Origin of the sequence: Burkholderia sp. MSHR3999, from assembly GCF_000833595.1 — a bacterium.
GTDB lineage: Bacteria > Pseudomonadota > Gammaproteobacteria > Burkholderiales > Burkholderiaceae > Burkholderia > Burkholderia ubonensis.
Map to the genome: position 1 here is coordinate 1,938,065 of NZ_JRFO01000007.1, position 114,058 is coordinate 2,052,122.

Annotated in this window: 102 protein-coding genes and 4 pseudogenes (1 of these 106 only partly in view); 50 read left to right on the forward strand and 56 right to left on the reverse strand. The window is 68.7% G+C overall.

Annotated features, from left to right (window positions below):
- The first annotated feature begins 99 nt into the window (after positions 1-99).
- Complete coding sequence (locus tag KY49_RS31935) at positions 100-417, forward strand: hypothetical protein (RefSeq protein ID WP_042588281.1); 318 nt, start codon at positions 100-102, stop codon at positions 415-417.
- 83 nt (positions 418-500) lie between these two features.
- On the opposite strand, the pseudogene KY49_RS31940 reads toward KY49_RS31935, so the two are convergent.
- Positions 501-928, reverse strand: a pseudogene (locus KY49_RS31940) (type II toxin-antitoxin system VapC family toxin).
- The gene (locus tag KY49_RS31945) at positions 925-1,164 is read right to left on the reverse strand and encodes a FitA-like ribbon-helix-helix domain-containing protein (RefSeq protein WP_042588282.1); all 240 of its coding nucleotides are present in this window, start codon (positions 1,162-1,164) and stop codon (positions 925-927) included. Before KY49_RS31945 ends, KY49_RS31940 begins: the two are co-directional and overlap by 4 nt.
- A gap of 309 nt (positions 1,165-1,473) precedes the next feature.
- On the opposite strand from KY49_RS31945, the gene KY49_RS31950 reads away from it, so the two are divergent.
- The 5 genes from KY49_RS31950 (at position 1,474) to KY49_RS31970 (ending at position 5,906) form a co-directional block, all read left to right on the forward strand.
- Positions 1,474-3,711 carry a TonB-dependent receptor gene (locus tag KY49_RS31950; RefSeq protein WP_042588283.1) on the forward strand — a complete coding sequence of 746 codons (2,238 nt, stop codon included), beginning with the start codon at positions 1,474-1,476 and terminating at the stop codon, positions 3,709-3,711.
- A gap of 3 nt (positions 3,712-3,714) precedes the next feature.
- Entirely contained in the window at positions 3,715-4,470 is a 756-nt protein-coding gene (locus KY49_RS31955) for a tetratricopeptide repeat protein (protein WP_042588284.1), read from the forward strand.
- Complete coding sequence (locus tag KY49_RS31960) at positions 4,467-5,150, forward strand: Fe2+-dependent dioxygenase (protein WP_042588285.1); 684 nt, start codon at positions 4,467-4,469, stop codon at positions 5,148-5,150. Before KY49_RS31955 ends, KY49_RS31960 begins: the two co-directional genes overlap by 4 nt.
- A 124-nt stretch (positions 5,151-5,274) precedes the next feature.
- Positions 5,275-5,514 (forward strand): type II toxin-antitoxin system Phd/YefM family antitoxin, encoded by a 240-nt coding sequence (locus KY49_RS31965; RefSeq protein WP_011659184.1) that lies wholly within the window; start codon positions 5,275-5,277, stop codon positions 5,512-5,514.
- Positions 5,511-5,906: a type II toxin-antitoxin system VapC family toxin gene (locus tag KY49_RS31970; protein WP_042588895.1), complete on the forward strand. Its 396-nt coding sequence runs from the start codon at positions 5,511-5,513 to the stop codon at positions 5,904-5,906. Before KY49_RS31965 ends, KY49_RS31970 begins: the two co-directional genes overlap by 4 nt.
- A gap of 257 nt (positions 5,907-6,163) precedes the next feature.
- Here KY49_RS31970 and KY49_RS31975 read toward each other — a convergent pair whose 3' ends face one another.
- The 6 genes from KY49_RS31975 to KY49_RS39085 all read right to left on the reverse strand — a co-directional run bounded on the left by KY49_RS31975 (position 6,164) and on the right by KY49_RS39085 (position 8,760).
- On the reverse strand, positions 6,164-6,391 hold the full coding sequence (locus KY49_RS31975) for a hypothetical protein (RefSeq protein WP_042588286.1): 228 nt from the start codon (positions 6,389-6,391) through the stop codon (positions 6,164-6,166).
- 10 nt (positions 6,392-6,401) lie between these two features.
- Positions 6,402-7,190 (reverse strand): hypothetical protein, encoded by a 789-nt coding sequence (locus tag KY49_RS36585; protein ID WP_231636593.1) that lies wholly within the window; start codon positions 7,188-7,190, stop codon positions 6,402-6,404.
- 5 nt (positions 7,191-7,195) lie between these two features.
- Positions 7,196-7,777, reverse strand: a complete 582-nt coding sequence (locus KY49_RS36590; RefSeq protein WP_071737835.1) for a PAAR domain-containing protein — start codon at positions 7,775-7,777, stop codon at positions 7,196-7,198.
- Between the two features lie 72 nt (positions 7,778-7,849).
- Positions 7,850-8,128, reverse strand: a complete 279-nt coding sequence (locus tag KY49_RS37935; protein ID WP_060094017.1) for a hypothetical protein — start codon at positions 8,126-8,128, stop codon at positions 7,850-7,852.
- 39 nt (positions 8,129-8,167) lie between these two features.
- Positions 8,168-8,590 carry an ACT domain-containing protein gene (locus tag KY49_RS31990; protein ID WP_010089446.1) on the reverse strand — a complete coding sequence of 141 codons (423 nt, stop codon included), beginning with the start codon at positions 8,588-8,590 and terminating at the stop codon, positions 8,168-8,170.
- A 44-nt stretch (positions 8,591-8,634) separates the two neighbouring features.
- The gene (locus KY49_RS39085) at positions 8,635-8,760 is read right to left on the reverse strand and encodes a hypothetical protein (protein WP_256242986.1); all 126 of its coding nucleotides are present in this window, start codon (positions 8,758-8,760) and stop codon (positions 8,635-8,637) included.
- 17 nt (positions 8,761-8,777) lie between these two features.
- On the opposite strand from KY49_RS39085, the gene KY49_RS31995 reads away from it, so the two are divergent.
- The 4 genes from KY49_RS31995 to KY49_RS32005 all read left to right on the forward strand — a co-directional run bounded on the left by KY49_RS31995 (position 8,778) and on the right by KY49_RS32005 (position 12,323).
- On the forward strand, positions 8,778-9,458 hold the full coding sequence (locus KY49_RS31995; RefSeq protein WP_231636595.1) for a M15 family metallopeptidase: 681 nt from the start codon (positions 8,778-8,780) through the stop codon (positions 9,456-9,458).
- A 130-nt stretch (positions 9,459-9,588) separates the two neighbouring features.
- A complete protein-coding gene (locus tag KY49_RS32000) occupies positions 9,589-10,191 on the forward strand; it encodes a nucleotidyltransferase family protein (protein WP_042588287.1) in 603 nt (200 codons plus the stop codon).
- A 92-nt stretch (positions 10,192-10,283) separates the two neighbouring features.
- Positions 10,284-10,433 (forward strand): hypothetical protein, encoded by a 150-nt coding sequence (locus tag KY49_RS38340; protein ID WP_010089444.1) that lies wholly within the window; start codon positions 10,284-10,286, stop codon positions 10,431-10,433.
- A gap of 336 nt (positions 10,434-10,769) precedes the next feature.
- Complete coding sequence (locus KY49_RS32005) at positions 10,770-12,323, forward strand: methyl-accepting chemotaxis protein (protein WP_042588288.1); 1,554 nt, start codon at positions 10,770-10,772, stop codon at positions 12,321-12,323.
- A 65-nt stretch (positions 12,324-12,388) separates the two neighbouring features.
- On the opposite strand, the gene KY49_RS32010 is transcribed toward KY49_RS32005, so the two are convergent.
- Entirely contained in the window at positions 12,389-13,081 is a 693-nt protein-coding gene (locus KY49_RS32010) for a response regulator transcription factor (protein WP_042588289.1), read from the reverse strand.
- A gap of 175 nt (positions 13,082-13,256) precedes the next feature.
- Positions 13,257-14,153 carry a patatin-like phospholipase family protein gene (locus tag KY49_RS32015; RefSeq protein ID WP_042588290.1) on the reverse strand — a complete coding sequence of 299 codons (897 nt, stop codon included), beginning with the start codon at positions 14,151-14,153 and terminating at the stop codon, positions 13,257-13,259.
- A 266-nt stretch (positions 14,154-14,419) separates the two neighbouring features.
- Here KY49_RS32015 and KY49_RS32020 point away from each other — a divergent pair, with 266 nt between their 5' ends.
- Positions 14,420-14,908 carry a hypothetical protein gene (locus tag KY49_RS32020; RefSeq protein WP_042588291.1) on the forward strand — a complete coding sequence of 163 codons (489 nt, stop codon included), beginning with the start codon at positions 14,420-14,422 and terminating at the stop codon, positions 14,906-14,908.
- Between the two features lie 28 nt (positions 14,909-14,936).
- On the opposite strand, the gene KY49_RS32025 is transcribed toward KY49_RS32020, so the two are convergent.
- A complete protein-coding gene (locus KY49_RS32025) occupies positions 14,937-15,587 on the reverse strand; it encodes a TetR/AcrR family transcriptional regulator (RefSeq protein ID WP_042588292.1) in 651 nt (216 codons plus the stop codon).
- Positions 15,588-15,690: 103 nt separating this feature from the next.
- Between KY49_RS32025 and KY49_RS32030 the strand changes: the two genes are divergently transcribed.
- From KY49_RS32030 to acs, 5 genes are all read left to right on the forward strand, one after another.
- Positions 15,691-18,837 carry an efflux RND transporter permease subunit gene (locus tag KY49_RS32030; RefSeq protein ID WP_042588293.1) on the forward strand — a complete coding sequence of 1,049 codons (3,147 nt, stop codon included), beginning with the start codon at positions 15,691-15,693 and terminating at the stop codon, positions 18,835-18,837.
- Between the two features lie 18 nt (positions 18,838-18,855).
- Positions 18,856-20,034, forward strand: coding sequence for an efflux RND transporter periplasmic adaptor subunit (locus tag KY49_RS32035; RefSeq protein WP_042588899.1), 1,179 nt, complete (start codon positions 18,856-18,858; stop codon positions 20,032-20,034).
- A complete protein-coding gene (locus KY49_RS32040; protein WP_082062486.1) occupies positions 20,031-21,584 on the forward strand; it encodes an efflux transporter outer membrane subunit in 1,554 nt (517 codons plus the stop codon). The genes KY49_RS32035 and KY49_RS32040 overlap by 4 nt, the downstream gene beginning before the upstream one ends.
- A 218-nt stretch (positions 21,585-21,802) precedes the next feature.
- Positions 21,803-22,381 (forward strand): acetate uptake transporter, encoded by a 579-nt coding sequence (locus KY49_RS32045; RefSeq protein WP_010089794.1) that lies wholly within the window; start codon positions 21,803-21,805, stop codon positions 22,379-22,381.
- Positions 22,382-22,588: 207 nt separating this feature from the next.
- A complete protein-coding gene (gene acs / locus KY49_RS32050) occupies positions 22,589-24,649 on the forward strand; it encodes an acetate--CoA ligase (RefSeq protein WP_042588295.1) in 2,061 nt (686 codons plus the stop codon).
- A 60-nt stretch (positions 24,650-24,709) separates the two neighbouring features.
- Here the strand turns inward: acs and KY49_RS32055 are convergent, their stop codons facing one another.
- Positions 24,710-25,231, reverse strand: a complete 522-nt coding sequence (locus KY49_RS32055) for a hypothetical protein (protein ID WP_042588296.1) — start codon at positions 25,229-25,231, stop codon at positions 24,710-24,712.
- A gap of 335 nt (positions 25,232-25,566) precedes the next feature.
- Positions 25,567-26,490 (reverse strand): AraC family transcriptional regulator, encoded by a 924-nt coding sequence (locus tag KY49_RS32060; protein ID WP_042588297.1) that lies wholly within the window; start codon positions 26,488-26,490, stop codon positions 25,567-25,569.
- A gap of 187 nt (positions 26,491-26,677) precedes the next feature.
- On the opposite strand from KY49_RS32060, the gene KY49_RS32065 reads away from it, so the two are divergent.
- The 6 genes from KY49_RS32065 to KY49_RS32090 all read left to right on the forward strand — a co-directional run bounded on the left by KY49_RS32065 (position 26,678) and on the right by KY49_RS32090 (position 32,973).
- On the forward strand, positions 26,678-27,139 hold the full coding sequence (locus KY49_RS32065) for a (2Fe-2S)-binding protein (protein WP_010089798.1): 462 nt from the start codon (positions 26,678-26,680) through the stop codon (positions 27,137-27,139).
- Between the two features lie 2 nt (positions 27,140-27,141).
- Complete coding sequence (locus tag KY49_RS32070) at positions 27,142-29,349, forward strand: xanthine dehydrogenase family protein molybdopterin-binding subunit (RefSeq protein WP_042588900.1); 2,208 nt, start codon at positions 27,142-27,144, stop codon at positions 29,347-29,349.
- Between the two features lie 357 nt (positions 29,350-29,706).
- A complete protein-coding gene (locus KY49_RS32075) occupies positions 29,707-30,105 on the forward strand; it encodes a winged helix-turn-helix domain-containing protein (RefSeq protein WP_042588298.1) in 399 nt (132 codons plus the stop codon).
- 244 nt (positions 30,106-30,349) lie between these two features.
- Positions 30,350-31,498, forward strand: coding sequence for a type III secretion system cytoplasmic ring protein SctQ (sctQ, locus tag KY49_RS32080; RefSeq protein ID WP_042588299.1), 1,149 nt, complete (start codon positions 30,350-30,352; stop codon positions 31,496-31,498).
- Between the two features lie 3 nt (positions 31,499-31,501).
- Positions 31,502-32,170, forward strand: a complete 669-nt coding sequence (sctR, locus tag KY49_RS32085) for a type III secretion system export apparatus subunit SctR (protein WP_010099708.1) — start codon at positions 31,502-31,504, stop codon at positions 32,168-32,170.
- A 77-nt stretch (positions 32,171-32,247) separates the two neighbouring features.
- Positions 32,248-32,973 carry a lytic transglycosylase domain-containing protein gene (locus KY49_RS32090; RefSeq protein ID WP_442854661.1) on the forward strand — a complete coding sequence of 242 codons (726 nt, stop codon included), beginning with the start codon at positions 32,248-32,250 and terminating at the stop codon, positions 32,971-32,973.
- A gap of 42 nt (positions 32,974-33,015) precedes the next feature.
- Here KY49_RS32090 and asnB read toward each other — a convergent pair.
- The 4 genes and pseudogenes from asnB to KY49_RS32110 form a co-directional block, all read right to left on the reverse strand.
- Positions 33,016-34,985, reverse strand: a pseudogene (asnB, locus tag KY49_RS32095) (asparagine synthase (glutamine-hydrolyzing)).
- Between the two features lie 298 nt (positions 34,986-35,283).
- Positions 35,284-36,315: an EscU/YscU/HrcU family type III secretion system export apparatus switch protein gene (locus tag KY49_RS32100; RefSeq protein ID WP_042588301.1), complete on the reverse strand. Its 1,032-nt coding sequence runs from the start codon at positions 36,313-36,315 to the stop codon at positions 35,284-35,286.
- A 9-nt stretch (positions 36,316-36,324) separates the two neighbouring features.
- Positions 36,325-37,134 (reverse strand): type III secretion system export apparatus subunit SctT, encoded by an 810-nt coding sequence (sctT, locus tag KY49_RS32105; RefSeq protein WP_042588302.1) that lies wholly within the window; start codon positions 37,132-37,134, stop codon positions 36,325-36,327.
- Positions 37,135-37,145: 11 nt separating this feature from the next.
- Positions 37,146-37,673 (reverse strand): annotated as a pseudogene (locus KY49_RS32110) (hypothetical protein); the annotation flags it as partial.
- 527 nt (positions 37,674-38,200) lie between these two features.
- Between KY49_RS32110 and KY49_RS32115 the strand changes: the two are divergent.
- On the forward strand, positions 38,201-50,113 hold the full coding sequence (locus KY49_RS32115) for an LWXIA domain-containing protein (protein ID WP_042588303.1): 11,913 nt from the start codon (positions 38,201-38,203) through the stop codon (positions 50,111-50,113).
- Between the two features lie 43 nt (positions 50,114-50,156).
- Here KY49_RS32115 and sctN read toward each other — a convergent pair whose 3' ends face one another.
- From sctN to KY49_RS32170, 11 genes are all read right to left on the reverse strand, one after another.
- The gene (gene sctN / locus KY49_RS32120; RefSeq protein ID WP_042588304.1) at positions 50,157-51,536 is read right to left on the reverse strand and encodes a type III secretion system ATPase SctN; all 1,380 of its coding nucleotides are present in this window, start codon (positions 51,534-51,536) and stop codon (positions 50,157-50,159) included.
- Positions 51,533-52,162: a type III secretion system stator protein SctL gene (gene sctL / locus KY49_RS32125; RefSeq protein ID WP_042588305.1), complete on the reverse strand. Its 630-nt coding sequence runs from the start codon at positions 52,160-52,162 to the stop codon at positions 51,533-51,535. The genes sctN and sctL overlap by 4 nt, the downstream gene beginning before the upstream one ends.
- Complete coding sequence (locus KY49_RS32130) at positions 52,144-52,920, reverse strand: SctK family type III secretion system sorting platform protein (protein ID WP_231636597.1); 777 nt, start codon at positions 52,918-52,920, stop codon at positions 52,144-52,146. Before KY49_RS32130 ends, sctL begins: the two co-directional genes overlap by 19 nt.
- Positions 52,917-53,798, reverse strand: a complete 882-nt coding sequence (sctJ, locus tag KY49_RS32135; RefSeq protein WP_042588306.1) for a type III secretion system inner membrane ring lipoprotein SctJ — start codon at positions 53,796-53,798, stop codon at positions 52,917-52,919. Before sctJ ends, KY49_RS32130 begins: the two co-directional genes overlap by 4 nt.
- Positions 53,799-53,865: 67 nt before the next feature.
- Positions 53,866-54,333, reverse strand: coding sequence for a hypothetical protein (locus tag KY49_RS32140; protein WP_042588307.1), 468 nt, complete (start codon positions 54,331-54,333; stop codon positions 53,866-53,868).
- A gap of 112 nt (positions 54,334-54,445) precedes the next feature.
- Positions 54,446-54,655, reverse strand: a complete 210-nt coding sequence (locus tag KY49_RS32145; RefSeq protein ID WP_042588308.1) for a hypothetical protein — start codon at positions 54,653-54,655, stop codon at positions 54,446-54,448.
- A gap of 142 nt (positions 54,656-54,797) precedes the next feature.
- Positions 54,798-56,111 (reverse strand): type III secretion system inner membrane ring subunit SctD, encoded by a 1,314-nt coding sequence (sctD, locus tag KY49_RS32150; protein WP_042588309.1) that lies wholly within the window; start codon positions 56,109-56,111, stop codon positions 54,798-54,800.
- Positions 56,092-58,131, reverse strand: a complete 2,040-nt coding sequence (sctC, locus tag KY49_RS32155; protein ID WP_042588310.1) for a type III secretion system outer membrane ring subunit SctC — start codon at positions 58,129-58,131, stop codon at positions 56,092-56,094. The genes sctD and sctC overlap by 20 nt, the downstream gene beginning before the upstream one ends.
- Positions 58,131-58,409 (reverse strand): type III secretion system export apparatus subunit SctS, encoded by a 279-nt coding sequence (gene sctS / locus KY49_RS32160; protein ID WP_042588311.1) that lies wholly within the window; start codon positions 58,407-58,409, stop codon positions 58,131-58,133. The genes sctC and sctS overlap by 1 nt, the downstream gene beginning before the upstream one ends.
- The gene (sctV, locus tag KY49_RS32165; RefSeq protein WP_042588312.1) at positions 58,406-60,592 is read right to left on the reverse strand and encodes a type III secretion system export apparatus subunit SctV; all 2,187 of its coding nucleotides are present in this window, start codon (positions 60,590-60,592) and stop codon (positions 58,406-58,408) included. Before sctV ends, sctS begins: the two co-directional genes overlap by 4 nt.
- A gap of 269 nt (positions 60,593-60,861) precedes the next feature.
- A complete protein-coding gene (locus tag KY49_RS32170; protein ID WP_042588903.1) occupies positions 60,862-61,695 on the reverse strand; it encodes a helix-turn-helix transcriptional regulator in 834 nt (277 codons plus the stop codon).
- Between the two features lie 287 nt (positions 61,696-61,982).
- Between KY49_RS32170 and KY49_RS32175 the strand changes: the two genes are divergently transcribed.
- Positions 61,983-62,888 (forward strand): helix-turn-helix transcriptional regulator, encoded by a 906-nt coding sequence (locus KY49_RS32175; RefSeq protein WP_042588904.1) that lies wholly within the window; start codon positions 61,983-61,985, stop codon positions 62,886-62,888.
- Positions 62,889-62,901: 13 nt separating this feature from the next.
- On the opposite strand, the gene KY49_RS32180 is transcribed toward KY49_RS32175, so the two are convergent.
- Together KY49_RS32180 and KY49_RS38345 are read right to left on the reverse strand one after the other, a co-directional pair.
- Positions 62,902-64,548, reverse strand: a complete 1,647-nt coding sequence (locus KY49_RS32180) for an NRAMP family divalent metal transporter (RefSeq protein WP_042588313.1) — start codon at positions 64,546-64,548, stop codon at positions 62,902-62,904.
- A gap of 111 nt (positions 64,549-64,659) precedes the next feature.
- Positions 64,660-64,797, reverse strand: a complete 138-nt coding sequence (locus tag KY49_RS38345) for a hypothetical protein (protein WP_010093942.1) — start codon at positions 64,795-64,797, stop codon at positions 64,660-64,662.
- A gap of 1,067 nt (positions 64,798-65,864) precedes the next feature.
- Here KY49_RS38345 and KY49_RS38350 point away from each other — a divergent pair.
- Positions 65,865-66,017 (forward strand): hypothetical protein, encoded by a 153-nt coding sequence (locus tag KY49_RS38350; protein WP_197083627.1) that lies wholly within the window; start codon positions 65,865-65,867, stop codon positions 66,015-66,017.
- 66 nt (positions 66,018-66,083) lie between these two features.
- Positions 66,084-67,535, forward strand: coding sequence for a carbohydrate porin (locus KY49_RS32185; protein ID WP_042588314.1), 1,452 nt, complete (start codon positions 66,084-66,086; stop codon positions 67,533-67,535).
- Between the two features lie 59 nt (positions 67,536-67,594).
- Here KY49_RS32185 and treA read toward each other — a convergent pair whose 3' ends face one another.
- A complete protein-coding gene (gene treA, locus KY49_RS32190; protein WP_042588315.1) occupies positions 67,595-69,265 on the reverse strand; it encodes an alpha,alpha-trehalase TreA in 1,671 nt (556 codons plus the stop codon).
- 129 nt (positions 69,266-69,394) lie between these two features.
- Positions 69,395-70,033: a TetR/AcrR family transcriptional regulator gene (locus KY49_RS32195; RefSeq protein ID WP_042588316.1), complete on the reverse strand. Its 639-nt coding sequence runs from the start codon at positions 70,031-70,033 to the stop codon at positions 69,395-69,397.
- 243 nt (positions 70,034-70,276) lie between these two features.
- On the opposite strand from KY49_RS32195, the gene KY49_RS32200 reads away from it, so the two are divergent.
- A complete protein-coding gene (locus tag KY49_RS32200) occupies positions 70,277-71,665 on the forward strand; it encodes an MFS transporter (RefSeq protein WP_042588317.1) in 1,389 nt (462 codons plus the stop codon).
- Positions 71,666-72,018: 353 nt separating this feature from the next.
- On the forward strand, positions 72,019-73,230 hold the full coding sequence (locus KY49_RS32205) for a winged helix-turn-helix domain-containing protein (RefSeq protein ID WP_042588318.1): 1,212 nt from the start codon (positions 72,019-72,021) through the stop codon (positions 73,228-73,230).
- A 57-nt stretch (positions 73,231-73,287) separates the two neighbouring features.
- Here KY49_RS32205 and KY49_RS32210 read toward each other — a convergent pair whose 3' ends face one another.
- The 3 genes from KY49_RS32210 to KY49_RS32220 are packed head-to-tail and all read right to left on the reverse strand — an operon-like array spanning position 73,288 to position 76,610.
- Positions 73,288-74,409, reverse strand: coding sequence for an alpha/beta fold hydrolase (locus KY49_RS32210; RefSeq protein WP_042588319.1), 1,122 nt, complete (start codon positions 74,407-74,409; stop codon positions 73,288-73,290).
- A 27-nt stretch (positions 74,410-74,436) separates the two neighbouring features.
- Positions 74,437-75,624 carry an acetate/propionate family kinase gene (locus KY49_RS32215; protein WP_042588320.1) on the reverse strand — a complete coding sequence of 396 codons (1,188 nt, stop codon included), beginning with the start codon at positions 75,622-75,624 and terminating at the stop codon, positions 74,437-74,439.
- Positions 75,621-76,610 (reverse strand): phosphate acetyltransferase, encoded by a 990-nt coding sequence (locus KY49_RS32220; RefSeq protein WP_042588321.1) that lies wholly within the window; start codon positions 76,608-76,610, stop codon positions 75,621-75,623. The genes KY49_RS32215 and KY49_RS32220 overlap by 4 nt, the downstream gene beginning before the upstream one ends.
- A 181-nt stretch (positions 76,611-76,791) precedes the next feature.
- On the opposite strand from KY49_RS32220, the gene atpG reads away from it, so the two are divergent.
- Positions 76,792-77,658 carry an ATP synthase F1 subunit gamma gene (atpG, locus tag KY49_RS32225; RefSeq protein WP_042588322.1) on the forward strand — a complete coding sequence of 289 codons (867 nt, stop codon included), beginning with the start codon at positions 76,792-76,794 and terminating at the stop codon, positions 77,656-77,658.
- 21 nt (positions 77,659-77,679) lie between these two features.
- Entirely contained in the window at positions 77,680-78,135 is a 456-nt protein-coding gene (gene atpC, locus KY49_RS32230; RefSeq protein ID WP_042588905.1) for an ATP synthase F1 subunit epsilon, read from the forward strand.
- A gap of 27 nt (positions 78,136-78,162) precedes the next feature.
- Here atpC and KY49_RS32235 read toward each other — a convergent pair whose 3' ends face one another.
- The 8 genes and pseudogenes from KY49_RS32235 to KY49_RS32270 form a co-directional block, all read right to left on the reverse strand.
- Positions 78,163-78,381, reverse strand: a complete 219-nt coding sequence (locus tag KY49_RS32235) for a DUF1653 domain-containing protein (RefSeq protein WP_042588323.1) — start codon at positions 78,379-78,381, stop codon at positions 78,163-78,165.
- A 62-nt stretch (positions 78,382-78,443) separates the two neighbouring features.
- A complete protein-coding gene (locus KY49_RS32240) occupies positions 78,444-78,887 on the reverse strand; it encodes a GNAT family N-acetyltransferase (RefSeq protein ID WP_042588324.1) in 444 nt (147 codons plus the stop codon).
- Positions 78,860-79,693, reverse strand: a complete 834-nt coding sequence (locus tag KY49_RS32245) for a Fic family protein (protein ID WP_042588325.1) — start codon at positions 79,691-79,693, stop codon at positions 78,860-78,862. Before KY49_RS32245 ends, KY49_RS32240 begins: the two co-directional genes overlap by 28 nt.
- A 61-nt stretch (positions 79,694-79,754) precedes the next feature.
- Positions 79,755-79,967 (reverse strand): annotated as a pseudogene (locus KY49_RS32250) (TIGR03118 family protein); the annotation flags it as partial.
- 56 nt (positions 79,968-80,023) lie between these two features.
- Positions 80,024-81,064: a YncE family protein gene (locus tag KY49_RS32255; RefSeq protein ID WP_442854662.1), complete on the reverse strand. Its 1,041-nt coding sequence runs from the start codon at positions 81,062-81,064 to the stop codon at positions 80,024-80,026.
- A gap of 23 nt (positions 81,065-81,087) precedes the next feature.
- Entirely contained in the window at positions 81,088-82,356 is a 1,269-nt protein-coding gene (locus tag KY49_RS32260; protein ID WP_042588327.1) for an MFS transporter, read from the reverse strand.
- A 119-nt stretch (positions 82,357-82,475) separates the two neighbouring features.
- Positions 82,476-83,654, reverse strand: coding sequence for a chromate transporter (locus tag KY49_RS32265; RefSeq protein WP_042588328.1), 1,179 nt, complete (start codon positions 83,652-83,654; stop codon positions 82,476-82,478).
- The gene (locus tag KY49_RS32270; protein WP_042588329.1) at positions 83,651-84,628 is read right to left on the reverse strand and encodes a chromate resistance protein ChrB domain-containing protein; all 978 of its coding nucleotides are present in this window, start codon (positions 84,626-84,628) and stop codon (positions 83,651-83,653) included. The genes KY49_RS32265 and KY49_RS32270 overlap by 4 nt, the downstream gene beginning before the upstream one ends.
- Before the next feature lie 191 nt (positions 84,629-84,819).
- Between KY49_RS32270 and KY49_RS32275 the strand changes: the two genes are divergently transcribed.
- The 3 genes from KY49_RS32275 to KY49_RS32285 all read left to right on the forward strand — a co-directional run bounded on the left by KY49_RS32275 (position 84,820) and on the right by KY49_RS32285 (position 87,506).
- The gene (locus KY49_RS32275; protein ID WP_042588330.1) at positions 84,820-86,109 is read left to right on the forward strand and encodes an MFS transporter; all 1,290 of its coding nucleotides are present in this window, start codon (positions 84,820-84,822) and stop codon (positions 86,107-86,109) included.
- Between the two features lie 71 nt (positions 86,110-86,180).
- The gene (locus KY49_RS32280) at positions 86,181-86,972 is read left to right on the forward strand and encodes a substrate-binding domain-containing protein (protein ID WP_042588331.1); all 792 of its coding nucleotides are present in this window, start codon (positions 86,181-86,183) and stop codon (positions 86,970-86,972) included.
- Between the two features lie 81 nt (positions 86,973-87,053).
- A complete protein-coding gene (locus tag KY49_RS32285) occupies positions 87,054-87,506 on the forward strand; it encodes a DUF805 domain-containing protein (protein WP_042588332.1) in 453 nt (150 codons plus the stop codon).
- A gap of 46 nt (positions 87,507-87,552) precedes the next feature.
- Here KY49_RS32285 and arsB read toward each other — a convergent pair whose 3' ends face one another.
- The 6 genes from arsB to KY49_RS32315 all read right to left on the reverse strand — a co-directional run bounded on the left by arsB (position 87,553) and on the right by KY49_RS32315 (position 92,869).
- The gene (gene arsB / locus KY49_RS32290) at positions 87,553-88,623 is read right to left on the reverse strand and encodes an ACR3 family arsenite efflux transporter (RefSeq protein ID WP_042588333.1); all 1,071 of its coding nucleotides are present in this window, start codon (positions 88,621-88,623) and stop codon (positions 87,553-87,555) included.
- A 27-nt stretch (positions 88,624-88,650) separates the two neighbouring features.
- Positions 88,651-89,145 (reverse strand): arsenate reductase ArsC, encoded by a 495-nt coding sequence (locus KY49_RS32295; protein WP_010093899.1) that lies wholly within the window; start codon positions 89,143-89,145, stop codon positions 88,651-88,653.
- A complete protein-coding gene (locus tag KY49_RS32300) occupies positions 89,142-89,477 on the reverse strand; it encodes an ArsR/SmtB family transcription factor (protein ID WP_010093897.1) in 336 nt (111 codons plus the stop codon). The genes KY49_RS32295 and KY49_RS32300 overlap by 4 nt, the downstream gene beginning before the upstream one ends.
- Positions 89,478-89,537: 60 nt before the next feature.
- Positions 89,538-90,818 carry a C4-dicarboxylate transporter DctA gene (dctA, locus tag KY49_RS32305; protein ID WP_042588334.1) on the reverse strand — a complete coding sequence of 427 codons (1,281 nt, stop codon included), beginning with the start codon at positions 90,816-90,818 and terminating at the stop codon, positions 89,538-89,540.
- Positions 90,815-91,747 (reverse strand): LysR family transcriptional regulator, encoded by a 933-nt coding sequence (locus KY49_RS32310; RefSeq protein ID WP_042588335.1) that lies wholly within the window; start codon positions 91,745-91,747, stop codon positions 90,815-90,817. Before KY49_RS32310 ends, dctA begins: the two co-directional genes overlap by 4 nt.
- 174 nt (positions 91,748-91,921) lie before the next feature.
- A complete protein-coding gene (locus KY49_RS32315) occupies positions 91,922-92,869 on the reverse strand; it encodes an aldo/keto reductase (RefSeq protein WP_042588336.1) in 948 nt (315 codons plus the stop codon).
- 188 nt (positions 92,870-93,057) lie between these two features.
- Here KY49_RS32315 and KY49_RS32320 point away from each other — a divergent pair, with 188 nt between their 5' ends.
- A complete protein-coding gene (locus tag KY49_RS32320) occupies positions 93,058-93,681 on the forward strand; it encodes an HAD hydrolase-like protein (protein ID WP_042588337.1) in 624 nt (207 codons plus the stop codon).
- A 225-nt stretch (positions 93,682-93,906) separates the two neighbouring features.
- A complete protein-coding gene (locus KY49_RS32325) occupies positions 93,907-94,503 on the forward strand; it encodes a DUF4142 domain-containing protein (RefSeq protein ID WP_042588338.1) in 597 nt (198 codons plus the stop codon).
- A gap of 158 nt (positions 94,504-94,661) precedes the next feature.
- Here KY49_RS32325 and KY49_RS32330 read toward each other — a convergent pair whose 3' ends face one another.
- On the reverse strand, positions 94,662-95,597 hold the full coding sequence (locus tag KY49_RS32330; protein WP_042588339.1) for a LysR family transcriptional regulator: 936 nt from the start codon (positions 95,595-95,597) through the stop codon (positions 94,662-94,664).
- Between the two features lie 103 nt (positions 95,598-95,700).
- Between KY49_RS32330 and lysA the strand changes: the two genes are divergently transcribed.
- The gene (gene lysA, locus KY49_RS32335) at positions 95,701-96,939 is read left to right on the forward strand and encodes a diaminopimelate decarboxylase (protein ID WP_042588907.1); all 1,239 of its coding nucleotides are present in this window, start codon (positions 95,701-95,703) and stop codon (positions 96,937-96,939) included.
- Positions 96,940-97,065: 126 nt separating this feature from the next.
- Here the strand turns inward: lysA and KY49_RS32340 are convergent, their stop codons facing one another.
- On the reverse strand, positions 97,066-97,674 hold the full coding sequence (locus KY49_RS32340; RefSeq protein ID WP_042588340.1) for a short chain dehydrogenase: 609 nt from the start codon (positions 97,672-97,674) through the stop codon (positions 97,066-97,068).
- Positions 97,675-97,815: 141 nt separating this feature from the next.
- On the opposite strand from KY49_RS32340, the gene KY49_RS32345 reads away from it, so the two are divergent.
- From KY49_RS32345 to KY49_RS32360, 4 genes are all read left to right on the forward strand, one after another.
- A complete protein-coding gene (locus tag KY49_RS32345) occupies positions 97,816-98,661 on the forward strand; it encodes a LysR family transcriptional regulator (RefSeq protein WP_231636678.1) in 846 nt (281 codons plus the stop codon).
- A 248-nt stretch (positions 98,662-98,909) separates the two neighbouring features.
- On the forward strand, positions 98,910-99,230 hold the full coding sequence (locus KY49_RS32350) for a hypothetical protein (protein WP_042588341.1): 321 nt from the start codon (positions 98,910-98,912) through the stop codon (positions 99,228-99,230).
- Between the two features lies 1 nt (position 99,231).
- A complete protein-coding gene (locus tag KY49_RS32355; RefSeq protein WP_088511771.1) occupies positions 99,232-100,284 on the forward strand; it encodes a hypothetical protein in 1,053 nt (350 codons plus the stop codon).
- Positions 100,285-100,288: 4 nt separating this feature from the next.
- Positions 100,289-101,161, forward strand: coding sequence for a bestrophin-like domain (locus KY49_RS32360; protein WP_042588342.1), 873 nt, complete (start codon positions 100,289-100,291; stop codon positions 101,159-101,161).
- On the opposite strand, the gene KY49_RS32365 is transcribed toward KY49_RS32360, so the two are convergent.
- On the reverse strand, positions 101,133-101,819 hold the full coding sequence (locus KY49_RS32365; protein ID WP_042588343.1) for a helix-turn-helix transcriptional regulator: 687 nt from the start codon (positions 101,817-101,819) through the stop codon (positions 101,133-101,135). The genes KY49_RS32360 and KY49_RS32365 overlap by 29 nt on opposite strands.
- A 266-nt stretch (positions 101,820-102,085) precedes the next feature.
- On the opposite strand from KY49_RS32365, the gene KY49_RS32370 reads away from it, so the two are divergent.
- The 8 genes from KY49_RS32370 to KY49_RS32405 all read left to right on the forward strand — a co-directional run bounded on the left by KY49_RS32370 (position 102,086) and on the right by KY49_RS32405 (position 108,041).
- A complete protein-coding gene (locus tag KY49_RS32370) occupies positions 102,086-102,778 on the forward strand; it encodes a DUF2589 domain-containing protein (RefSeq protein ID WP_042588344.1) in 693 nt (230 codons plus the stop codon).
- A gap of 18 nt (positions 102,779-102,796) precedes the next feature.
- Positions 102,797-103,684, forward strand: coding sequence for a DUF2589 domain-containing protein (locus KY49_RS38915; RefSeq protein ID WP_231636603.1), 888 nt, complete (start codon positions 102,797-102,799; stop codon positions 103,682-103,684).
- On the forward strand, positions 103,668-104,114 hold the full coding sequence (locus tag KY49_RS32380; RefSeq protein WP_042588345.1) for a lysozyme: 447 nt from the start codon (positions 103,668-103,670) through the stop codon (positions 104,112-104,114). The genes KY49_RS38915 and KY49_RS32380 overlap by 17 nt, the downstream gene beginning before the upstream one ends.
- Before the next feature lie 151 nt (positions 104,115-104,265).
- Positions 104,266-105,393: an extracellular catalytic domain type 2 short-chain-length polyhydroxyalkanoate depolymerase gene (locus KY49_RS32385; RefSeq protein ID WP_042588346.1), complete on the forward strand. Its 1,128-nt coding sequence runs from the start codon at positions 104,266-104,268 to the stop codon at positions 105,391-105,393.
- Positions 105,394-105,458: 65 nt separating this feature from the next.
- Positions 105,459-106,001 carry a hypothetical protein gene (locus KY49_RS32390; protein WP_042588347.1) on the forward strand — a complete coding sequence of 181 codons (543 nt, stop codon included), beginning with the start codon at positions 105,459-105,461 and terminating at the stop codon, positions 105,999-106,001.
- Positions 105,998-106,618: a hypothetical protein gene (locus KY49_RS32395; protein ID WP_042588348.1), complete on the forward strand. Its 621-nt coding sequence runs from the start codon at positions 105,998-106,000 to the stop codon at positions 106,616-106,618. The genes KY49_RS32390 and KY49_RS32395 overlap by 4 nt, the downstream gene beginning before the upstream one ends.
- A 122-nt stretch (positions 106,619-106,740) precedes the next feature.
- Entirely contained in the window at positions 106,741-107,358 is a 618-nt protein-coding gene (locus tag KY49_RS32400; RefSeq protein WP_042588349.1) for a hypothetical protein, read from the forward strand.
- 65 nt (positions 107,359-107,423) lie between these two features.
- Positions 107,424-108,041 carry a hypothetical protein gene (locus tag KY49_RS32405; RefSeq protein ID WP_042588350.1) on the forward strand — a complete coding sequence of 206 codons (618 nt, stop codon included), beginning with the start codon at positions 107,424-107,426 and terminating at the stop codon, positions 108,039-108,041.
- A 36-nt stretch (positions 108,042-108,077) separates the two neighbouring features.
- Here the strand turns inward: KY49_RS32405 and KY49_RS32410 are convergent, their stop codons facing one another.
- Positions 108,078-108,965, reverse strand: a complete 888-nt coding sequence (locus tag KY49_RS32410) for a DMT family transporter (protein ID WP_042588351.1) — start codon at positions 108,963-108,965, stop codon at positions 108,078-108,080.
- 126 nt (positions 108,966-109,091) lie between these two features.
- On the opposite strand from KY49_RS32410, the gene KY49_RS32415 reads away from it, so the two are divergent.
- Positions 109,092-110,576 carry an aminotransferase-like domain-containing protein gene (locus KY49_RS32415; protein ID WP_082062508.1) on the forward strand — a complete coding sequence of 495 codons (1,485 nt, stop codon included), beginning with the start codon at positions 109,092-109,094 and terminating at the stop codon, positions 110,574-110,576.
- Here KY49_RS32415 and KY49_RS32420 read toward each other — a convergent pair.
- The 3 genes from KY49_RS32420 to KY49_RS32430 form a co-directional block, all read right to left on the reverse strand.
- On the reverse strand, positions 110,571-110,930 hold the full coding sequence (locus KY49_RS32420; protein WP_042588352.1) for a glyoxalase superfamily protein: 360 nt from the start codon (positions 110,928-110,930) through the stop codon (positions 110,571-110,573). The two genes, KY49_RS32415 and KY49_RS32420, sit on opposite strands and share 6 nt — an antisense overlap.
- A gap of 74 nt (positions 110,931-111,004) precedes the next feature.
- A complete protein-coding gene (locus tag KY49_RS32425; protein WP_042588353.1) occupies positions 111,005-112,438 on the reverse strand; it encodes a nicotinate phosphoribosyltransferase in 1,434 nt (477 codons plus the stop codon).
- Positions 112,439-112,511: 73 nt separating this feature from the next.
- Positions 112,512-113,552 (reverse strand): bifunctional nicotinamide-nucleotide adenylyltransferase/Nudix hydroxylase, encoded by a 1,041-nt coding sequence (locus KY49_RS32430; RefSeq protein ID WP_042588354.1) that lies wholly within the window; start codon positions 113,550-113,552, stop codon positions 112,512-112,514.
- 185 nt (positions 113,553-113,737) lie between these two features.
- Between KY49_RS32430 and KY49_RS32435 the strand changes: the two genes are divergently transcribed.
- Positions 113,738-114,058, forward strand: the 5' portion of a protein-coding gene (locus KY49_RS32435; protein WP_042588355.1) for a type II toxin-antitoxin system RatA family toxin. Its footprint extends 132 nt past the window's final position; only the first 321 of its 453 coding nucleotides appear in the window; its start codon is at positions 113,738-113,740; its stop codon lies beyond the right edge, outside the window.

A 114,058-nucleotide genomic window follows, 5' to 3' on the forward strand; every position in this document is an offset into this window, starting at 1 on the left:
CCAATCGCCGGCAGCCATTCGAATCATCAGGCAAAATGCCCCGCGCAACTTACGTATCGCTTGCGGCGCGTGCCGCTCCACCTTTCCGATTCCAGCCACATGAAACTCAAAACCGCGATGACGCTCGCGCTGCTGCTGGCCCCGTGCCTGGCCAGCGCGGGCAAGCTCGACAAAAGCTGCACGTACAAGGGCATTCACCTGCAAGGCAGGGTCAAGGTCGTGAAGTTTCACCCCGATCTGAAAGTGCGGATCAACAAGTACTTTCCCGATCTCTACGTCCAGCGCGTTGATATCCATCCATCCGAATGCGGCAGATGGAAGTTTGTCGACTCGGACTACGATTTCACGATTCAGTATGTCGATAGCTTCGAGGACATTGAAGTGAAATGGACCGACTCATTTCCGGGCGTGAGGTAGCTCCGCACTTGTGGTGCCATGCGCCGACCTCCGCCCCATCCGCACCACCGACGCACTACCTAAAAAGCAGCCAACGACCCCAACTACACCGCCCACGGATCGATCACCCGCAGGCCGGCCGCTTCAAACGGCGCGACGTCGCGCGTCGCCACGATCAATCCATTGGCTTCGGCAGTCGCGGCGATATAGCCGTCGGCCGGCGCGATCACGCTGCCGGCCGCCCGCGCGCGGGCGCGAAGCTTGGCATAGGCCTCGCTCGCAGCCGCGTCGAACGGCAGGATCCGGCCGCGAAACGCCGGCATCACGCGTTGTTCGATGCTTCGATGCTTCGATGCAGCCAGTCTCGCCGCTTGCCTTCCGGCATGGCGGCGATGCCGGATCTCATCTCGGCCAGGCTGATCGCCGCGAGAAACAACGTTTCGACATTCTGCGCATCGAGCCACTCCAGCACTGACGCATTCGGCGCAGGCCGCAGCGGCTCGGACAAGACGTTGGTATCAACAAGAATCATTCGAAGTTCATCGGCTCGGTTGGGGTTTTGTCGCGCTGAATGTCGAGATCGACACCCCCGATTTCCCGCCCGATTTCCGCCAGCAACGTTCCCAATTTGACGCGCCCTTCCGGCTGAACCGCTTTCTCGAGGATGTCACGCACCTCCGCTTCGGTGCTGCGTCCATGCTGCGCCGCGCGAACCCGAAGGGCGCGATGGACTTCGTCAGGCAAATTCCGAACGGTTATCACGGGCATGATGCATTCCCACACATTGATTTCAATGCAGTCATCCTAACACTTTGCTGTCACCCAGAGAATGCCACGACAGGAAGAATCTACCGCCGCCGCGCGCCGCTTCCCAGCTAGCCATCCGGACAGCCGCCCCCCAAACCCTCCCCGTAACATTTGTCAACATTCCTCGCACAAACGCAAACAAGAACGCTTCTCATTCAATAAAAAATTACATAGAATGCCGCCTGAAAACAAATCGTAATAATCCCCGGCGGCGTTCACGCTTGCGCAGCGGTCGCTTCCGGGGCCACACCTGTCGAGGTCGTTGCATTGATGAAGTCCCGCCCTGACGAGCTGAAGCTCGGAAAATTCACCACCCTGTGCGGCATGCTCGCGGCAGGCCCCGCGTTCGCCGACGGCGCGCCGCCGCCGGCCCCCGCGAACAACGACGGCCATCTCGCGCCGATCGAGATCAAGGGCAAGGCCGAGCACAGCTACAAGGCGGACTTCTCCGCTTCCGCGAAATTCACCGCGCCGCTCGTCGACACGCCGAAGTCCGTCACCGTGATCCCGCAGGAACTGATCCGCAACAGCGGCGCGACCACGCTGACCGAGGCGCTGCGCACCGTGCCCGGCATCACGTTCGGCGCGGGCGAAGGCGGCAACCCGCTCGGCGACCGGCCGTTCCTGCGCGGCTACGACACGCAGGGCAGCATATTCGCCGACGGCATGCGCGACACGGGCGCGACCACCCGCGAGATCTTCAACACCGAGCGCGTCGAGATCACCAAGGGCTCGGACGGCGCCTACGGCGGGCGCGGCGGCGCGGGCGGCAGCATCAACCTGATCACGAAGGCGCCGCATCTCGGCACGACGGCGGCGGCCAGCGCGGGCTTCGGCACCGACCGCTACCGCCGCTTCACCGCCGACGGCAACTGGCAGTTCGCGGATCACGCGGCGTTCCGCCTGAACCTGATGAGCCACAACAACGACGTCGCGGGCCGCGACGCGGTCAACAACGAGCGCTGGGGCGTCGCGCCGTCGATCGCGTTCGGCCTCGGCACGCCGACCCGCGTGACCGCGAGCTACTACCACCTGTCCACCGACGACCTGCCCGACAGCGGCATCCCGTACGTCTACGGCTTCAACATCCCGAAGGGCGTCACCGACGGCCCGGCGAACGTCGACCGCCACAACTTCTACGGGCTGCGCGACCGCGATTTCCGCAAGACGACGTCGGACATCAGCACGCTCAGGATCGAGCACGACATCACGTCGTCGCTGACGATCCGCAACACCACGCGCTACACCGAGTCCACGCAGGACTACATCTGGACGCAGCCGGACGACAGCTCAGGCAACGTGATCAACGGCAAGGTCTGGCGGCGCAACAACAACCGCAACAGCTCGATCAACAGCATCGCGAACCTGACCGAGCTGTTCGGCGAATTCCGCACCGGCCCGTTCAAGCACAGCTTCACGACCGGCATCGAGCTGACGCGCGAATGGGGCAAGCGCGACTCGTACACCGTCGCGACGGGCACCGGCAAGATCTGCCAGCAGGGCATCGGCGCGGCGTCGGGCTACAACTGCACGAGCCTGTGGTCGCCGAATCCGAACGACCCGTGGGCCGGGTCGATCACGCGCGACAACGACTACGCGCATGCACGCACCGTGACGAAGTCGATCTACGGCTTCGATACGATCGAGCTGACGCCGCGCTGGCAGGTGAACGCGGGGCTGCGACTCGACGACTACTCGACGCGCTTCACCGACACCCGCGCCAAGGGCGGCAAGACCTACACGCGCGACGACACGCTGCTCAACTGGCAGCTCGGCCTCGTGTTCAAGCCCGCGCAGAACGGCAGCATCTACGCGTCGTACGCGACGTCGTCGACGCCGGCCGGCATGCTGCTCGGCGAAGGCAGCGAAACGCAGTCGCTGACGCCGGGCCGCGGCGGCGTCGGCTCGAACGCCGACCAGCTTTCGCCCGAGAAGAACCGCAGCATCGAACTCGGCACGAAATGGAACGTGCTGAACGACAAGCTCGCGCTCACCGCCGCGCTGTTCCAGATCGATACGACGAACGCGCGCGTCACGCTGCCGAACAACCAGTACGCGATGGTCGGCAACAAGCGCGTGCAGGGCCTCGAGCTCGGCGTCGCCGGTCAAATCACGAAGCAGTGGCAGGTATTCGGCGGCTACACGTACATGAAGAGCGAGCTGCGCGACAACGGCAAGGACAACGCGAACAACGGCAACCGCTTCCCGAACACGCCGAAGCACAGCTTCACGATGTGGTCGAACTACGACGTGACGCCGAAGTTCACGGTCGGCGGCGGCGCGTTCTACATGTCCGAAGTGTTCGGCGATCCGGCGAACCAGCGCGCGGTGCCGTCGTACTGGCGCTTCGACGCGATGGCGCAATACCGGATCAACAAGAAGCTCGACCTGCAGTTGAACGTGAACAACCTGTTCAACCGCACGTACTTCGATCAGGCCTATCCGGCGCACTACGCGTCGATCGCGCCGGGCCGCTCGGCGTTCGTCACGCTGAACGCGCGCTACTGATCGATGGAGGCCGTGTCGCTGAAGGCGCTCGCGTCGGTGTCGCCGCGCGCGTTCGCCGAAATCCTGGCCGGGCCGCCCGAGCGCGCCGCCGCGTGGGTCGCGGCGGCGGCCGGCCACGGCATCGTCGACGCGCAGGCCGTCTACGGGCAGTACCTGCTCGACGGCCACGGCGTGCCGCGCGATCCCGCGGCCGCGCTCACGTGGTTCCGGCATGCCGCGCATGCGAATCATCCCATGGCGATGAACATGCTCGGCCGCTGCTACGAGTTCGGCTGGGGCACCGCCGCGTGCGCGCCGGTCGCCGTGTACTGGTACCGGCTCGCCGCGCAGGCGGGGCTCGACTGGGGCATGTACAACTACGCGACCGCGCTCGCGCTCGGCAACGGCGTCGACGAGAACCGCGCCGACGCGCTCGACTGGTTCCGGCGCGCGGCCGCGCTCGGTCATGCGAAGTCGATCAACCTGATCGGCGGGTTCTACGAGGACGGCTGGGTCGTGGATGCCGACGCCGATCTCGCGTTCGACCACTACCGCCGCGCCGCCGTTGCCGGCGATTTCCGCGGCCAGTTCAACTATGCGCGGCTGCTCGCGGAACGCGGCCGCCTCGACGACGCGCTCGCGTGGCTCGCGCGCGTGCCGGCCACCGCGACGCCGGCGTTCGTCGCGAAGATGCGCGCGTATCTCGCCGCGTCGCCGTTCGACGCGTTCCGGCAGGCGGCCGCACGGCTGCAGCCGGACGATCAGGAGTTCGCATCATGATGCTGCATGTTCCCGGGGTGCTGACCAAGGCGCAGGTCGCGCAATGCCGCGAGGCGCTCGACCAGGCGGAATGGACCGACGGCAACGCGACGTCGGGCACGCAGTCCGCGCTCGCGAAACGCAATCGGCAGCTGCCGGAAGGCTCGCCCGCGGCGCGCGCGGTGGGCGACGCGATCCAGGATGCGCTGGCGCGCAATGCACTGTTCTTTTCGGCGGCGCTGCCGCTCAAGGTGTTTCCGCCGCTGTTCAACCGCTACGAGGGCGGCGAGGCGTTCGGCGCGCACGTCGACAACGCGATCCGCCTGCTGCGCGGCACGGACTTCCGGGTGCGCAGCGACCTGTCGGCGACGCTGTTTCTCGAAGAGCCCGATGCGTACGACGGCGGCGAGCTGTGCGTCGAAGACACGTTCGGCGTGCATCGCGCGAAGCTGCCGGCCGGCGATCTCGTGCTGTATCCGGCGTCGAGCCTGCATCAGGTGACGCCGGTCACGCGCGGCGCGCGGGTGGCGTCGTTCTTCTGGATCCAGAGCATGGTGCGCGACGATGCCGACCGCACGCTGCTGTTTCAGCTCGATACGCAGATTCAGGCGCTTTCTGTCGAGATGGGCGCGAAGGACCCGATGGTCATTTCATTGACGGGGATTTATCACAACCTGTTGAGGAAGTGGGCGGACGCGTAAGGCGCGTCCGGAACCTCCCCAAAAACAAGCTGCTCTGCCCCGACCACGAAGTCGAGATCCCGTTGCTTGCACCGATCCGAAGCCCGGCCTAAAATGACCATCGTCATATGACCACGCTCATACTATGATGCCGCACGCTCCCGTTTCGAAATCCGAATTCAAGGCTCGCGCACTCGAATACTTCCGGCTCGTCGAAGCGTCGGGCGAAAGCTTGATCGTCACCGATCACGGCAAGCCGACGCTCGAGATCCGGCCGTACCACGCACGCGAGGCTCAGCCGTTGGACATATTGCGCGGCTCGGTCATGCGCTACGACAATCCCCTCGATCCGATTGCGGAAGATGATTGGGAGGCATCGCGGTGATCGTGCTGGATACGCATGCATTGGTGTGGTGGGTGGCGGGCGACCCTTCGCTCAGCAAGAAGGCGCGAAGCGCGATCGATCGCGCGCGGGGCGAAGGCACACTTGCCGCGTCCGCGATCTCCGCATGGGAAATCGCGATGCTGGTGCGCAACGACCGCCTCGCGCTGACCATGGACGTCGATGCATGGCTCGCAACGGTCGCGCAAATCGACGGCATGCGCTTCGTGCCCGTCGACGCCGACATCGCCGCGAAGTCCACCGCCCTGCCCGGCGCATTCCACAAGGATCCGGCGGACCGCATGATCGTCGCAACCGCACGGCGGCTCGGCGCACCGCTCGTCACTCGCGACGAAAAAATCCGCGCATACGCTCACGTCAAGACGCTCTGGTAATCCGCACACGGGCCGCAGGTCAAAGCGCGACACATCCTCCGCGGGACGCTCGCATATCGATATCGGCGATTCGTCTGACCAAGCCGACCACGACCGGCCACGCATGGCGCAACGCCGTGCCCGCCGGAGCAAGGAGAATAACACTGCCGCCGTACCCGACTCATAACAACGATCTGGTAAAAATGAGGGCTCGCACGGCGCCCTCAAATTCATATAGGCATGCACACGACGCGACGTGCCTTTGCATCTCGACCAAGTCACCTAGTCAGCCAGAAATAGTAGCTTGCCGTAGCCGCCAATACGACTGCGGCAGTATAAAAAGCTAGTTGGTTGCGAAGGAAGTCAAGCTTGCTTGGCTCTTCCTCGATTTCGTTGTCCAGATTCCAGTAGTCGAACATCCACGGGGTATGCGCGACGTTGAGCAGTAACACTGCAGCTGAGCTTACGAACAGCACGAAGAGGACAATTTCCTGAATAGTTGACATACTTGACCTATCAACGAGCATTCCAGCGCGTGAAAATTTCGAGTTCCATCTGATATAGCTCATCCAGTGCGCCACCGATCATGCCGCCCAGTGCGCTTCCAATCGCGACCGTCGCGATGGCACATATTGGTTCAGCCGGACCGCATAGAAACGATACATAGAACCCGGCTACTCCACCACCGATCATACCGCCTGCAATAGTGCTGCCTTGTCGAGCAAGCTCCTTGATTTTATCTTCCGCACGATATATTTCATTAGCAGCAAACGCGGCAGACAGCAAAATCAGGACCTTGCTATACGCTTGCATTTTCATGAGCTTGGCATTCACACCAGCATTCGGCCGGCCGGCAGATTTAATCACCTCGTAATAGACTTTGTTACGCTCCACTTCAGTCAACTGTAAAAATGGCTTTTTGAAATCCCGAACGGCATATCTGTCGAGATAGTAATCGAATCCTTTAGCCTTCAGCTTCAGCCTTTCGGCTTCAGCCACACCGGTTGCCGTCGTGTATCTCCGGTATTCGACAAACAACTGATCACGGATTCGGTTGCAAAACGATGCTCCTTCCTTGACAAATATACGACCAGCATCGACTTCCTTCCGAACTTCGTCGGAAACCTCCTTGATATGCGCCATATAACGCTTTCGGGTATTTTCGTTCTTGATGACGTCATAGGCGAATTTTGTCGCAGCGGCCTCAAAGGAGGCAATCGATTTTTCAAGAACGTCGCTCTTAATACGATGCGTTTGTTGCGTCGCGTAGCTGCCTTCCTGGGCTGCTTTATTCTGACCTTCCACTATGATTACCCCAGAATCGCGCTAATCAAACGCTCGGTGACCGAGTCGTGGCTAGATTTTTCACCTTCGAAATGGATCTCAACTTTTCGACATGGGCTGCCATTGGGTCGGTCAAATGCGACCGTATTCCTCGAATCGATAACACCCTCTTCCACCGATCCATCTGCAAAGTGAGCAGTGCAACGCAGCCCTTCGCAACTGCCTTGTTCGTCCAGCTTGAACCTTACCCAGTGCTCGGGATCAGCCTTCGTCAACGCCGCAACATCGGTCGCTGCAAATCCCATGCTTGACAGCCCCTCGCCGTCATATTGCTCAAACATCACGCTTTGCGAGGGGAGCATGGTCGGCATCGGATAGCAGCCGCACGAAACCTTGTCGCCCTCAAGAGCTACCTTCTGCCCCATCCAGCCATCGGGGAACCGCGGCCCGATTGGAACGATATGGCCAACCGAACTGCATGCCGGGCACATCACCGACGCGCCAATATGCGTCAACTGCTGCCCCATGACTGACGTAGTAGCAATGCCGTCGGTCACTACGCCTCCGGCAGTCGACTTGTCACCCACTCTCAGATAATGTCTTTTCACCGCTTTCCGCCCTCTCGATTTTTTGTTCGACGAATGCCGAGCGCATTTTCCACGAATTACCGAAGACGCGCGTCAAACTTCGCAATATTTGACAACAATCGCCGCGACATGCCGCTTCATCGCGAGACATGACATCTGCGAGCCCAGTGCCGGCAGCAGTTCCTGCAGCGAAATTCTGCCGATTGGCGACACCATGTACATACGAATGTCGAGTTCGTCTACGCCGAGGAACTGGAATTGAAGCCCCACGACGAAGCAAAAGGCGGGCGACAGCAGACGTCCGGATGGCTGCTTTAACGGCTCATGCCGACGTGCGCAATCGAGAACGCTCGACGCGGAAACTCCGGCCATGGACGCATCACCACCGATGGCACGGCTGCCGAAAGCGCCTCAGGCCCGCTGCAGGATATCGATCGCCTTTTCGGCATCGCCCAGCGAGTCGACCGCGATGTACGCGATGAACTGTGTGCCCAGCACGGCAGCCGATACGCCGCGGAGATTGATTCCCCCGTCGGCGAGCAGTTGGGTCAATTGCGCGATGATCCCCATTTGATCCAGCCCCATCACGCGGACGGAGTGAAGGCTCGGGGTGACGTTGAACCCCACCTGCGTGGCCGCGCGGATCACCGCATCTCCCAGCAGCGGCGCGACAAACACGACGCCCTTGCCCGCCGCCTCCGACGTGCGGCGCGCGACGATGAACTGCAAGTCCGCGCCGGCATCCCGCAGCGCGCTCAATACGTTCGCGAGGCCGCCCGGCTTGTCTTCAATGGTGGCAGCCCAGACATCGACACGTTCTACGCTCAGTTCCATGGCAGTCCCTCCTGCCTGATGCACGTCGATAAAAAAAATCTACTTCACCGAGGGCACTCGGGCAAGGCGAGCGGCGCATCCCGCCACTTCGAAACTCTGGCATATTGCCGAATCGACGCGTCGCGCGCGGTGCGCGTTGCCTGATCGCGACCGACGATGTTCCATTTCATCGTTTCCTCCAGCCATCGTGATCTCACTTTCCGATCCCGTCGTTCGCGCGGTCACGCTGATCGAATCGCATGAACGCTTCGTCGACCTCGCGACCCTGCATCATCGCGTCGCAGTCGACCTCACCCGCAGCATCGTGCCAGGCGACAGCGAACATTTCCTGAAGGTCCGCCGCGGCGTGGCCGACCGGCTCGTCGTCGCCGCGAGCACCCTTCCGGACAACCTGCGCCTGCTGGTGAAGGAAGGCTACCGCCCGCTCGCGCTGCAACGCACGTATTTCGACAAGCATCTCGCCGATTTGCGCCGCGCGCTGCCGCCCGACACGCCGGAGGAAACGCTGCTCGAACTGGCGAGCCGCTACGTCGCTCCGCCCGACGTCGCCGCGCATCCGACGGGCGCGGCGGTCGACCTGACGTTGATCTCGGCTGACGGAACCGAAGCGGACATGGGCTGCGTGCTCGACGCGACGGACGAGGAATCGTCGGGCGCCTGCTACACCGGCAGCCAATTCATCAGCCGCGACGCGGTGCGCAATCGGCACGTTCTGTCGGCGGCGATGACGGCGGCGGGCTTCGTCAACTATCCGTCCGAATGGTGGCACTGGTCGTTCGGCGACAAATACTGGGCCGTCATGCAACGCCAGCCGAACGCCATCTACGGTCCCGTCGACGAACACGTCGTTCAGGAATGGACCGTTTGACGCGAACCTCCTGCACGAAAACGGTGCAACGCCCCGCCGCGTCACGCGCGCCCGCGGGCGAATCCGCACTTGCCCATCGCCGCCCGCTCCCGCACAATCCCAGCACCTGCTTCTCGTCCCCGCTTCGCCGATGTCCTACGCATCGCTCGCCACCGGCGTTCTCCTGGCCGCCGGTCTCGGTCAGCGCTTCGATCCCAGCGGCCTGCGCAGCAAGCTGCTCGCCCTGCTTCCCGACGGCACGCCGGTCGCGGTCGCGGCCGCCCGCCGGCTCGCGACGGCCACCGCCGACGTGGTCGCCGTCGTGCGCCCCGGCGCCGATAAACTCGCCTATCTGCTGAACGAAGCCGGCTGCCGGGTCGTGTTCGCGCCCGACGCGGTGCGCGGCATGGGCGCGAGCCTCGCCGCCGGCGTGCGCGCGAGCGCCGATGCGAGCGGCTGGCTCGTCGCGCTCGGCGACATGCCGTGGATCGCGCCGGCCACCTACGAGCTCGTCACCCGCACACTCGACGCCGGCGATGCGTCGATCGTCGCGCCCGTGCACCACGACATGCGCGGCCATCCGGTCGGGTTCGCGGCGCGCCACTTCGACGCGCTCGCCGCACTCGACGGCGACACCGGCGCCCGCGCGCTGTTCGCGCGCGAGCGGGTCACGCTGCTCGACGTCGACGATCCGGCCATCCTGCGCGACGTCGACACGCCCGCGGACCTCGCGCGCGGACGCGGCGACCGCTGACGAATCCGGGTGCAAACGCGTGCCCGATTGCCTATAAAGGAGACGAGGCGCCGGCGCACCGCGCGGCGGCCGTCACGATTCGCGAGCGCTCCATGACCGACGATCACACGACTCCGCTGCCCGAGCCCCCGGCAGACCCGACCCGCGATCCGGAAGGCGATCCGCTCGTGCCGCCGTCGCCCGGACATCATCCGGACAATCCGCAGCAGCCGGAGGGGCCGCCGAGCAAGGACCCGGTCTAGGCCGTCCATTCCCGCACGCATCGCCGCACGCATCGCCGCACGCATCGCCGCACGCACCGGCTTGGTGCGCGGCAGCGCGCGGGTGATTCGCATCGCCGAGCCGGCCGCCGTGGCCGCACGCATCGGCTCGTCCATTCGCTTGCGTTGTTTCACCGCTTCGATTCGTGACACCGCCCCGTCACGTCACCGCACCGACGCCACATTCGACCGCAAACCTTGATCGACCTCGTCTCCTAGGGATTTCCCGCCTACGGTCGCCGGCCATCTGCGCCGACAAGAAGTTATCCCGTCACGCCGCGAGCGGCGCGCTTCTCCGATCGACCGACCGAACCGACCATGCGCAATCTCTCCCTGAACCAGAAACTCGCTTCGATGATCGTCATCCTTTGGCTCGGCCTGCTCGTGATCGCAGGGCTCGGCGCGTGGCAGACGCGCGGGTCGATGATCGAAGACCGCCGCGACCAGCTCTCGACGCTGGTGTCGCAGGCCGCGAGCGTCGCCGATCACTTCTACAAGCTGTCGCAGCAGAACGCGATGCCGGAAGCCGATGCGAAGCAGAAGGCGCTGGAAGCGATCGCCGCGATGCGCTACGGCGCCGACGGCTACATCTCGATCAACGACTCGAAGGCGGTGATCGTGATGCATCCGATCAAGCCCGAGATCAACGGCAAGGACATGTCCGGCTTCACCGACCCGAACGGCCGGCACCTGTTCGTCGACATCGTGAAGGCCGCGGACCAGAGCGGCGGCAAGGGCTTCGTCGAATACAAGTGGCCGAAGCCGGGCGCGGACAAGCCGCAGGACAAGACGAGCGTCGTGCAGCACTTCGCGCCGTGGGACTGGTATTTCGTGACCGGCATGTACATGAACGACGTGCGCACGGCGGTGCTCGCGAGCGTCGGCCGCTGGCTCGCGATGACCGCCGTGCTCGGCTCGATCGCCACGTTCGTGATGGTGCTCGTGCTGAAGAGCGTGCGCGCGAATCTCGGCGGCGCGCTCGAGGACGCGCTGGAGACCGCGCAGCGCATCGCGCAGGGCGACCTGACCGCGCGCGTCGACCTGCGGCCGAACGATCGCGGCAGCCTGCTGCACGCGCTGCACACGATGCAGGGCGGGCTGATCGACATGGTGTCGCGCGTGCGCATGGGCACCGAGAACATCAACGTCGGCGCGGGCGAGATCGCCGCCGGCAACACCGACCTGTCGCAGCGCACCGAGGAACAGGCGGCCGCGCTCGTGCAGACCGCGTCGAGCATGGACCAGATGACCGCGAACGTGAAGCAGAACGCGGACAGCGCCGCGCAGGCCGCCACGCTCGCCGACCAGGCCGCGCAGGTCGCGACGCGCGGCAGCGAAGTCGTCGACGACGTCGTGCGCACGATGGCCGAGATCACCGACCGCTCGCACAAGATCGGCGACATCATCGGCGTGATCGACGGCATCGCGTTCCAGACCAACATCCTCGCGCTGAACGCGGCCGTCGAAGCCGCGCGCGCGGGCGAGCAGGGCCGCGGCTTCGCGGTCGTCGCGGCCGAAGTGCGCTCGCTCGCGCAACGCTCGGCCACCGCGGCGAAGGAGATCAAGTCGCTGATCGTGTCGTCGAACGAAACCGTCGACCACGGCGCGGCGCTCGTCACGCAGGCGGGCGAGACGATGGGCGAGATCGTGCAGTCGGTGCGGCGCGTGAACGAGATCCTCGACGAGATCAGCCACGCGTCGCGCGAACAGAGCGCCGGGATCGAACAGGTCAATCGCGCGATCGGCGAGATGGACCAGGTGACGCAGCAGAACGCGGCGCTCGTCGAGCAGGCGGCGGCGGCCGCGCATTCGCTGCGCGATCAGGCCGAAGCACTGCGGGATGCGGTCACGCGCTTCGCGTTGCCGGCCTGACGCGGTTCGCGCCGCCCCTGCGGACGGGCGGGCGCACGCTGCGCCGCCCCGCTCCGCCCCGGAGCTCACGCCGATGCCGCAACGCTTGCGTTCGCATTTGCGTTCGCGCTCGCATCGTGGCGCAGGCCGAGCGCCGCCGCGCGCCGGATCAGCTCGATGTCGTTTTTCGCGCCGAGCTTCTTCATCGCGCTGATCTTCTGCGCGCTGACCGTCTGCTTGCCCTTGTTCAACCGCTCGGCGATCCCCTTGATCGACACGCCCGACAGGTAAAGGCGGATCACTTCGATCTCGCGCTGCGACAGCTTCGGCGCGCCCTGGCCGTCGTCGTCGGCCGAAGCGAGCGTGCGCTTGACCGCCGGCGACAGATAGCTGCCGCCGCTGTAGCTCGAATGGATCGCGGTCACGATGTGGCCGACGTCGTCGAGCTTGCTGACGACGCTCAGCGCGCCCCGCGCGAGGATCGAGCGGATGATCACCGGGCTCTCGTGCGTGACCAGCACGACAATGCCGACGCCCGGGCGCGCGACCCGCAGAAAGTCGAGCAGCTTCAGCACCTCCATCTGCCCGTCGCTGCGCATCGCATAATCGATGAGCGCGATGTCGCAGTCTACGTCGCCGATCGACGCGACCAAGTCGCCGGCGCGCTGGTAGACGCCGACCAGATCGATCGCGCTGGCGCTGCCCGCAATGTGTTCCATGCCGGCCAGCGTCAGCGGCCAGTCATAGGCGAAGACGATACGGACATTGAATTTCCCCATACGCGTTTCCCTCGGTTCAGGCGGATTCGACCAATTGCATCGGCGCCGCCCCCCGCCAGTCCGGTTCGGCTATCCCGATCAGGCTATTTATAGCCCAATCGCTATTCTATGAATCCGGCGGCTCGGAAGATATCGGACAGGAACTTAAATGCGCCGCCAAGCGGTAGTACGAGTTTTATATTTGGCTGGCGCGTAACGCCGCGGATGTGTGGTGGTGTTCGCGCAGCGCACCCGGGATCGTGTGGTCCGACAGTCCGCCACCGTCGATCCATTGGCGCGTCCGGTGCGCGGCCTGGTCGATCAGCTGCGCGCACTGCGTGTAATCGTAGGACGACACGTCGAGCGGACACAGCGGCGGCACGACGTGGATCCGCGCGCGGGCCGCGTACTGCTCCAGATCGCGCACCAGCTGCCGGGCGATCACGAGCGTCAGCGCATGCGTCGCGTGGGCGATCGCACTGCGCGGCGGCGCATGCAGCGCGCACGCGAACCCGGCCGGCAGCACGACGATCCGCTCGACGCCGAGCGCGACCGCCACCGAGATCGGCGTGTTGTTGGCGACGCCGCCGTCGACGAGCTCCGCCCCGCCGATCCGCACCGGCGGAAACACGCCGGGAATCGCCGCGCTGGCCTGCACGGCGTCCACGACCGGCCCTGCGGACAGCACGACTTCGGCGCCGGTCAGCACGTCGGTCGCGACGATGTGCAGCGGCAGCGCGGCCTGCTCGATCCGGCGGTACGGCAGGTGCGTTTCCAGCAGCAGGCGGAACGCGTCGGCTTCGACGAGATGGGGCCGGCTGCGCAGGATCATCGCGAGCAGGCCGCGCATCGACAGCGGCATGATGTCCTGCCGGCGGATCTTGCACCAGAGCGCGGCGAGCATCGCGACGCCTTGCGCGTCCGGACGGCCCGCGAAATACGCGGCGTTGATCGCGCCCGCCGATGCGCCGATCACGCAGTCGGGCCGTTCGCCGCTCGCGATCAGCTCGCGGAGCATGCCGACTTCGATCGCGCCGAGGCTGCCGCCGCCGGCGAAGACGAACGCGGTTGACGGGATGGAATCGGGCGGCACGATCGGACTCCGTGCGGGCGGGCGCGGCGCGGGGCGTCGGCTCCGTCATGCATGATGATGGACCGGGCCGGCGCAATCGGGTGTTGCTGAAAACCCTGCCGGGCGGGGCGCGCGGCCGGCCGTTCGGCCAACGTGACGGCCGGCGCGGGGCCGGCGCGATACGGCGGGCGGCACTGCGGGTAAAATTGCGGCCTGCGAATGCCACCCCGGGGCGACGCGCCGTTCACGTGCCGCATGCGCCCTCGCCCGTTTTCTCCGACCGATTCATGACCGATTCCGACCTCCACGCCGACGACACCACGATCCACGAAGACACCCTCTGGCGCGACAGCGGCTGGACGGCCCGCATCATCAAGAACGAAGACGACGACGGCTGGGCCGTCGAGATGGTCAAGGACGGGGAAGCCGAGCCGGCGCTGGTCGGGCCCTGGACGATGGGGCGCGACAAGAAGAACCCGAAGCCGATGGACGCGAACGCGTTCCGGACGCTGGTCAAGACGGCGACCGAAGTGCTGATGCGCCACGAGCAGCAGCGGCGCGCGATGCTGCACAAGGAAGTGACGGTCTGGGCCGGCGAGGACGAAGTGTCGGTGACGCTCGATATCGTGCCGGACGAGTTCGAGCCCTATGCGGAACTCAAGGCGCTCGACCGCTTCGGCGAGCTGCTCGGCGAAGCGAAGGTGTCGGCGGCGTTCAAGCTCAACAAGGCGAGCGCCGAGCGCTGGGTCGAGTCGGGGTTCGGGCGGCCCGCCTGAGCGGCCGCGCGCCTCGCTGCCGGCACGGCTACCTGGCGCACCCGGCCAGGAAAATCCGCACCGCCTGCCGCGCGAGACGGGCGCGCGCCGCCGCATTGGGGCGCCGCGCGGCCCCGAGCAGCATGCGGGTCCGGATGCCGCCGAGCACCAGATAGACGAACTGCTCGGTCGCAACGGACACGTCGTCGAGCGCCAGTTCGCCTGCGTCGACCGCCGCGCGCAGGTAATCGGCGAGCGGCTCCATTCCGCTCAGGCCGCCCTGCTGGTCGTAGTACCCGCGGATCAGCCCGGGAACGCGATGCGCGTCGAGCAGCAGCAGGCGGTACAGCTCGATCATGTCGGCCCGCGTGCCGACCTCGAGGAGGTGCAGCGCAACCGCCTCGAGCACCGTTTCGGGACGATCCGATTCGACCACGAGCCCGCGCAGCTCCTCGACCCATTTGCGCCGCAGCGCGTCGAGGATCGTCGCGAACAGGCCGGCCTTGCTGCCGAATCGGCTATAGAGGGTTTTCTTGGCGACGCCCGCCTCGCGCGCGAGGCTTTCCATGCTCGTCTCGCGATAGCCCGCGCTCAGGAACTGCCGCCGGGCGACGTCGAGCAGGCGTTGCAGGCGGTCCGCCGCTTCCTGCTGCGTCGGGCGGCCGCCGGTTTTCGTCCTGGAAACCTGGACTGTTCGCATTCCGATCGATTCCCTTGACATTCGGGATGCGCGGCGGAAACTATACCGTTGCGTTTCCTGTTCCACGCACGGCAAACCTACCCGACCCACGGGGGCGCGGTCAATGGTCGACTTCTTCATTGAGCGTCCGGTCTTCGCGTCATCGATCGCCATCGTCATGGTGCTCGCGGGTCTGATTGCGTGGTTCAACCTCCCGGTCGAGCGCTTTCCGCAGATCACGCCGCCCCAGGTGCTCGTCAAGTCGACCTACACGGGCGCCAGCGCGCAGGTCGTCGCGGACACCGTGACCACGCCGCTGGAAGCGCAGATCAACGGCGTCGAAGGCATGAGCTACCTCTCGTCGGTCAGCGCGAACGACGGCAGCTCGACGATCACGGTCACGTTCGACGTCGGCTACGACGTCAACATCGGCGCGGTCGACGTGCAGAACCGCGTGTCGCAGGCGACCGCGCAACTGCCCGGCATCGTCACGCAGACCGGCATCACGATCCAGAAGCAGAACCCGAACTTCGTGCTGGCCGTGAACCTCTATTCGCCCGATCATTCGATCGACCCGGTCACGCTCAGCAACTTCGCGTATCTGCAGGTCGTCGATGCGCTCAAGCGCCTGCCCGGCGTCAGCGACGTCACGATCTTCGGCGAGCGCCGCTATTCGATGCGCATCTGGCTCGACCCGGACAAGCTCGCCGCGCTCGGCATGACCGCCACCGACGTGCAGAACGCGATCCTCGACCAGAACGTGCAGGTCGCGGCCGGCAAGTTCGGCGAAGCGCCGGCCCCGCCCGGCACGCCGTTCCAGTATCAGGTCAACACGCAGGGCCAGCTCGCCGACGCGCGGCAATTCGGCGGCATCGTGCTGCGCGCCGGCACCGCGAACGCCGCCGCCGTGCACCTGCGCGACGTCGCGCGCACCGACCTCGGCGCGCAGCAATACACGTCGAGCGCGTCCGTCAACGAAAACCCGGCGGTGCTGATCGCCGTGTTCCAGCTGCCGAGCGCGAATGCGCTGGATCTCGACCGGCGCGTGAAGGCGACGATGCGCGCGCTCGCGCGGCGCTTCCCGAAGGGCATGGCGTGGGGCATCACGTACGACACCACGATGTTCGTCTCCGCGTCGATGACCGAAGTGGCGAAGACGCTCGGCTTCGCGCTGCTGCTCGTGCTCGGCGTCGTGTACCTGTTCCTGCAGAGCTGGCGCACGACGGTGATTCCGATGATCGCGATTCCGGTGGCGCTCGTCGGCACCCTCGCGATCATGCTGGTGCTGCGCTTCTCGCTGAACACGGTCAGCCTGCTCGGCATGGTGCTCGCGATCGGCCTCGTCGTGGACGACGCGATCGTCGTGGTCGAGAACGTCGAGCGCCAGCTCCAGAGCGGGCTGGCGCCGATGGCGGCCGCCAAGCAGGCGATGCACGAAGTGACGGGGCCGATCGTCGCGACCTCGGCGGTGCTCGGCGCGGTGTTCGTGCCGATCGCGTTCCTGCCGGGCATCACGGGCCGCCTCTACAACCAGTTCGCGCTGACGATCGCGATCTCCGTGATGCTGTCGGCCTTCAATTCGCTGACGCTCAGCCCGGCCCTGTGCGCGGTGCTGCTGCGCCACGGGCAAGCGCGGCGGTTCGTGCTGTTCCGCGCGTTCAACCGCGGCTTCGACTGGGCGCGGCAGCGCTACGCCGGTTCGGTACGCCGGCTGATCGCCGCGCGCTGGCTCGCGCTGGCGCTGTTCGCGGGCGGCCTCGCCGTCACCTGGCTGCTGAATGCGACGATTCCGCACGCGTTCCTGCCGGTCGAGGACCCGGGCTATTTCTACGTGATCACGCAGTTGCCGAACGGCGCGTCGCTGCAACGCACCGAAGCCGTGATCGAGAAAACCCGCGCGCTGCTGCGCGCGACGCCGGGCGTCGCCAACGTGCTGTCGATCAGCGGCCTCAATTTCGTGACGCGCGCGACCGCGCCGAACAGCGCCGCCCAGTTCGTGATCCTGAAGCCGTGGGACGAGCGCGGCGAGCAACAGAGCGTCGCCCGCCTGATCGCGCAGGTGCAGCCCAGGCTCGCGCGGATTCCCGAAGCGCTGTCGCTCGCGCTGAATCCGCCGGCGATTTCCGGGCTCGGCACCTTCGGCGGTTTCGACTTCGAGATCGAGGACCTGACGGGCCGCGGCAGCGTCGCGCTCGACGAGGCGACGCACGCGTTTCTCGCGGAGGCGCGCCGGCAGCCCGAGCTCGACGCGCGCACGCTGCTGACCAGCTTCAACACGTCGACGCCGCAGTTCGATTTCCGGCTCGACCGCGACAAGGCGAAGCTGCTGGGCCTGAATGTCGACGACGTGTTCCGCACGATGCAGATCTATCTCGGCTCGCTGTTCGTCAACAACGTCACGCTGTTCGGCCGCAATTTCCAGGTCGTCGTGCAGGCGGACAGCCGCGCGCGCGGCAGCAAGGACGACCTGTCGCGCCTGTATGTGCGCAATGCCGCGGGCGGCATGGTGCCGCTCGCGACCCTCGGGCAGCTCCGGCCGATGGTCGGCCCCGAGACGGTGCCGCGCTACGACGTGTACGGCGCGGCCGAGATCACCGGCAGCGCGGCGCCCGGCTACAGCTCGGCCCAGGCGATCGCCGCGATGCAGCGCGCCGCCCGCGTGCTGCCCGCGGATTTCGGCTACGACTGGACCGGCATCACCTATCAGGAGCTGCAGGCCGGCTCGGTCGCCGGCATCGTGTTCGCGCTCGCGATCGTGTTCGTGTTCCTGTTCCTCGCGGCGCAGTACGAAAGCTGGTCGCTGCCGTTCACGATCATCCTCACGGTGCCGCTCGCGTTGTTCGGCGCGCTGGGGCTGCTGTGGCTGCGCCGCATGCAGGTCGACATCTACGCGCAGATCGGCTTCGTGCTGCTGATCGGGCTCGCGGCGAAGAACGCGATCCTGATCGTCGAGTTCGCGAAGCGGCGCCGCGAGGCCGGCCTCGACATCGTCGACGCGGTGACCGAGGCGGCGCGCCTGCGGCTGCGGCCGATCCTGATGACGGCGTTCGCGTTCATCTTCGGCGCGCTCCCGCTGATGGTCGCCACGGGCGCCGGCGCCGCGAGCCGGCAGTCGATCGGCACCACGGTGGTCGGCGGCATGCTCGCGGCGACGCTGCTGTCGCTCGGCTTCGTGCCGATCTTCTACGCGGTGATCGAGCGGCTGCGCGAAACGATGCGCGAGAAGCTCGCGCGCGCGCACGGGCCGCACGGCCCGCCGCCCGCGGCATGACCGACGCGCGAGGCGATGATGAAAGCCCACCGATTCGCGCTGGTTGTCGCCGCCGCGATTGCCGTCGCGCTGGGCGTGGCGCTGCTCGTCCCGCGCGGCGCGCAGCGCGCCGCCGTCGATCCGCCGCCGGCCCCGCCCGCCGTCGCGATCGAGGTGCCCGTGACGCGGGTCGTCACGCGGACGGTGCCCGTCTATCTCGACTATGTCGGCACGACCGATGCGATTCGCGCCGTCACGCTCCAGGCGCAAGTCACCGGCTACCTGCTGAAGCAGGCCGCGCCGGACGGCGCCGACGTGGCCGCCAACGCGCTGCTGTACCGGATCGACCCGCGCACCTATCAGGCGACGCTCGATGCGGCCACCGCGCAGGCGGCCAAGGACGCGGCCGCGCTCGCCTACGCGATGGCGAGCCATCACCGCAATGCGGTCCTGAACCGGACCGGCGACGTATCGACCGACACGCTGCAGCAATCGGCGAGCACCGAGCGCCAGGACCGCGCGGCCGTCGCGGCGGACCGCGCGCAGATCGAGGCGGCGCGGCTCAATCTGCTGTTCACCGAAATCCGTGCGCCGTTCGCCGGCCGTCTCGGCCTGAGCCTCGTCCACGAGGGCGCGCTGATCAGCACGGCGGGCACGCAGTTGAACACCCTCGTGCAGCTCGACCCGATCTACGCGACCTTCAATCCGCCGGACACCGACCTGCCCACGATCCAGGCGCGCCAGTCGCAGGGCCCGATCCCGGCGGAGGTCGCCGTCGGCCAGGCGAGCGCGCCGCAATACCACGGCAGGCTGACCCTGCTCGACAACGGCATCGTGCGCGGCACCGGCACGATCACCGCGCGCGCGACGATCGACAACCCCGGCCATACGCTGCTGCCGGGGCAGTTCATCCACGTGCGCCTGCACGTCGCCGACCAGCCCGCCACGCTGCTGGCGCCGCAGGTCGCCGTGAGCTCGAACCAGCTCGGCCAGTACGTGTACGTCGTCGGCCCAGGCAACCGGGTCGAGCAGCGCTACGTCACGCTCGGCGCCGACTACCCGCCGCTCGTCGCGGTACGCCAGGGCGTGACCGACGGCGAAACGGTCGTCGTCGGCAATCTGCTGAAGCTCGGCCCGGGCACGCTGGTGCGGCCGATGCCGGCAGGCACGCCGCCCGCCGTCGCGCCTGCCGCGCCCACCGGGAGCCGCGCGCCATGACCGCCCGTCGCGCCCGCCCGCGTGTAGCCGGCTTCGAACCCGGCTTCGAACCTGGCGTTGCCGTCTCCGGTCGCGGCCTCGCCTGCGTCGTGCTCGCGGCGGCATGGCTCGCCGGCTGCGCGGTCGGGCCCGACTTCGTGCGGCCGGCGCAGCCGCAGGCCGTCGGCTATGCGCGCGAGCCGCTGCCGGCGCAGACCGTCGCGTCCGATATCCACGGCGGCGAAGCGCAACGCTTCGTGCAGGGGCTCGATCTTCCCGGCGACTGGTGGACGCTGTTCCGCTCGCCCGCGCTCAACGCGATCATCGAGCGCGCGCTGGCGGCCAACCCGAGCCTGCAAGCCGCGCAGGCGGCGCTGCGCGAGGCGAACGAAACGCGCCTCGCGGGCGAAGGCGCCCTCTTTCCGACAATCAGCGCTGGCGCGTCGGTCACGCGCGAAAAAAAGGCGCCCGCATCGCTCGGCAGCGGCAGCGGCAGCACGATCCCGCCCTTCACGCTCAAGAGCGCATCCGTGAACGTCACCTATCTGCTCGACGTGTGGGGCGGCACGCGCAGGCAGGTCGAAGCACTGACCGCGCGGGCCGAATTCCAGCGGTTCGAACTCGAGGCCAGCTACCTGACGCTGATCTCGAACGTCGTGCTGGCCGCGCTGCAGGACGCGTCGCTGCGCGCGCAGGTCGCCGCGACGCAGGAGATCGTCGACATCGAGACGCAGCAGCTCGCCGGGCTGAAGCGCGAATTCGCGATCGGCGCCGCGGCCAATACCGCGGTGCTGGCGCAGGCCGCCGCGCTGGCCCAGGCGCGCGCCGCGCTGCCGCCGCTGCAGAAACAGCTCGCGCAGACGCGCAACCAGCTCGCCGCCTATCTCGGCCGCTTCCCGAACGACGCGCCGACGGAAACGTTCGAGCTCGAAGCGCTGCAGTTGCCCGTCACGCTGCCCGTCAGCCTGCCGTCGCAACTCGTCGCGCAGCGCCCCGACATTCGCGCGTCGGAAGCGCTGCTGCATGCCGCGAGCGCCGAAATCGGCGTCGCCACCGCCAACCTGCTGCCGCAACTGACGCTCAGCGCCGCCTACGGCAGCGAGACCGCGCAGACGCTGTTCGGACCGGGAACGGCCGTCTGGAACATCGGCGCCGGATTGCTGCAGCCGCTCTTCGAAGGCGGCACGCTGCTGCATCGCCGGCGCGCGGCGATCGCCGCTTACGATGCGGCGGCGGCGCAATATCGCGTCACGGTCGTCACCGCGTTCCAGAACGTCGCGGATGCGCTGCGGGCGCTGCAATCGGACGCGAACGCCGTCAACGCGCAGGCGGCCGCCGAACGCGCCGCCGCGGACAGCCTCGCCGCGTCGCAACGCCAGTTCCGCATCGGCGAGATCAGCCATCTTGCGCTGCTCGATGCGCAACGGACCTACCAGCAGGCCCGCATCGGCGAAATCCAGGCGCGGGTCGCGCGCTACTCGGACGTCGTCGCGCTGTTTCAGGCGCTCGGCGGCGGCTGGTGGAACCGCGCCGACGTGCGGGACGATGGCGGCAACGCCGTCGCCCGATAGCGCATCCGATGCCAACCGGCTCCGCTTTGCGCCACGCGGCCTACACTTAAGTTGAACCGCGCAGGCTGGCACGAGGCTGCGCCACGAAAGGGGTCGAACTTATTTTCCGAGCCAGCAGCCATCGATAGCGAGCACCGCACGGTCGCGTTCGGCGGCGACCGAGGGATTCGTATCGTCTCCGGATCTGCTTCGAGCGCAAATCAACACGGAGGCGGTTTATGAACAGTAAGCTTTCCAACCCGGCACCGCTCGGGCTGGCCGGGTTCGCACTCACGACCTGGATGCTCAGCATGGTGAACGCCGGCTGGTACAGCGCGGACGCGCTGGGCCTCGTGCTGGCGGTCGCGTTCGCGTTCGGCGGCACCGCGCAAATGATCGCGGGCGTGATGGAGTTTCCGCGCGGCAACACGCTGGGCACCGTGGCGTTCCTCAGTTATGGCGCCTTCTGGTGGTCCTTCGCACTGTTCGTCGCATTCCTGGGCACGAAGGTGCCGGAATCGTTCGTCGGCTGGTACCTGATGGCGTGGGGCGTCTTCACGTTCTACATGTGGATCGGCTCGCTGCACACGAGCACGTCCGTGCAACTGGTGTTCCTGTCTTTGTGGATCACGTTCCTGATGCTGGCGATCGGCGCGTGGACCGGGTCGAGCCTGGCCACGCAGATCGGCGGCTACACGGGCCTCGTGACCGCGCTGCTGGCGTTCTACGCGTCGGCGGCCATGATCATCAACGAAGCTTACGGCCACACCGTGCTTCCGACGCACGACTGGTCGCAAAGCCATCCGCGAGCGGCGTGACCCACCGGCGGGCCGGCGGGCGCGCATCGGACGCGCCGGCCGGCGCCGCCGGCCATCGCATCGGTCCCCGAACCGGAATTCGTCCTATCGCATACGCACACCATCGCACCTGGTGCCTCGACCCGTGAAAGACGGACCTATGACGCGCCGCCGTCGGCAGCACGTTCGCTTCGTGCTCCGGGCACCTGGGAGCAAGGAGGATCTGTCATGTCACGAGACAAGCCGTCGCACCGCGCTGCCGCCGAATCGCACGCGGCCGACGTTTCCGAGGCGCAAATCGCCGTCCACTGGCCCGAGGAGGACTACTTCCTGCCGCCCGCCTCGTTCATCGGCCAGGCCAACCTGACCGACCCGGGCGTGTTCGAGCGCTTCTCCCTCGACAGGTTTCCCGAGTGCTTCAAGGAGTTCGCGGACCTGCTCGACTGGTACAAGTATTGGGAGACGACCTTCGACGCGAGCCATCCGCCGTTCTGGCGCTGGTTCGTCGGCGGCAGGCTCAACGCGTGCTACAACTGCGTGGATCGCCACCTGCCGAAGTACCGCAACAAGACCGCGATCCATTTCGTGCCCGAACTCGAATCCGAGGCGGTCCAGCACGTCACGTACCAGGAGCTGTATGTCCGCGTCAACGAATTCGCCGCGCTGTTGCGCGACGTCTTCGGCCTGAAGGCCGGCGATCGCGTGACCCTGCACATGCCGATGGTGGCCGAACTGCCGATCACGATGCTCGCCTGCGCGCGGCTCGGCGTGATTCACTCGCAGGTGTTCAGCGGCTTCAGCGGCGCGGCGTGCGCCGACCGCATCCTCGATTCGGAAAGCCGCCTGCTGATCACGATGGATGCCTATTACCGCGCCGGCAAGCTGCTCGACCACAAGGAAAAGGCGGACATCGCGTTCGCCGAAGCGGCCGGCAAAGGCCACCAGGCCGAGAAGGTGCTGGTCTGGCAGCGCTATCCGGGCAAGTACTCGAGCCCGACGCCGCTCGTCGAAGGCCGCGACGTGATCGTCAACGACGCGCTCAAGCCGTTCCGCGGCAGATTGATCGACCCGGTCGAGATGCCGGCGGAAGCGCCGCTGTTCCTCATGTACTCGAGCGGCACCACCGGACGCCCGAAGGGCTGCCAGCACTCCACCGGCGGCTTCCTGTCGTATGTGGCGTGGACCTCCAAATACATCCAGGACATCCATCCCGAGGACGTGTACTGGTGCATGGCCGACATCGGCTGGATCACCGGCCATTCGTACATCGTCTATGGCCCGCTCGCGCTCGCGACCTCGACGGTCATCTACGAAGGCGTGCCGGTCTACCCCGACCCCGGCCGGCCGTGGCGCATTGCCGAGGAGCTCGGCGTCAACATCTTCCACACGTCGCCGACGGCGATCCGCGCGCTGCGGCGCGCCGGGCCGGACGAGCCCGCGAAGTACCACTATCGCTTCAAGCACATGACGACCGTCGGCGAGCCGATCGAGCCCGAAGTATGGAAGTGGTATCACCGCACGGTCGGCAAGGGCGAGGCCGTGATCGTCGATACGTGGTGGCAGACGGAAACGGGCGGCTTCCTGTGCAGCACCGTGCCGGCGCTGCACAAGATGAAGCCGGGCAGCGCCGGCCCGGGGATTCCGGGCATTCATCCGGTGATCTACGACGACGACGGCAACGAGCTGCCGCAGGGGTCCGGCAAGGCCGGCAACATCTGCATCCGCAACCCGTGGCCGGGCGCGTTCCAGACCATCTGGAAAGCCCCGGAGCGCTTCGTGCAGACGTATTACAGCCGCTACTGCCGGGACCCGAAGAGCAAGGACTGGCGCGACTGGCCGTACATGGCGGGCGACGGCGCCGTCGATGCCGCGGACGGCTATTTCCGGATCCTCGGCCGCATCGACGACGTGATCAACGTCGCGGGCCACCGGCTCGGCACCAAGGAGATCGAGTCGGCGGCGCTGCTGGTGCCCGACGTCGTCGAGGCGGCGGTCGTGCCGGTCGCCGACGAGATCAAGGGCAAGGTGCCCGAACTCTATGTGTCGCTGAAGCCCGGCGTGGAAGCGTCGGAGCAGCTCGCCAGGCAGGTGTCGGAATCGGTGGTCGGGCGGATCGGCTCGATCGCGAAGCCGCACCGGGTGCTGATCGTTCCGGACATGCCGAAAACCCGTTCGGGCAAGATCATGCGGCGCGTGCTTGCGGCGCTGTCGAACCATCAGGACCCCGGCGACGTATCGACGCTCGCCAACCCGGAGATCGTCGACAGCCTGAGGACGCTCGTGAAGTAAACGTAATCGAGAGAACTTCGATCGATCGGCATCTCGTCGTGCGAGCACGGCGGGATGCCGTCATGCCATCTCCGGCCTCGGCTCGACGGCGTGCTGCGCGCGCCGCAGGTGATGCGCGGCCAGCTTGCGCCGCACCGCCTGCTCGAATTGCTGCGTCGCTGTCGCGGGCTCGCGTCGCGCGAAGCCGAGGACGTTGCGCACGATCTGGATCGGCGTCAACACGACGCCCCACGGCAGCCCCCACCATCCGCAGACGGCGGACGTGAGAATCGCCATCGCCTGCTTCTTGCGGCCGCAGCGCCGGCAGCAGACATGACGGCGCGTCGCCCATTGCGTGACGAACACCAGCGACACCACGCGATGGTCGGCATGGACGTCGATGGGGCCGTCCTCGCGCTTGCAGATCGGGCATGGGCCGTGCCGGCAGTCGTCGACGTATTGATGCACCGTGACCGCGGGCAGGCGCTCGGCGACGACGAGCACCGAGTGCGCCTGCGCGCATTGCGCGCCGCAATAGCGGTGACGGTCGATCGTCTGGCCGCCGATGAAGAATGTCTTGCCGCAGTTGCTGCACTCTGCCACGTTACCCCCGGATGCGTTTTTTATGTCGTGCGCGATTAACGTTGATCGACACGTGATTTATCGGCATGCGGCGGGGAGTCTTGAACGACATTTTGATGACAGGTTCTGTCGGGCTGTGCAAATCCCTGTCTGGGTTGTCAGCCTTTCGATAAACGACTTGCGGCACCCGTATGACGTTCGTCGAAACATTCCGTTCTTTTTTCGCTTGAACCTGAGGTTACGTCATGATTTGTTGTTCATTCACGTATAGCGGAATTCGAATTTCAATTCGCTTCCAACAGAAATTGCGCGAACGCCCCGGGCGCGCGCAATACAGCGACAGCGGCGAATGAACGTCACCCCAGCAATTCCTTCCGCCTCAACTGCACGACATCCCGCAACGGCGGCGCGCCGAACAGCCGGCTGTATTCGCGGCTGAACTGCGAAGCGCTCTCATACCCGACGGTCGCGGCCACCGACCCGACGTCCCCGCCCTGCCGCAGCAGCAGCCTGCGCGCCTCGTGCAGCCGAAGCTGCTTCTGATACTGCAGCGGGCTCAGCGTCGTCACGTTCTTGAAATGATGATGCAGCGACGACACGCTCATGTTGACCGCCTGCGCCAGCGTCTCGACCCGCATCGGCTCCGCGAAATGATCGCGGATCCACTCGATCGCCCGCGCGATCCGGTGCGTCTGGCTCCCCGCCACCGCCATGTGCCGCAGCCGCGCGCCCTGCTCGCTCGTCATCAGCCGGTAGATCAGCTCCTTCTCGATCAGCGGCGCCATCACCGGGATGTCGGCCGGCGCATCGAGCAGCCGCACCAGCCGCAACGCCGCGTCGAGCAGCGGCGGCGTCAGCTCGGCCAGCGCGATCCCCTCGCCTTCCGGGCCGGGCTGAGCGTCGGGCAGCCGCATCTCGGCCGCCAGCTCGACGATCCGCTGCGGATCGAGCGCGAGCGACAGGCACAGATACGGCGCGTCCGGCGACGCCTTCGTCACCCGCGAGAGGATCGGCAAGTCGATCGACGTAATCAGGCAATGCTGCGTGTCGTATTCGTAGGCCTGATCGGCAACCACCACCCGCTTCGCGCCCTGCGCGGCGAGCACGAACGCGGCGCGCGACACGCCGCAGCCGAGATCGACCGGATGCGTATGCTTGTGAAACGCCAGCGCGGGAATCGCCGTCGCATGCGAGCCGTCGACCGGCGCAAAGCGGCTGATCAGCGCCGCCAGTTCGCGCCGCCCGGATTCGCGCGACGCGGCAATATCGGTCAGGTCCATCAGGATTCCCTCGATTCGTTCATTTCCCCGTGTCGCGGGAGCTTAGCGAAGCCGGCGGGCTCACGCCGGGAATTTGCAGGATCGTTCAAGAAATTTGCAGAATTAGGTAGACGAAAAAGCCGCGCGGTCGCGCACACTGCCGCCTATCCGGGCTTCGCACCGGGTTTTCCCCACGGAGACACACCCCATGTCCACATCGTTTGTCCTCAACGGCAAGAACGTCACGCTCGATGTCGATCCGACGACGCCCGTCCTCTGGGCGATCCGCGAACACGCCGGCCTCACCGGCACCAAGTTCGGCTGCGGAATGGCGCAATGCGGCGCGTGCACGGTCCATCTCGAAGGCCAGGCCGTGCGCTCGTGCGTGCTGCCGGTCGCCGGCATCGCAGGCAAGCACGTCACGACGATCGAAGGACTTCAGAGCAAGCCCGCCCGGGCCGTGCAGGCCGCCTGGGTGAAGCTGCAGGTGCCGCAATGCGGCTATTGTCAGTCCGGCCAGATCATGTCCGCAACCGCGCTCCTCGAGCAGAACCCGAAGCCGACCGACGCCGACATCGACGCCGCGATGAACGGCAACATCTGCCGCTGCGCGACCTATGCCCGCATCCGCGCCGCGATCCACGACGCCGCCGCAACCCTGGGGGCATGATCATGACGACCGGAATCGATTCCCCGAACGCAGTCCGCCCCGCACGCCGCACGTTCCTGAAGGCCGCCGGCGCCGCGGCCGTCAGCCTGACCGTCGGCTTCGAATGGTTCGGCCTGGGCCGCCGCGCGCTCGCCGCCACCGCGCCCGCCGCCGGGTTCGCGCCGAACGCGTTCCTGCGCATCACGCCCGACGGCCTCGTCACCGTCGTCGCCAAGCACGTCGAGATGGGCCAGGGCGCGTACACCGGCATCGCGACGATCGTCGCCGAGGAACTGGACGCCGACTGGTCGAGCGTGCGCGTCGAGAGCGCGCCCGCCGACGCGAAACGCTACGCGAACCTGGCGTTCGGCACGATGCAGGGCACGGGCGGCAGCTCGGCGATGGCGAACTCGTGGCAGCAGCTGCGCGAAGCTGGCGGGAAGGCCCGCGCGATGCTCGTGTCGGCCGCCGCGGCCCGCTGGAACGTGCCGGCCGGCGAGCTGACGACGAAGGACGGCTTCGTCATCCACGCGAAGACCGGCCGGCAGGCCGGCTACGGCACCCTCGTCGCGCAAGCCGCGAAGCTGCCGGTGCCGGACAAGGTCACGCTGAAGCAGCCGGCGGAGTTCCGCCTGATCGGCCACAAGATCCCGCGCGTCGACGCCGCGCCGAAGTCGGACGGCACCGCGCAGTTCACGCTCGACGTCACGTTCCCGGGGATGCTGGTCGCGCTGCTGCAGCGGCCGCCGCGCTTCGGCGCCACCGTCAAGTCGTTCGATGCGTCGGGCGCGAAGGCGGTGCCGGGCGTCGTGTCGGTCGTGCAGGTGCCGCGCGGCGTCGCGGTCGTCGCGACGGGCTTCTGGGCCGCGAAACAGGGCCGCGACGCGCTGAAGGTCGAATGGGACGATACGCACGCCGAGAAGCGCGGCTCGGATGCGATCCTGCGCGAATACCGGCAGCTCGCGAACCAGCCCGGCGCGCCGGCCCGCACCGACGGCGACGCCGGCGCCGCGATCGCCGGCGCGGCGCGCAAGCTCAGCGCGACGTACGAATTCCCGTACCTCGCGCACGCGCCGATGGAGCCGCTCGACGCGGTGGTCAAGCTGACGCCCGACGGCTGCGAGATCTGGGCCGGCGACCAGTTCCAGACCATCGACCAGGCCAATGCCGCGCAAGTCGCGGGCCTGAAGCCCGAGCAGGTGAAGATCCACACGATGTACGCGGGCGGCAGCTTCGGCCGGCGCGCGAACGCGTGGTCGGACTACGTGGTCGAGGCCGTGTCGATCGCGAAGGCGCTCGGCGCGAACGGCAAGCCGGTCAAGCTGCAGTGGACGCGCGAGGACGACATCACGGGCGGCCTCTATCGCCCGATGTACGTCCACAAGCTCGACGCGGGGCTGACCGCGGACGGCAAGCTGGTCGGCTGGCGGCACCGGATCGTCGGCCAGTCGATCCTCGCCGGCACGCCGTTCGAGGCGGTGATGGTCAAGAACGGGATCGACGCGACGTCGGTCGAGGGCGCGGCGAACCTGCCGTACGCGGTGCCGAACGTGTCGGTCGAGCTGACCACCACGAAGGCCGGCGTGCCGGTGCTGTGGTGGCGCGTCGTCGGCAGCTCGCACACCGCGTATGCGGTCGAGGCGTTCATCGACGAAGCCGCGCACGCGGCGGGCAAGGACCCGTACGCGTTCCGCCGCGACCTGCTCGCGAAGGAGCCGCGCATGCGCGCGGTGCTCGAGCTCGCGGCCGAGAAGGCCGGCTGGGACCCGGCGAAGCCGCTGCCGAAGGGGCGCGGGCGCGGGATCGCGGTGGCCGAGGCGTTCAAGAGCTATGTCGCGCAGGTCGCCGAGGTATCGGTCGGCGCGGACGGCAAGGTGAAGGTGGAGCGCATCGTCTGCGCGGTCGACTGTGGGATCGCGATCAACCCCGACATCGTCGCCGCGCAGATGGAAGGCGGCATCGGCTTCGGGCTCGGCGCGGTGATGCACAGCGCGATCACGCTGAAGGACGGCCAAGTCGAGCAGCGCAACTTCGACGGCTACCAGGTGCTGCGCATCGCCGAGATGCCGAAGGTTGAGGTCTACGTCGTGCCGTCGGCCGAGGCGCCGACCGGCGTCGGCGAGCCCGGCGTCGCGCCGGTCGGGCCGGCCGTCGCGAACGCGATCTTCGCGGCGACGGGCAAGCGGCATTACACGCTGCCGTTCGATTCGGGGGATGGCGCGAAGGCGTGACGGCATGGCGCGCCGGTTCCCCCCATGCGTCTCGCGCGGAGCGAACCGGCGCGCTGCTCCGGCATGCGCGCCGACCGGCTGCGGCCCAGCCCGCGTCACCGCCCGTCATCGCCCGCCCCCGACGTTACATCTGACGTAACGCCCGTAACATCCCCCGCCGATGCTACGTAACAATCCTTCAGCAGCGCATCGCGCCCCGCCCGTCCACGCCGCGTTAAAAATTCTTTGAGATTCAACACCCGCGTGCCTTCCCGCCGCCCGGCGCGGCGGCGCGCCGCCGTCGCTCACCGGCATGGCCCGATCTTTGCAGTAATCCATTGGCAGAAACACTCCTTCAACGGACATGCGAGGGCCGCCATGGATTGCAAGTACCTGTACATCGACAACATCAAGATCAACTTCGTGCGCCGCACGATCGAGATCGACGACAAGCCGGTCGACGTCACGCCGCGCGAATTCGACGTCGTCGAATTCCTGCTCGACAACATGAACAAGATCGTGCCGCGCCAGGCGATCCAGGAAGCGGTCTGGGGCCGCGAGCTCGCCGTGTCGTCGCGCACGCTCGACACGCACATCTCGCGCATCCGCGCGAAGCTGCGCCTCGACCATGACAAGAACCTGCGGATCATCCCGATCTACGCGGTCGGCTATCGGCTCGTGCTGTTCGGCGCGGCGATGACGCACGTCGAGCGTCACGACCCGGCGCCCGCCGTGCGCGCCGTGTCGCAGCACGACAGGGTCGCCGACTACGTCTGAGCGCTCCCCGGCCACCGCGCCGCGCGCCTGCGGAATCCGGGCGCGCGGCGCGGTGGCCGCCGCATCGCGTCCTGCTTCGTAAATCCGCGCCGCTCCCGTCGCCGCCCGCCACGCGCGACTACGGATTCCGTCGCGATGCATCGCCCCGCCCGTCTCTACAATCGTCGCAGCTGCCGCACGCACCCCGCGCCGCCGGCCTTCCAACAACCCGTCGTCCCGACGCCGAAACCGCCCCGATCCCGCCGTGCACGCGCTGTCCCTGACGAATGCCGACGCCGACGACGCCGCCGATCGGGCCTCGCCTCTCGCCCCCGCGCCTTCCACCGCAGCCGCGGTCCCGCTCGACGCGTCGCCGCATCTGCCGCGCCTGTCCGCCGCCGCTGCGCGCGGGCTGTCGTACGCATACGGCGCGACGGCCGCCGTGCCGCTCACGCTCGGCGACCACGCGTACGAGGCGCGGTGGCGCGTCGATGCGCAACCCGCTGCCGACGCGCACGCGTACCGCTTCGTCGTTGGCCCGGCGACCGGCACGCTGTGGATCGATCCCGCCGCCGAAGCCGAATGGCTCGGCGACGCGGCCGATCCCGCCGTCCCGGCCGTGATCCGCGCGGCGCTGCTCGCCGATCTGGGCGCACCGCTGAGCGCCGCCTTGCAGGCCGCGACGCGGCAGCGCGTCGAGTTGCTGCCTCCGCCTCAGTCGCCGCCCGCGTGGCGCGCGGCCCCGGCCGCGCTGCGTTTCGAGCTGCGCCGCGCCGACGGCGCGTGGCGCTGCCATGGCGCGGTGCTGTTCGACGCGCCGGACGCGCTTGCGGTGTTCTTCGCCGAGCGCCCCGCCGCACGGCCCGACGCGCGCGCCGTCTACGCCGGCCTGCCGGTGCCGCTCGTGTTCGAGATCGGCCGCACCGAACTGACGACGGCCGAGCTGGCCGACGTCGTCGCCGGCGACATCATCGCGATCGAGCACTGGCGCGCGCACGAACAGAACCTGCTGTGCGTCGCGCGGCTGCCGGCCGCGCCCGCGTGTGAAATCACCGGACGGCCGTCCGGCAACCGGCTGACCGTCGAACGAATCAGGGAGATGCCCTTGGAACCAACCCGCACCGACACCCCGCCCACCCTGTCGCCCGATGCGCCGCCACATGAGGCGCCGCGCACGCTCGACGCGCTCGCGGTGGACTTGCGCTTCGAGCTGCCGTCGACGTCGATGCCGCTCGGCGAACTCGCCGTGCTGCAGCCGGGTGCGGTGATCGAGCTGCAGCAGGGCATCAACCAGAGCGTGATCCATCTCGTCGCGAACGGGATGCTGATCGGCACCGGCCACCTGATCGCGGTCGGCCAGAAGCTCGGCGTGCGCGTCGTCACGCTCACGCAGCCCGCGCCGCGCGAGCGCTGACCGATGGGCAGCCTGCCGAATCCCGTCGCGCTGATCGCGGTGATCGCCGCGCTCGGCATCGCGCCGTTCGCCGCGCTGATGGTGACGAGCTACACGAAGCTCGTCGTCGTGCTCGGCCTGCTGCGCTCCGCGCTCGGCATCCAGCAGGTGCCGCCGAACCTCGTGCTGAACGGCATCGCGCTGATCCTGTCGCTGTTCATCATGGCGCCGGTCGGCATGTCGATCCGCGACGCGCTGCAGCAGCGGCATTTCGATGCGTCGGGGCAGCTGTCGACCGCGGACGTCGGCGCGCTCGCCGACGCCGCGCTGCCGCCGATCAAGGATTTCCTGGTGTCGCACACGCGGCAGCGCGACCGCGAATTCTTCGTGCGCACCGCGACGTCGGTGTGGCCGAAGAACCGCGCGGAAGGCGTGAAGGACGACGACCTGCTCGTGCTGGTGCCGAGCTTCACGCTCGCCGAGCTGACGAAGGCATTCCAGATCGGCTTCGTGATCTACATCGTGTTCATCGTCGTCGACCTGCTGGTCGCGAACATCCTGCTCGCGCTCGGCATGCAGATGATCTCGCCGACGACGATCTCGGTGCCGTTCAAGCTGCTGCTGTTCGTCGCGCTCGACGGCTGGGCGATGCTCGTGCACGGGCTCGTGCTGTCGTACCGGGTGGCCGGATGAGCGCGCGCGGGCCGCGACGGAATGGGGCGTCGAAGGCGTGCTCGCTCGTGATTGCCGCGTGCGTGCTTGCACCGTGCATGCCGGAGCGCGCCCAGGCCGCACCGCGCGTCGTGCCGCCAGCGGGCTTCGCGCAACTGGCCCGCGCGTGCGCGCCGAATGTCGACCCGCAGACGCTCGCCGCATTGATACGCACCGAATCGGGCTTCAACCCGTTTGCGATCGGCGTCGTCGGCGCGCGCCTGACGCGCCAGCCCGCGTCGCTCGCCGAGGCGCAGGCCACCACGCGCGCGCTCGCCGCGCGCGGCATCAGCTACAGCGTCGGGCTCGCGCAGGTCAACGAGCGCAACTTCGCGAAATACGGGCTCGACGAATCGACGATGTTCGAGCCGTGCCGCAACCTGCAGGCGGGCGGCGCGATCCTGACCGAATGCTTCGCACGCTCGAGCAGCACGGGACGGCCCGCGCAGGCCGCGTTGCAGGCGGCGCTGTCGTGCTACTACAGCGGCAACTTCACGACCGGCTTCTCGAGCGGCTACGTGAGCCGGGTCATCGCAAGCGCGCGCAGCAACGCGCGCGAAGGCGGCGTCGAGCCGATTCCGCTGGCGCGCGACGAACCGCCGCCCGCGCGCCGGCGACGCATCGCGGCGGCCGCGACCGCGCCGCCCGAGCCCACGCGGCGGCCGGCCTCGCCGCCTGCGTCCGTCGACGCGCCGTCGTGCCGCGCACGTCCCGTCGTCATGATGTGCCGGGGACTGGAAGCGGCAGAGGCGAAGCGGCTGTGCGTGCGGTGCCTCGATCAGTGAGGCGGCCGCGCGGCGCCGCCAGCCGGATCGACGCGCGGATCGTCAGGCCGCGCGCTGCGCCTCGAGCCACGCCTGGAACATCAGCACCGTCCATAGCTGATGCTGCCAGTTCATCCGGCCGGTCTGGTGCTGCCGCCACAGGCGCTCGACCGCCGCCGCATCGAAGAAGCCCTCCTCGCGCAACCGCGCGGGATGCAGCAGCGTCTGCGCCCAGTCGCGCAGCGAGCCGCGCAGCCAGTGATCGATCGGCGCGCAGAAGCCCTGCTTCGGCCGGTCGATCAGCGACGCCGGCACGTATGCATCGAGCAGGCGGCGCAGCAGCACCTTCGACCGGCCGTCCGGCAGCCGCAGCGCCGCGGGCAGCCGCCACGCGAATTCGACGACGTGGTGATCGAGGAACGGCATCCGCGTCTCGAGGCTGACGGCCATCGCCGCGCGATCGACCTTGGTCAGGATGTCGGTCGGCAGGTACGTGAGCGTGTCGATCGCCATCGCCTGCTCGGCGAAGGTCAGGTCGGCTGGCCACGCGCTCGCGGTGTCGAGCGGCGTCGGCGGCTCCTGCCCCGCGAGCGCGATGCGCTCCGGATGATGCACCGCCGACATCAGCAGCCGGTACAGCCCGATGCGGCTGTCGGCGGTCATCACATGGCCGAGCTTGTGCAGCCGGTCGCCGATGCGCGGCGGGGTCTCGCGCGCTTCGGCGCCGCTCCACGCGCTCTGCGCGACCGCCGCGAGCTGGTCGGCGTGATCGGGCCGCAGCGCGTGCAGCGCGGCGGCGATCCGCGCGCGCACGGCCGCCGGCACGCGATGCAGCTTGCGCCACAGGCGCGGCGTCAGGAAATAGCGCGTATAGCCGCCGAACAGCTCGTCGCCGCCGTCGCCGGACAGGCTCACCTTCACGTGGCGGCGCGTCAGCTCCGCGACGAGGAAGGTCGGGATCTGCGACGCGTCGGAAAACGGCTCGTCGTAGATCGACGGCAGCTTCGGCACGACCGCGAGCGCGTGATCCGCGGTCACGTACAGCTCGGTATGGCGCGTGCCGAGATGGCGCGCCACCGCCTTCGCATAGCCGGCCTCGTCGTAGCCGGCCTCGTGGAAGCCGATCGTGAACGTGTCGACCGGCGCCGCCGATTGCGCCTGCATCAGCGCGACGATCGCCGACGAATCGACGCCGCCCGACAGGAACGCGCCGAGCGGCACGTCGGCCTCCATCTGCTGCGCAACGGCCTTGCGGAGAATCCCGTCGAGCAGGCCGACCGCCTCCTGCGCGGTGCCTTCGAACGGCTCCGCGCGACCAGCCTCGATCGCGTGTTCGAGCGTCCAGTACGCGCGCGCGCGCGCGGCGTGTCGCGCGCATGCTCGAACTGGATGAACGTCCCCGGCGGCAGCTTGCGGATGCCGCGATAGATCGTGTACGGCGCGGGCACGCTCGACTGCCGCAGGTACAGGCACAGCGCATCGCGATCGATCGCGCCGTCGAAACCCGGAAAGCTGCGCAGCGCCTTCAGCTCGGACGCGAACACCAGCGCGTCGCCGATCCGTCCGTAATAGAGCGGCTTCTCGCCGATCCGGTCGCGCGCGAGCGTCAGCACGCGCGACTCCCGGTTCCAGAGCGCGACCGCGAACATGCCGGTCGCGCGGCGCAGCGCCGCCTCGACGCCCCACGCGGCGATCGCCGCGAGCAGCACTTCGGTGTCCGAGTGTCCGCGCCATGCCGGCGCGCGGCCGGTGCGCTCCAGCTCCGCGCGCAGCGCCCGGTGGTTGTAGATTTCGCCGTTGAAGACGAGGACGAAGCGTCCGCACACGGACGCCATCGGCTGGCGGCCGTGCACCGACAGATCGACGATCGCGAGCCGCCGGTGGCCGAGCGCGATCCCGGCTTGCGCATCGAGCCAGGTTCCCTGCGCGTCGGGCCCGCGGTGCGCGAGGCTCGCCGTCATCCGCGCGAGCGTCGCGCGGGCTGTCTCCTCATCGAAAGCGGCGCTGTTCAAAAAGCCGTCGATTCCGCACATGTTCTTGCCCGTGTATTGATCGAACCCGTCTCGCTCGGCGCCACGTCGCGGCACGCCGTCGGGCGAGACGGTCGGGCCATGTTACGGAGAAATTATTCATCAATAAATCTGGGTGGCCGTTGTCAGCCATCTAAAAAAATCGGCGTCAAGCGCCGCATGCGGAAATGGAGAAAGGGCCACATCGGATGGCGCGCCGGGCAGATCCCGCAACGAAACCGGAAAACGGTACGGATGGCGAAACCGAAACGGCAATGAACATAAAAACGGCCGCCGATTCGAAATCCGAAATTTCGGCCGCTCAATTCGCGCCCGTCGCCCACTTCAGCAGCGCCGCCACTTCGCGGAAATGCCGCGGCTGGATCGTGCCGTTTTCCGGCGTCGAGTCGTACAGCGCCTGCGCAAGCCCGACGTTCGCGAGCGTCGGGCGCAGCGCGTCGCGCGCGAGCCGGACGATCCGCTCGGCCGCCTCGCCCTCGCCGCGCGCGAGCACCCACGGCAGCGAGCCCATCCCGCCGTAGTACAGTGCGACCGCGACGCGCGACGAATAAACGACCACCGATGCGAAATCGATCCGGTCCTGCAGCGACGCATACTGCAGTTCGCGCGCGAGCTGCCGCCGCTTCGCCTGGATGTGCGGATCGCCCTCGTCGTCCTTGTGCTCGCGCCGCACCTCGTCGATCGACATCTTCATCTTCTTGTTGAACTCGTGATGCTGGTGAACGATGTCGATGATCGCCATCACGACATAGACGAGCGCCGCCCAGCCGAACAGCAGCATCAGCAGCTTCACGATCAGCGCGAGGATCGACATCGGCCGCAAGAAGCCGGATTGCACGGCCGGATCGAGCGACTCGACGATCAGCCAGCCGAGCGTCGCGACGAGCAGCACCGTCTTCAGCAGCATCTTCACGAGATTGACGACGTTGCGCAGCGACGCCATGTTCTTCAGCCCTTCGGCCGGGTTGAGCCGCGACAGCTGCGGCACGAGGCGGCTCCACGCCATCACGCCGCCGACCTGCACGAAACCCGCGAGCAGCCCGAGCGCGAGGCCCGCCCCGACGATCTCCGCCGACAGCGTCATCCAGTCGCGCGCGGCGCCGCCGACGAGCGCCGCGAGCCGCGCGCCGGGATCGGCCGCGCCGACCGCATCGAACACGAGCCGGAACAGCCCCTGCAGGCGCTCGAACAGCGCGCCGAGCCCGACCGCGAGCGCGACGCATGCGCCGACGAAGAACGCCGACGAGATCGTCTCGGCGCTCTTCGGCACGTCGCCTTTCTCGCGCGCCTCGCGCAGGCGCTTCGCGCTCGGCTTCTGGTTCTTCTCGGCCATGCGCGGCCTTCACGCCGCGCCGTGCGGCGCGAACAGCGCGCGCAGCAGCGCCATCAATCCGCTGTCGGGGCTCAGCAGCGCATGCAGCGACGCGTACACGACCGGCAGGAACAGCATCATCATCAGCATCGCGAGCACACTCTTCACCGGCTGCGCGAACACGAAGATGTTGAGCTGCGGCACCGCGCGCCCGACGAGGCCGATGCCGAGCTCGACGAGCACCAGCACGATCACGACCGGCGCCGAGAGCTTCACCATCCAGTCGAAGATCGTGTCGGTCTGACGCACCACGAAGGTCTGCAGCATCGACGAGAAATCGGGGCCGAGCGAGCCGATCGGCCACCATGCGTACGACTGCGCGAACAGTTGCACGAGCACCTGCAGCCCGCCCGCGGTGACGAACAGCGCGATCGCGACGAAATTGAGGAAGCCGGACGTCGGGCCGCCCTCGTGCCCGCCCATCGGATCGAAGAACGCGGCGCTGCCGCTGCCGGTCTGGAAGTCGATCAGGTAGCCGACGCCCTGGATCGCGAACAGCACCGCGCTGAACGCGCCCGCGAGCAGCACCCCGACCACCGCCTCTTTCGCGACCAGCAGGCACCACATCAGGAACGGCAGCGCGGCGACCTGCGCGGGATCGATCGCGGGCGCGACGAACGCGGCGATCACCACGGCGATCCCGTTGCGCACGAGCCCCGTGACGATCTGCTCGTTGAACACGGGCACGACGAACATGATCGGCAGCAGGCGCGGCATCACGTACAGCAGCGGCCGGAGCGCGGCGGCGACGTCGTTGAAACCGGTCGCCTGGTCTAGCATCGGCGCTCCGGTGCGAAAGGCGGCGTATCGTCGAGGCCGCCCGCCGACAGCCCGCCCATCGCGAACCGCGTCACCGCATGCGCATCGGCCACGTCGTCGGCCTCGCGCTCGATCCGCGCGGCGCGCGCGTGCAGCGCCTTCTCGCCGGCCTTGTCGAGCTTGTCCTCGGCCGCCTTCGCCTTGCGCGCCGCGCGCTGCAGGCCGGCCAGTTCCGCTTCGTGGCCGCGATGCACGTCGGCCGCCTCGCGCACCGAATGATTCGCAGTGCCGATGTGCCAGTCGAACGTGCGCGTGTCGGCCGCCGCGTTCTGCAGCGCGCGGGCCTCGCGCGCGTCGCCGGCGAGCCGCGTCTGGACCGCCGCCTTCGCGGCGACGTGCTGCGCGAGCCGCGCATGCGCCGCATCGAGCGCGCGGCGGCTCTGCGCGGCGATCCCCTGTTGGCGCGCGGCAGCGATCTTCGCGAGCTGGCTGCGCATTTCCCGCACGCGCTTCAGCCGCGCGAGCGTCGCGAGCACCGCGCGGTCGTCGGCTTCAGACATGGTGGTTCGCCGGCATCGCGAGCCGCGCGGCGGAGCACGGCGACGCACCGGGGCGGCGGCCGGATCGCGCCCGGCCAACGGGAGATTTCCGCCGTCGGTGACGGGAAAGCGCCTTCGGTTTCGCCATCGTGCCTTCGTCCTGTTGTCGTGTCGTCTCGTCGTCGTCGCGCGCGAGCGCGGGCGACAGCGGCCCCGCATCCCGGGTGCGTGGAACGTGACGAGTGTAGCGAGTCGAGCCGGCACGAAAACGCGTCCGCCTCGTAGCGCGAAAGCGGGATCGGCAACGCCGCGCAAACCGGACTACGAAATCCGGCGGCGGCCGTCCGCGCGCCCGCAAAACCCCGGGCGCGGGAGCCGCGGCCCCATCTCGTAGCCCGCCGCCCGGCGGCGCGGCGGCGGCGCCGCGCCGCTACGAACCTGCCGCGGCCGGGCGCCGGCGCGCGTCCCTATACTGCAGTGCCACGGCGCCATGCGCCCCGAATCGCACGCATCCACGCGCCATGACGGACTGACGGGAGGAGAGACTCATGCTGGACATCGACGGCGTCTCGATGGGCGTCAACTGGATGGCGTTTCTCGAGCGCACGCTCGAGGCGGAACGCGCCCAAGCCGCCAACCAGGCTGCCCAGCAGGCGAGCGACCCGTCGAAACAGCCGGCCCAGCCGCAGACTCCGCCGCCGATCGCGGTGCAGGTGAGCCCCGACACCGACCCGTCGAAGCCGACCAACGCCGACATCTCGTCCGCGACCGCGCTGATCCAGCGGCTCGCCGCGCAATACCGTCCGACTGCCCCCGACATCACGGTCGACGACGATCTCACGAAAGCCGCGCAGGCGGCGATCCAGGGCGCGCAGACGGACTACGACCAGGCGCTGAAGGACGAACAGGCCAAGCAGACGGCGCTCGCCGCCGCGCAGGGCGACCCGTCCGCGTCGAAGGACACGATCGACAGCGCGCAGGCCGCCTACACCCAGGCGAAGGCGGCGACCGCCAGCGCGCAGAAGACGCTCGACGTCACGACCGACGCGGGCTATATGATCGCGTACGGCCAGCAGGCGCAGCACGACAACGCGGCGCTCGACCCGAAGCAGCCGGGCTCGGCGCAGGCCGGCGCCGACGCCGCGCTCGCCGCGCTGAAAGCCGCCGTGCCGGGAATCGGCGACGATCCGACCCAGGCGTCGCAAGCCAACTGGTCGCCGCAGCAGCTTCAGGCCTACGATGCGTGGCAAAGCGCCGACGCAAAGCTGTGGGTCGCGAAGGCGCAGGTCAACGCCGACGTCGCGAACGGCGATCTCGCGCAGACGCAACTGCAGTCGTATCTGTCGGACGACACCTACGCGGATGCGGTCAAGGCCGCCGTCGTCCGCATCAACCACCAGTTCGCGCAGCGCGAGTGCGACTGCGTGATCCAGTTGCCCGACAAGGGCAAGCCGGACGAAATCGGGAAAGCGCTGAAAAGCGCCGCCGACGAGGCGAACTACGCGAACGCGGGCCTGAGCGCGGCCACCGACGCGGCGAAAGTCGCCGACGTCCAGATCACCTACGACGCCGTGTCCGGCAAGTTCGGCCCGACGGTGATGTCCACCACCGTCGCGGCGCAGAAGGATCTGCTGAACCGCGCGCAGGCCAGCGCGCGCCTGAGCGGCGGCTATCTGCAGATGCTGCATGCGAACCGGCAGGTCGTCGAACTGCAGGGCAAGTACGACGACGCGAAGCAGGCGGCCACCGCGTGGCGGCACGACAACCCCGGCGGCCTGATCAAGGACCCGCAGCCCGAGCGCGACCTGAGCGCCGCGTCCGCCGCGCTCGCGAAAGGCACGAACGCCGCGGCCACGGCTCACGACAGCTTCGTCGCCGCCTACGGCAGCGCCCTCGCCCTGCACTACGACGACGTCGCGGCCGGCGTGCAGGACCAGTACGACCACCGCACGATCTGCGCCGTCGACGATCCGACGCCGCTCGCGCTCAAGACGCTGAAGACGGTCGCGTCGTCGCTGCATCAGGCGAGCGAGCGGCTCGGCACGGCCGCCAGCGACGCCGCGATGAAGCAGGCGCTCGCCGACGCGCAGGCGAAGCAGTCGGAGCTGAAAGGCAAGGTCGACGATCTGCAGAAGCAGTACGACAAATGGAACGACGAGCACGGCGCCGGCGCCGCGACGAGCCCGTTCGCGAACACGCGGCCCGCGGGCGCGCCGGCCAACATTGCGCTGACCGCGCCGGTGCCGTTCGTCGTGAACCCGTATGCGCAGGCACTCTCCGACGCGCGCGCGACGCTCAACGACGCGAACACGACGGTCCGGCAGACGCAATTGGCGAGCGACTCGCTCCACCAGCAGGTGCTGTTCAACCAGTTCGACGCGCAGCTCGACGAGAAGCTGCGCAATCCGCAGACCGAGGCGGACCAGCAGGCGTCCGCCAAGGCCCTGTCGGATTTTTTTCACGCGCATCGCAACGAGCTGTCGCAGACGATGCTGGACCAGGCCGGCGAGGCGACGCAGCACGGCGCGACGATCGACTTCGGCAAGCTGGACGACACGCAGCAGCGCAACCTCGTCGGCGTCGCGATCGGGCTGTCGCCGGACCACGCGAGCGGCGATCCGCATGCCGAGCAGTTCACCGACCGCAAGAAGCTGGAAACGATCAACAAGGTCCGCGACGAACTGCTCGACGTCGGCGGCGGCGCGGCGACGCGCGTCAACGTGATGCCGGTCGTCTATGCGTCGAAGGACGCCGGGCTGGTGACGAGCGCGATCTTCAAGGTGACGGGCAAGGACGGCGACACGCATTACGTGGACGACCAGGGCTCGAAGTATTCGAGCATCGGCAATTTCCTCGACGACAACGACCTGAATTCGAACGGCACGCTCGACATCGCCACCGGCTACGACGCGAACGGCGTCGCGCAGGTCGACCGGCACGATACCGCGCACAACGACAGCTGGTGGAAGGACGCGCTGCACGTCGCGGGTGCCAGCAACTGGAACCTGCTGGCGATGGGCGCCGGAATCGGGATGGAAATCGTCGGCGGCATTCTCGACGCCACGGCGGTCGGCGCGCCGCTCGGCGTCGCGCTCAACGTGATCGGCGCCGACGTGATGAGCGCGGCCGCGGGCGCCGCCATCCTGAACGCCGGCTACGACGTCAGCCAGCGCATCGAGCACGACCGCACGCTGAGCCCGTTCGACGCGGGCGCCCGCGCGGATTACGTCAACCTGCTGCCGGTCGGCGTCAGCGCCCTCGGCAAGGGGCTCACGTTCCTGAGCCGCACGGGCACGGGCGTGCGCGCCATCACGGCGGCCGGCCGCGACGCATCGGCCGTCACGGCGGGCCTGAAGGCCGGCACGCAGTCCGCGGTCAAGATCTCCGGCTTCGGCGGCGCGGCCGAAGCGGCCGGCCAGCTCGGCTACGACGCCGCCACCGGCCACACCGAGCGCCTGACGGCGGACGCGGAATCGCTCCTGCTCAACGCCGGCCTCGTGGTGGGCCCGCGCCAGCTCAAGACGCTGTCGAACACGATCGTGCGCCGCACCGGCAGCTTCGGCGCGCGCGATCTCGGCAATCGCTCGGTGTCGATCGGCGACCAGCGCGTGACGATCGGCCAGGACAAGTACGCCCCGTCCACCACCATGCGGGTCGGCCGCCAGCAGGCGACGCTCGACGGCAAGGTGATCACCGTCGCGAAGGACGGCACGCTGATGGCCGAGGGCAAGATGCTCACCTACGACGGCATGCCGATCCGCGTGCTGAATCGCGGCAACGACGTCAACACCGGCGCGCGCAACCAGACGCAATCGACCGCCTTCCTCGACCGGGACGGGACGATCACGCTCGGCCAACGCGTCGCGGGCAGGTTCCGCACGCGCTTCATTGCGTACAAGACGGACGCGCGCATCACCGCCGACGACAACGGCGCGCTCAGCCTGTCCGGCGACTTCGCGCTGAAATACGCGCACGAGCTCGCGCCGCCGCCGTCCGACTCGCCCGTCGTGGCGGCTGCGCAGGACGCCCCGGAACAACCCCGGCCCGACGAGACCGGCCGCGCGAACCCGGCCGCGCCGCACGCGCTCGACGAGCCCGTCGCCGCCACCTCGCGCGCGGCGTCGGAACTGCGTCGCGAATCCGACGACATCGTGCACGAGCGCGCCGCCGAAACCACCGAAGGCACGCGGCTCACGTCGGCGGAAAACCGCCAGAGCGAAACACGGCAAAGCGACGCGCGCTCGAATGCGGCCAGCCCGATCCGGTACCGGCGCGTCGCCGATGCGCAAGGCGCCGGCGGCCCGCTCGAGCCGATGACGTTCCGCGAGCGCGTCGCATGGACGATCCTCAATGCGTTCGGCGCCGTGCCGTTCCAGGACGGCTTCGTCCCGCGCGACGCAGCCGTGACGAAGCAGTGGCTGCGGCCGCTCGTCGAGGAGCACAGCTACGGCGGACGCAAGCTGTACGTCGTGCGCAACGGGCAAGCCGGCCGCCCGTTCGCCACGGCGGACGGCGCGCCGCCCGGCGGGCACGGCCTGGCCTTGCAGGCGCGCTTCGCGCTCGGCTCGCCCGCCACGATGGCGGAGCCGATCGTGCTGATCGGCGCAAGCGCCGACGCCGCGCTCGCGTCCGAGCTGGCGAACGTGTGGAACCGGCCGGTGTTCCTCGCGCCGCGCGGCGCGCTCGATCCCAACGGCACGCTGCGCGCGACGGACGGCTACGTGCGCTTCGCGCCCGCGCCGCATCCGGAAGTGGATCTCGGCCCGCTGCACGTGGACGGGAACACGGTGTTCCAGGCCACGACCGGCAAAGCCGTCCCGCTCGACGAACATCTCGGCGCGATGCTCGGGTTCGGTCAGGAAAAAGTCGTGTTTTCGCTCGGCCGCGGCGCGGTCGTCGGCCTGTACGACCGCCCTTCCGATTCGCCGGAATCCGTGCGCGAGCGGGCGCGGGACGAACGGCTCGCGCTGGGCTTCCTGCGCGCGGAATACGATTTGCCGACGGTGTCGATGGACGGCCCGTTCTCGCACGCGAACCGGGTGGCGGTGCTGTACACGCCGCGCGGCGTGCTGCATACGCAGGACGTGCAGCAAGGCCGCCTGCCGCCGGTGGTGAAGGCCGAGACGCTGCATCTGCTGCGACAGTTGAAGGCGCAGATCGCCTACGACAGGATCTGGTTCGACGTGCAGGGCATCTACACGGCCGACGGCCGCCTGCTCATTTCGGACCCCGGCCGCATCGCGCTCGACCACGACGCGTACCAGGCCGCGGAGCACACGGTCGACCAGCAGCTCACCGCGCTGACGAAAGGCATCAGCTCCGGCGAGGTCGAGCTCGCGCACCCGGAAATGACGGAGGTCGGGCCGTCCGGCGACAAACCCGGGCTCATCGCGCGCATCCAGATGCGCATGCGCGGCGCGCCGCTGCCGAACGAGGTCAGCGCGCTCGCGCAGCAATCGGGCACGCTCGCCCAGCAATTGCGGATGCTCGAAGACAACGGCTGGCGCGTGCGCGTCGGCAAGCGCGGCGGCGGCAGCCGGACCGACGCGCGGAAAAAGCGCGTGACGCTCGACGGCAGCCTCACGCACGCCGGCGCGATGACCTACGTGCTTGCGCACGAGACGGAGCACGCGGTCGAGGCGATCAGCGGCACGCTCGGGCTCGACTACAGCGGCAAGCGCCGCTTCACGCGCAAGGCGCTCGAAGCCGAGGCGCGCGCGCAGCTCAACGCGTTCGAGGCGCGCTACGAAATCCAGATGGCGACCGGCGTCGACATCGCCGCCGGCGTGCGGCTGCCCGACCCGATCCAGGAAGTGGCCGACAACTGGCAACGGTCGCACGACTACGCGGGCACGGTCGACACGCTGGCCGACGCGTTCGCGCGCTCGCCCGTTTCCGGCGCGAACGGCAAGACCTACGCGTCGTTCTACGGCGAAGCGTACGATCGCAACCCGGCGCGCGCCGGCCGCACGATGCCGGCGCCGCAGGAAACGTCCGCGTCCGGCGAACCGCCGACGACGATGCGCGACGTCCAGGCCCGGCGGGTCGCGTGGACGATGCGGCATGCCGAGCGCGGCGTGTCGCCGCTCGACGGCGACGTCACGCCCGCCGGCGGCCTGTCGTTCGCGAAAAGCCGCAACCTGTTCATCGACCAGGCCCGGCAGCTCGCGGTGCTCCCTGCCGGGACGCAGCGCGACGGCACGCTGCTCGATGCCGACGGCGCGCCGGTCGATCCGCATGGCTTCGCGCTGATCCAGGCCCCCCCGACCCACGGCGACACCCGGCTGATACTGTCGGCCCGCCATGCCAACGAAGGCGCGGCCGCGCAGCTCGCCAACCTGTGGCAGCGCCCCATCTACGTGCCGCATCCGGACGCGATCGACGCACAGGGCATGCCGGTCGACCTCACCGGCATGACCCGCTACGTGCCCGCCGCCTATCACCGGCCGTCGGTCGGCGTGCTGTCGGTCGATCACGCGCGCGGCGGCCTCTATCTCGCGGGCGATCCGTCGCGCCCGGTCGATCCGGCGGACTATCTCGGCCCGGTGCTCGGCTCGGGCGCCAACAAGACGACCTTCGACGCCGGCGCCGAACAGGTGATCGGCGTGTTTCGCAACCGCTCGCCGAAAGCCCGCGAATACGCCGACGAGGAAATCGAGCTTGAGCGCGACGGGCTGCAGCTACTCAAGGATGTGTACCACCTGCCGACCAGCACCATCGACGGGCCGTTCTCGGTCGCCAATCGCTTCGCCGCGCTGATGACGCCGTCGGCCCAGATGAGCAGCGTCGATGTCGAATCGGCCGGACGCCTCCCGGACGTCGTGTCGCAGAAGAAAGGGATGGATACGCTCGCGCTGATCCGCCGCGTGACCGAACAGCATCGCCTGCTCTACGACTTCCAGGTGCTGTTCGCTCGCAACGGCAACGTGCTGCTGCACGATCCCGGCCCGATCGCGCCGGAATCCCACGGATACGAAATGTCGGTCGAGCGGATCGACGAGCTCGTGGCGCGGCTCAAGGAGGGCATGTCGACCGGCCGGATCCGTCTCGCCCACCCGGAGGCCGGCGAGGCCGGCGCCGCGCCGTATGCCCAGCGCAACGGCGTCGTCAGCCAGATCGTCACGCGGTTCCGCGGCGTCGTGTTGCGGATGCGGATGCACGCGCTCGCGCGGCAATCGCCGACGCTGAAGGCGCAGATGCGGCTCCTGAGAAGCCGCGGCTGGCAAGTGAAGTTCGATACGAGCGGCAAAGGCCAGTACGCCGACCCCGACGCACGCACGCTCTTCCTCGACGGCAACCGGCGCTACGCGGGCACGCTGGTCTACGCGCTCGCGCACGAAGTGCAGCACGGCGTCGATATCGAGACCGGCGCGCTCAACCTCGATCCCGGCCATCCCGAGGCCTATGTGGAAAACCTGCTGCTCGCCGAGGCGCGCGCGCAAGTCAACGCATCCCGGGTGCGCGACGAAATTCTCGGCGCAACCGGCCGTGACATCGCCGAGCACGTGCGGCTGCCCGACGGGCTCGCCGAGGCCGCCGACCAAGCGTACGCGAGCGGCGATCCGGACGCGCTGCGCGCGCTCGCCGAACGCTTCGGCGACACGCGCACGTCGCTGCCCGGCAACCTGACCTACCGCGAGCAGTACGGCAGGCACGCGCAGGCCGCGAACCCCGGCGGCCGCGTGCCGAAGCTCGCCTCCGCGGCGGGAACGGGCGGAACGGGCGGAACGGGCGGTGCCGCCGGGGCTGCCGGGGCCACCGGAACGCCCGGCGCAGCCGGAGCCGGCGGCGCACGCGCAGGCGACAAGATGACCCGCGCGCGCACGTGGCTCGACGCGCGCGGATTGCGCACGCTCAAGCGCATCGAAGGCCGGCACGCGCCGAAGCTGCGCAACCTGATCCGCGGCACCGGCCGCAAGGTGCACGTGCTGATCGCGCGGGCTGGCGAGCTAGGGACGGACGCGCCGCCCGAATTCGTCGCGACGGCGCGCGTCAGCGCGACGGGCAGGATCGATGTCACATGGCGCGGCACGCTGTCGGGCCGCGAAAGCACGCAGCTCGACAATGCGCTGTCGCTCCGGATCGATGCGCGAAAGCGCGCCGACGCCGCGAAAGCGCGCAGCGCTTTCGATTTCTACGTCTCGAAAGTGTCGCCCGACGAACTGCAACGGATGGGCGGCCCGTCGAAGATCGAACCGGCGCGAGGCGGCGATGCGATCGAGATCGCCCACGCCGATCCGGTCGACGACGCGCTCGCCGATGCGATCGACGCGCTCGATTCGGCGGTCCGCCATTCGAATGCGAAGCAGGCGGCCGAACACGCCCGGCCGGACGACACGATCTACGCGGTCGACGAGAAGACCGGCGAGATCCTCGGGCACGCGACGTACGACCCCGCCGCCCGCACCTGGCAGTACGAGGAAAAGGCGCCGCTGGATCGCACGAAAGTGGCCGCGCGCCCGCTGATCGACGCGTTCCAGCGGCATCGGAACGTGCCCGTGAGGCCCGGCGGCCGGCAGCGGCGCATTCCGCTGTCCCGCGCACGACAGCGCGGCGTCGAGTTCGTCACGACCGGCGTCGGTCCCGACCTGATGGCGCGCATCGGCCGCTTCGACGCGGCCAGGCCGCCGAAACCGCGCAAGGAAGGCAAGCTCGATCCGCTGCCGCGGCGCATGGCGCGCTACCAAAGCCATCGGTGGATCGCGCGGTTCGCCAACTTGGGCAACCACGCCGCGACGTTCGTGCGCACCCGCACGGCCGTGCTGCTGAAGCGCCAGACCAGCCGCGCGATCGCCCAGGCCCGTTCGCTCGCAGGCGAATCCGGCCTGCGCGCCGCGCTCGTCGCCGCGCACATGCTGCCCGCCGACGCGGGGCACGCGCTCGATTTCAGCGGACACAACACCGTGCACCTGCTCACCATCGCCGAGCAGGGCGGCCTCGATCCCGGCACGCATCGCATCTACGTGTACGACACCGGCAAACCGCTCGCGCACGCGCTCGACAAGCCCGACGGCGTCCTCCTGCCCAACAGCGAGGGCGAACTGCGCTGGTACGGCAACTGGCGCAAGCCGAGCGGCGCGGGCGTGCCGCTCGACGCGTCGCCGATCGGCGGCGGCCCGTACGGCGCGAACGTGCACATGCTGCTCACCGAACTGTCGCCCGACGAACTGCAGGCGCATGCGCCGGGCACGCGACTGAAGGCGCTCGACGATCGCATCGAATGGATGAAGCGCCTGCGGGACACGAAGCAGCGCAAGCGGGTCGACAGCCTGCTGAAATGGGTGGAGAAGCAGAAGCGAGTCACGACGGACCTGCGCACGGAACTCACGAAGCAGATCGAACGCCGGACCACGCTCGCGCGCAAGCAGAAACAGCCTGCGCCCGAACATCCGGTGCTCGACATCAAGCCCTACCAGCCCGCGCTCGTCAGCTCGACGCTCGTCGAATGGCGGCGGCGCTACGGCGACGGCGGCATGCCGGACCCGCTCGCGCACGTCGCGCGGCTCAAGGAACTCGTCAAGCGCGAGCGCGACCCACGCGGCGGCCGGCTCGAGCTGGATGACGCGCCCGCCGACGGCGCGCCGCCTGCGGTGATGGTGGACGGGCCGGGATGGCGCGCACTGGGAAACTGGCTGCCCGTCGGACGCAACCAGGCGATCGCCGGCCCCAGCCGCGCCCGCGTATCGCCGGACGGCAAACGCCTGTCGCCGCGCAAGCGCCTGCAGCACGCGCTCAGCGCGGCCGCGACGATCGACCGGCGACTGATCGGCAGGTTCCTCGCGTCGAGCCGCGCCGTGCAGTATCGGACCGTGCCGATGACGCGCGCGTACCGGCTGACCGACGACCCGAACCTGTTTCTCCGCGACATCCACCGCCACGGCGCGGTGCGGCCGGTCGTCACCATCGTCCTCGACGCGCATTCGCTCGCCGTCGCGCAGGGCGCCAGGCTCGATCCGGACTTCGTCGCCGCCGTCAAGGCGCTGGGCGATCCGGCGCGTGCGACGCTCGACCGGGACACCGCGACGATCACGGGCGAGAACGGCAAGGTCGCGCATCTCGACGACCTGACCCAGAAGGCGCTGAACGCGTGGCTGGACGCGGCGCGCGACGCCGGCTTCCTGCTGCGCTTCGAAACCGCGCCCGCGCGCGCGCTCGTGTCGCGCAACGACCAGCGCAACCAGCCCGGCACGAACGACCACTATGAAGACTACGTCCGGCTCGCGTCGATGCTCCAGAAATGGGCGCTGGCGAACCCCGGCAAGCACGCGCCGAACGTGATGGTCACCTTCCACGGCTGGGACAGCGTGCTCGAGCCGGTGCCGGGCGCGGGCCACGTCAAGCTCGTGGAAGCGCTGCTCGACGCCCCGATGCTGCAGTGGGTGCACGTCGGGCTGTCGTACGCGACGCACGGCTCCGACTTCATCGCGAACCAGGAACTGACGACCGCCATCGCGAAAATGCTGGTCGAGCGCGCGAGCAGCGGCAAAGGCGCGGCCACGTTCGAGCGCCTGCATGGCGCCGACGCGCTGACCCGCGTATTCGAGCGCCTCGACGCCGACACGCTCGCCGGCCAGCACCAGCTGCTGTTCGCCGAAATCGAACGGATCGGCCGCGAGAACGAGATGACGCCCGAGGCCATCGATGCGCTCATCACGCGCCTGTACGAAGGCAATACGACGAAGCTGCTGAATCAGGCTCGCCATGCGGTCGCCGGCTACGCGAGCGAGCACTGGAAAAAAGCGCCGTCGCGCAACGCGGCGGCCGTCGAATTCACGGAGGACTGGCTGCGGGACGTCGGCGGCAAGATCGACGATCCGGCGCGGCGGACGTTGCCCGACGCAAGCCACCAGAAACCGACCGACTGGCACGAGGTGGTACAGCAGCCCGAGCTGCTGGTCGACGATTCGAAACCGCTCAGCGACAGCCGCCTCGTCAGCCAGCAGTCGGGCGAGCGCGGCCCGAGCGCGGCAGCCAGGCAGCAGCAACGGACGCAGGCGCCGCAGCAGGCGAAAGCGGAGGCGGAGGCGCAGGCCAGCGAAGCCGAGGCGGTGCTGCATGCGCTGCGGATGCAGCCCGGGGGCGGCTTTCGCGACTGGTTCACCTGGCCGAACGTTTCGTCGGCGGTGCTCGGCTTGGCCGCGGGCATTGGCGCCCCCTTCGTCGGCATGGGCTCCGACACGTTCAGCCAGGCCTCGAACGGCATGTTCGCCGGCGTGCGCGCCGGGCGTCTCGTGCAGGCGCTTCACCAGGATTCGGTGCGTGCGCTGCAGGCCGGGGATCCGCGGCTGTTCCGCGCCACGATCGACCGCTTCGTGCGGCACCTGCGCGCCCAGCTCGACGCGCACAACATGGACAAGGACACGCGCGGCCCCGCCCTGCTGCTGCTCGCGAACGAAGCGCGCCTGAAGGTCGACAACCTGCTTCGGCTGCACCGCGAGCAGTTGATGTCCGCCGACGACGCCGTCGACTACACGAAGCTGATCGCGAACGACATGCTCGCGCAGATGCAGGGCGTGCTGGGCGGCACGTCGCTCCAGCAGATGCACGAGGGCAATCCGCGCCGCTTCTTCGGCAAGCTCGGCCGCACGGTGGCGCTCGCCGCGTACGCGGGCCTGATCGAAGGGGCGGTCTACAAGCATTTCGTCGACAAGGCGACGCTCGCCACGGACCTCGGCGGCATCGGCGCACTCCTCGGCCTCGGCTATACGGCCGCCGTCCACTTCAGCGCGGCGCGCGACCTGTCGCTCGAGCGCCGCAGCCGGACCGTGCGCGCGGTCGACATGTTGTCCGACTTCGCGTCGATCGCGGCCGGCTATGCGAGCCTGTTCGTCGGACCGACGGCGAAGTTCCACACCGACCTGCCGCTGGCGTTCGCGGGATCGGCGTCGACGGCCCTGCTTGCGCTCGCGCGCGTCGAGGCGCATTTCCCGAACCTGGTGAAGCCGGTCACCGGCCGGATCCCGTCCATCGCGATGCTCGCCCCGGTCGCGATCTATGTCGGCACCATGATCTACACATTCCTCGAAGACAAGGACAAGCACGCGAATCAATCCGGCTCGACGGGCGCTGGAACGCAGCCGTCGACTCCGTCCGCGAGTCCGTCGCCGTCCGCCTCCGCGACGCCGTCCGCGAGTCCGTCGCCAACCGCGTCGCCGTCTGCCTCCGCGAACCCGTCGGCGTCCGCCTCCGCGACGCCGCCCGCGAACCCGTCGTCTTCCTCGACGCCCTCGCCCGCGCAACCCAAGCGCTACTTCGTCGTCGACGGCGACACGCTGTGGAGCATCGCGGGCCAGAATCGCGGCACGCTGCTCGACGCCGCGCAGATCCCGCGCGACGTGCAGCGCGGGATGCGCCCGGACGACCAGGATGCGGCCGCGCTCAAGGAGATCCTGCAACTCAACCCGAACGTGGCGGCCGCGCCGAACCAGCTGTCGATCGGCACGCCGCTCGTCGTCGGCTGAGCGAGGCCGGCGGCGCGCGCCGCCGGCCTCGCGTCAGGTCGCGTCAGGCATGGTCGTTCGCCAGCTTCGTCAGGCGCGCAAGCAACGCGTCGAAGCGCACGTCCTCGTGCGACGCCTGCGCGCAGAACGCGGCGATCGCGTCGCGCGCGCGCAGCGCGAGATCGCCGAGCCGGTCGCTGCCTTCGCGGTACTCGCCGATCTGCACCAGCAGCTCGATCTCCTGGTACTTCGCGATCAGCTCGCGCACGCGCGCGGCCGCCTGCTGGTGCGCGCGGTTCGCGACGAGCGGCATCACGCGCGACAGGCTCGCGAGCACGTCGATCGCCGGGTAGCGGTTCGCGAGCGCGATCTTGCGCGACAGCACGATGTGGCCGTCGAGGATCGAGCGCACTTCCTCCGCGATCGGATCGGATTCCTCGTCGCCTTCGACGAGCACCGTGTACAGCGCGGTGATCGACCCGCGCGTGCCCTGCCCCGCGCGTTCGAGCAGGCGCGGCAGCACCGCGAACGTCGACGGCGGAAAGCTGCGGCGCGTCGGCGGCTCGCCGCTCGCGAGCCCGACCTCGCGCTGCGCGCGCGCGAAGCGCGTCAGCGAATCGACGAGCAGCAGCACGCGCTTGCCCTCGTCACGAAAATGCTCGGCGATCGCGGTCGCGACGAGCGCGGATTTCACGCGCTCCATCGCGGGACGATCCGACGTCGACACGACGACGATCGAGCGCGCGCGCACCTCCGGCGACAGCGCATGCTCGATGAACTCGCGCACCTCGCGGCCACGCTCGCCGACGAGCGCGATCACGTTCACGTCGGCGCGCGCGCCGCGCGCGATCATCCCGAGCAGCGTGCTCTTGCCGACGCCGGACGGCGCGAAGATGCCGACCCGCTGCCCGACGCCGAGCGTCATCAGGCCGTCGATCACGCGCACGCCGGTCGGAAACGGCGTGTCGATCATCTGCCGCGCAAGCGGGTTCGGCGGGTCCTGCTGGGTCGACACCCACGCCGCGCCCGTCACGGGGCCGCGCGCGTCGAGCGGCCGGCCGAGCCCGTCGAGCACGCGGCCGTACAGGCCTTCGCCCACCGCAAACACGTGCTCCCGGCCGGACGGCACGACGGTCGTCTCCGGCGACAGCCCGGCGACGTCGCCGAGCGGCGTGAGCAGCGTCGTCTGCCGCGAGAAGCCGACCACTTCGGCGAGCAGCGTCGGCTGGCCGGGCGTGCGCAGTTCGCAGATCTCGCCGAGCCGCGCGCGGATGCCGGTCGCGTTGAGGATCTGCCCGACCGCGTGATTGACGCGGCCCTGCACCGACACCGGCGAGAAGAACGCGAGCCCCGCGTCGAGCTCGCCGACGAGCCGGCCGCGATCGAACGGCGCGGCGTCGCCGTCGCCGGCGGGCGCGCCGGCTTCGTCGAGCGGCGCGCTCATCGCGCGGCGCCCTTCAGCGCGTCGCGGCGGATCGCCTGGCGCAGCGCGTCGATCTGCAGGTCGAGGCTCGCGTCGATCCGGCCGGACGGCGTCTCGACCGTGCATGCGTGGCGTTCGAGCTGCGCGTCCTCGACGATGCGGATCTTCTGGCGGTTCGACTGTCCGGCGAACGCGCCCGCGAGCGCTTCGCGCATCTCGTCCTCGCGGCCCGGCGCGATGCGCACGGTCAGGAACGCCTCGTCGCGCACGAGCGGCGCGATGCGCGCGAGCGCGGCCGCGTACAGCGTCTGCGTGCTCATCTCGCCGACGATCGCGCGCACCGCCTTGACGACGATTTCGGCCATCGCATCCTTCATCGATTCCATCGTGCGCGCGGCGGCGAGCGACTGCGCGTAGGCCTGCGCGGCCTGCTCCCGCTGCGCGCGCCGCATCCCTTCCTCGTAGCCGGCCGCCTGCCGCCTGTCGAATTCGCGCTGCGCGTCGGCGACGATGCGCGCGGCCTCCTCGTGCGCGGTGGCGATCACCGCCGATGCGTCGAGCAGCGCCGCGTACTCGCGCTCCTTGAGCACCTTGCGCTCCGACAGCAGCTGCAGGTTGTCGCTCGTGATCAGAAAAGCCAGTCCCATGACGCAAGCCTCTCGGGAATCAGAAACAGGAACAGCAGTTCGCCGAACTGGTCGCGCTGCGCGCGGTTCAGCCAGTACGGCGCCTCGGCGTCGATCGCGCGGTTGAACTTCAGCGTGACGCGCCGCGCGACCGCGTCGCCCGCCGCGCCGATGAAATCCGCCAGCAGCCGGCCGCCGCGCGCGCGGATCACCGCGGGCAGCGCCGCCGGCTCGCCGCGCCACGGTTCGAGCGTATCCGCGAGCGCGCCGAACTCGGGCGCGCGTTCGAGCGCGAGGTCGAGCGCGTCGCCGCCGAGCTTCGCGGCGACTTCGGCACGCATCCGGCGCGCCGCGAGCGCGTCGCGCAGCCACGCGCGATGCAGCAGCAGCCCCGCATACGAAGCAAGCTGCTCGAGCGCCGCGCCGGGCAGCAGCGCGAGCCGCGCGCACGGGTTCGCGGCGTCGAAGTCGTGGCGGCCGGCCACGTCGTGCGCGTCGAGCAAGTGGCGCGCGACCAGCTTTTGCCCGGCCGGGCCGAACGCGTCCGGCGACCGGTAGCGCGCGGGCCAGTCGGCCGGCACGCGCGTCACGTGCAGATAGCGGTCGGGACGCAGGTTGAAGTCGCATACGAGCCGGTGGAACGCGGCGCGGCGCGCCGCGGGCGGCGGCGCGAGCGGCTGCAGCCACGGCAGCGGCGCGGCGCCGGGCGCAGGGTCGCCTGCCGCCGGATCGCCGGCCGCAGGATCGCCTGCCGCCACAAACGCGCGCGGATCGCTCATGCGCCGTCGCGCGCGCCGTCCGGCGTGCGCAGCGAACCGCCGCCCGCGCCGCCGTTCGCGTTCGCCTGCGCGCCGCGCGCCACGCCGAGCAGGCCCGCGAGCCGCGCGCCGAACATCCCGCGCCGCGCGGCCGACAGCGCGATCACCGCGCCGGTCAGCAGGATCAGCGCGAACACGAGCCAGCCGAGCGGCGAGCGCAGCCGCACGATGTCGGCCAGCGCGCTGCCGATGCCGTCGACGTGCGCCGCGCGTTCGGCGGCCGGCTGCAGGAACAGCGACACGTTGTCGTACTGCAGCCCCTCGATGCTGTGCGCGACGAGATCCTTGACCATCGGCGCCATCGCGCGCAGGTCGACGCCGGGCCGGTAGCGGATGTAGACCGCGGCCGACGACGGCCGGATCTTGTCCGCGAGCGGGTCGTTCTCGGGAATCACGACCTGCACGCGCGCGACCACCACGCCCTCGATGTCCTGCAGCGTGCGCGACAGGTCCTGCGACACGCCGTACAGGTAGCGCACGCGCTCCTCGGCCGGCGTCGACACCAGCCCCTGCTTCTGGAACAGCTCGCCGAGGCTCGCATGGCGCGGCTTCGGCAGCCCGTTCGCGCGCAGCACCGAGAGCGCCGCGTGCAGGTCGCCGTCGGCGACGCTGACCTGCCACGCGTCGCGCTCCGACGTGTCGCGCGCGTCGTTGTCCTTCGACGCGCCGATGCCCGCGTCGCCGAGCACCGCGATCATCTGGTTCGCGTCGGCCTCCGACAGGCCCGAGTACAGCTCCTTCTGGCAGCCGGCGAGCAGCACGAGCAGGCCCGCGAGCAGCGCACGCGCCGCCCGGCTGCGCCACGCGGCAGCGCGCGGCGTCGAATCGATCGTCGTCATCGTTTGTCCGCGTTTGCGTCCATGTTTCCGGCGCGCGCCGCGCTCCCGCCACGCGCGCCGCGGTGCGTCACTCCTGCGTCTTCAGCACCGTGTGCGTGAAGCCGTTCGCCGCCTGTGCGACCGACAGGCTCAACTGGTATTCGGATATCGTGGTGGTCGCCGTCCATTGGAAGTCCATCGCCTTCACCATCGTCATCAGCGGATCGCTGCGGTTGTCCGCCATCGACGTCAGCATCTCGGTGCGATGCTTGTCGATGTTCGCGTAGCGCGCGTCGAGGTCGTTGCCGTACGCGCGCAGCCGCTCGACGAGCGACGAATGGTTCGCCTGCGCGGGCGTCATCCGCACTGCCGGCGACGCGTCGGACGGCACGCGCGCCGGCGCCGCCGGCGCTGCGCCGCCCGGCGACGCGCCCGGCTGCATCAGCGCATCGAACTGCCGCACCTGCTCCGGATCGGACGCCGCGCCCGCCTGCTGCTGCGCGCCGCTCGCGAGCGCGGCCGCGCCCGGCGCGACACTTACGCCTGTCACTGACATGGTCTGTTCTCCTTGCTGCATGTCTGGCCGCATGGACCGCTCGCGCCGCGCGCGCCGGAACGGGCCGGCCGGCACGCGCGCACGCTGCGCCGGGCTGCGCCGGCGCCCGGCGTCATGCGCGGCCGGCGGAACTCAGGTGTTGCGCAACCTGGGCGTTCGCCGTCCCTTCCTGCGCGGTCACTGCGTTGCTGGTTTCGAACGTCGCGGTCGACTGCTGAACCTGGAAGTTGATCTTCGTCAGCTCCAGCTGCGTCTTGGTCAGGTCGTCCGCCTGTTTCTGGACATCGCCCGTATTGGTCACACCACCTGTCGAGGCACCCATGCTTCGCTCCTTTACGTGAAGTTCACCCACATTCCGGCGGCAGCCCCATGCCCCGCCGGCGACGTGAGCCGCCGCCCCACGGCGACGTCTCGCGTTTGCCGCGCGGCGCGCACCCGCACGCCGCGCCTGATTTCCTGCGGCCCTAGCGCGCCGCCCCGCTCGCCGATGCCGGCGCATTCGCGTCCGGCAGCAGCGCCGGCCCCGGCACCGGCTGCGCGACGCCGGCCGCGGCGCCGCTCGCGACCGGCGGCACGGGCGGCGCCGGCGACCCCGCGGGCACCTGCACGCCGCCGAGCGGCATCGTGATGCGCTGGCCGTTACGCTCGAACACCACTTCGTCCGCGCCGATCGACACGACGGTCGGCCCTTCCTTCAGCTTCGCGCCCTCGAAATAGCGGCTGCCATCCACGGTTTCGATGTAGCGCTGGTCGCCGTCGCCGGCGAACACGGTCGTGATCTCGGGAATCCCGGCCGAGCCGCCGAGCGTGGCCGTCGTGCGCGGCGCGGCGGCCTCCGCGTCGCGCACATGATCGACAACCTCGAGCGCCGGACGCGCATCCTTCATGTAGTTGCGGATCCGCGGCTCGATCTGCGCGCGCGCGGCCGCGCCCGTCAGCTCGATCCGGCCGCGGCCGAGATAGGTCACCGTCAGCGCCGTGTCGCTGAAATAGGTCTGCGCGGTCGCGACGAGGTCGCTCACCACGTAGAGATTGCCGAGCGCCGCGTTGTCGACGCCCGCGACGATCTGCGCGACGCGCTCGCGCGCGGCCGCGTCGCTCACGTAGCCGGACACGAGCGCGCCGTCGTCGCGCGGCGACACGGCCAGCTCCGGATACGCATGCAGCAGCCGCTGCAGCCGGTGCGTGCGCGCGAGCACCGACTCGTGCTGCCACGGCAGCCGGCCGGACCAGGCGACGAGCCCGTAGCCGAGCGCGCCGAGCAGCACGCCGACCCACAGCGCGACGACCGCGATCACGAGCCGCCGGCTGCCGAGCCGGCGCAGCCCGCCCGTGAGCCAGCCGAGCCACGCCGCTTCGCGCGCGGCCTCCGGCGCGCCGGTCTCGTCGGGCACCGCGACGCTCGCCTGCGCATGCCGCGCGATGCCGAGCCTGATCGTGCCGATCGTCACCACGTCCTGCGGCGTCAGCGAGCGGCGGCTCGCGCCGAGCGGCGCGTCGTTGAACAGCACCGGCGCGAGCGCGTCCCCACCGTGGTTCTGCACGGTCACCGCAAGCGCGCCGACCTGCAGGCACACCTGTTTCGCGCCGATCTCGCGATCGGGCAGGATCACTTCGCAGTCGGCCGACGTGCCGATCCAGTTCGCGCCGCGCGCGAGCGACATCGTGCGGCCGTACATCGGCCCGCTGAGAAAGCACAGGTTCCACGGCGACGCGAGCGCGGCCGCGCCGCCGGGCAACGCGCCGTCGCCGTGCGGATCAATGGCGGTCGTCGACATGGGCGGACGCTCCTGCGGTCATCGCCGGCTGCGCCGCCGCGTCCTTCGGCGGCGGCAACGCGGGCGGGCCGAACTTCGTGCCGGGCAGCGGCTTCGGCGTCAGCGGCACCGCGACGTCGTTGTCCGGCGGGCGATACATCGACAGCCCGTCGGGATTCGGCGGCACGGCGAGCCCCGGATTCACCGGCGAGCCGTCCGGCGCATACATCGAAGCGGTCGTGACCACGCGCGGCGTCAGCAGATAGAAGCGCTCCATGTGGTTGCCGGTCTTGTCGGTGTACTTGAACAGGTTGCCGATCAGCGGGATGTCCGACAGCCACGGCACGCCGCTCTTGTTCAGCCGCACCTCGTCGTCGTTGAAGCCCGCGATCAGCAGGCTCTTGCCCTCGTCGATCATCGTCTTCGTGACGATGTTGCGCTGCTGGATCACCGGCACGTTCGACACGGCCTGGCCCGGCACGATGTTGCCGTCCTGGATGTCGATCGACATCATCACGCTCTGCGGGCCGCCGGCCGCCGCGGCCCGCGCGGCTTCGTCGACGATCATCGGCGTCACCTTGATGCTCGTGCCGGTCGTCACGCTGTACAGCGACGAATCCTGGTAGCCCTGCACCTGCACGTAGAACTGCGTGAGGTTCTCGAGGATCGCCTCGGTGTTGTCGAGCGCGAGCACCTTCGGCTTCGAGTGGAGCTGCGCCTGCCCCTTCTGCGCGAGCGCGTTCACGCGCGTCAGCAGGTAGTTGCGCAGCGAGCCGCCGATCGACGCGGTCAGCGCGATGCCGGTCGGCATGAACGCGCCGATCTGGCCTGCCTCGCTGGTGTCGATGCCGAACGTCAGCGGCGGATTGCCCGCACCGCCGAACTGCGTGTTGCCGGTCAGCGGGTTCGCGCCGTTGCCGATCTGCACGTCGCCGTGCTTCGTGTGCAGACGCCAGTCGATGCCGAGGCTGTCGAGCGAATCCTCGTTGATGTCGATGATCGTCACGTTGATCTCGACGATGCGCGGCCGCTCGTCGAGCTGGCCGATCAGCGACTGGTAGCGGTACATGTTCTCCGGCAGGTCGCGCACGATCACCGCGTTTATCGCCGGATCGGCCTCGATCTGCGGCAGCGTGTCGCCGCCGCCCGCGCTCGCGAACGGCGAGAACGCGCCGGCCCCGTCGCTCGCGTAAGCGCCGCCGTAGCCGCCCGAGCGCGGGCCGCCGGAAATGTCCGGGAAATCGAGGCGCGGCACCGCGATCGTCAGGCCCGAGCCGAGCTTCACCTGGCGCGCCGCCTGGCCGAGCGGCGCGCTCGCCGGCACGAGATTCGTCCCACCGCCGCCCTTGCCGAACAGCCGGCGCAGGATCGTCGCGACGCCCGGCACCACCACTTCCCTGCCCGAGCGGTTGATCGTGACGTCGGACGCCCAGCCGTACTTCAGCCGGAACGCGCGAACGTCCGCGTGCTGGCCGTTCGCCGCCGGGTCGCCGACCGTGCCGATCGCCTGCCGCACGAGCTCGACGTAGCGGCGCGGCCCCGCTACGTACACGCTGTTCGCGCGGTCGTTGATCACGAGCGTGAAGCGCTTGTCGGCCACCTGCATCGCCTGCAGCGCGCGGCCGATCTCGCCGGCCGCGTTCGGCGGGATCGGGATCATCTGCGTCTGCGACTGGTCGGCGGGATCGACGTACAGGAACGAGCCGTCGTAGTACCACGTGAGCCCGTAGGTCGAGCAGATCGTGTCGAGCGTCTGCTGCGGCGTGCCGGAGAAGCGGCCGCTGATCACGCCGTCCACCTTCGGATCGACGACCGCCGTCACGCCCTGCGACGCCGCCAGTTCGCGGATGAAATCGGCGATCTTCTTGCCGTTCGCGACGATCGTGAACGGCTTGTTGCGCCAGCGCAGATCCGCGGCGCGCGCGGGCTGCGCGAGCGTCATGCAAAGCGACGCCGACAGCAGCGCCGTCGCGCACAGCGCGAGTGCGGCCCGCTGCAGGCCGCGGGATTGGAACCAGACCGAAGCGACGCGTCGGCGCATCAAAAGACTCCTGTGGAAGAAACGAACATGCGTTCCAGCGCCTGCTGCGCGAAGCGCAGCACCTCGCCGCCGAGCCAGCCCGACAGCAGCACGAGCGCGACCATCACGGCGATCAGCCGCACCGCCATGCCGAGGTTGGCGTCCTGCACCTGCGTGACCGCCTGCAGGATCGCGACGACGAGGCCCGTGACCGTCGCGATCGCGACGATCGGCAGCGACAGCAGCAGCACCAGCATCAGCGCCTGCCGGGTGAGATCGAGAATCGCCGAGCCCGTCATCGCGCGGCTCCCGGCGCGCGCACCTCGGCGCCCGCGCCGACCGTGCCGTCGTCGGGCGGGTTCTTCACCCAGCCGATCGTGTGCAGCTGCACGTCCTCCTCGACCTCCTGGTACGACAGCACCGCGAGTTCGGGCAGCACCGGCTGCAGGATCGTCTTCACGTAGCGGCGCGCGCCGAGCGCGACCATCACCGCGAGCCGCGCCGCGCCGTGCGGGCCGTTCGCGCCCGCGGCCTGCACGATCGCGCGCACCTGTTCGCAGATGTCCTGCTTCACCGCGCTCGACAGCGCGAGGAAATTGCCCTGCTTGGTGCGCATCACCGCGCTCTCGATGCGCTCCTGCAGGTTCTGCTCGAACAGCACGACGCGCAGCTGGCGCGCCGCGCCCGCGTGGCGGTCGGTGATCATCCGGCGCAGGTCGACGCGCACCAGCTCGACCAGCGCGACCACGTCGTCGGGCTCGTTCGGCGCCCACGTGATCAGGCTCTCGAAAATCACGCGCAGGTTGCGGATCGGCACCTGCTCGGCGAGCAGCCGGCGCAGCACGTCGGTGACGCGCTGCAGCGGCACGAGCCGCGTCAGCTCGCCGACGAGTTCCGGGTGGTCGCGCCGCACGAGATGCACGAGCGCCTGCGTTTCCTGGATGCCGAGCAGCTCGTCCGCGTGCCGGCGCACGATCTGCTCGACGTGCGCGGCGAGCGCGGCTTCGCTCGTCAGCCATTTGGCGTCCGGCGCCGCGCCGTCGGGCTTGATCCACAGCGCGGTCGGAAACGGCCCGAACGCCTCGGCCGGCTGGCGCTCCGCGCGCTCCGGCAGCGGCGACGCGCCGTCCCACAGCAGCCAGCCGGGCTTCAGCGCGCCGCTCGCGGCGAGCACGTCCTGCAGATAGATCCGGTACGTGCCGGCGGCCGCGCCTTCGTCGTCGTTCAGCGTGAGGCGCGGAAACACCGTGCCGACGTCCGCGTCGACGCGCGCCTTCGCGCTCGCCAGCGCCGCCTGCAGCTGCGCGAGGTTCAGGCTCGTGCGCAGGTCGTCGGACAGCGACACCGCGATCAGCGACGTGACGCCGGCCGCGTGCGCCGCCTTCGCCGGCTGCCCGTCGTCGGCCGCGCCGACGCGCCCCGCGACGTGTATCAGGTTGAAGCTCGGCGCGGCGGTCTTGCGCTTGAGCTGCGTGAACGCGAACGCGCCGAGCCCGGCCGCGATGAGCGCGAACGACCATTTCGGGAAGCCGGGCACCACCAGAAAGCCGGCCAGCACGAGCGCCGCGATCAGGAGCGCGCGCGGATGCGCGCCGAGCTGTTCGCCCAGCTGCTCGCCGAGCTGGCGCTGCCGCGCATCGCGCGTCGCGACGCGCGTCGTCACGATGCCCGCCGCGATCGACACGAGCAGCGACGGGATCTGCGACGCCATCCCGTCGCCGACCGTCAGGATCGCGTAGCGTTGCAGCGCGTCGCCGATGCCCATCCCGTGCATCAGCGTGCCCACCGCGATCCCCGCGACGATGTTGATGAACGCGATCACGAGCCCCGCGATCGCGTCGCCCTTGACGAACTTCATCGCGCCGTCCATCGCGCCATGCATCTGCGATTCCTGCTCGAGCTTCTCGCGGCGCTCGCGCGCCTCGTCGGCGCTGATGATGCCCGCGCGCAGGTCCGCGTCGATGCTCATCTGCTTGCCCGGCATCGCGTCGAGCGAGAAGCGCGCGCCGACTTCGGCGACCCGCTCCGAGCCCTTCGCGATCACGATGAACTGCACGACGGCGATCACGAGGAACACGACGCCGCCCACGACGACGTTGTTGCCGACGACGAGCCGGCCGAACGCGTCGATCACGTGGCCGGCGTTCGCGTGCAGCAGGATCAGCTTGCACGACGCGATGTTCAGCGCGAGCCGGAACAGCGTCGTAAACAGCAGCAGCGCCGGAAACGACGAGAAGCTGACCGCCGAAGGCACGTAGGTCGACACCGTCAGCAGCACGACGCTCACCGCGAGATTCAGCGAGATCATCCCGTCGAGCGCGATCTGCGGCAGCGGCAGGATGAACAGCGCGACGACCGCGACGATGAACGCGGCGAGGAACAGGTCCGCGCGCGGCGACGCGCCGAGGCGACGACCGGACACGCCGCGGCCGGCGGAAAACATCCGCTGCCAGTCGCGGGGAAGCGCCTTCGGTTCTGCCATCGTGTCGTCGCCCTCTCGGTATCGCGCGCGAACGGGGCAACCGCGGCCCCCCGCGCCGCGCGGTGCATTGAATGCGACGAGTGTAGCGACGCGGTACCGCGGAAAAACGGACCCGCCTCGTAGCGTCGAAGGCGGTTTTTCAGGGACGGACGAATCGGACTACGAAACCCTCGCGGACGGCTCGAATGCGCGCGGCCGAAACCGCTCCCATCGCCGCCGGCATCCTGCTCGACGCCGATCCGCCGGCCTGCGCATCGCCGCGATCGATGCTACGCGCGCAGCCGGCGCGCGGCGAGATACGCGAGCTGCGCGCGGTTCTGTACGTTGAACAGCCGCTCGAGCGAACGGATGTGATGGCCGACCTTGTGCAGCGACGTGCGCAGCGCGCTTGCGATCTCCTGGTCCGACAGCCCGTGCACGAGCCGCTCGAGCACCGCCTGCTGCTCCTGGCCGAGCGCGAAGCCGCGTGCGCGCGCGACGCGCGCCTCGAGGAACGGCAGCGCGACGCGGTGCACCGCGAGGCTCACCGACAGCGCGCCGCCGATCACGCGATCGTCGATCCAGTCGGTGCCGTGCGTTTCGGACGTCACGTTGACCGCGACCCGCAGGTCGAGCCGCGGCGCCGACAGGCTGAAGATCACGCCGCTGTTCATCGCATGCGCGCGCAGGTGGCCCGCGAGCGCGGCCACCTTGCGGTCGCCGCCGCGCTGCGCGGCCGCCTCGATGTCATCGAGCCGCCATGCGACCGGAAAGCCGCTCTGGCGCACTTGCGCGAAACGCGGATCGGTTTCGTAGAGCATGCCTTCTATATACGGCTGCATGAAGGTCGCCGGCGCGAGATCGCGCAGTAAATGCGCGCACAGCATGCGCCGCCCGATCATTTCGTATGCGCCATAACCGAGCGTGCTGAAACCGATCTGTCGCAAGCGCGCATGGCATTGCGCGAAATCGAATGCGCCCGGGTCGGATTTACCGGACGCCGATTGAACGACGGTAAAAACCTCCCGGCTCGCCGCCTGCCATTCGGCCGAACCGGCGAAGGCGGCCGCCAGGTCGGCCTGCGAGAACCACTCGACGAGTGGCGTTCCGTCAGCATAGGTCATGAAGAGCCCGCCCATTTTCTCAATGTTGTGAATCCAGCAGCCCCGTCACGACTTGGTCTTTTCTTTATGGTTTCTTTACGATCCGTCTTCGCGCCTCTGCATGAAATATTCGACGCGATTAGTATTACGGGATATTACGCGCACGCCGGCATTTTTGTACAATGCCCCCGCGCTGAATCGGGATGTCGATCGGCGCCCACAAACAACAATGCTTCGATCGCAATGCCGCGACCGGCCATTCACGATGCGGCCGCGCGGCGGTGCGCGTCGGTTCCGAGGGATGGCTCATGTCCGATATTGCCTTGCATCAAGAAGCTGTCGCCCCACAATTTCCATTGCCGTCAGCCGACCTGGCGTGCCGCGACGGCGCGCAGCGCCCCCGCCCGGTGCAGGTCGTCTGGTGCGACGACGTGAAGCGCGGCGAGCTCGGGCAGCCGCACGCGCCGCGGCTCGGCGTCGCGGACACGCTCGCGCACGCGCAGAGCACCGCCGAGCGCAATCGCATCGTGACGAGCCTGCTGCACCTGACCGGCTTCTCGACGTTCGCGTACTTCGCGCTGGAATTCGCGCACGAGCGCGTCGAAAGCCTCTACCTTCACGAAGCGTTCACGCCCGCGACCTATCGCGGCGACTACGTGCGGCACAGCCATCACGACGTCGATCCGCGCACGCTCGGCGCGCGCGTCTGCAACATGCCGATCGTGTGGGACCTGCAGCAACTGCGTCGCCAGCATCGGCAACGCGTCGACGGCGCGAGCGTGCCGTCCGGCGCGCTCGACGGTTTCCTGCAGACGATGCAGGACGACGGGATGTGCAGCGGGATCATGTATTCGATGGCCGTGCCCGGCACGCGGCTGCATGCGTTCATGAGCTTCACCGCGCCGCGCCGCACGCGCGAATGGATCACGCCGGCGACGCTCGAGCAGGCGCTGTCGATCGGGCTGTCGGTGCACAAGTTCGCGTCGCCGCAGCTGATCGCGACGTCACGCGAACGCACGGTCAACGGCCTCACGCCGTTCGAGCAGGAACTGCTGATCGGCATCGCCGAAGGCGCGTCGGACAAGGAAATCGGCCGGCGCCTCGACACCAGCGCGCACAACGTCGACTATCACCTGCGCAAGCTGCGCAAGCGCTTCGGCGTCGCGAACCGGATCCAGCTCACCTACCTGACGTCGAAGCTCGAACTGATCTGAGCCGGATGCGGCGTTACCTGAGCAGCATCATCTGCACGACCTTGACGATCACGAGACCGACCGCGATCACGAGGTAGCCGCGCAGCACGCCCATCCAGATCCGCGTCGACAGCGTCATCACCTGCGGCTCGAGCGTGTCGAGCGGCGGCATGCGCCACGTGTCGCGCAGCGAGCGGTCGACGCCCGGCTCGATCACGCGCTTGTTGCGGCGGATCAGCACCGTCGCGAGGTAGCCGGCGATCGCGAACACGGTGCCGCCCACCAGCACGTCGACGATCGCGTTGCCGCTGATGTCCGGATACATCACCGACGCGGTCAGGATGATCGACAGCAGCACCAGCACCCAGATCACCGCGCTGGTGAAGACGTTGAGCTTCGTCGAGTTGACCCATGGCCCGAGCACCTGCCTGTCGTTGCAGAGCAGCAGCAGGAACACGGTCGCGCTCGGCAGCAGCACGCCCGCGAGCGTCTGCACCGCCTCCGTCAGCAGGCCGAGCGGACTGCCCGGGATCAGCACCAGCGTCGCCGCGGCCGCGACGATGCCGAAGTAGACGAGATAGAAGCCCTTCGCGTCCGACACGTTGCGGTGCAGCGAGTGGCGGATCTTGAACACGTCGCCGATCGCGTACGCGGTCGACAGCGACACCGCCGCCGCGCCGATGATGCACGCATCGAGCAGCGCGACCGCGAACAGCGTCGCGCTCGTGCGGCCGGCATACTTCTCGAGGCCGGCGATGACGCCGCCCGCGTCGGTGAAGTTGCCGAACTCCGGATGCCCGCCGAACAGCGCGGCGCTGAAGCCGATCATCGCGACCGCGCCGATCAGCACGAACACGATGCCGATCCACAGGTCGGCCTTCTCGTACTTCATGAAGCGCGGCGTGATGCGCTTGTCGATCACGTAGCTCTGCTGGAAGAACAACTGCCACGGCGCGACCGTCGTGCCGACGACGCCGATCACGAGCAGCATCACGTCGGACAGCTTCGCGTGCGCGGGCCAGGCCGGCACGAAGAAGTCGCGCGACATCTGCGCGACCGGCGGGTGGATCGTCACGAGCACCGGCACGAGCAGCAGGCTCATCACGCACAGCACCACCGCGAAGCGCTCGAAGCGCCTGAAATCGCCGGTGCTGACCGCCGCCATCGTCAGCGCGGCGGCCACGCACACGCCGGCGACCTTCGGCAGCCCGAAGAAGTCGAGCACGAACGTGATGCCGATGAATTCGGTGACGATCGTCAGCGCGTTGAGCAGGAACAGGTCGATCACGCTGAACGCCCCCCAGAACTTGCCGAAGCGCTCGAAGATCAGCCGCGCATGGCCGACGCCCGTCACCGCGCCGAGCCGCAGCACCATTTCCTGGTTCACGTACAGCACGGGCACGAGCAGCAGCAGCGTCCACAGCAGCGTCGTGCCGTAGTTCTGCCCGGCCTGGGTATAGGTGCCGAATGCGCCCGCGTCGTTGTCGCCGACCATCACGATCAGGCCCGGCCCGATGATCGCGAGCAGCGTGCGCAGGCGCGCCCGCCACGTGCCCCGCGGCGCGGTGTCGTGATGCGCGATCGTCCCGAACGCGCCGCGGATGTCGCCCAGATGGGCGTCGTCGAGCACCGCGCCGCGTTCGACGGCGATCGGTGGAGAAACGTTGGATGGCGTGGACATGATGTGTTCCGTACGGCTAATGGTTATCTGTCAAGCGTGCAACCTTGGCATGAGCCGCAACTGCGTGGCGGCAGCCGCGCATGCGCATGCCGAGGCGCGCTCGGCGGTTTTTTATCGGACCAGCGATTTCAGCTGGTTCAGCAGGCGGACGAATGCCAGCGAACGGTTATCGAGCGACAGCAGCGCGTCGTAGTTCGAACGCGATTCCGTCACATGCGGGAATTGCGACAGCAGAAGGCCGAAGTTCATGGTCTGGCTCCGTGCGGCGGCAGCGTGCGTGCCGGCCGCGTCGTGGACGCGGGGCCAGTCCGGCGCCTGAGCGACGTCAGGCTATTCGGCCGGATTGTCCCTGCGACCCGGATTGAAATGGGTCTGGCGGCATAAAGGACAACTGTCACTGTCGTTCACGGCGGCTCCTGTTCAGCGTTCCGGAAGAACACGGTTGACCGCCGTCCTGCATGCGGGACACCGCGTGCGCATGCCTGCGAAAGGCGTGCGCGAACGCGGCCGCATGCCGGGCGGCGGCGAAACCAGATAGCGCATGCGCGACGGCATTACGCGTTACTGGCGCGAATCAGGGTGCACGTAGGGAGTTGCTGCGAAATACTGATGCGCGCACCGTTTGCCTCAGTGACAAACGGCGGCGTCGGGAAGGCGCGGACGTCGGTCGCTCAGGCGGAAAACTCGTTCGAAGATCGACTACTGCAAGCGTCCAAGGCGTTCGCCCCAAGAGTGAAGATGCCGGATTCTATGGACCGCCCGAAACCGAAGTCAACCCCTGGAATCCCCGTTATCGGGAAAATATTTCCGTGGCTCGGGCACTGAAAGATTCGCCCTCGAAATCGCGCGCCCGAACCTTTCAGCGCAGGCGCGAATGCTTCCCGGCCGACGCGCAGGCGCAACGGCGCCGGGCAACCGCGCGGGTGGCTCGCACGCGTTGAAACGACCCTTGCCCGCCGCCGCGACGTGCGCGCAACGCATGCAAGCTTTTGTGCGATTTTTACTTGCGCCGCAGCAAACGACGCGACTACAATCCGCCGCAATTCGACAAAGGAGTCCATCCGTGGACACATGCCCCAGTTGCAGTTCGATGCCGGTTCAAGCCGGCCAAGCCATCGCGAGCTAGCAGCTCGGGCATGTCCGTCGCCGCTAGCTCGCATTCGTCGGGTTAGCGCGCTTCCTTCCGGACCGGCCATCGCCGGTTCGTCCGTCGCACGCTCCATCAAGTTTCAAGCGCCGATCGCAGGCCGCACCGCGCGCGCCCGGAATCCATCACGTCGTCCGGCTTCGCCGCCGGACCGGACGGAGGCAACGTCATGGTCCTTCAATCGTTCGCGGTCAGACTCAAGCGATACGTGCACGTCGCTTGCAATCGCTCGCTCGTCTCGGCGCCGGTCGCGCTGCTATGCTCGGCCGCATCGCGCGTCGATTTCGCGCAGGTCTGGCGCGTCGGCGCCTGGCTGCCGTAAGCGCATCGCCTCGCTCGCGTCACCGGTTCATTCCATTAGCCAAACTAATCAATCAATGAGACTCGCATGAAAAACCATTACGAGCCCACTCCGCGCAAGACCCGTCTCCATGCGTGCGCGACGCTGCTGCTGTCGCTTGCGGCCGCGCCCGCGTTCGCGCAATCCGCATCGCCCGCAGCCGAGCCGGCCGCCGGCGACGCCGCCGCCGCGCCGGCGCCCACCGGCTTCTGGGAGCGCTCGAACCTGTTCGGCAACCTGGGCGGCCTGCGCGACGTGCTCGGCGATCACGGCGTCACGCTGAGCCTGCAGGAAACCAGTGAATACCTGTACAACACGTCGGGCGGCACGGCACGCGGCGGCGCATACCAGGGCCTCACGCAGTTCGGCCTGAACGTCGACACGGCCAAGGCGATCGGCCTGCCGGGCGGCACGTTCAACGTGTCCGGGCTGCAAATCCACGGCACCAACCTCACGCAGCGCAACCTGCAGACGCTGCAGACCGCGACCGGCATCGAAGCGAACTCGACCACCCGCCTGTGGGAGCTGTGGTACCAGCAGGCGTTCCTCGACGGCAAGGCCGACGTGAAGATCGGCCAGCAGAGCCTCGACCAGGAATTCATGGTGAGCCAGTACGCGACGTCGTTCATGAACGCGACGTTCGGCTGGCCGGTGCTGCCGGCGGTAGACCTGCCCGCGGGCGGCCCCGCCTATCCGCTGTCGTCGCTCGGCGTGCGGCTGCGCGTGAAGCCGTCCGACGCATGGACCGTGCTGGGCGGCGTGTTCGACGGCAACCCGGCCGGCCGTTTCGGCGGCGATGCGCAGCAGCTCAACGCGCACGGCACCAACTTCAACCTGCGCAGCGGCGCACTGCTGATCGGCGAGGTGCAGTACGCGCTCAACGCACCGCCGGCCGACCCGAAGGCGCCGCAGCCGGCCGGCCTGCCGGGCACCTACAAGCTCGGCGTCTGGTATCAGTCGCAGCATTTCGACGACCTGCGCACCGGCACGGACGGCCTGTCGCTCGCGAATCCGGCGAGCAACGGCATCCCGGCGAGCCATCACGGCAACTACGGGTTCTATGCGGTCGCGGACCAGATGGTGTGGCGCCAGGCGCCGGACAGCCCGCGCTCGTTGGGTGTGTTCGCGCGCGTGATGGGCGCGCCGGGCGACCGCAACGTCGTCGATCTCGCGGTCAACGCGGGCGTCACGCTGAAGGCGCCGTTCGCGGGCCGCGACAACGACGTCGCCGGTCTCGCGGTCGGCTACGCGAAGGTCGGCTCGCACGCGCGCGCGCTCGACGGCGACACCGGCGTGTACACGACGCCCGGCTATCCGGTGCGCCGCGCGGAGACGGTCGTCGAAGCGACCTACCAGTACCAGGTCACGCCGTGGTGGCAATTGCAGGCGGACCTGCAGCACTTCTTCCGTCCGTCGGGCGGCATCCCGAACCCGAACGCGGCGGGCGCGCGCATCGGCGACGAGACGGTCGTCGGCGTGCGCACGACGATCACGTTCTGATGCCGGGAGGCCCGGCGGCATGCACGCCACCGGGCCTCTGTCCGCTCACGGCGAGCGCGTCACTCGCCGTACAACCCGAGCAGCTTCAGCGTGACGCCGTTGGTCCAGCCGAAGCCGTCCTGCAGCGGATACTCTCCGCCGCCCCCACCGCCCGCGCCGGCGCCCTCGACCACATACTTCTCGACGAGCTTGCCCTCGGTCGCATACACGTGCTTCACGCTCGCCAGGAAGCGCGTGCCGATTTCCTTCGCGAGTGCGGGCTCGCCGTAGCGGCGCAGCCCGTCGACCGCGATCCACTGCAGCGGCGCCCAGCCGTTCGGCGCATCCCACTGCTGGCCGGTCGTCGCGGTCGTCGTCGCGAGACCGCCGGGCTGCAGCAGCGTCTTGCGCACCTCGCGGGCCGTCGCCTTCGCGCGCTCCGGCCACGCGACGCCCGCGAACAGCGGATACAGCGCAGCCGCGCTGATCGCGTCGCGCGGCTGGCGCAACTGCCAGTCGTAGTCGCCGTAATAACCGCGACGGTTCCACAGGTAATGATTGATCGCCTTCGCGCGCTGCTCCGCGCGCGCGGAAAAATCGGCGACGCAAGCGACGTCGCGCGCGATCGTGCAGCCCTTCACGATCGTCGTCTCGAGATGGAACATCAGGCTGTTCAGGTCGACGGGCACGATCGACGTCGTGCGGATCGTCGCGAGCGTCTTGCCGTCGCCGAGCCACCGCGAGCTGTAGTCCCAGCCGCTTTCGGCGCCCGCGCGCAGGTCGCGCCACACCTGGTTCGCCGGGCGGCCGGACGCCGCCTGCGCGGTCTTCACGTCCTCCAGATACGACTCGTCGCGCGGCGTGTCGCTCGCATCCCAGTAGCGGTTCAGGATCGCGCCGTCGGGCATCGCGACCACGTGGCGCGTCGCGCCGCCGCGCGGCGTCGTGCGCTCGCCCTGCATCCAGTACGCATGCTCGCTGCGCAGCGCGGGCAGGTACTTCTGGTAGACCTTGTCGCCTTCCGCCTGCGCGGCGAGCGTCACCATGTACGCGAAGAACGGCGGCTGCGAACGGCTCGCGTAATACGTGCGGTTGCCGTTCGGCACGTGGCCCATCGTATCGATCAGGTGAGTGAAATTGTCGAGCATCGCGTCGACGAGATCCTCGCGTCCGGACACCTGCAGGCCGAGCATCGTGAAATAGGTGTCCCAGTAATAGCCTTCCCGGAACCGCCCGCCCGGCACCACGTACGGCTTCGGCAGCGGAATCAGCGAGCTGTACGGCGGGACCGTCGCGCTCGTGCGCGTGAGCTTCGGCCACAGCCAGTCGATGTGCTCGCGCAGCGTCTGGTTCGGCGGCGGCGTGACGCCCGTGTCGACGGGCGGCGTGAAATGCCGGTCGGCGAACGCCTTCAGCGAAAAGCCCGGCTGCGATTGCTGTTGCTGATACAAGCGGACGATCGTCGCGGGATCGGTGTCCGGCGTCGCGTCGACGAAGGTCTTCTGGTCGGGATAGAGCTGCGCGGTCTGCACCGCGACGAACAGGTCGCCGTATAGCTGGCTCGGCGGCGGCAGCACCGCATTCGCCGCCGGCAATACGGACTGAACGGCGGCTTGGTTCGCGCTGTCCGCCTGCGCGGCGCAGCCCGCGACGGCGAGATACGTAACGGCCAGCGCGGCGGCCCAGCGGATGCGCCGCGCCGGCGGCGCGAGCGGCGATGATGCGATCGATGCGGCACGACGTGACGTCATGACGTGTCCCCTCCTTGCGATGGTGAGTGGATCGGCACGAGGTCTCGATTCGCGCGGTGCGCCCGATTCGATGGCCGTCGATCGATGCGCGTCGTTATGTGCGCCCGACTTTCGCACGAAACGCGCGCGTCACGCAAGCGACGCGTCACGCGGTTCGTGCCATTCGCGCAGATAGCCGCGCACCGCGCGCCACACGCGCGCGTCGAGCGCGGCCGCATCGGTCTCGCCGCGCTGGCCCGCCGCGTCGACGAGGCCCTTGATCATCGCCAGCAGATCATCCGCGACGACGTCCGGCGCCGCGAGCCGCGGCGCGTCGCCCCGGCCGAACGCGAGCAGCACCGCCGCATGGATGCGGTCCGCGACCCGCTGCGCCTGCGCGCCGAGCGGCAGGCGCGCCTCCTCGAAGTCGATCAGCCGCGCGAGCGCCGGGCGGCGCAATTGATGCGCGACCGCCGCGCGCACCAGCGCATGCAGGATCGCATCGCACGACGGCAACGACGCCGCGCGCGCAACGTCGTCGAGCAGCGCCGCGCTTTCGCGTTCGGCGAGCGCGGCGGTCAACGCGTCGCGATTCGGGAAGTACTGATAGAGCGAGCCGATGCTGACGCCCGCATGCGCGGCGATCGCGTTGGTCGTGTAGCCGTCGAAGCCGTCGCGCTCGAGAATGCGCGCGGCCGCCTCGACGATCGCGTCGACCGTGGCCGCCGAGCGCTGCTGGCGCGGCGATTTGCGAGGAGCGAGCGGCGTTCGGGCAGGCGTGCGGGACATGGCGCGGAGGCGGGTTGAGAATGCGAGTCGATGCTCGCATTCTAGAAACGCGATTTCCACACCGTCAAACGGGATATTCGGGGGACGTTCGATGACCGCGCAACCATCGGCGCGCGCGCAAAGTCGTCTCTTCCGCGCGCCGCGCCGACGGAACAACTGTTGCAACATTCGGAACAACCGTTGCCTTGCGTGACGCGCCGGGAGCAAACGGTGCATAATGGCGTCTTTACGCGCGCCCCGCCCATGTCGCCCGTCTTTCTTGCACCGCTCATCGTTGCCTGTGCGTTGTTCATGGAAAGCGTCGACGGGAACATCATCGTCACGGCCCTGCCCGCGATGGCGCGCGACTTCGGGCACAGCCCCGTCACGCTGAACATCGCGATCACCGCGTACGTCGTCGGGCTCGGCGTGTTCATCCCGATCTGCGGCTGGCTCGCCGACCGCTTCAGCGCACGCGCCGTGTTCCGCACCGCGATCGGCATCTTCGTCGTCGGCTCGCTGCTGTGCGCCGCATCCAATTCCCTCGGCCTGCTGACGTTCGCGCGCTTCGTGCAGGGCGTCGGCGGCGCGATGATGGTGCCCGTCGGGCGCATCATCATCTTTCGCGCGGTGCCGCGCGCGGATCTCGTGCGCGCGATGAACTATCTCGCGATCCCCGCGCTGTTCGGCCCGACCGTCGGGCCGCTCGTCGGCGGCTTCATCACGACGTACCTGCACTGGCGGATGATCTTCTTCATCAACGTGCCGATCGGCCTGTACGGCATCTATCTCGCCAGCAAGCACATCGCGAACACGCACGAGCCCGACCCGGGCCCGCTCGACTGGTTCGGCTTCCTGCTGTCGGCGAGCGGCGCCGCGCTGCTGCTGATGGGGCTCACGCTGATCGACGGCGCGCTGACCTCGCGCGGCAACGCGCTGGCGATGTGCGGCGCGGGCGCCGCGCTGCTCGCGCTCTACGTGCCGTACGCGCGCCGCAAGGAGCGGCCGGTGCTCGACCTGACGTTCCTGCGCATCCCGACCTATCACGCGAGCGTCGTCGGCGGCTCGCTGTTCCGCATCGGCCTCGGCGCGGTGCCGTTCCTGCTGCCGCTCGCGCTGCAGGAAGGCCTCGGCATGTCCGCGTTCCACTCGGGGCTGATCACCTGCGCTTCGGCGCTCGGCGGCGCGATGAGCCGCTCGACGGCCACCCGCACGCTGCGCCGCTTCGGCTTTCGCACGGTGCTGATCTACAACGCGGCGTTCGCGGGGCTCGCGATCGCCGCCTACGGCGTGTTCCATCCCGGCATGCCGACCTGGGCGATCTGGCTGATCGTGCTGGTCGGCGGGATCTTCCCCGCGCTGCAGTTCACGAGCCTCAACTCGATGATCTACGCGGATATCTCGCCGCGCGACGCGGGCCGCGCGACGAGCCTCGGCAGCGTCGTCCAGCAGATGTCGCTCGGCCTGGGCGTCACCGTCGCGGGGCTCGTGCTGCATCTGTCGCATTGGGCGCAGGGGCACAAGACGATGGTCTGGTCCGACTTCTGGCCGGCGTTCGTCGTGGTCGGGCTGTGCTCGTTCGCGTCGATCCCGATCACGCGCAGGCTGCCCCTGAACGCCGGCGACGAAGTCGCGCGCGGCAGGCGCCAGTAGGAACAACGATCGGGAATCGGCAGAAGAGGCGGAAGAGGCGCGGCAGAAAAAAATCAGCGGACATCCACACGGGGCCGGTGCACAGCCGCATGGATGTCCGCTCAGGGCTACGGAGCGCTTAATGGGGGCAAGCACTCCGGATTCGCTTCCTGCGTGCCATGGACATATGTGCGTCGGAAGCAGAATCGGCGCGCACACTGCAGCGCGCTCTGGAATGCACTATAAGGAATCTTCGGCCGCGCATCTGTCAACGATTGTCAGATGCGTTGCAGATGTGTTGCAGGCGCGCGTCGAGCGCGCCCGCCGCTTTCGCGCTAAAGTGGTGCCCGACCGCCACCCTCCCCGCCCATCCGATGCTTACGCTCTCGCCCGCCGCCGCCCGCGCGCTGCATCTCGCCGCGCAGGGCCTGCTGACGCCGCCGCGCCGCAAGGCGACCAAGGCCGACGTGCTCGACACGATCCGCCGCATGGCGCAGTTGCAGATCGATACGATTCACGTCGTCGCGCGCAGCCCGTACCTCGTGCTGTACAGCCGGCTCGGCGCGTATGCGCCGCAATGGCTCGACGAGCACCTCGCCGACGCGCGGCTGTTCGAATACTGGTCGCACGAGGCGTGTTTCCTGCCGATCGAGCAGTTCGGCCTGATGCGCTACAAGATGCTCGATCCGTCGGGGATGGGATGGAAATATGCGGCCGACTGGCATGCGCGCCACCGCGCCGACATCGACCGGCTGCTCGCGCGGATTCACGCGGACGGCCCGGTGCGCTCGGCGGACTTCGTGCGCGAGGACGGCGTGAAGGGCAACGGCTGGTGGGACCGCAAGCCGGAGAAGCGTCACCTGGAAGTGCTGTTCACGACCGGCGAGCTGATGGTGGCCGAGCGCCGCAACTTCCAGCGCGTGTACGACGTGCGCGAGCGGGTCCTGCCCGGCTGGGACGACGCGCGCGACCTGCCGCCGCGCGAAGCCGTGCTGCCGGCGCTGCTCGACCACACGTGCCGCGCGCTCGGCATCGTGCGCGCCGACTGGGTCGCCGACTACTACCGGCTGCCGCGCCGTTCGTACCGCGCGGAACTCGACGCGCTCGCCGACGCGGGCGAACTGATCCCGGTCGCCGTCGACGGCTGGAAAGAGCCGGCGTACGCGCACCATTCGCTGAACGCGCTATTGCCGGCCGCCGCGGCCGACACGCTGCGCTCGACCGTCACGACGCTGCTGTCGCCGTTCGACCCGGTGGTGTGGGACCGGCGGCGCGCGTCCGCGCTGTTCGATTTCGACTACACGATCGAGTGCTATACGCCCGCGCACAAGCGGCGCTACGGCTATTTCTGCCTGCCGGTGCTGCATCGCGGCCGCCTGATCGGCCGGATCGACGCGAAGGCGCATCGCGCGCAGCAGGTGTTCGAGCTGAAGACCGTGCACGTCGAGCCGGGCGTGCGAATCGGCTCGGGGCTGGCGAGCGACGTGGCGAAGGCGGTGACGAAACTCGCGGCGTGGCACGGCACGCCGGACGTCCGGGTCGGCAGCGCGCCGCCGGAACTGGCGCGCGCGCTGGCGGGCGGCTGACGCGCGGCCGCGTCGTTGCAACGTCCGTTTCTCCGCTGTAACGACGATTTATCCGTACTACGCCTGCTGCGCGATCCACGCGGCGATGTCCGGCCACGCGTCCTTCAGCGTCCGCGAACCCATGAAGAGGCCGATGTGCCCGCCGGGCACGAGCCGGCTCGTCACCTGCGCCGCGGGCGTGCCGAGATACTTGAGCGCATCGAACACCTGCTCCGGCGTCGTGATGTCGTCGGCTTCGCCGGCGAGCAGGTAGACGGGACAGGTCACGTCCTTCAGGTTCAGCGTGCGGCCGAGCGCGACGAACGTGCCCTTCGCGAGCCGGTTCTCCTTGAAGAGCTGCACGATCGCCTGCAGGTACCAGCGCCCGGGCAGGTCGATCGGGCTTTCGTACCAGCTCGCGAACGCCTCCTGCTTGCGCAGGTAGTCCGGATCGTCGATGTGCTCGTACAGGTCGACGTGCTCGGCCAGGTAGTGCTGGTCCGGATGCATGTTCTTCCAGCCGCGCAGCATGAAGCGCCCGCGCATCAGCCCGCCGCCCATTTCCACGAGCTCCTCGTAGAACGACGTCGGATACGTGTGCACCATCTGCCGGATCGGGCCGTTGCCCGCGTCGGTGTCGATCGGCGACCCCGCGAGCACGAGCCTCGCGACCTTGTGCGGAAAGCGCGCCGCGTACATCGCCGCCATCCAGCCGCCCTGGCACAGCCCGACGAAGTTGACGCGGCCGCCGAGCTCGTCGACGCAGACGTTCAGCTCCGCCAGGTACTGGTCGATCTCGAGATCCTTCATGTCCTCGGTCGCCGAGCGCCAGTCGGTCAGGTACAGGCGGCTCACGCCGTGCTCGCGCAGCGTTTGCATCAGGCTCTGGCCCGGCTGGTAGTCGGCGATCATCGCGCTGTGCCCGGCATACGGCGCATCGACGATCGTCGGCAACCCGCGCGCCGCGCCGTCCGAATAGTCGCGAAAGATCATCGTGCGCAGTTCGAGCAGCGGCCGGTTCGCGGACGCCAGCGCCGGATGCATCTCGAAATGCAGCTTTTCCTCTTCGGCGAGGAAGCGCAGGTTGCGCGCGGTCAGTTCCGTGCCGGCCTCGAACATCGCGGTGGCGGCGGCCATCGGCCAGAAGATCGGCAGCGCGGGAATCGGGAACGGCACGCCGGCGGGCGGGGTACGAGTCATGGGTTCTCCGGAAGCGGAACGGGCGGTTCAAATGGACAAGCGGTCCAGCAGGCCGCGCGCGTGCCGCGCGATCATCAGGTTCTCGTCGGTCGGGATCACGCGCACTGTCACGCGCGATGCGCCGCCGGAAATCACCGGCCGGTTGGCGGCGTTCGCGGCGGCGTCGAGCTCGATGCCGAGCCAGCCCGCCGCGCGGCAGATGCGCTCGCGCACCGCGGGCGCGTTCTCGCCGATGCCGGCGGTGAAGACCAGCGTATCGAGGCCGCCCAGCACGCCGGCCAGCGCCGCGAGCTCGCGCGCCGCGCGATACGCGAACAGGTCGACCGCATGCGCGGCCGCCGCCGAGTCGCTCGCGAGCAGCGTGCGCATGTCGCTCGACAGGCCCGACACGCCGAGCAGGCCGGACTCCTCGTAGATCAGGTGTTCGACCTCGTCGATCGTGCGTCCTTCGTGGCGCAGCAGATACAGGATCGCGCCCGGGTCCAGCGCGCCCGTGCGCGTGCCCATCGGCAGCCCGTCGACCGCGGTGAACCCCATCGTCGTCGCGACGCTGCGGCCTTCCGCAAGCGCGCACAGGCTCGCGCCGTTGCCGAGATGCGCGACGATCGTGCGGCGCTGCGCCCACGACGCGTCGAGCGCGGCGAGCGCCGTCGCGATGTATTCGTACGACAGCCCGTGAAACCCGTAGCGCATGATGCCCTGCTCCGTCAGCGCGCGCGGCAGCGCGAATTCGCGTTCGAGCGCCGGCAGCGTGTGATGGAACGCCGTGTCGAAGCACGCGACCTGCGGCAGGTCCGGCGCGAGCGCGCTCACTGCGCGGATCGCATCGACGTGATGCGGCTGGTGCAGCGGCGCGAGCGGCGACAGCGACGCGATCTTCGCGAGCACGTCGTCATCGATCCGCACCGGCGCGGAAAAATACCGGCCGCCGTGCACGACCCGGTGCCCGACGCCGTCGAACCCCGCGTCGTCGCCGACATGGCGCGCGAACCACGCATGCAGCGCGTCGATCGCGCCGTGGTGGCCCGTGCCCGCGACCGGGTGGTCCGCCAGCGTCGCGCCGCGCGCGTCCTTCACGACCAGGTGCGGCGCGTCGTGCAGGCTGTCGACCTGGCCGTGGACGCCCGCGCCGAGCGAGCGGTCTTCCAGCGTGTCGTACACGGAGAACTTGAGGCTCGACGAGCCGGCATTCAGCACGAGTACCGGATGTTTCATCGCGATGCCCCATCGATGTCGGCGAGGCCGGCGACGCCGACGCGGCCGGCCGACGCGCGCGTCGCGTGCGCATAGAGCGCCGCGACCGCGCAGCTCGCCATCCGCGTGCGCTCGTTGTCGGCGCGGCTCGTCAGGATGATCGGCACGCGCGCGCCGAGCACGATGCCGGCCGCATCGGCATTCGCGAGGAACGTCAGCTCCTTCGCGAGCATGTTGCCGGCTTCGAGATCGGGCGCGAGCAGGATGTCCGCATCGCCCGCGACGCTCGAGCCGAGATGCTTGAGCCGCGCGGCTTCCAGGTTGATCGCGTTGTCGAGCGCGAGCGGGCCGTCGAGCGCCGCGCCCGTGATCTGGCCGCGCTCGGCCATCTTGCAGAGCGCCGCGGCGTCGATCGTCGACGGCAGCTTCGACGTGACCGTCTCGACCGCCGACAGGATCGCGACCTTCGGCCGGTCGACGCCGAGCACGCGCGCGAGATCGATCGCGTTCTGCGCGATCTCGGCCTTCTGCTCGAGCGACGGACGGATGTTGACCGCCGCGTCGGTGATGAACAGCGGCTTCGGATAGGTCGGCACGTCCATGATGAACACGTGGCTGAGACGGCGCTCGGTGCGCAGGCCCGCGCCGTCGCGCACGACCTCGGCGAGCAGCTCGTCGGTGTGCAGGCTGCCCTTCATCAGCGCGTCGGCTTCGCCCATGCGCACCAGCTCGACCGCGCGCGCCGCCGCCGCGTGGCTGTGCGGCGCATCGACGAGCCGGTAGCCGGACAGGCCGATGCCGAGCGACGCGGCGAGCGCCGTGATGCGCGCCTCGGGGCCGACGAGCACGGGCTCGATGATGCCGGCGCGCGCGGCATCGACGGCCGCGCGCAGAGAGACGTCGTCGCACGGATGCGCGACCGCGACCTTGACCGGGGGAAGCGCACGGCAACGCGCGATCAGCGCGTCGTATTTCTGGTGCGGGCGGGAATCGACGGAATCGGACATCGGGCAAGGCTCCCTTGTCATGTGGGCGGGGAACGTGCTGCATGCTGCAATGCATTCTTGTGCGAATTCGGCGACGGTTTTTTGACATCGGTCAGAGATGTCGGGAGAAGTCCCGATAGCATCGATTCGTCCGCGACGGCATGCGCACCGCAACCGCCGCGCCCTTTCCGCCGGGACGCTCATGCATATCCGTGAAATCCGCTCGAAGATCGCCAGCACCTCGTCCACGCGCAAGATCACGCGTGCGATGGAGATGATGGCGCGCACCAAGATGGCGAGCGCGCAGAAGCGTGCGCGCGATTTCCGCCCCTACGCCGCCAAGGTGAAAGCGATGGCCGAGCGCCTGATCCGCGACCGGCCCGACTACATGTCGGCGCTGATGGCGCGGCGCGACCCGGTGCGCCGCATCGGCCTGATCGTCGTCAGCACCGATCGCGGGCTGTGCGGCCCGCTCAACGCGCGGCTCCTCGTCCACTGCGTCGACGCGCTCGAGCAATGGGACGAGGCCGGCATCGAGTTCGAACTGAGCGTGATCGGCGCGCGCGGCGTCGCGCCGCTGTCGCGCTATGGCGCGCACATCACCGCCCGCACCGGCAGTCTCGCCGGCGAGCCGCGTTTCGACGCGCTGCTCGGCGCGCTGCTCGTGCCGCTGACCGCGTTCATCAACGGCGAGCTCGACGAAGTGCGCGTCGCGTACAACCGGCTGACGAGCGCGCTGACCTACGAACCGCGGATCGACACGGTGCTGCCGGTCGTCGGCCTCGACGACGCGCCGCACGCTGGCGGCATGTCGTCCGACTACCTGTACGAGCCGGGGCCGCGCCCCGTCGCGGACACCGTCCTGCTGCGCTACGTCGAGGCGGTGCTTTATCAGGCCGTCGTCGAGAACTACGCGTGCGAGCAATGCGCGCGGATGTTCAGCATGCAGACCGCGACCGACAACGCGGACCGCGTGCTGCGCGACCTGCGCAACCTGTACCAGAAGACCCGGCAGGCGCAGATCACCACCGAGCTGTGCGAGATCGTCGCCGGCGCGGCGGCCGTCTGAAGGAGGCGCATCGTGGAACCCATCCCCGTGCTGCAGCTCGACATCCTGAGCATCGACGACGTGCTGTTTTCCGGCGTCGCGCGCTCCGTGACCGTTCCCGGCGAGAGCGGCGAACTCGGCATCCATCCGCGCCATGCGCCGCTCTTCACGCGGCTGCGGCCCGGCGTCGTGACGGTCACCGACGCGAAGACCGGCGAGCACCGCCGCATTCTCGTCGCGGGCGGCGTGCTGGAAGTGAGCCGGGACGGCGTGACGCTGATCGCCGATCACGCGCTGCGCACGCCCGAACTGGACGCGCTGCGGGCCCGCGAGGCGCGCAATGCGGCGAACGACTGGCGCCGGCGCTACGCGCAGGAGAGCCGGCGCGCGTTCGATTTCGCGGCCGCGCGCGCTGAATTGATGGACGAGATTCGGCGGTTCTTCCTGCTGGCGCTGCGGCAAGGCGCGGCGGGGGAACGGACGGGCGGCGCCGGCTGAGGGCCGCATGCCGCCCGCGTGCGACGGTCAGTCGCGCAGCTTGCGAAAGCGCGGCGTGCCGTCCTCGAGGGTTTCGTTGAACATCGCTTCCGGGCGCGCCCACAGCCCGCGCGCATGCGGCCACAGGTGCTCGTAGACGACGAGCGATTCTTCCGTTTCGGAATGGCCGGCGACGCCGATCATGCGGTACAGGCCGCCCTTGTAATGGCGGTGGGTCGCGAGTTGTTCGGCTTCCTGTTCGGTCATGGTGCGCTTCCTTCAGCGTGGCAAAAAGCGCGTATTGTATGCGCGCCGCCGGGACTAAACACCTAGCGCGCCGCGTAGATGTCGGGCCGCCGCAATTCCATCATCCGCTCGGGATGCGACGGCGGCTCGAAGCCGACCGGCCGGTACAGCGCGTGCGCGTCGGACGTCACGAGCATGATGCGGCGCAGCCCCTGCACCATGTCCTGCGCGAACACGTGGTCGATCAGCGCGCGGCCGTAGCCCTTGCCGCGTTCGGCCGGCAGCACGAACACGTCGCACAGGTACGCGAAGGTCGCGTGATCGGTGACGAGCCGCGCGAACCCCACCTGCCGCGCGCCGACGTAGGCGCCGAAGCACAGCGAGCCGTCGATCGAGCGGTCGAACACGTCGCGCGGAATCCCTTTTGACCAGTACGCGTCGCGATGCAGGAAGTCGTAGATCGCGTCGATGTCGAGTTCGTGCTTGTCGGTCGAAAATCTCAGCGTGGCGGGGGTGGCAGCGGGCACGTCGGTTCTCCGTTCGGATGGTTGGGAAAATGATCCGCGTCGGGCTTCGCGGCATACGGCAGCCCGAGCACGTCGAGATACAGATGAAGCGCACGCCGCACCGCTTCCGCGACCACGCAAGCGATGTTGTCGAACTCGCCGCCGGCGCACGCGCGGTCCAGCGCGTCATGGTAGGCGGGCCGGTCTTCGTTGCGAATGATCGCGGGCGGATAGCCGTCCTTCATCAGTTCGAAAGCGAGCAGCAGCCGCGCGGTCCGGCCGTTTCCGTCGACGAACGGATGGATCTTCAGGAGCCGCGCATGCAGTTCGGCCGCACGCATGACCGGATGCATCGCGCCGGCCTCGCGATACCAGCCGATCAGCGCCGCCATGTCGGCGGGCAGGTCCAGGAAGCCGGGCGGCACCGTGCTCGCGCCCGCGATCGCGACGTTCTCCTGGCGGTAGCGCCGCACGTCGCCGTTGCCGATCCGGTTCAGCACCAGCCGGTGAAGATTGCGGATCTGCCGCTCGGACAGCGCCTCGCGCTTCGACACGATGTCTTCGACATAGCCGATTGCGTCGCGATGATGCGTCGCGTCGAGATGTTCACGCAGGGTCGTCCCGTCGATCGTGATGCATTCGAGCACGGCCCGGGTCTCGCGCCGCGTCGGGGCGCCGCCCTCGATCACGCTTGCCTGACCTGCCCATTCCCGCACGAGCGTGTCGCGCAACGATGCAACCGCCTGCTGCGACAGTGGACGCGCGGCATCGAGCGTCGCCTTGTCGGCGTCGATCGATTTCAGGAGCGTGGCGAGCTGGCTGGACATCAGGCGTTCCGGAACCGCGTTTGACGTCAGCCAGTATATCTCCCGGCAGGCGCGCCCGCGCTCATGGACCGACGTCGATGCGTCCGTCGAGGCCGTCTGCTTCGCCGTTGGGCCCCGCGGCGAAGAACAGTGCATTGGCGGGCCGACTGTCGAGGCCAATGCCGAATGCCATGCCCCACAGCCCCGGCTCGACGATCGCGCCGCCGTCGCCTTGCTCGAGGGTCCCGAGCACGATCCCGGAAGTCGCATCGAACGCGTGGATCATGCCGTCGCCGCATTTCCTGCTCCGACAAATCGTCGCCTCGCAAATCGGCCGCCGTCACCACCGCCTTATCGAGGTTCGAAAATGCGCAGCACCGGCCGCCCGTCGACCCGCTTCAGCGGGAAATACGAGCGGTGCGTGGTCGGGTCGACCGCGACGACATGCGCATTGGGTCCGACGCGGCCTTTGCCGATCCTGGCCACGTTGGCGCCTTGCACGCGGAACATCGAAACCGTGCCCGCCTCACCCGCGACGTAAAGCGTGCCCGGCCCCGGATCCAGCGCCAGCACGTCCGGATCGGCTCCGACATCGAATGACCGGACAACCTGCTTCGTATGCAAATCGAACACGATCAGCTTGTCGTTACCTTCGCACGCGATGAACGCGAGACCGTCGCGCGCATCGATCAACAGGCCGTGATTGCCTTTGGCGCCCGGCAAATCGAAGCGGCCGACGACGCGATCGGTCCCCGGGTCGATTTCGACAAGCTGACCGCGCGTCTGGACGTTCACGAAGATGTGACGCGAAACCGGGTCGTACTGCGTATTGCCAACCTCGCCGTCGAGCGGAATCGTGGCGACGCGCCGGTTGCTCCGGACATCGATGACGGTTTCCGTTTTCCCGTATTCATCGGAGACGTACAGCTTGCGCATGTCGGGGGCGTAGGCCATCCCGTCCGGGTAGTGTCCTCCGGGCATGCGCGCGACGATCTTCAGCGTCGCGGCGTCGATCGCGACGATCTCGTCGGCGCCGGTCGCGGATGCGTACACGCGCGACAGCTCCGGAACGGCGAGCACGCCGTGCACCGAAGACACGTCGGCAATCCGCGCGGTCACGCGTGACGCACGCGTGTCGAAAACGATCACTTCGCCGTCACCGAGGTGAGCGATGAAGAGCAGATGGCGGCTCGCATCCAGGCTCGCGTAGTCGAGCCGCGTCGGGCGGCCGGGCAGCGGAACGTCCGCGACGTGCTGCAACGGCAGGCTGCCCGACGGCGCGTCGTCGCCCGCCGCGAACACGCAACGGTCGAGCGGGCTCGACGCCCCGAACACCACGGACAACGCGAACGGCAGAAGAAATCTGCCGCACCGGTTTCGGAGGTGTTTCACGATTTCCTCCTGCAACCACGCCGCTATCGCCGCTCCCCTTCGTGGAGCCCGATATGGCGAAAAGCGGCGAGCAACGACAGGTCATACGCGATCTTCAGCGCACCGCATGCGACCAGCGGCGCGCCGAGCCATCCGAGGCCGAACAAGCCGCCGGCGAGCGTCGGCGCGACTGCCGCCGCGAGGCTGCGCGGGACCGACGTGAAGCTGGCGGCCGCCGCGCGCTCCGCCGGCGTGACGACGGCCATCACGTAAGCGGTGCGCGTCGGCACGTCCATTTGAGACAGGGCGCTGCGCATCAGCAGCAGCGCCAACGTCGCCGGCAGCGACGGCGCCAGGGCAGCGCCGATCAGGCAAACGCTGGACGGGATGTGCGTGAAGACCATCGTGTTGAGCAGGCCGATCTTGCGCGAGAGGGGCGCCGCCACAAGTTGGGAGCCTGCCGCGAGCAGGCCGGTGCAGAAAAAGAACCGGCCCGCCGCGCCGACGGAAAACCCGAAACGCTGCATCAGCCAGAGCGACAGCAGCGAGTTGACGACGAGGCCGCCCGCGAACGCGTCGACGCTGAACAGCAGCGCGAGCCGCGTGACGATGCGCCGTGACGGCCCGAGCGGAGGCGCGGCCGCCGCCGCGTGCGATCCTGTACGCGGCAATCTCGTGTACAGCACGCAGACCGCCAAACCGGCCGCCGCATAAACGAGAAACATCGCGCGCATCGCGGCCAGCAGCGACATCCCCGCATGTGAGGCGATCCAGAGCGGCAGGCCCGCGGCGAGCGATCCCGATGCGGCCGACACGGCGCCGACCAGGCTGTAGCGCGCAAACAGCGAGGTCCGCGCATGACCGGTTGCCGCTTCGGCGAGACGCGCCTGCTCGAGCGGCAAGAACAGGCTGACGTCGCCCGAACTCGGATTGAGCGTGCCGACGAAGGCGACGACGAGTAGCGGCCACATGCTCGACAGGCTGGCGAAACCGACACCGGTTGCGGCCATCAGGATCGCCGCGAGGATCAACATGCGACGGTGCGGGAAACGGCTGGCCACCATGCCGACCGCGATCGTCGCGACAGCCGAGCCCATCAACGTCGCGGTGCTGATCAGTCCCACATCGAATTGCGCGAAACCGAGGGAGAGCAGGTACGCGGGGAGCAGCACCGCGATGAAGCCGTCGCAAAACCCGCGCAGGCCGCGGCTCACGAGGATGATCCACGCGGCATGCTCGACGCCGGCCGGCAGGAACCGGCGCGCGAGACGGATCGCGAACGAGACGGCCACGCGGCCGCTAGGCACGTGCATCGCGTTGACACCATGCGTAGAGCGCGTCGACCACCATGATCCCGGCAAGTTTGAGCAAGGCCGGGGCACGCGGAACGGCTTTCATCCGATACGTCATGCTCGCCTCCCCGCCATGCGCGTCATCGATGGAGCAGCGGGTAAGCCACCAGCCCGAAGAGTGCCGCCGCGATCACGATCACCGGTTCCTGCAGCTTCTTGAAGCGCCACAGCAGCACGACCGTGGCAACGGCAACGATGGCGGTGGGAACATCGACGATCGAGCGCTTCGAGATGACGAGGACGGAGCCCGTGATCGCGCCGACCGCTGCCGCCGTGATGCCGTTGACGAATGCCTTGACGTCGGGCCTGTGGCCGTACTTCTTCACGTAAGGCGCGGGAATGATGGTGAACAGATAGCAAGGCAGGAACGTGCCCAGTGCAGCGACGCACGCGCCGGGCAGGCCCGCCACGAGATAGCCGATGAATCCGACCGTGATCACGACCGGCCCCGGCGTGATCATCGCGACCGCGACGGCGTCGACGAACTGCTTGTCGTTGAGCCAGTGATGCTCGGTCACGACGCCGCCGTACAGGAACGGCACGATCGCGAGCCCCGATCCGAACACGAATGCGCCCGCCTTGGCGAAGAACGCGCCGATCTGCACGAGTTGCGGCAGATCGATGCCGCTCAGCAGGCCGGTTGCCGCCGGCAGGTTCGCGCCGGCGAGCGCGTTCAGCCCGCCCTTGTGCAGCCATTTCGGCGGCGCGCGCCAGAACCAGCCGATCAGCCCGGCGACGATGAAGAGCCACGCGATTTCCGATTCGGTGATGAAGGTCACGGCAGCCAGCGTCAGGAAAATCGCCCAAAGCAGCTTGTCGTTGGCGACGGTCTTGGTGGTGAGCTTGTATGCGCTCATCGCGATGATGCCCACCACCGCGGCCCCGACGCCGTAAAAGACCGCCTGCATCCATGACAGCCCACCGAAGTGCGCATAGGCGAACCCGAGCCCGAGGACCATCAGGAACGACGGCAGCACGAATGCGAGCCCGACGAGCGTCGCGCCGAGGATCCGGTAATGAACGAAGCCGAGATAGATCGCGAGCTGGGCGGCCATCGGCCCCGGTGCGAGCTGGGCCAGCGTGAGCCCTTCCTTGTAGTCGGCTTCAGTGATCCAGCCGTACTTCTCGACGAGATCGCGGCGCATGTAGCCGGCGAGCGCGACCGGGCCGCCGAAGCCGAACGCGCCGAGCCGCAGCATGTATCCGACCAGTTGGCCCAGCGTGTAGGTCGGCGCATTCGTGGCAATCGTCGTGGTCATGAACGTCCCCCGGTTTCGCTCTTTCCATTCGATGCGAAATGCGCGTACAGCGCGTCGAGCACCGCGCCCATCTGCTCCAGCAATTGATCGTCGTTTTCGGCGCGTTGGCGCGTGCCGGCCATCACCGCCTCGAAGCCGACCGCTTCGGGCACGGCCGGGCCGCCGACGTCGAGCGCGTGCACGACCTCGCCGAGCCGCATCAGCGCCGGGTCCTTGTCGAGCCCGAAGCTCGCGAGCAATACCTCGAACGTCACGCGCTCGCCGACGTGCGTGAACGCGGCGCCGTCGAAATCGAAGCCGAGCGCGTCAGGCGGGCAATCCGCCGGCGACGCGAGCCAGATGAAGCGGGCTCGCGCGTCGATGAAGCGGCGGATCAGCCAGGCGCTGGCGACGCGATCGACCCACATGCGCTGCCGCGTCGCCCAGGTGCGCCCTTGGTACGCGTCGATCGCGAGCACGCGGATCGCGCGCTCCGCGGCGTGCGGCTCGCCCGGCGACAGCACGGTATCGACGAGCGCGATGAAATCCTGCAACGCGACTTCGGCCCGGGTAGCCGAGTCGCCCGGGAAGTAGTCGATCGCCCGGATCGTGTCGAAATCCTTGCGCAGGCGGCGCAGCAGCCGCGCCAGTTCCGTGGCGGACTGCCCGGCAAGCGTCTTGCGGGCTTCCGCGAGCGTCAGGTTGAAGGCGGCGTACTCCTCGTCGCGATCGAACAGCGCGCGGAATTCCCCTTCCTGCGACGCGTCGAGGCTCGGCGCACGCAACAGGTGGGCGGTGCCGCCGCTTTCGGCGATCGCACCCGCGAGCTCGCGCAGCATGCGTTCCCGCTCGTCCGTGTACGGCAACAGGTAAATGCCGTCGCGCAACACCGCGCAGCCCTTTGCCTTGAGCGCGCGCCAGAAGCGCATGCGCGCCGTCGCGTTCTCCGTCGGCAGGGTCAGAACAAGGAGCAACCAGGTCGAGCCAGCATCCATGTAGCGAATACTACTCTTGCGTTACGACATCTACAAATTTACTTTGAGCGCCTTGCCCGCCCGATTGATAGCCCACGCGCATCAATCCTTCGAAAAAATGCACTTCACGCAGCCGACGATCCGGACCACCATGAGCGCGTCGTCCCGGCCCCGCCCGGACGTCGCCCAATGAAATATCCGGAGACAACCCGATGTCACATTCCGTGGCCACCCCTTCCCCGTCCAGGGCCGCGGCCGTATTCCGCGTCACCGCCGGCAACTTCCTCGAGCAGTTCGACTTCTTCCTGTTCGGTTTCTATGCGACGCAGATCGCGTCGGTGTTCTTCCCGTCGACGAGCGAATTCGCGTCGCTGATGATGACCTTCGCGGTGTTCGGCGCGGGCTTCCTGATGCGCCCGCTCGGCGCGATCGTGCTCGGCGCGTACATCGACGAGGTCGGCCGCCGCAAGGGGCTGATCGTCACGCTGTCGATCATGGCGAGCGGCACGATCCTGATCGCGTTCGTGCCCGGCTACGCGTCGATCGGCCTGCTCGCGCCGGCCGCCGTGCTCGCCGGCCGCCTGCTGCAGGGCTTCTCGGCCGGCGCGGAGCTGGGCGGCGTGTCCGTCTATCTCGCGGAGATGGCGACGCCCGGCCGCAAGGGCTTCTACACGAGCTGGCAGTCGGCCAGCCAGCAGGTGTCGATCGTCGTCGCGGCTGCGCTCGGCTTCGCGCTGAACCAGTGGCTGAGCGCCGCGCAGATCGCCGCGTGGGGCTGGCGCGTGCCGTTCCTCGTCGGCTGCCTGATCGTGCCGGCGATCTTCATGCTGCGCCGCAATCTGCAGGAAACCGAAGAATATGCGCAGCGCCGCCATCGCCCGTCGATGCGCGAGGTGTTCGCGACGCTCGCGCGCAACTGGGCCGTCGTGCTCGGCGGCATGCTGCTCGTCGCGATGACGACGACGAGCTTCTACCTGATCACCGTCTACGCGCCGACCTTCGGCAAGACCGTGCTGCACCTGAGCACCGCGGACAGCCTGCTCGTGACGCTGTGCGTCGCCGTGTCGAACTTCATCTGGCTGCCGATCGGCGGCGCGCTGTCCGACCGTTTCGGCCGCCGCCCGGTGCTGCTCGCGATGACCGCGCTGAACGTGCTGACCGCGTATCCCGCGCTGTCGCTGCTCGCGCACGCGCCGAGCTTCGTCAACATGCTGCTGGTGCTGCTGTGGCTGTCGTTCATGTACGGCCTCTACAACGGCGCGATGGTCGCCGCGCTGACCGAGGTGATGCCCGCCGACGTGCGCGTCGCCGGCTTCTCGCTCGCGTACAGCCTCGCGACCGCGGTGTTCGGCGGCTTCACGCCTGCGATCTCGACCGCGCTGATCCACTCGACCGGCGACAAGGCCGCGCCCGGCTTCTGGATGAGCTTCGCCGCCGCGTGCGCGTTCGGCGCGACGGTGTTGCTGTACAGCCGCCGGCGCGACGCGCTGCGCGCCGCGTGACCGGCCCCGGCTGCCCACTCACGCGCGGCGCCGGCGCGCCGCGCTTTCTCCCGACTTCCGGAATCCGCAAGATGAACCATCGACCATTCACCCGCCGCGCGGCAATCTGGCTCGCCGCCGCCGCGCTCGCCGCCACCGCGCTCCAGGCCCGCGCCGCCGAACTGCGCGTGATGATTTCCGGCGGCTTCACCGCCGCCTACCAGCAGCTCGGCCCCGGCTTCACCGCCGCGACCGGCGACACGCTCGACACGATCCGCGGCCCGTCGATGGGCCAGTCGAAGGAGGCGATTCCGAACCGCCTCGCTCGCGGCGAGCAGGCCGACGCGGTGATCATGGTCGGCTACGCGCTCGACAAGCTGATCCAGGAAGGCAAGGTGATGCCCGCGTCGCGCGTCGAGCTCGCCGATTCGCGGATCGGCATGGTCGTGCGCGCGGGCGCGCCGAAACCGGACATCGGCACCGTCGACGGGCTGAAGGACGCGCTGCTGCGCGCGAAGTCGGTCGCTTACTCGGACAGCGCGAGCGGCGTCTACATCGAAAAGGAAATGTTCAGGAAGCTCGGCATCGATGCGCAGGTTCGCCCGAAGGCGTCGATGGTGCCGAAGATCCCGGTCGCGTCGGTCGTCGCGAACGGCGACTACGAGATCGGCTTCCAGCAGGTCAGCGAACTGCTGCCGGCGCCGGGCGTCACGTACGTCGGCAAGGTGCCCGAAGCGGTGCAGTCGGTCACGCGCTTCGCGGGCGGCATTCCGGTCGGCGCCGCGCATCCGGAGAACGCGAGGAAGCTGCTCGACTATCTCGCGTCGCCACAGGCACAGCCGGTCGTGCGCGCGACCGGGCTCGATTCGGTGACGACGCGCTGAAGTGCCGGACACGGTGCGCCCCCGGCGACGCGCGATTCTGGTATCGTCCGCGGATCTCCGCTCACCGACAGCACGCACCAGATGTCCAAGAACCTTCGCCTCGGCGCAGGCAGCTACCTGCTTTTGATGTCGCTCGGCGTGATCGCATGGTCGCTGCTGACCGGGTTCGCCTGCATCGGCTTCGCCGCGAAGGGGAAGCTCGGGCTCGCCGAGCTGAACAGGATCGTGTCGCTGCTCGGCACGGCGCTCGGCATCGCGTTCTACGCGGCGTCGACCCGACGCCTGCGCGACCTGAACTTCCCCGGCTGGACCGTCAAGGTGCTCGCGTTTCCGCTCATCGGCGTGATCGTGCTGCCGGTGCTGTGCTTCCTGTCCGGCCACCGCTGGGACAATCAGTTCGGGCCGGCGCCCGCGCCGTCCGGGTTCGTCAAGATCGCGGCCGCGCTGATCCTGTTCGCGATCGCTGTCGTGACCGCGCGCTGGGCGCTCGGCGTGTATGTTCAGACACGCTATCTGCTCGCCGCCGGCCTCTGAGCGTGCGGCCGGCATCGCATGACCACGGCGCCCAAGCCCTCGGTGCTCAAGCCCGCTCGTACCAGCCCTTGGACTGGTTGACGATGCGCACCACCAGCAGCATGACCGGCACTTCGATCAGCACGCCCACGACGGTGGCCAGCGCTGCGCCGGAATGGAAGCCGAACAGGCTGATCGCGGCCGCGACCGCGAGCTCGAAGAAATTGGATGCGCCGATCAGCGCCGACGGGCACGCGATAGCGTGCTTCTCGCCCACGGCGCGATTGAGCCAGTACGCGAGCGCCGCGTTGAAGAACACCTGGATCAGGATCGGCACCGCGAGCAGCGCGATCACCAGCGGTTGCTTCAGGATCGCTTCGCCCTGGAACGCGAACAACAGCACCAGCGTGGCCAGCAGCGCGGTGATCGACCACGGGCCGATCCTCGCCATCGCGGCGTCGAACGCCGCCTGCCCTTTCGCGAGCAGCAGCTTGCGCCAGATCTGCGCGAGGATCACCGGAATGACGATGTAGAGCACCACCGACGTGAGCAGCGTGGCCCACGGCACCGTGATCGCGGAAATGCCCAGCAACAGGCCGACCAGCGGCGCGAAGGCGATCACCATGATGCTGTCGTTCAGCGCCACCTGCGACAGCGTGAACAACGGATCGCCGCCGGTCAGCCGGCTCCAGACGAACACCATCGCCGTGCAGGGCGCCGCGGCCAGCAGGATCAGGCCGGCGATGTAGCTGTCGAGCTGATCGGCAGGCAGCATCGGCGCGAAGAGATGCCGGATGAACAGCCAGCCGAGAAACGCCATCGAGAACGGCTTGACGAGCCAGTTGACCACGAGCGTGACGCCGATGCCCCTGATGTGCTGGCGGACTTCATGCAGCGCGCCGAAGTCGACCTTGACGAGCATCGGGATGATCATCACCCAGATCAGCAGCCCCACCGGCAAGTTGACCTGCGCGTATTCCATGCGCGCGATGCGCTGGAACAGGTCGGGCAGCGCCTGGCCGAGCGCGATGCCGGCGACGATGCAGAGCGCGACCCACACGGTCAGATAGCGTTCGAAGAAGTTGATGGCAGGCTTGGCGACTGCCCTTTCCGGCGGGGCGACGTTGGACGTGTTCATGGGACGGCTCGATGCTCAGTTATCCGATCAGTTTTGCGAGATGTCGGCCAGGGCCGTCCGGAGTTCCGCATCGCCCATGCGATCGAGCGGCAGCATCAGCATCTGCAGCATGCGATAGCCGATCGCCTGGCGGGTGAGCTCGAACGCGAGCCGCTTGCCGTCGTCGCCGCCCGGCGCGTTCGACGGATCGGCGTAGCCCCAATGCACTTTGACGGGACTGCCGGGCCAGTACGGGCAGGTCTCCGCGGCCGCGCTGTCGCACACCGTGATGACGATGCGCATTTCAGGCGCGCCGTCGCCGACGAATTCATCCCAGCTCTTGCTGCGGCAGCCGCCGACGTCGACGCCCGCGCGCGTCAGCGCGTCGAGCGCGAACGGATTGAGCCGCCCGCTCGGCGCACTGCCGGCGCTGTACGCGCGCACGTCCTTGCCGAGCTTCGCGGCCCAGTGATTGAGCATCCCTTCCGCGAGCACGCTGCGCGCCGAGTTGTGGGTGCAGAGGATCAGTACGTTGGTGGTCATGGGCGACGCTCGCCGGTCGTGGAACACGCGGCCGCCGGCGAGCAGGGATTGCCGCCGCAGCAGTTTTCCGTGAGGTACGCCAGCAGCCCGTTCATCGTCGCGAAGTTCGCGCAATAGATCACGAAGCGGCCCTCCTGGCGGCTGGTGACGAGCTGCGCATGCGCCAGCTCCTTCAAGTGGAACGACAGCGACGACGGGGGTGCGTCCAGCAGCGTGGCAATCTGGCCGGCCGGCAGCCCTTGCGGCCCCGCCTGCACCAGTGCGCGAAAGATGGCGAGCCGGGATTCGTGCGCGAGCGCCGCGAGCGCGGCAATGGTCTGGTTCGTTTCCATTTTTCGATATTAGTCGAAATATCGAATCGTGAGAAGCCGTCCCGCGCGCTGCCCGAGCCGCTAAACGCGCTGAACCGGCTCCCGCGTCCCCGCTTCCAGCACGTCGCGCAGCCGCTCGCGATCGCAGCCCCGCTGCCAGATCGACACGACGACGACCGCGCACGCGTTGCTGATCACGCTCGTCAACGCGCGCGCCTCCGACATGAAGCGGTCGATGCCGACCAGCAGCGCGACGCCCGCGACCGGCAGGTCGGGCACTACCGTCAGCGTCGCGATCAGCGCGACGAGCCCGCTGCCCGACACGCCCGCCGCGCCCTTCGACGTGATCAGCATCACCGCGAGCAGCGTCGCGACCTGCGCGGCGGACAGCGGCACGTCGCACGCCTGCGCGATGAACAGCGCGGCGAGCGTCAGGTAGATCGCGGTGCCGTCGAGATTGAACGAATACCCGGCAGGCAGCACGAGCCCGACCACGCCCTTGTCGCAGCCGAGCGCTTCGAGCTTGACGAGCAGGCGCGGCAGCACCGGCTCCGTCGACGACGTCGCGAGCACGATCAGCAGCTCCTCGCGCAGATAGCGCAGCAGCCGCCACAGCGAGAAACCGTGCAGGCGCGCGAGCGGCGCGAGCACGAGCATCACGAACAGCGCGCACGCGAGATACATCGCGACGATCAGCTTGCCGAGCGAGCCGAGCGAATCGATGCCGAAGCGCCCGACCGCGAACGCGATCGCGCCGAACGCGCCGAGCGGCGCGAGCCGCATCACGAGCGCGAGCACGCGGAACAGCACGCGCGCGATGCCCTCGACAAATGCATGCACGATGCCGTCGCGCCCTTCGGTCGCGGCCAGCGCGAAGCCGAACAGCAGGCCGACCAGCAGCACCGGCAGCACCTCGCCGGCGGCGAACGCGCCGACGAGCGTATCGGGGATGATCTGCAGCAGGAACGACGCGACGCCCGCCGCCGGCGCGCGTGCCGTAAACGATGCGAGCACCGACGCATCGAGATGGCGTGCCGCGACATGCAGGCCGTCGCCCGGCCGCGCGGCATAGGCGATCGCGAGCCCGACGGCGAGCGCGGCCGCGGTGAGCGCGTAGAACAGCGCGAGCGCCTTGACGATCGTGCGGCCGATGCGCGCGCCGTCGCCGAGCGCATTGATGCCGGTCACGATCGTGCAGAACACGATCGGCGCGACCATCATCCGCACGAGCGCGACGAACGCATCGCCGAGCGGCTTGAGCGCGACGCCCGCCTGTGGAAACAGGTGCCCGACCGCGACGCCGAGCGCCATCCCGACCAGCACCTGCACGTACAGCAGCCTGAGCGGCCGCAGCAGCGTCATGCGCGCTTCCCCGCCGCGCGCTTGGGGCCCGCGGCCGGCTTGCGGTCCTCGATCACGTGCTGGAGGAATTCCTGCGCGGCCGGCGTCAGCGTGCGGCCGCGCCGCCGCACGATGCCGACGCGCCGCGTGACGACCGGCTCGACGAGCGGCACGCTCGTCAGGATCGGATGCGTCGGCAGCGGCATCGCCATCGACGGCACCGCCGCGACGCCGAGGCCCGCCTCGACGAGCCCGAGCATCGTCGTCACGTGCCGCGTCTCGCAGACGCTCGGCGCGCGCGGCGCGACGCCCGCCAGCGCCTGGTCGAGCAGCAGCCGGTTGCCGGAGGTCTTGTCGACGGACACGTAGTCGTATTCGTACAGCTCGCGCCACGTCACGCGCTTCTTCGCGGCGAGCGGATGGTCGCGCCGGCACGCGGCGACGAAGCGCTCCTCGAGCAGCGTCGTGAATTCGACGTCCGCCTCCTGGCTGCCCATGAAGCCGACGCCGAAATCGGCCTCGCCGCTCACCACCGCGTCGAGCACCTCGTTCGCGCTCGCGTCGATCAGCTTGATGCGGATCTTCGGATAGCGGGTGCGGAAACGCGCGATCGTGTTCGGCAGGAAGTAATACGCGACCGACGGCACGCACGCGATCGTCACGTGCCCGAGCCGGCTCGACGATACGTCGCGGATGCCGAGCAGCGCGGCGTCGAGATCGTCGAGCACCTGCTCGGCGCTCGGCGCGAACACGCGCCCGACCGTCGTCAGCGTGACGCTGCGCGTCGTGCGCTCGAACAGCCGCACGCCCAGCGCCTCCTCGAGCTTCTCGATGCGCCGGCTCAATGCCGGCTGCGAAATGTTGATGGCGTCCGCCGCCTTGCGGAAGCTGCCGAGCTGAACCACCGCCCGGAAAGCCTGCAAGTCGGCGAGATCGAAGTTGATGCCCACGCGCTGCCCGTATGCTGGTCTGAATGCCGCTTGGTGCGGCCAGGTGCGGCTATTCTGGGGCCTGTGCGCGGGCGCTGCAAATGCGCGCGCAGGATCGCGCGGGTTCATCCGCTATCCGGCGCGACGCAAGCTGACGAAACGATTACAGATGCAACGATACGCCGCGCGCGCCGGTCAGTGCGCGCTGGCTTCGTCGAGCCGCTTCACGTCGTCCGCGTCGAGCGCGAGCCGGATCGCCGCGCCGAGATCGTGAAGCTGCTCGAGCGACGTCGCGCTCGCGATCGGCGCGGTGATGCTCGGCCGCGCAATCTGCCACGCGAGCGCGACGGCCGTCGGCGTGGCGCGGTGCTTGTCCGCCACCGCGTCGAGCGCGGCGAGAATGCGCAGCCCGCGCGCATCGAGATAGCGCGCGACGCGTTCGCCGCGCGTGCTCTTCGTCAGGTCGTCGACCGACCGGTACTTGCCGGACAGGAAGCCGCTCGCGAGCGCGTAGTAATTGACGACGCCGAGCTTCAGCTCCGTTGCCGCCGGCTCGATGTCGCGTTCGTATTCGGCGCGATCGTACAGGTTGTATTCGGGCTGCACGACCTGATACGCGGGCAGGCCGTCGCGGCGGCTGATCTCGGCGGCCTCGCGCAGGCGCGCGCCGTTGTAGTTCGATGCGCCGATGATCCGCACCTTGCCCGCATCGACCAGCGTCCGGTACGCGCCGAGCGTTTCCTCGAGCGGCGCGGAATCCGGGAGGTCCGCGTGCGAGAAATAAAGATCGATGTAATCGGTCTGCAAGCGGCGCAGCGACTCGTCGGCCGCCTTCAGAATGTTGTCGCGCGACAGGCCCGCGCGCCCTTCGAGCAGGCCGACCTTGGTCGAGATCACGACGTCGTCGCGACGGCCGCGGCGCTTCAGCCACTTGCCGATGATCGTCTCCGATTCGCCGCCGCGGTTGCCGGGCGCCCACGCCGAATAGACGTCGGCCGTGTCGATGAAGTTGATCCCGTGATCGGCCAGCGCGTCGAGCAGCGAGAACGACGTGGCTTCGTCGGCCGTCCAGCCGAACACGTTGCCGCCGAACACGAGCGGCGAGACCTGGATCGAAGACGTGCCGAGCGAACGCAATGCCATGATGAGCCCCCTTGAATGCCTGTCGAGAAATCTCGCGGCGCGCTCCGCCGCGATCGGAGCGGTCATGCTAGTGGACGCGCGACACGGGCTCCAAGCGAATTCGCGCAATAAGGTATGCATGTTTCGCGCAAAGCGCATGACGGAATGACGAACCGACTACAATCGCGGCCACTGTTGCACTATCTGCCATGACCTACCGACTGATCGCGTTCGACTTCGACGGCACGCTCGCCGACTCGTTCGACTGCTTCCTCGCGGCGCTGTCGCAAGCATCGCGCCTGCACGGCTTTCGCGATGTCGACGACACGCTCGTCGCCACGCTGCGCGGCCTGTCCGCGCGCGACATCATCCGCGCGCTCGAGGTGCCGACGTGGAAAGTGCCGCGCGTGACGCTCGACATGCGCCGGCTGATGCAGCAGCGCATCGCGGACGTGACGCTGTTTCCGGGCGTCGTCGAGACCTTCGACGCGCTCGCGGCGCGTGGCGTGCGGATCGCGATTGCGACGTCGAACAGCGAGGCGGTCGTGCGCGACCGGCTCGGCGCACATGCGTGCCGTCACGTCGGGCACTTTGCGTGCGGCATTCCGCTGTTCGGCAAATCGCGCCGGCTGCGCGCGCTCGCGCGCGACGCGGGGCTGCGCACCACCGACGTGCTGTATGTCGGCGACGAGATCCGCGACGCGGACGCCGCGCGCCGCGCGAACGTCGCGTTCCAGGGCGTCGCGTGGGGCTACACCGCGCCCGCCACGTTGCAGCAGCATTGCGCGACGCCGCTGCTGGCCCGCTTCGACGCGCTGCTCGACATCGTGTAACCGACGCACGCGTCCAATCGTCTTACCAACCGTTACACAAGCGACAGCGCGGTTTCACCTGCGGGAAAACCCCTCTCCTAGAATCATTCGGGCCGGGACTCGCTTCGACCGGCGCCGCGGCAGAGCGGCGGTCCAACCCGGTCCGGGCACGCGCCCGGTCTCTCGCACAGCGACGGATCAAGCTATCCGTCCCTCAACTCGAGCCCCGATTTGAAAGGAGGTCCCATGAACCGTTTTCCGAACGCTTCGCGCCTTGCGCTGTCTGCCGCCGGTCTGCTTCTCGTCGCCGTGACGGCGACCGCGCAAACCGCCCAACCGGCTCAACCCGGCCAGCCGGCCGAACCGGCGCAAACCGCGCCGTCGGCCGGCGCGCCGCGGCTCCACGAAGCCGACCAGTCGTTCATCAACGACGGCACGAAAACCGTCTCGACGCAACGCGGCGCGGCGCGAATCGCCGACTCCCGCTCGTCGGACAGCCAGGTCAAGGCATTCGCGCAGCGCGTGAGCGCCGACGACGAAAAGATCATCCAGGCCATGCGCGCCGCGAGCCCGCGCGGCGTCGACGTGCCGCACAACGATCCGGACACGGCCGTGCTCGACAGCATCAAGACCCTGCGCGGCGCGGAATTCGACAAGGCCTATATCGAGCAGGTCGCGCTCGCCGGCCAGCAGAAGGCGATCTCGGCGTTCCAGGCTGAAATCGCGGCAGGCCGCGACACGAAGCTGAAGGAAGTCGCGCGCCAGGCGCTGCCGATCCTGCAGGCGCACTACGCGGACGCGCAGAAGCTCGCGCAGCGTCATCACCTCGCATCGGCGCAGTAACGCGCCGGGCATGCGCGCGCGCGCGCGCAGCTGCCTGCTTCCCTGTCTCGCCGCCGCCGGCCCCCTCTCCCGGCGGCGGCCTCGCCGCGCGCGATTTCTCGTTGAGCTCGTCCGTCGTGAACGGGAGAACGACGAGGGGAAACGGCGCAAAGCGTCCATCATGCGGCCGCGCGCCGGCCGAGATGCGCGGCGAGCCGGCCGCGGATCGCATCCGCCTCGTCGCGCAGCGCGCCGGTGAACGCATCGACGAGCAGGCTCTTCGGCCGGTGCTCGGGCACGATCACGCTGACCCGGTAAGGGAACGAGCGCGCGAGCGGCCGGATCTGCAGGTCGCGCCCCGCGAAATCGAGCGCGGTCAGCGGATTGACGATCGCCGCGCCGAGCCCCTGGCGCACGAACGCGCACACCGACACGGCCGACGGCGTCTCGACGACCGAGCGCGGCGCGACGCCGAGCTGCGCGAACGCTTCGTCGATCATGATCCGGTACGGGTCGTTCAGCGACAGGCTGACGAACGGGCGATCCGCGAGATCCGCGAGTTCGATCGTCCCCTTCGCGAGCAGCGGATGGCCGTCCGGCAGCACGCACACCTCGTCGGCCTCGAACAGCGGCGCGAGCACGGTGCCGGCCGGCGCGACGTCGTGCTCGGTGAGGCCGAGGTCGTAGCGCTGAGCGGTGAGCCACTCCTCGAGCACCGGCGACTCCTGCGTCGCGACCGACACGCTGACGCCTGCATGCGCCGCATGAAAGCGCCGGCACGCGCCCGGCAGGATCGCGTGCGAGAAAGCCGGCAGCGCGATCACCGACAGCTGGCCGTCGCGAAACTCGCGCAGCCGTGCGGCCGTCGCCGCGACACGCTCCAGCCCCACATACGCGAGCCGCACGTCGTCGAACAGCGTGAGCGCGGCCATCGTCGGCCGCAGCCGCCCGTGCGCGCGCTCGAACAGCGCGAAGCCGACGATCTGCTCCATCCGCGCGAGCTCGCGGCTGATCGTCGGCTGCGACGTGTAGAGCATCTCGGCCGCGCGGGTCGCGCTGCCGGTGACCATCAGCGCGCGGAACACCTCGATGTGGCGATGCGTGAGCGTAGCCATATATATCCAGAATGAATCGAATATAGACAAAACGGCATTTTACTGGATGACCGTTCGGGCGCATCATGCCCTCTATCCGTTCATTCGCCCCGATTCACTCGTCATGTCCCTCGATTCCCGCCAGCTCGCGACACTTGCGCAACAATACGGCACCCCGCTGTGGGTCTACGACGCCGACGTCATCCGCGACCGCATCGCGCAGCTGCGCCGGTTCGACGTGATCCGCTACGCGCAGAAAGCCTGCTCGAACGTCCATATCCTGAGGCTGATGCGCGACGAAGGCGTGCTCGTCGACGCGGTGTCGCTCGGCGAGATCGAACGCAGCCTCGCGGCGGGGTTCCGGCCGGACGGCGACCCCGAAGGCGTCGTGTTCACGGCCGACCTGATCGACCGCCCGACGCTCGCGGCGGTGCTCAGGCACGGCGTGACCGTCAACGCGGGCTCGCTCGACATGCTCGCGCGCATCGGCGAGCATGCGAGCGGCCACCGCGTGTGGCTGCGCATCAACCCGGGCTTCGGCCACGGCCACAGCAACAAGACCAACACCGGCGGCCCGCAGAGCAAGCACGGCATCTGGATCGGCGACGTGCCGCGCGCGATCGAGATCGTGCGCCAGTACGGGCTGAAGCTCGTCGGCATCCACATGCACATCGGCTCGGGCGTCGACTACGGCCACCTGTCGCAGGTGTGCGACGCGATGGTCGACCTCGTCACGTCGCTCGGCCACGACATCGACGCGATCTCGGCGGGCGGCGGCCTGTCGATCCCGTACCGCGACGGCGAGCCGCGCGTCGACGTCGATCACTACTTCAGCCAGTGGGACGCCGCGCGCAAGCGGATCGAGCAGCATCTCGGCCACCCGGTGCGCATCGAGATCGAGCCGGGCCGCTTCCTCGTCGCCGAATCCGGCACGCTCGTCGCCGAGGTGCAGTCGGTCAACCGCCGGCCGAAGCACGACTTCGTGCTGATCGACGCGGGCTTCAACGACCTGATGCGCCCGGCGATGTACGGCAGCTATCACGGCATCACCGTGCACGCGCCCGACGGCGGGGAACCCGACGGCCGGCCACTCGCGCACGTCGCGATCGCCGGGCCGCTGTGCGAATCCGGCGACGTGTTCACGCAGGACGCGGGTGGCGTGGTCACGCACCGTCATCTGCCGCAGCCGCAGATCGGCGACCTGCTGTTCCTGCACGACGCGGGCGCATACGGCTCGTCGATGTCGTCGAACTACAACAGCCGGCCGCTCGCGCCGGAAGTGCTCGTCGATCGCGGCGCGCCGCGCCTGATCCGGCGCCGGCAGACGATTGCCGAACTGCTCGCGCTGGAGTTGGACGCGTAAGCGGGTCGTTCCGGATCGTTCCACCTCGTTGCAGGATCGGCCGCCGCATGCATGCGGCGGCCGGTTTCTCTCCCCCTCCCGTGAGCCGATGCCATCTCATCTGGCTAGAACGGCTTGGTCAATGGCTCAAGCATCGACGAACAGGACCTTGCCGCTAATGAAGCCATCGACCGACCGTTCGAACGCCTTTCCTACGAGCGCACTTGGGACCGGTTGGAAGCCCGGCATCATTTCGCCATAAACGTCCCATGCCTCCTCGAGCACGGTGGGATTGACGGCGTTGATCCTGATGCCTCGGGGAAGCTCATGGGCCACACACTGGACAAAGGTGTCGATGGCGCCGCTGGTCGTGGCATCTGCGATCGCGAAAGGAATCGGCTTGACGTTCAGAATCCCCGAAATCAGGGTGATGGACCCTTTGTCGCTGATGTGATCAAGTGCGACCTTCGCTACGTTGATCTGGCCGACAAGTTTGCTGAGGATCGTCGTCTGCCATTGATCCGAGGTCATTTCTGCGAACGGGGCATATTCACAGTACCCGACCGTGTTGACGACCGCATCAAAAGACCCCACGTTCTCGTAGAGGCGAACCAGGGATTCCTGGTTGGTGATGTCGACTTGAAAGTCGCAGCCTTCACCACTGCGGCTCGCGGTGATGACCTGATGTTTCGAGAGACCGGTTAGAGCAGCCTGTCCCATTTTCCCATTCGCACCGATCAGAATGACACGCCTCATGGAAATGATCCTTTTCAAGAAAGTCGATGCCATAATCGTAGCGGAGGCCGACGCCGAAAGGCTCCCAATATCATTGTATGAGATACAACCGTCATGATAGACAAGCTCGATGTAAAGCACATGCGCGTTTTCTTGAATCTAATGCGAGAAAGAAACGTGTCCAGGGTCGCTCTCCGAATGAACATTTCCCAGCAGGCGGCAAGCGCTTATTTGAAGCGCCTGCGAGAGTTATTCCCTCACGAGCTTTTCCTTCGAAAAAGCGACGGCCTGGTTCCGACGGATTTCGCTTACGACCTGGCGTCCAAATTAGAGGTGGCCGTTCTGGATCTCGATGGACTGATGGCGTCCACCCCGTTTGACCCATCGGCTTCAAATCGGGTCGTCAGAATTCTGGCGGATGAATACGCTCAGCTCACGATCATCCCCCGCTTGTGCCGAAATATCGCAGCAGCTGCACCCGACATGTCCTTGGATATACAGGATTTCAATGCCGCAACGCATCCCGAGACGTTGGCTTCAGGCGCAGCAGATTTAGCGATCGGATTTCGGGATTTGATAGATCACGGATTGACTCAAGAGACAGTCAAGAAGGATTATCTTTCTTGCGTCGTTTCAAAGCATTCCGCAATTCCCCAAAGAATATCTTCGCTGCGCGACCTGGCCGATGTGCCGCGCGTCGGATTTATTCGCAGCATCGACAATCCCAATCGATCCGGGGACCACGCATTTGGACAACTGCCGTTCCATGGAAAATTGGCAGCCGTATTGCCGTGCTATACCTCCTTGCATTCTTTCATGGAATTCAACGACGTATTCGCCTATGTTCCGTCCGCGATTGCCGCCGCCGACGACCTGCGAGTTCTGCCGTTCACGATTGAACCGAATGAACTGGAGATCGCAGTGGCCTGGCATCGCCGCGCAGCGGGAAGCTCGTTGCGAAAGTGGCTCGTCGAGCTTGTCGTCAAATCGGTTATGGATAAGCGGTAAGTATTTTTTGGGGGCGGTCTCAAATCTGCCTCATTGATCGCACTTCTCTTCATTTCATTTCGGGATATTCCGCTGCGCACGTGCAGCGCGCGCGCATCCACGTCAACCGCGCATCCGGCACGGCGCCATAGGCCGTTCGTCACGCCGCGGTCCATGACGACTGCCGCATTGTCCGCGCGACGCGCGCCACGCACAGTGCGACCACGGGTCCGCGCACGACGCGCGACGCCGCTCAAAGGAATCCCGCCATGAAACAGCTCGTCCGCGTCATCTCCGTACGCCACGACTGCGCGGCCAAGCGCACGCATCCCGACGCGCCGCGTTGCGTGATCGGCTTCGTGCCGTCCACCGACGTCGCGCTCCCCGTGCCGCGGTCGCTGCAATACATCGCGCACGACGACGGCCACGCCGCCAGGCAGGTCGCGGTGTTCGAGGTCGACCGCACGCGGCTGCGCCGGACGCGCATCGCGCCGGCCGCCTGCATGCGCGATCCGGGCGCGGATACCAGCGAACGGGTCGCGATCCACGCATTCACGGCCGACGCGCCGGCCCCGGGCGGAGCGCAATGAAATGGACACGTTCCGCTTCGCGCGCTGGCTCGACGGCCGGCGCCGCCCGCCCGTGCCGCCGCCCGCGCCGCGCGCGGCGGACGGGCTCGCCGCGCAGCTTTGCGACGAATGCGAGGCGATGGCGCGCTTCGCGCTGCATCACGGGCTGCCCGTCGAGCCGGACACCGTCGCGCAGCTCGCGACACTGATCGCCAACGGCCGCTCGCCGGCCGACCCGCCGCTCGCCCCCGCGCAGCAGCGCGTGCTCGCGACGCTCCACCGCAAGCTCGCCGCGCTCGTCGCGCCCGCCACGCCGCAAGCCGTCACGCTGCTCGACCTGCATCGCCGCAACGCGCATCCGCTCGCATGGCTCGGCCCGGTGCCGCTGATCCGGCTGCTGACCTTCTCCGCGCTCGGCTTCCTGTTCGCGGTGATCGCGACGAGCCTGTCGCCGCACGTGTCGAGCGAGAACATCGACCGCGGCTTCCTGCAGTCCGACGGCACGCTGCTGCTGTGGAACACGCTGTTCCTGCTGTGCTGCGCGGGGCTCGGCGCGTCGTTCGCGACGCTGTTCCAGGCGCACCGCTACGTCGCCGCGTCGACCTACGACCCGAAGTACGACGCGTCGTACGGCGCGCGGCTGATCCTCGGCGTGATCGCCGGGCTGATCCTCGTCGAGATGCTGCCGTCCCAGCTTTTTGCGCAGGGCAGCATGCAGAGCTTCGGCCGGCCCGCGCTCGCGATGCTCGGCGGCTTCTCCGCGACGGCCGTGCACCGCGTGCTGCAACGGCTCGTCGACACGCTCGAGACCCTCGTGCAGGGCGACCGCTCGGCCGACGTCGATGCGACGCTCGCCGCCACCCGCGCCCGCGCCGCCAGCGAGCGCGCGCACTGGCAAGGCGAGCTCGCGGCGAGCCTGCTCGACCTGCAGCAGTCGCTCGACACGTCCGCGTCCGCCGACGCGATCCGCGCGCGCCTTGCCGCATTCACGCGCGCGATGCTCGCCGCCGATCCGTCGCTCGCGCAGCGCGGCGCGCCGCTTTCCCCCACGCCGCCCAACGACCATCAGGAGTAGCGCCATGCTGTTTCTCTACAACATTCCCGCCGCCGCGATGGGCGCGCTGATCGTGGCCGCGACGCTCGCGGCCGCGCTGCTCGGCTATGCCGCGTTCCGGCGCGTGCTGCCCGCACGAATCGACGCCGAACAGCGCGGCATGATCGTCGCGATGCTGTCGGCGGTCACGACGATCAACTCGCTGCTCGTCGCGTTCTCGGCCGTGTCGGTGTGGAGTTCTTATCAGGCCGCGACCGATACCGTCGCGGCCGAAGCCGCCTGCGCGACCGAGCTGTCGCGCGACCTCGCCGCGTTCCGCGTCGCCAGCACCGGCGCCGATGCCGCGCGCCGCGCGCTCGCCGACTACCTCGCGCGGGTCGTCGACGACGAGTGGCCGCAGATGCAGCAGCACGGCCGTGCCGACCCGCGCGCCGAAGCCGCGTTCGACCGGATGTTCGCGGCGATCAATCGCGTCACGCCGGCCGACGAGCGCGAACGCGTGCTGCTCGCGCAGGCGATGGCGCGCGCGAACGAGATGGTCAAGTACCGGCAGGCCCGCCTGCAGAATCTCGAGTCCGCGATGCCGGGCACGCTCTGGGCCGTGATGCTGGTGTCGAGCAGCCTGTCGCTGCTGTTGCTGTATGCGCTGCCCGGCACGCGCTTCAATGTCGGCCTCGTGTCGATCTGGGCGGTCACGCTCGGGCTCGCGTTCTTTTTCGTGCTGGCGGTGGACCGGCCGTTCGCCGGCGAGGTGAGCGTGAGCGCCGCGCCGATCCGGCACGCGCTCGACGGGCTGCGCGCCACGCTGGCCGCCCCGGGGCACGCGGCGCTGGACGCCGCGCCGGCCGGTCCGGGGCCGGCGGAGCACGTCAGCCTGGCGGGGTGCAGGCGGGCGTGAACATGTAGCCGGGGGACGGATCGGCCGGCACGTGACGCGACAGCCACAAGGCCGCCTCCGTCCGGTTGCTCACGCCGATCTGCCGGAACAGCGCATACAGGTGGTTCTTGATCGTGCCCTCCGCGACGTTCAGCACGCGGCAGATCTGCTTGTTCGACTTGCCTTCGGCCAGCAGCCGCAGCACCTCGCGCTGCCTCGGCGTCAGCCGCTCGAACGCGCGGTCGTCGCCGGCCGGCGCGCCGGCCGCGCGCGCGTGCCCCGCCCCGCCTTCGCCCGCCGGCACGTAGATCGCGCCGGCCGCGACCCGCGCGAGCGCGTCCGCGAACTCGTCCGCGCTCGCGCGCCGGTCGATGATGCCGGCGGCGCCGGCCAGCAGCGCGTCGGCGATCGTCCGGCGGCACACGCCGCCGACGACGCACAGCCACGGCGTCGCGCCGAACGTCTCGTGCAGCACGTTCGGCCAGATCGTGGGCGGTGCATGGTCGTCGCATTCGATCGTGACTGCGCCGACCGTGTCGGGCAGCAGCGCGTCGCGCAAGCGACGAACGTCCTCGGGGCGCTGGGCGGACCACACATGCCAGCTCATGTCGCGTTTACACATTACGTCTGCCACGCCCGCCACGAACAACGGCGGACTGTCGATCATCAGGACGTTCATTTGCGCGGTTTCCTCGAAAGCGGGATTTAGGTTTTTTTACTTCCCTTCCGCCGGATTTTTACCGCTGTTTGTTTCGCCGCGCACTAGGCTCGTCGATCCGGGAAGAATGTCCTAATTCGGCCCGGTTCCGGCATTTCAATTCATTACAACGGCCTTCCCCGGGCATCAGGCGTGACGACCGTCATCTTCTCCGGACGCTTCCCATTGCCTAACTTGATTAACGACAGCGAATGTCCGTTGTCTTCAACAGGCAGAGGAGTTTATTCATGGACGCTAATTTCATTGGTTCGGTGATTAACGCTTTACCGATGGACCAAATGATCGCCGGGCCATTAAAGGCGATGATCAGCGCGCAAACGCAAGCCGCAAAGAGTTATGCGGATTTCCTGATGCAGGTCTGCATCCAGGGCGGCAAGGCGGTGGCCGTGCAGTTCGACTACGACGAAACGCTGGTCGACGAAAGCGGCGTGTCGAAGGGTGTCGTGCAGAAGACCATGCGCATCCCGCTGCTCGCCGCGATCGTCCACCCGATCATCGCGATCGAGGAAGGCACGATCGACTTCGAGATGGAGATCACGCAGTCGGAGAAGGCATCGTCGTCGACCGAGGCCGGCGGCGAGTTCAAGGCGAAGATCGGCTGGGGCCCCGTCAGCGTCAACCTGTCCGGCCGTGTGTCGCACAAGTCCGAGCAGACGCGCAGCACCGACACGCGCGCGAAATACTCGATCCACACGCAGGTCAAGCGCCAGCAGCCGCCCGAAGCGCTGATGCGCGTGATCGACTTCCTGACCGACGCGGCGACCAAGCCGGTCGTCGCCGCGGACAAGGCGAAGGACGTGAAGCCGCTGCCCGCGACGCCGACCGACGGCAAGCTGATCGGCGAGACGTCGGGCACGGGCGCGTCGGGCGACGGCGCAGCGGCGGCGGGCGCGCCCGCGCAGGCCGGCGAGCACGCGTAAGCGCGCCCGGGTCCGGCCATGTTCAGGCTCTTCAAACGGCGGCGCGACGCGGCCGCGCGCGATGACCGGCCGGCCGCCGACGCGGCGGCGGGCGGGCCGTCCGACGCCGGCGGGCCGCCGGCGTCACCGGCGAGCGCCGCCCAGGGCGGGCAGCCGGGCGCGACGGCCGCGCCGTTCGCCGCGCCGGATGCCGCGCCTGCCGTCGGCGCGTCGTCGTCCGGCGCGGCATCCGGCACGTTGCCCGACGCTGCGCCGGGGACGCCCCCCGGTCCCGCATCCGGCGCGTCGGGCGGCGGGGCGGACGCGTGGCCGTCCGACGCGCCGCCGCCCGCGCCGCCTGCCGGCTCGCCGCCCGGCGAGCCGGCGGACGCCGACCGCCCGCCGCCGCGCGGCCTCGCGCTCGACGAGATCGCGCGCGGCATGCAGCACGCCGCGGCGGCCGCGAATCAGCTGCTCGCGCATCAGTACACGGCTGTGCTCGACCAGTTCTTCGACCGGCGCGACGACGGCCTGCTCGCGCCGCGCGAAGTCCAGGTCGCGCTCGACGCCGAGCACACGATGCCGGTGCCGCTCGTCGCGCTCGCGACGCCGCGCGGCCTCGCGCTCGAGCGGATGGTCGTGCACCTGACGGTGCGCGGCGATTTCACCGAGGCGCATCCGGCTGGCGCCTTCGCCGGCGACGACCAGCGCGGGCGCTTCTACGTGACGCTCGCGCCGCGCTCGGCGAACAAGGATGCGCAAGGCAACGCGGGGCGCCGCGACACCGAGCACATCGACATCGAAATGCAGTTCGCGGCGCTCGCGCCGCCCGAAGCGATCATGCGCGTGATCGACGAATACACGCACCGCCTGGTGCCGCGCGCACGGCACGGCAACGAGGAGCACCACGATGGCGAACCAGCCTGAACGCACCGGCACACAAGGCATCGAGCTGATCAAGCATTTCGAGGGCCTGCGGCTCGCGCGGTATCTCGACGCGGTCGGCAAGCCGACCATCGGCTACGGCCACCTGATCCTGCCGCACGAGCGCTTCACCCGCCCGCTCACGCCCGCCGAAGCCGACGCGCTGCTGCGGCAGGACCTGCGCAGCGCCGAGCTGAGCCTGCGCAAGCTGCTGCGCGTGCCGGTCACGCAGCAGCAGTTCGATGCGCTGATGTCGTTCGTCTTCAACCTCGGCTCGGGCCGCCTGCGCTCGTCGACGCTGCTGCGCTACCTGAACGCCGGCGCGCCGGCCCGCGCGGCCGACCAGTTCCTGGTCTGGAACAAGGCGGGCGGGCGGCCGCTCGCGGGCCTCACGCGGCGCCGCCAGGCCGAACGCGCGCTGTTCCTGTCGTGAACGGAACATGCGGCGCGCAACGATCGTCACGGGTCGCCGACCGTGCCGTTCGCGCCATTCACCGCGCCGCGCGCCGCACCTAAGCTGAAGCCGTCCGCCTTACGAAGCCGCATCCCCGCACCTCAACGATTCGTCACCACAGGAGCCCAGCATGAACGTCACTCCCCGGCCCGGCCGCCCGGCGCCGCCCCGCTTCGCCCTTCCGCGCCTGCCCCGCGCCGTGCGCGCCGCCGTTGCCGCGGCCGCGCTCGTCGTCGGGGCGGTCGCGGCAGTCGCGCCGCAAGCCGCCTGCGCGGCCGGCGCGGCGCCGCTGCCCGCTTACGCCGCCGACCTGACGCGCACGTCGGTGTCCGGCCTGTCGTCCGGCGGCTTCATGGCGGCGCAGTTCGACGTCGCGTATTCGAGCCGGCTGATCGGTGCGGGCATCGTCGCCGGCGGGCCGTTCTACTGCGCGGGCGCGAACGAGCTGATCGAGCCGGCGATCGCCGCGATGACGCTGTGCATGCAGCCGGTCGGCCCGGCGCCGTCCGCGACCGACGCGTGGCGCAACGCGCGGACGTTCGCGCAGCGCGGCGAGATCGACGATCCGGCGAACCTGCGCCGCCAGCGCATCTACGTGTTCAGCGGCGCGAAGGACACGGTCGTGCTGACGCGCGTCGTCGACCAGACCGTGCGCTTCTACGAGCTCGCGCAGGTGAGCGCCGCGAACCTCCAGTACCGGCGCCATCCGGACGCCGGCCACGCGTTCGTCACGAGCCGCCCCGGCGACGCCGCATGCAGCGCGAACGCGAGCCCGTACATCGACAACTGCGGCTTCGAGCAGGCGCACGACATCGTCCGCTGGATCTATGCGACGCCCGACAAGCCGCTCAACCCACCGGCCGCACAGGCCGGCGGCAAGCTGCTCGCGTTCGACCAGCGTGCGTTCGACCCGCAGCGGCGCGCGTCGCTCGACGACACCGGCTACGCGTATGTCCCGGCAGCGTGCGAGCGCGAGACGTGCGCGGTGCACGTCGTGTTCCACGGCTGCGTGCAGAACGTCGCGACGGTCGGCGAGCGGATGATCCGCGGCACCGGCTACAACGAGATCGCCGACACGAACCGGCTGATCGTGCTCTATCCGCAGGTCGCGAAGTCGGCGGCGAACCCGCTCGGCTGCTGGGACTTCTGGGGCTATACGAACGCCGAGCCGACCCGGCCCGGCTTCTATCGCCGCGACGCGCCGCAGATGGCCGCCGTGATGCAGATGGTGCAGCGCCTCGGCGCCGCGCGCCCGTGAGCCGCATGCCGTCACGGACCGCCGCTTCCACGAACCTCGCACGATTCACACGACAAGGACACGTCATGTTTTCTTCGCTGATCGCCCAATGGGAAAGCGCGAACCTCGGCGCGCTCGAGCTGTTCGGCAAGGTCGTCGCGCAGACGACCGGCGCCGGCAGCACGCCCCGCGGCCCCGCGTGGCGCGCGTTCGCGCACACCGCGCTGCTGACCGGACATCACTATCTCGACGCCTGCCAGGCCGCCGCCAACACGCTGTGGCGCGACCAGGTCGAGCGCGTCGGGCTGAAGCAATCCGCCGCCGCGGTCAAGGTGCTGGCCGCGCTGAACGCCGACCTCGCGACGCGTTTCATGCAGAGCCATCTGCAGCACGCGGGCGCGCTCGCCGATGCCGCCGCGCAATGCGTCGACGATCTCGGCCGCACGCGCGGCCCCGCCGACGCCGCGATGGCGCTCGGGCGCTTCGCCGGCGACCTGCACGCGCAGACCCGCGCACACGCGCTGCACGTGTCGTCGCTGACCGCGGGCATCGCGCCGGCGCTCGCGCAATGGGCCGACCGCAACCTGCGCGACGACCCCGACGCGGGCGCGACGGAGCAAACGTCATGAACATCCGGCTCCGGTTCATCAACCGCTCGAACGATTGCGGCAACAGCGAGGTGGTGCTGTTCCAGCGCGACGTGATGCCCGGTTTCGACGAACTCGCGATCGCGTGGAAGGTGATCCGCTATTGCGGGCGCGACTGCTTCCATCCGTTCGAGTACGCGACCGACATCGAGGTCGCGCTCGGCGACGAGCACGGCAACTTCTCGCCGCGCGTCGCCGCGCCGGCGGGCGCGCGCTTCGCGATCGACCCGCTGCCGAGCGGCCGCGGACGTCTCGCGCCGGGCACGGCGGACGCCGCGGGCGGCGACGTCGAAGTCGTGAACCGCCTGACGCGCGGCGCGGTGAACGTCAACGCGTTCTGCGCGGGCCGGCTGATCGCCGCGAAGCACGCGGTCGCGCCGGGCCAGAAGGCCGTGTTCCGCTTCACGCCCGCGCTGTGGATCGCCGTCGCGTCGCAGGTGCAGGAGAGCCACGCGCTGAACGCCGCGGTGCTGTCGAGCGCCAACACGCTGCTGCCGCTCGCGGGTGTCGCCGCCGCGGACATCGTGATGACGGGCGGCGGCACCGGCGCCGATGCACAGCCGTTCAGCTTCGCGCTCGAGCAGGTCGAGCGGCGGTAGTGTCCGGCGCGTTTTTTCTGCGATCCGTTTTTTGCCTGGTTTGACGGCCTGGCTTCCTGGCCAGGCCGGTGGGAAGGTGCGCGGCAAACCGATTGCCGTCTTTCAACTCAAGGAGCAACGACGTGGATATTCAACTGAACCTGATCAACCGCTCGAACGACGCGAACAACTCGAGCATCGTGATTTTCCAGAAGAACGTCGCGACCGATTTCGACGAGCTCGCGATCGCGTGGAAGGTGATCCGCAACTGCGGACAGGGCGACAACCATCCGTTCAAGTTCCCGATGACGATGAGCGTGAGCGCGAGCGACGCCTACGGCAACCACATGCCGCAGCAGAGCGCGGCCAACGGCCAGGTGTTCCAGGTCGTGCGCTCCAGCTCGGGCGACGTGCTGCAGCTCGGCGGCGACCCGGGCGCGAGCAGCGAGGTGCAGGTCCGCAACGACCTGCCGGCGGGCGCGGTGAACGCGACGATCTACAAGGACGGCAGCGCGCTCGCGCGCAAGACGTCGATCGCGCCGGGCCAGAAGGCGGTGTTCCAGTTCAAGCCGACGCTGTGGATCGGCGTCGCGTCGCAGATCGAGCAAGGCGCGCTGATGAACTCGGCGGTGATCTCCGACATCAACACGGAACTGTCGCTGCTCGGCATCGCGAGCGCCGACATCGTGATGACCGGCGGCGGCCCGGGCCCGCGCTCGCAGCCGTTCACGTTCCGCCTCGAAAACGTCGTGATGGCGTAACACCCGACGCGCGCCGGCGGGCTCCGCCGGCCGCTTTCACTCAGGCATCCGAATCAAGGTGACTCATGGACATCAAGCTCAATTTCGTCAATCTGTCGAACGACGTCAACAACAGCCAGGTGGTGATCTTCCAGAAGAACGTGTCGACCGACTTCGACGAGCTCGCGATCGCGTGGAAGGTGATCACGAACTGCGGGCGCGGCGACAATCATCCGTTCGTCTTTCCGCTGCTGACGACCGTTTCCGCGAGCGACGCGGACGGCAACTACATGCCGCAGAAGCGCGCGGACAACGGTCAGTTGTTCAGCGTGTCGCGCTCGACGTCGGGCAACGTGCTGGCGCTCGCCGGCCCGGCGCCGACGTCGCGCGAGATCCAGCTGCGCAATGACCTGCGCCAGGGCGCGATCACCGCGTCGGTCTTCAAGGACAGCCGCCTGCTCGCGCGCAAGACCGGCATCGTGCCGGGGCAGAAGGCGGTGTTCGAGTTCAAGCCGACGCTGTGGATCGGCACCGCGTCGCAGATCGAGCAGGGCGCGGTGATGAACTCGGCGGTGATCTCCGACATCAACACCGAGCTGTCGCTGCTCGGCATCAAGAGCGCCGACATCGTGATGACGGGCGGCGGCGGCGGCACGACCGCGACGCCGTATCAGTTCAAGCTCGCGAACGTCGTGATGGGCTGAGCCTGGCCGGCGCCGGCGGGACGGCGCCGGCCCGCGTCACCCCGCCCGCCGCACCGGCATCCCCCGCGAGAAATATTTCGCGCCCGCCACGCACCCGACGACGATCGCGGTCACTGCGATCATCGACGCCGGCACCGGCTCGTGCAACAGCCCGGCGGCCAGCACCAGCCCGAAGAACGGCTGCAGCAGCTGCAGTTGGCCGACACCCACGATGCCGCCGAGCGCGAGCCCGCGATACCAGAACACGAAGCCGATCAGCATGCTGAACAGCGACACGTACGCGAGGCCCCACAACGCGGCGGCGTCGACGCCGTCGAACGACGGCGGCCGCATGATCCACGCGAGCGGCAGCATCACCGGCAGCGACAGCACGAGCGCCCACGAGATCACCTGCCAGCCGCCGAGATGCCGCGACAGGCGCGCCCCTTCCGCGTAGCCGAGCCCGCACGCGACGATCGACGCGAGCATCAGCGCGTCGCCGACCGGCGACGCCTCGCCGCCGTTGCGCAGCGCGAATGCGGCAACCGCGCCGCTGCCGATGAGCGAGAAGACCCAGAACGGCAGCCGCGGCCGCTCGCCGCCGCGCCACACGCCGAACAGCGCGGTCGCGAGCGGCAGCAGCCCGACGAACACGATCGCGTGGGCCGACGTCACGTACCGCAGCGCCAGCGCCGTCAGCAGCGGAAAGCCAACCACGACCCCGAGCGCGACGATCAGCAGCGACACCGCCTCGTCCCGCGTCGGCCGCCGCTCTTTCGTCGCGGCAAGCAGGATCAGCGCAAGCACGCCGGCGATCGTCGCGCGCGCGAACGTCAGGAACATCGGATCGAGCCCCTGCACCGCGACCCGCGTCGCGGGCAGCGAGCCGCTGAAGATGATGACGCCCAGCAGGCCACTGAGCCATCCGTCGGTGGACTTTTGCACGGGGAATTCCTGATCAAAGATGAATAGCCGATGATCCGCCCGCCGCCCAAAGCGCGTAAGCTACAGCGCAATACAATTCGACCAAACTGTACTGGACAAACGTCCGTACAGTTCATGCCTTTCACCATGAACCGCATCGATCAGGACCTGGCCCCGAGCGCGCCGTCGCGCACGCGCGTGGAAACCGTGATGGACACGCTGCGCGCGCGGATCGCGAGCCGCGCGCTGATGCCCGGTGCGCGGGTGCCGTCGATCCGGACGATGGCCGACGCGCTGCGGGTGTCGAAGTCGACCGTCGTCGACGCGTACGAGCGGCTCGCCGGCGAAGGCGTGCTGGTCGCGCGGCGCGGGTCGGGCTTCTACGTGTCGGGCCACGCGCCGCCGCTTGCGCTCGCGGATCTCGGGCCGCGCCTCGATCGCGAACTCGATCCGCTGTGGCTGTCGCGCCAGTCGCTCGAAGCGGCCTCGACGACCGTGAAGCCCGGCTGCGGCTGGCTGCCGTCGTCGTGGCTGCCGGACGAGAGCCTGCGCCGCGCGCTGCGCGCCGTATCGCGCGACGAGCCCGACGCGCTCACCGACTACGCGACGCCGCTCGGCCTGCCCGCGCTACGCCAGCAGCTCGCGTGGCGGCTCGCGCAGCATGGCGTCCATGCGGAACCCGCGCAGATCATGCTGACCGACGGCGGCACGCACGCGCTCGATCTCGTGTGCCGCCTGCTGCTGGAGCCGGGCGACACGGTCGTGCTCGACGATCCGTGCTACTTCAACTTCCAGGCGCTGCTGCGCGCGCACCGCGCGCGGATCGTCAGCGTTCCTTACACGCCGAACGGCCCCGATCTCGCGCGTTTCGAGCTGACGCTCGCCGAGCACCGGCCGCGCCTTTACATCACGAACGCGGCGCTGCACAACCCGACCGGCGCGACGCTCGCGCCGAGCGTCGCGCACCGGCTGCTGACGCTCGCGGCCGAGCACGACCTGCTGATCGTCGAGGACGACATCTTCGCGGACATCGAGAGCACGCCCGCGCCGCGGCTCGCGGCATTCGACGGGCTGTCGCGCGTCGTGTCGATCGGCAGCTTCTCGAAGACGCTGTCGGCCGCGATACGCTGCGGCTACGTCGCCGCACGCCCCGAATGGATCGACGCGCTCGTCGACCTGAAGCTCGCGACATCGTTCGGCAATGCGCAGATCGGCGCGAACGTCGTGCACCGGCTGCTCGTCGACGGCACGTACCGGCGCCATCTGGACGGCCTGCGCGCAAATCTCGCGGACGCGATGGGCGAAACGATCCGGCGCCTCGCGCGCGCCGGGCTCGGGATCTGGACGGAGCCGCGCGGCGGCCTGTTCGTGTGGGCGCAGTTGCCGGACGGGCTCGACGCCGCGCGCGTCGCGCGTCACGCGCTCGACCACGACGTCGTGCTCGCGCCCGGCAACGTGTTCAGCGCGTCGCGCAGCGCGACGTCGTTCCTGCGCTTCAACGTGTCGCGCTGCAAGGGGCCGGCGGTGTTCGATGCGTTGGCGCGCGCGATGGAGGCGGCGCGGCGCGATGAAGGCGCGGCGGCGCCGAAAGTTGACGCGCGCGCCAGTGCGCGCGCGACCGGTGACCTATGACAGCTCGCAGAAACGGAGCCGGTTCCCGAACGGATCGGTGATCTGCATCTGCCGGCCCCAGTCGAGCGTCTCGACGCCGGGCCGCGCGTACGTGTAGTTCTTCTCGAGCAGTTCCCGATGCAGCGCGTCGATGTCGCTGACCGGCACGAAGGTCGCCGAGCCGGGCGTGCTGTCGCCGTGGTGCTCGCTCAGGTGCAGCACCACCGAATCGCGCTTGATCTGCGCGTAAAGCGGCAGCCCCGGTTCGAAGCGATGCTCCCAGTCGAGCGTGAATCCGAGGTAGTCCAGATAGAAGCAGTACGCCTTCTCGATCGAGAAGATGCGCAGGATGGGAATCGCGTGAAGCAACGGCATCGTTCGGGGCCTCGTGATGGAGTGAGCGGGACGGCGGCGGGGGGACATGATAACGCGCCGCCCCGCCCCTCACCTCACACCTCCCCCGCATGCGCCCTCGCCCGCACGTCGGCCAGCGACACATCGACCAGCAACCGCCCCGTATCGAACACCGTCACGAGCGCATCGTCCCATTCGCTTTCGACCGCACGATCATCCCATGCGACGGGCAGCGTCACCGTCCGGTACTCGCCGGTCCGGCGATTGCGCAGCAACGTGAGCCGCCCCTTCTTCGACCGCTTGCCCTGATCGGTGACCGGGTCCTTGCAGACCTCGCGCCACACGCCGCCGCGCCGGATCGCCGAGCACTTCATCGCGAAGCGCTGCGTGTCGCGGTTCACCTGCTGCAGCAGCGCGCCGCCCATCCCGAACACGACGTTGCCGGCCGCATAGCCCGCATCGTCGAGCGCGGCCAGGATCGCCTCGATCGAATTCGCGTCGACGCCGTCACCCTGGATCACGCGCACGTGGTTCAGCACGCGCCGGCCCTTGCCGTTGAGCGTCGAGCCGAACGACGCGTCGAGCGCACGCACGGTCTGCAGCACGATCGTCACCGGATCGCCGGAATCGGGCCGCACGACGAGCGTCGCGCCCGAGTCGATCACGGCCTGCTTCAGTTCGCCACCCCACAGGTCGAGCGCGGCGAACAAATCGTAGGAATCCGATACGACCGACACGATCGCGCCCGGCAGGCCGAAGCGGCGCAGCATGTTCCGGTACGCATCGGCCTCGCCTTCGCGGCCCCACGACGTGATCGTGCTGTGCTCGGCCGCCGGCACCGAATACGCGGCCATCGGCTCGCGGTAGAAACGGTTCGCGGCGAGCACGCCGAGCACCGTATCCGAGCCCATGAAGCTGACGAGGTGCGCGGCGCCGCCGATCGCCGCCGATTCCGCGCTCGACACGCCGCGCGCGCCGAAGTCGTGCAGCTTGAACGGCAGTTGCGCAAGGTCGTCGTCGGTCTTCTCGAGGAAGCGGCGGATCGTCTGCCGCAGGTGCCAGCTCTGCGTCGCGACCGTCACCGGGTACCACACGCGCAGCAGCATCGTCTCCAGGTACGACGCGAGCCAGAACACCTGCGGGTCGTCGCATTCGACGGTCATCAGCACGTTGTGCGTCGGCACGACCGAGCCCTCCGGCACCGCGCGGATCTTCACCGGCAGGTAGCCGTCGTAGCGCTCGACGATGTAGCGCCAGCCGGCTTCGTTGAACGGCTCGCCGTGCACCGCGAAGAAATCGCGCGCGTCGTCGATCATCGCGTGCGTGACCGGCCTGCACAGATATTCCTTCAGCAGCATCTGCAGGCCGAAGAACAGCGTGCGCTCGTAGCGGCCGCCGCGCGATTCGACGTACGAGAACATCGCGGTCGCGTCGGCCGGGTATTGCAGGAAGTGGGATGCCTTGTACGAATCCGTGTTGAGGATCGGGTTGGCGAGAACCGCGGCAAAGCCGCCGAGATCGTTTTGCATGGCTAGAGCTCCTCTAGGCCGTTGAGATGCCGCCGCGTCTGTCGCGGCGGACCGGAATGCGGGGATCAGCGGATCACAGCTTCCCCAGGAAGTGATAGGCGATGTCGAAGTGATCCTCGAACATCACGCTGCGCATCTGCGCGAATTCGTTGAGCGGCACCCAGCGCGCCTTGTCGGCATCGTCGCTGCCCTTCACGCGCGGCAGCTCGCCGGTCGGGAAGCTGAACAGGCACGCGTGCGTGATCGTGCGGCCGCGCAGCGAGCGGGTCGGATGATCGAACACCTGGCGGTCCTTCAGCGAGCCGCGCAGCACGGGCTCGGGCAGCTTCAGCCCGGTTTCCTCGCGCAGTTCGCGGATGCACGCGGTATCGAGCCGTTCGTCCTGGTTCACGAAGCCGCCCGGCAGCGCCCACAGGCCGCGGCCGGGCTCGCTGCGGCGGCGCACGAGCAGGATGTGGCCGGAATGCACGACGACCGCGTCGACGGTCACGAACGTGACCGGGTACGGCGCCGCCGCCCACGCCTTGCGATACGCGGCAATGAACTCGGCTTCCGCCTTGAGCTGCGCGAATTCCGGCTGCGTGCGGAACCGCTCGAGCCAGCCGAACACGGGCTCGGGCACGGCCCATTGCACGAAGCTGTTGGGGCGTTCCGCGAAATACTGGTCGCGGATTTCGGTGGCGGAGATGTCTTCCGTCGCATCGGCCTCGACCAGCTCCCATTGCGGGAACATCCGCAGGTAATACGACGTGGCGTCCTTCTCGTGGCCGATCAGCCCAACCTTCTGGTGCGCGACGTCGCCGAGCGCGGACGCGACGGCATCCTGCACCCAGCGCACCCAGTCGCCGTCGTTGTACGTCGAGTCCTGCACGGGGGCGATCGTCACGCGGTCGCGCTCGGACGCGTCGAGCAGCGAGGCCAGCATCTGGCGGCGCTCGTCGAACGAGAACGGATCCTTGATGGTGCGGGGCTTGTCGGTCGACCCGATCAGCACGCAGACGCGCTCGGCCCGGCTCAGCGCCGATTTCAGCACGTTCAGGTGGCCACGATGCGGAGGCTGGAAACGACCAATGAAGACAAGCGCGTCGAAGCGCCTGGTGTGTTGCGTACTCATGAGGCTCCCTCAAGAGATTGAAACGCTTCGGGTCTGTCCCGAAGGCATGGAACGGATCGTAGGCCTTTTTTTGAGATGCGTCAATCGAACCCATGCTCGACTTGACGATGCCTGACGGAAATCGCGAGGCTGGCGCGCTACACTCGTTCGACTCCATCCCAACCTGCGCGGACGCGCCCCCTATCATGAGGATCTCCGTCAGCCGCACCGTCGGCGTCGATCGCAGACGCCTCTTCACGTGGTCGCAGGATTACGGCCGGCGGCTCGTGTGGGACAGCTTCCTCACCGACGCCTACCTGCTCGACGGCATGACGGCCGACGTCGGCATCGACGCGTTCTGCCGCAGCACCACGGGCGCGACGATGGTGTCGCGCTACATCTCGTATCAGCCGCCGCAGGTCGCGGCGGTCGAGATGGTCGACGGCCCGAAGGTGCTCGCGCGTTTCAGCGGCAGCTGGAACTTCACCGAGCGCACGCCCGGCTCGACCGACGTGAAGTTCACGTAC

Bases quoted from the DNA above. Each gene is read 5' to 3' on its own strand.
- KY49_RS37935 (WP_060094017.1), bottom strand. From the start codon at position 8,128: ATGGCCGGAGTTTCCGCGTCGAGCGTTCTCGATTGCGCACGTCGGCAT.
- KY49_RS32115 (WP_042588303.1), top strand. From the start codon at position 38,201: ATGCTGGACATCGACGGCGTCTCGATGGGCGTCAACTGGATGGCGTTT.
- KY49_RS31935 (WP_042588281.1), top strand. From the start codon at position 100: ATGAAACTCAAAACCGCGATGACGCTCGCGCTGCTGCTGGCCCCGTGC.
- KY49_RS32180 (WP_042588313.1), bottom strand. From the start codon at position 64,548: ATGTCCACGCCATCCAACGTTTCTCCACCGATCGCCGTCGAACGCGGC.
- acs (WP_042588295.1), top strand. From the start codon at position 22,589: ATGTCACGAGACAAGCCGTCGCACCGCGCTGCCGCCGAATCGCACGCG.
- KY49_RS32205 (WP_042588318.1), top strand. From the start codon at position 72,019: ATGCTTACGCTCTCGCCCGCCGCCGCCCGCGCGCTGCATCTCGCCGCG.
- KY49_RS32405 (WP_042588350.1), top strand. From the start codon at position 107,424: ATGGACATCAAGCTCAATTTCGTCAATCTGTCGAACGACGTCAACAAC.
- KY49_RS32325 (WP_042588338.1), top strand. From the start codon at position 93,907: ATGAACCGTTTTCCGAACGCTTCGCGCCTTGCGCTGTCTGCCGCCGGT.
- KY49_RS32345 (WP_231636678.1), top strand. From the start codon at position 97,816: ATGCGAGAAAGAAACGTGTCCAGGGTCGCTCTCCGAATGAACATTTCC.
- KY49_RS38340 (WP_010089444.1), top strand. From the start codon at position 10,284: ATGACCGACGATCACACGACTCCGCTGCCCGAGCCCCCGGCAGACCCG.
- KY49_RS32065 (WP_010089798.1), top strand. From the start codon at position 26,678: ATGTCCACATCGTTTGTCCTCAACGGCAAGAACGTCACGCTCGATGTC.
- KY49_RS31975 (WP_042588286.1), bottom strand. From the start codon at position 6,391: ATGTCAACTATTCAGGAAATTGTCCTCTTCGTGCTGTTCGTAAGCTCA.
- KY49_RS38345 (WP_010093942.1), bottom strand. From the start codon at position 64,797: ATGAACTTCGGCCTTCTGCTGTCGCAATTCCCGCATGTGACGGAATCG.
- KY49_RS32195 (WP_042588316.1), bottom strand. From the start codon at position 70,033: ATGTCCCGCACGCCTGCCCGAACGCCGCTCGCTCCTCGCAAATCGCCG.
- KY49_RS31950 (WP_042588283.1), top strand. From the start codon at position 1,474: ATGAAGTCCCGCCCTGACGAGCTGAAGCTCGGAAAATTCACCACCCTG.
- KY49_RS32385 (WP_042588346.1), top strand. From the start codon at position 104,266: ATGAACGTCACTCCCCGGCCCGGCCGCCCGGCGCCGCCCCGCTTCGCC.
- KY49_RS32390 (WP_042588347.1), top strand. From the start codon at position 105,459: ATGTTTTCTTCGCTGATCGCCCAATGGGAAAGCGCGAACCTCGGCGCG.
- KY49_RS32070 (WP_042588900.1), top strand. From the start codon at position 27,142: ATGACGACCGGAATCGATTCCCCGAACGCAGTCCGCCCCGCACGCCGC.
- KY49_RS32340 (WP_042588340.1), bottom strand. From the start codon at position 97,674: ATGAGGCGTGTCATTCTGATCGGTGCGAATGGGAAAATGGGACAGGCT.
- KY49_RS31990 (WP_010089446.1), bottom strand. From the start codon at position 8,590: ATGGAACTGAGCGTAGAACGTGTCGATGTCTGGGCTGCCACCATTGAA.
- KY49_RS32265 (WP_042588328.1), bottom strand. From the start codon at position 83,654: ATGACCACGACGATTGCCACGAATGCGCCGACCTACACGCTGGGCCAA.
- sctJ (WP_042588306.1), bottom strand. From the start codon at position 53,798: ATGACGACGATCGATTCGACGCCGCGCGCTGCCGCGTGGCGCAGCCGG.
- KY49_RS32140 (WP_042588307.1), bottom strand. From the start codon at position 54,333: ATGTCAGTGACAGGCGTAAGTGTCGCGCCGGGCGCGGCCGCGCTCGCG.
- treA (WP_042588315.1), bottom strand. From the start codon at position 69,265: ATGACGTCACGTCGTGCCGCATCGATCGCATCATCGCCGCTCGCGCCG.
- sctR (WP_010099708.1), top strand. From the start codon at position 31,502: ATGGGCAGCCTGCCGAATCCCGTCGCGCTGATCGCGGTGATCGCCGCG.
- KY49_RS32075 (WP_042588298.1), top strand. From the start codon at position 29,707: ATGGATTGCAAGTACCTGTACATCGACAACATCAAGATCAACTTCGTG.
- KY49_RS38915 (WP_231636603.1), top strand. From the start codon at position 102,797: ATGTTCAGGCTCTTCAAACGGCGGCGCGACGCGGCCGCGCGCGATGAC.
- KY49_RS32010 (WP_042588289.1), bottom strand. From the start codon at position 13,081: ATGGGGAAATTCAATGTCCGTATCGTCTTCGCCTATGACTGGCCGCTG.
- KY49_RS32020 (WP_042588291.1), top strand. From the start codon at position 14,420: ATGACCGATTCCGACCTCCACGCCGACGACACCACGATCCACGAAGAC.
- KY49_RS31960 (WP_042588285.1), top strand. From the start codon at position 4,467: ATGATGCTGCATGTTCCCGGGGTGCTGACCAAGGCGCAGGTCGCGCAA.
- KY49_RS32315 (WP_042588336.1), bottom strand. From the start codon at position 92,869: ATGGCATTGCGTTCGCTCGGCACGTCTTCGATCCAGGTCTCGCCGCTC.
- KY49_RS32365 (WP_042588343.1), bottom strand. From the start codon at position 101,819: ATGAACGTCCTGATGATCGACAGTCCGCCGTTGTTCGTGGCGGGCGTG.
- KY49_RS32425 (WP_042588353.1), bottom strand. From the start codon at position 112,438: ATGCAAAACGATCTCGGCGGCTTTGCCGCGGTTCTCGCCAACCCGATC.
- KY49_RS32040 (WP_082062486.1), top strand. From the start codon at position 20,031: ATGACCGCCCGTCGCGCCCGCCCGCGTGTAGCCGGCTTCGAACCCGGC.
- KY49_RS32220 (WP_042588321.1), bottom strand. From the start codon at position 76,610: ATGTCCGATTCCGTCGATTCCCGCCCGCACCAGAAATACGACGCGCTG.
- arsB (WP_042588333.1), bottom strand. From the start codon at position 88,623: ATGAACACGTCCAACGTCGCCCCGCCGGAAAGGGCAGTCGCCAAGCCT.
- KY49_RS32215 (WP_042588320.1), bottom strand. From the start codon at position 75,624: ATGAAACATCCGGTACTCGTGCTGAATGCCGGCTCGTCGAGCCTCAAG.
- sctS (WP_042588311.1), bottom strand. From the start codon at position 58,409: ATGACGGGCTCGGCGATTCTCGATCTCACCCGGCAGGCGCTGATGCTG.
- KY49_RS32350 (WP_042588341.1), top strand. From the start codon at position 98,910: ATGAAACAGCTCGTCCGCGTCATCTCCGTACGCCACGACTGCGCGGCC.
- KY49_RS32380 (WP_042588345.1), top strand. From the start codon at position 103,668: ATGGCGAACCAGCCTGAACGCACCGGCACACAAGGCATCGAGCTGATC.
- KY49_RS32245 (WP_042588325.1), bottom strand. From the start codon at position 79,693: ATGTCCAGCCAGCTCGCCACGCTCCTGAAATCGATCGACGCCGACAAG.
- KY49_RS32320 (WP_042588337.1), top strand. From the start codon at position 93,058: ATGACCTACCGACTGATCGCGTTCGACTTCGACGGCACGCTCGCCGAC.
- KY49_RS32415 (WP_082062508.1), top strand. From the start codon at position 109,092: ATGAACCGCATCGATCAGGACCTGGCCCCGAGCGCGCCGTCGCGCACG.
- KY49_RS32280 (WP_042588331.1), top strand. From the start codon at position 86,181: ATGAACCATCGACCATTCACCCGCCGCGCGGCAATCTGGCTCGCCGCC.
- KY49_RS32170 (WP_042588903.1), bottom strand. From the start codon at position 61,695: ATGACCTATGCTGACGGAACGCCACTCGTCGAGTGGTTCTCGCAGGCC.
- sctN (WP_042588304.1), bottom strand. From the start codon at position 51,536: ATGAGCGCGCCGCTCGACGAAGCCGGCGCGCCCGCCGGCGACGGCGAC.
- KY49_RS32060 (WP_042588297.1), bottom strand. From the start codon at position 26,490: ATGGACCTGACCGATATTGCCGCGTCGCGCGAATCCGGGCGGCGCGAA.
- KY49_RS38350 (WP_197083627.1), top strand. From the start codon at position 65,865: ATGGTCCTTCAATCGTTCGCGGTCAGACTCAAGCGATACGTGCACGTC.
- sctD (WP_042588309.1), bottom strand. From the start codon at position 56,111: ATGTCGACGACCGCCATTGATCCGCACGGCGACGGCGCGTTGCCCGGC.
- dctA (WP_042588334.1), bottom strand. From the start codon at position 90,818: ATGACGCTGCTGCGGCCGCTCAGGCTGCTGTACGTGCAGGTGCTGGTC.
- KY49_RS32210 (WP_042588319.1), bottom strand. From the start codon at position 74,409: ATGACTCGTACCCCGCCCGCCGGCGTGCCGTTCCCGATTCCCGCGCTG.
- KY49_RS32005 (WP_042588288.1), top strand. From the start codon at position 10,770: ATGCGCAATCTCTCCCTGAACCAGAAACTCGCTTCGATGATCGTCATC.
- KY49_RS32130 (WP_231636597.1), bottom strand. From the start codon at position 52,920: ATGAGCGATCCGCGCGCGTTTGTGGCGGCAGGCGATCCTGCGGCCGGC.
- KY49_RS32235 (WP_042588323.1), bottom strand. From the start codon at position 78,381: ATGACCGAACAGGAAGCCGAACAACTCGCGACCCACCGCCATTACAAG.
- KY49_RS31955 (WP_042588284.1), top strand. From the start codon at position 3,715: ATGGAGGCCGTGTCGCTGAAGGCGCTCGCGTCGGTGTCGCCGCGCGCG.
- KY49_RS32275 (WP_042588330.1), top strand. From the start codon at position 84,820: ATGTCACATTCCGTGGCCACCCCTTCCCCGTCCAGGGCCGCGGCCGTA.
- KY49_RS32025 (WP_042588292.1), bottom strand. From the start codon at position 15,587: ATGCGAACAGTCCAGGTTTCCAGGACGAAAACCGGCGGCCGCCCGACG.
- KY49_RS32295 (WP_010093899.1), bottom strand. From the start codon at position 89,145: ATGACCACCAACGTACTGATCCTCTGCACCCACAACTCGGCGCGCAGC.
- KY49_RS31965 (WP_011659184.1), top strand. From the start codon at position 5,275: ATGATGCCGCACGCTCCCGTTTCGAAATCCGAATTCAAGGCTCGCGCA.
- KY49_RS32370 (WP_042588344.1), top strand. From the start codon at position 102,086: ATGGACGCTAATTTCATTGGTTCGGTGATTAACGCTTTACCGATGGAC.
- sctV (WP_042588312.1), bottom strand. From the start codon at position 60,592: ATGGCAGAACCGAAGGCGCTTCCCCGCGACTGGCAGCGGATGTTTTCC.
- sctT (WP_042588302.1), bottom strand. From the start codon at position 37,134: ATGCTAGACCAGGCGACCGGTTTCAACGACGTCGCCGCCGCGCTCCGG.
- KY49_RS32355 (WP_088511771.1), top strand. From the start codon at position 99,232: ATGGACACGTTCCGCTTCGCGCGCTGGCTCGACGGCCGGCGCCGCCCG.
- KY49_RS32420 (WP_042588352.1), bottom strand. From the start codon at position 110,930: ATGCCGTTGCTTCACGCGATTCCCATCCTGCGCATCTTCTCGATCGAG.
- KY49_RS32090 (WP_442854661.1), top strand. From the start codon at position 32,248: ATGCCGGAGCGCGCCCAGGCCGCACCGCGCGTCGTGCCGCCAGCGGGC.
- KY49_RS32270 (WP_042588329.1), bottom strand. From the start codon at position 84,628: ATGGATGCTGGCTCGACCTGGTTGCTCCTTGTTCTGACCCTGCCGACG.
- KY49_RS32145 (WP_042588308.1), bottom strand. From the start codon at position 54,655: ATGGGTGCCTCGACAGGTGGTGTGACCAATACGGGCGATGTCCAGAAA.
- KY49_RS32200 (WP_042588317.1), top strand. From the start codon at position 70,277: ATGTCGCCCGTCTTTCTTGCACCGCTCATCGTTGCCTGTGCGTTGTTC.
- KY49_RS32000 (WP_042588287.1), top strand. From the start codon at position 9,589: ATGTCCTACGCATCGCTCGCCACCGGCGTTCTCCTGGCCGCCGGTCTC.
- KY49_RS32035 (WP_042588899.1), top strand. From the start codon at position 18,856: ATGAAAGCCCACCGATTCGCGCTGGTTGTCGCCGCCGCGATTGCCGTC.
- KY49_RS32175 (WP_042588904.1), top strand. From the start codon at position 61,983: ATGTCCGATATTGCCTTGCATCAAGAAGCTGTCGCCCCACAATTTCCA.
- KY49_RS32330 (WP_042588339.1), bottom strand. From the start codon at position 95,597: ATGGCTACGCTCACGCATCGCCACATCGAGGTGTTCCGCGCGCTGATG.
- KY49_RS32100 (WP_042588301.1), bottom strand. From the start codon at position 36,315: ATGGCCGAGAAGAACCAGAAGCCGAGCGCGAAGCGCCTGCGCGAGGCG.
- KY49_RS32360 (WP_042588342.1), top strand. From the start codon at position 100,289: ATGCTGTTTCTCTACAACATTCCCGCCGCCGCGATGGGCGCGCTGATC.
- KY49_RS32185 (WP_042588314.1), top strand. From the start codon at position 66,084: ATGAAAAACCATTACGAGCCCACTCCGCGCAAGACCCGTCTCCATGCG.
- KY49_RS32395 (WP_042588348.1), top strand. From the start codon at position 105,998: ATGAACATCCGGCTCCGGTTCATCAACCGCTCGAACGATTGCGGCAAC.
- sctC (WP_042588310.1), bottom strand. From the start codon at position 58,131: ATGCGCCGACGCGTCGCTTCGGTCTGGTTCCAATCCCGCGGCCTGCAG.
- KY49_RS32285 (WP_042588332.1), top strand. From the start codon at position 87,054: ATGTCCAAGAACCTTCGCCTCGGCGCAGGCAGCTACCTGCTTTTGATG.
- atpG (WP_042588322.1), top strand. From the start codon at position 76,792: ATGCATATCCGTGAAATCCGCTCGAAGATCGCCAGCACCTCGTCCACG.
- KY49_RS31945 (WP_042588282.1), bottom strand. From the start codon at position 1,164: ATGCCCGTGATAACCGTTCGGAATTTGCCTGACGAAGTCCATCGCGCC.
- KY49_RS39085 (WP_256242986.1), bottom strand. From the start codon at position 8,760: ATGAAATGGAACATCGTCGGTCGCGATCAGGCAACGCGCACCGCGCGC.
- KY49_RS32045 (WP_010089794.1), top strand. From the start codon at position 21,803: ATGAACAGTAAGCTTTCCAACCCGGCACCGCTCGGGCTGGCCGGGTTC.
- KY49_RS32260 (WP_042588327.1), bottom strand. From the start codon at position 82,356: ATGCACGTGCCTAGCGGCCGCGTGGCCGTCTCGTTCGCGATCCGTCTC.
- sctL (WP_042588305.1), bottom strand. From the start codon at position 52,162: ATGGGACTGGCTTTTCTGATCACGAGCGACAACCTGCAGCTGCTGTCG.
- lysA (WP_042588907.1), top strand. From the start codon at position 95,701: ATGTCCCTCGATTCCCGCCAGCTCGCGACACTTGCGCAACAATACGGC.
- KY49_RS32030 (WP_042588293.1), top strand. From the start codon at position 15,691: ATGGTCGACTTCTTCATTGAGCGTCCGGTCTTCGCGTCATCGATCGCC.
- KY49_RS32430 (WP_042588354.1), bottom strand. From the start codon at position 113,552: ATGAGTACGCAACACACCAGGCGCTTCGACGCGCTTGTCTTCATTGGT.
- KY49_RS32300 (WP_010093897.1), bottom strand. From the start codon at position 89,477: ATGGAAACGAACCAGACCATTGCCGCGCTCGCGGCGCTCGCGCACGAA.